This is a genomic window from Sandaracinobacteroides sp. A072 (assembly GCF_052616365.1).
Genome location: NZ_JBQXGU010000001.1, coordinates 1,060,823 through 1,170,823, shown reverse-complemented (window position 1 = coordinate 1,170,823; position 110,001 = coordinate 1,060,823). Strand labels below are relative to the sequence as shown.

Sequence of the window (110,001 nt, the reverse complement as noted above, 5' to 3'; positions counted from 1 at the left end):
AATGGCAGATGGCATAGGCCAGTTCCGCCCGGTTCAACGTGTAGAAATGGAAGTGGCGCACGCCGCCGGCATAAAGGCGGCGCACCATTTCCGATGCGATGGTCGCGGCAACAAGCTGCCGCGCTTCGGGATGATCATCCAGCCCTTCGAACAGCCGGCCCATCCAGTCCGGCACGCGCGTGTTGCACTGGGCCGCCATGCGGACGACATTGGCATAGTTCACGACCGGCAGGATGCCGGGCACGAGATCGACATCGATTCCGGCTGCTGAAACGCGGTCGCGAAAGCGGAAGAAGGTTTCCGGATCAAAGAAGAACTGGGTGATGGCACGCGTGGCGCCGGCTTCCACCTTGCGCTTCAGATGCGCGAGGTCCGCCTCAGGGCTTTCCGCCTCGGGGTGGGTTTCCGGATAGGCGCCGACCGAAATCTCGAAGGGGTGTAGCGCCTTCAGCCCCGCCACGAGCGCCGCCGCATCGCCATAGCCATCGGGGTGCGGCACGAAGCGCTGGAACTGGCCGTCCTTCACCGGTGGGTCGCCGCGCAGGGCCACGATATGGCGCACGCCTGCTGCCCAATAGGCATTGGCCACTTCGGCGATTTCATCCCGGCTGGCGTCCACGCAGGTCAGGTGGGCGGCAGCGGGAATGCCGGTTTCAGCCACGATCCGGGCCACGGTCGCATGCGTACGCTCGCGGGTCGAGCCGCCCGCCCCATAGGTGACGGATACGAAGCGCGGCCCAAGCGGAGCCAGCGTCTCGACCGAGCGCCAGAGCGTCTCGGCCATCCTCGCCGTCTTGGGCGGAAAGAATTCGAAGCTGACCTCGATATCGCCGGGCAGATCGGCAAACAGCGGCGGCGCATGCGCCCGTCGGGCTTCTGTCGCGGGGGGCGGGGGCGAAATCATCTGCGTCCTTCCCAGATCTTCACAGTCAGTTCGGGGCCGGGGTGTGCGGACAGGATCCGCCCCCCGAGCCCGGATGCCGCCATCCAGCCAAGGATTGCGGCATCCTCGAAACCAAGCCGCACATGGTGGAATCGCGATCGCAACTCCTCCTGCCCGTGCGGCGCATAATCGGCCACCAGAAGCTTTCCACCCGGCGCCAGCAGGCGCGCCGCCTCGGCAATGGCGCCCGCGGGATCCTCGGCGAAATGAAGCACATGGTGCAGGGTTATCGTGTCGAAGCTGCCCGGGCCGAATGGCAGGCTCCGCATGTCGGACTGCCGGAGATCCGCCGTCTGCTCGCCATCGGCTGTCAGCTTGCCACGGGCAATCCGCAGCATCTCGGGCGAACGGTCAACGCCGGTGGCGCTCTCCGCTTCCGCCGCCAGCAATTCGAGGATGCGGCCCGTGCCTGTGCCGATATCGAGCAGGCGGCCGACGAAGGGCCGGCGCGCTGCCGAGACGATCGCAGCCTCCACTGCATCCTCCTGCCCGCCGAGCCGGCGCATCAGGTCCCATTCGCCGGCATGGGCGCGGAACCAGTCGTCCACTGCCTTCTGGCGTTCGGCCCGCACCTGCCCCAGCCGTGCACGCTCCGAGGCTATGGACGAGCCTTGCGGGTCGAGCCGATCGAGCAGGGCAAAAATCTCCGGGGCCGGCACCTGGTCGCCAAGGCTCACGAACACCCAGGCCCCTTCCTTCTGCCGCTTCACCAGCCCGGCTTCGGCCAGGATGCGCACATGGCGCGAAACGCGCGGGTGGCTCTGGTCGAGCAGGTCGGCCAGCTCCCCCATGGAAAGCTGCATGTCCCGCACGAGCAACAGGATGCGCACACGCGTCGGGTCGGCAAGGGCCGCGAATATGTCCGTCAGGGAGCGCATGATTGGAAAAGACTTAAACAAGTCTTTAAATGCGGTCAACGCCTCTTGCCTGTCGTGCGAAGTGCCCCTAGCTCGAAACAGACATGCGCGCCATACCGCTCCTAGCCCTTGCAGCCCTGCTGTCCGCCTGCGCCCATGGCGGGGAGAAGCTGGACAGGATTGCCATCACCAGCGAGGCCGAACGCGACCCCTGGGAAAAGACAAACCGTCGCATCGATCGCTTCAACAGCCGCGTGGACCGCGCCATCGTGTTGCCCGCAACGGATGTGTATCAATTTGTCGTGCCGGCAGCGGCCAGGCGGGGCGTCGCGGGCTTTTTCAACTATGCCGGCGAACCGACGAACTTTGCCAACGCCATGGCACAGGGAAAGATCAAGCGCGGCTTCCGCGCCCTCGACAGGTTGCTGGTGAACGGAATCCTCGGCCTTGGAATCACCGATCCCGCAACCGGCCTCGGGCTTGAAGAGCAGCGGCATGATTTCGGCCAGACGCTTGCGGTCTGGGGCGTGCCGTCCGGTCCCTATCTCGTCCTGCCCTTCTTCGGCCCGTCCACCGCACGCGACGGCGCCGGCTTCTTCGTCGATTTCTTCCTCGATCCCGTCGACTATGCAGACAACCGGCTTTTCTCGACCACCGAGCGCATCGCCAAGATCGGCATGCGTGTCATCGACATTCGCGCAGGGCTGCGCGATCAGGGGGAACAACTTCTGCAGGGCGCGGCCGACCCTTATGCGACCACCCGCTCGGCATGGCTGCAGCTGCGCCGCTACCAGCTCTTCGATGGCATGCCCCCGCCCGAGCCCGACGAGTATGAGGACTGGGAGGACCTGCCCCCTTCCGACGCGGGCAGTGGGGGCGAAGCCGCTTCCCCGGCCGATGGCCCCGCAACGGCCGCCGCGCCCGATGGAGATGACGCCTCCGAAGCCATGGAGGGAGGACAGGAATGAGCATGCGGACACCCCTTCTTTTCATCGGCCTGATCCTTCTTGCTGCATGCAAGGAACAGGAGGCCGCAATCGAGCCGCCGCCGGAAGCTGTCGAGAAAGGGGTTGCGCGGACTGTCGCGGATGTCCGCGCCGCCGAGGCCGCAGCCGCAGAACCAGTGACAGGAGCCCCCGCCCGCTGAAACGGGCCGGGGGTTGAAGGCGGGCCGGAACTGGGCCATTCCTTTCAACAGGTCTTCACGGGCAGGAGAACAGGGGCATGACAGAGCATACAGCCAATATCCGGCTTGCCGGATCCGCGGCCTCCCAGACCTATGTGGCCAGCACCCTCAAGGCAGCGCTCGCGCTCTCGGTCGCCTTCGGCCTTGCCGCCTGCGGATCACAGGAAAAGACTGTCGCCAAGACCGAAGATGCCGAAGTCACCACCACCGGTGACGGCAGCTACAAGGTCGAAACCGCCGATGGCACCACTGCCACCATCACCACGCCGGATAGCGCCAACCTGCCGGAAAGCGCGGCAAGCGTGCTGGGCACGATGCCCGCCCATGCCCCCGTCTATCCCGGCTCGAAGATCGTGACGACGATGGAGGCCGACGACGGCAAGGGCGGCAAGGGGCGCGTGATCGTTCTCGAAACCGCCGACCCGTTCGACAAGGTGATCGGCTTCTACGACGAGCGCATCGCGGCCTCGGGTGTTTCCCAGACCATGAAGATGGACCAGCCCGGAAGCGCCATGCGCGCCGTCGGCGAGAAGGATGGCAAGACCGGCACCATCATCACCATTTCGGATGGCGGCGAAAGCCGGACCATCAGCATCACCACCGGCGCCGAGGGCTGACGCCTCCTGCCCCGCCTTCGTCCTGCCGGGGAAGACACGTGTCTTTTTGAGGGGCTGGCAGCATTGCCCCACCGCCGCTAGGTTGGATGCATGTTCCTCACCTTCCTCGAAGAGCTCCGCAGCGCCAAGATTCCCGCCTCCCTGAAGGAGCATCTGATGCTTCTGGAGGCGATGGAAAAAGGCGTCATCAACCGCACGGTCGAAGAGTTCTATTATCTCTCGCGCGCCATCTATGTGAAGGATGAAGGCCTTCTCGACCGGTTCGACCAGGTCTTCGGCAAGGTCTTCAAGGGGCTTGAAACGGTGATCGACGACGGTGTCGTCGAGATACCCGAGGAATGGCTTCGGAAGGTCGCGGAACTGCACCTGACCGAAGAGGAAATGGCCGCGATCCAGAAGCTTGGCTCCTGGGAAGAAATCATGGAGACGCTGAAGAAGCGGCTCGAGGAGCAGAAGAAGCGGCACGAAGGCGGCAACAAGTGGATCGGCACGGCCGGCAAGTCCCCCTTCGGCGCGCAGGGCTTCAACCCCGAGGGCGTGCGCATCGGGCAGGAAAAGGGCCGGCAGGGCAAGGCCATCAAGGTCTGGGACAAGCGCGAATTCAAGAACCTCGATTCCACTGTCGAGCTTGGCACGCGCAACATCAAGGTGGCCCTGCGGCGCCTGCGGAAGTTCGCGCGCGAGGGCGCAGCAGACGAACTGGACCTCGACGCGACGATCAAGGGCACCGCCCGCAAGGCCTATCTTGATATCGTAATGCGGCCGGAACGGCACAATGCGGTCAAGCTGCTGCTGTTCTTCGATGTTGGCGGATCGATGGACCCCTATGTGAAGCTGCTGGAAGAACTGTTTTCAGCGGCCCGCACCGAATTCAAGAATCTGGAATATTTCTACTTCCATAACTGCCCTTATGAAGCCCTGTGGAAGGATAACCGCCGCCGCTGGAACGAGCGCACCCCCACCTATGAGGTGATGCACAAATTCCCGCATGATTATAAGCTGATCTTCGTGGGCGATGCCTCGATGAGCCCCTATGAGATCAATCACCCTGGCGGCTCTGTCGAGCACTGGAACGAGGAATCCGGCGAAGTCTGGATCAGGCGCCTGACCGATGTCTATCACTCAGCCGTGTGGCTGAACCCGGTGCCGGAACAGCATTGGCAGTCGAGCCAGTCGATTCGCATGATCCAGCAGATCATGGAAAACCGCATGTACCCCCTGACGCTCGAAGGGCTGGACAGGGCGATGCGGGAACTGACCCGGAGCCGCTAGACAAGAACCGGGAAGCGCCAGCGCGCGCTTTCCGGCTTTTGCCCCTGCCGGCGGATCAGCGCTCGTCCATCAGGTCGAGATAGCGCCCGACCAACAGCAGATGGTCCTGCATGGCCTGGGCAGCCGCGGCCTCGTCCGATGCCTTGATGGCTTCCGTCAGGCGCAGGAGTTCGCCATCGTAATAGGGGATCGTCAGCCGCTCCTGATCGATGCGGATGGCCTCCTCGATCATGAAATCGGCTTCCTTCAGCAACTGGGCAACGCTTGCGCTGTAGAAGAGGCTGCCACTGGCTTCCGCCAGCAGGATCAGGAAACGGCGATAGGCATCGACACGCTCCGCATGGGTGCCCGTGCCGATCCTGCCCGAGAAACGCGACTGCTCAACTGAAATGGCTTCAGCCTCTGTCGGGGTGGCGCGGCGGGCCGCAAGCCTGACCACAGCCATCAGAAGCGGCCGGACCCGCTTCAGAATATCGCGGCTGGCGCCGATGCGGTGCGAGCGGACGAGCCAGTGAGTCCCGGCGCGTTCCGTTTCCTCCATCGCCTCGAGAAGGGAGAGCGCTTCGGCCAGGCGCTCAGGCTCTTCATGCATGACGCTGGCCAGACGGTCCGGGCAGAGAACGGACGACGAGGGCAGATCGCCGCCGCGGATATGTTCCAGCAAGACCTGCGCGAGATCCGCCGCGCTTCTGACTTCCGACACCCTGCCCCCTTTCCTGACAACCCGCCCAGACAACCGCCACGCCCCCGCGCTAATGTGTTAGTCAGCATAATCCATTCCCGGGGTTCACGGCAACGGGGGCCGGATCTTTCGCGGATCAGGGCAAATTTACAGCACAATGTTTCGTGGCGGGGAACACTTCCATTCCATGGCGGTTATCAGCGTGTATAACATTGCTGCCAACAGGAGGAGACCGGGCATGGGATTGTTCCAGACATTGAAGGACAGGATTTTCGGCAGCGACAGCGCCGCCGAACTTGAAGCCAAGGCACGCCCCGCCCCCGATGCCGCGGCGCCTGCGCCGGCCCAGGCCCCTGCCGCTGCGCAAGCGGCTGCCCCGGCTCCCGCCGCGAAGCCCGTGGACCTGGAGCAGGTGCTCACCCACATGGCGGAAAAGGCAGGACAGCCCCTCAACTGGCGCACATCGATCGTCGATCTCATGAAGCTCGTCGGGATGGACAGCTCGCTTTCTTCCCGCAAGGAACTCGCCCAGGATCTCGGCTACACCGGCGACATGAGCGACAGCGCCAGCATGAACATCTGGCTGCACAAGAAAGTCATGGAAAGGCTGGCAAAGGCACAAGTCTGAACCCGCTTCAACGCCCGAGGGCCTGCTCCGGGACAGTCAGCGGCGAAATGAGCGGCGAAATCAGCGGCTCAGAACGAACAGGGCATGGTCGGCCAGCAGGTTCGGCCATGCCTTCACCCGGCGCTCTCCGCTGAGATAGGCTTCGCGCTCGATGCGCGCGCCCATCTCGCGGGCGAGCGCCTTGAAATCGTCAACCGTGCAGAAATGGATATTCTCGGTTTCGTACCAGCTCACGGGCAGCGTGCGGGTAACCGGCATGCGGCCGCGGAAGAGCAGATGGCCGCGCACCTGCCAGTAGCCGAAATTCGGAAAGGCCACGACCGCGCGACGGCCGATGCGCAGCAGTTCTCCCAGCACATGGGCCGGCGCCTGCATTGCCTGCAGCGTTTCGGACAATATGGCCACATCGACCGACTTGTCCGGAAAGGCGGCGAGATCGCGCGTCGCATCGCCCTGCACGACCGAAAGCCCGCGCGCCACGGCTGCTGCGACGCGCGCCGGGTTCAACTCGATGCCGCGCCCGTCAACGTCGCGATTGTCCCTGAGCCATGCCAGCAGCCGCCCGTCCGAACAGCCGACATCGAGAACGCTTGACCCTGCCGGTATCTGCTCGGCAACCTGCTGCAGGCGAACACCCAGCGTGATCATGCCAGCCCCTCCCCGGCTTTCAGGAACCCGTCCACCACCTCGGTGAGGCCGGGGGTATCGAGCAGGAAGGCATCATGGCCGAAGGGGCTCTTCAGCTCGACGAAGCTGGCGTGACGGCCGGCGGCAACAAGGGCCTGCACGATGCGCCGCGATTCCGATGTCGGATATAACCAGTCGGTATCGAAGGAAATGACGCAGAAACGCGCTTCCGTTCCGGCGAACACCGGCGCCAGCTGCCCCCCGTGCTGGTCGGCCAGGTCGAAATAATCCATCGCCCGGGTGATATAGAGATAGCTGTTGGCGTCGAAGCGGCTGACAAAGCTCATGCCTTGGTGCCGCAGATAGCTTTCCACCTGGAAATCCGCGTCGAAGCCGAAGCTCTTGTCGGTGCGGCCTTGCAATTCCCGCCCGAACTTCTCCGTCAGCCCCTCTTCCGACAGATAGGTGATGTGGGCCGCCATGCGGGCGACGGCCAGCCCTTTCACAGGGCCATCGCCGGGCACATAGGCGCCACCCCGCCACTTCGGGTCGGCCATGATCGCCTGCCGGCCGACTTCGTGAAATGCGATGTTCTGCGCGCTGTGCCGCGCTGCCGTTGCAATGGCGACAACGGAGCGCATCCGCTGCGGAAAGCTCGCCGCCCATTGCAGCGCCTGCATCCCACCCATCGACCCGCCGACAACGGCGAGAAGCGTATGGATGCCCAGCATGTCGACAAGGGCTGCCTGCGCCCGCACCATGTCGGCGATTGTGAGCACGGGAAGCCGCAGGCCCCAGGGCCGCCCGTCTGCGGGGTGCGGGCTTGCCGGGCCTTCGCTACCCATGCAACCGCCGATCACGTTGGAGCAGATGATGAAATGCCGTTCCGGGTCGATCGGCTTTCCCGGCCCGACCATGCGGGTCCACCAGCCGGGCTTGCCTGTCAGGGGGTGATCCGTTCCGACATATTGATCCCCCGTCAGCGCATGGCAGATGAGGATGGCGTTCGACCGGTCCTCGTTCAGGGTTCCCAGCGTTTCATAGGCGATCGCCGGCCGCGGCAGGATCTGGCCGGAATCGAGCGGCAGATCCTGCGGCAGGCGAATGTGGCGGTAGGGAGATGCTGCGTTCACGGTCGCATGCCGTTAGCAGGCAAGCCACGCTCTCGCAAAGGGAATGGCGTTGCGAAAGGCGGCATGCGGCAGCGCGGCCTGACCGAAGGACTTGCCCAGCCATGACCTCGCGGCCTAGGGGGCTTGGCATGACTGGCCCTGTTCCCAACCCCTGGATTTCCGCCATCCATGCCTATGTGCCCGGCTCTGCCGGTGGCACGGGCAAGCTGAAGCCCGTGAAACTCTCCTCCAACGAGAACCCCTGGGGCGCAAGCCCGGCGGCGATTGCGGCGCTGAAGGCGGTTGCCGATGGAGTCCACCGCTATCCAGACGGCGCCGCCCAGAGCCTGCGCGCCAGCATCGGCGCAGTCCATGGCCTGGACCCTGACCGCATCGTCTGCGGCACCGGTTCCGACGAACTGCTCCAGTTGCTGCCCATGATCTACTGCAGGCCGGGCGACACGGTGGTCCATGTGCGCCATGGCTTCATGGTCTATCCCATCGCGGCCCGCCGGGCCGGCGCAGAACCGCTCGCCGCGCCCGACAGCGCCTATACCGCCGATGTCGATGCCATTCTGGCGACCGTCACCGACAATACGCGTATCGTCTTCCTGGCCAACCCGAACAACCCGACGGGCACGATGATTCCGGCTGCCGATGTCGCCCGCCTGCATGCCGGGCTACGGCCGGATGTGCTTCTGGTCATGGATCAGGCCTATGCCGAATATCTGGATGAGGCAGACCCTGACGGCGGCCTGGCGCTTTCGCGCACCATGCCCAATGTCGTCGCTACGCGCACCTTCTCCAAGATCTATGGCCTTGGCGGCCTGCGTGTGGGCTGGGCGACCGGCCCCGAAGCCATTGTCACGGAACTGAACCGCGTGCGTGCGCCCTTCCCCATTTCCGTGCCGGCGCTGGCCGCAGCGGAAGCGGCGCTCGGCGATCAGGCCTTTGTCGCGGATTGCCGCGCCCGCAACCGGGTGCAGCGCGCGCTGCTTTCCGATGCCATCGCCAGCCATGCCAGTCGCGGGCTGCAGGCCATTCCCTCGGAAGCGAATTTCGTTCTGATGACCTGCCCGGCCGAAGGCCCCCTTCGCGCCGAAGCGCTCTACAAGGGGCTGGCGGATGCCGGCTTCATCACCCGCTGGCTTCCCGGCCAGGGGCTGCCGGACGCGCTGCGGATTTCGGTTGGCACGGAATCGGAAACGGCAGGCGTCATCATGGCCCTGAACGCCCTCGTCGACGCCGCCTGATGCTGCCCTTCCGTCATGTTGCCATCATCGGCATGGGCCTCATCGGCTCTTCGCTGGCGCGCGCCGTGCGCGCCCGCATGCCGTCAGCCCGGCTCACTGTCACCGACGCCGACGCCGATGTCCGCGCCCGTGTCATCGAACTCGGGCTGGCGGACGATGTCGCCGACAATGCCGGCGCGGCAGTCACCGATGCCGATCTCGTCATCATCGCCGCACCGCTTGGCGCCTTTGCCGGCATTGGCGCCGAAATCGCCCCCGAACTCGCGCATGGCGCCGTGGTGTCGGATGTCGGCTCGGCCAAACAGTGCGTTTTCAACACGCTGTCGCCGCTGCTTCCCTCCGGCGTTCATCTCATCCCGGCGCACCCCGTGGCCGGCACCGAGCGTTCCGGCCCCGATGCCGGCTTCGCCACGCTCTTCGTCGACCGCTGGTGCATCCTTACCCCGCTGCCGGACGCCGATGAAACAGCCGTCGCGCAGCTGACGGACTTCTGGGCACGGCTCGGCTCGCGCGTCGAGACGATGGATGCCCACCACCATGATCTGGTGCTGGCCGTCACCAGCCACATCCCGCACCTGATCGCCTATTCGATCGTCGGCACCGCCGCCGATCTCGAAGGCGTGACCCAGAGCGAGGTAATCAAATATTCGGCCGGCGGCTTCCGCGATTTCACCCGCATCGCTGCATCCGACCCGACGATGTGGCGCGACATCTTCCTCACCAACCGCGAAGCCGTGCTCGAAGTGCTTGGCCGCGTGACGGAAGACCTTGTCGCCCTGCAGCGCGCGATCCGCTGGGAAGAAGGCGACCTGCTCTTCCAGCGCTTCAGCCAGTCCCGCGCCATCCGCCGCGCCATCATCGAAGCCGGGCAGGATACGGCCGAACCGGATTTCGGCCGCCACCACAGCGACGATCAGCCCTCGTCCGCCAGCCCATCGTCCGCCAGCGCCTCGGCCTCTTCCGGGGATTGAGCATCGAGGATGCGGCGGGCAAGGCCAGGCGCGTGCCCGGCACGCGCCATGGCCGCCATCTGCCGCGCCTTCGCCTTCTGATCATCGGCGGGTGGCCCATAGGGGCCGAGCCGTTTTCTCCGGGCGAAATCAAGCGCCGCGCGCAGCGGGTCGAGCTGGCCCAGCGCTTCCTCGGCGATGCTGTCTCCGATCCCGGCCGCCGAGAGCGCCGCGCGCACCCGCGCCGGGCCAAGCCCGCGCCGCTGCAGGCCGCGCGCCCGCGCATCGGCAAAGGCGCCGTCGTTGACATAGCCCAGAGACACCATGCGGCTGGCTATGGCTTCAAGATCCGGCGCGGGGCCGTCCGGCTTCCATCCGCGCTGCCGCAGCTTCTGACGCAACAGGCGCAAAAGCCTCTGGCGGGTTGTCTGGTAGCGTTCCACATAGCGCACGGCGATGGCCTGCAGCGTCTCCGGATCGAGGGGCGGCAGCGGCTTTCGGGGCTGGCGTGATGCAGGGCCGTGGGGCATTGCCACCTTGCTGCCACAGTTCGGGCCTCTTTTGAACCATCATCGCTGGCATTTACCGGTCCGTGCAAATTGGCAGGTTTCCGTTTATGCTTCCCCTTTCGCGGGCTCATGGACGGAAACGCAAGAAGGGTAGCGCCAGAAATGACTGCAGCGACTGACGCCGCGAAAGAAGCCGTGACCAAGCCCTCCGCCCATACTGCGGACATGGCCGAACTGGGCACACCGCTTCTGTCGGGCATCCCCTTCAGCACCGGCCAGCACCTGACCCTGACCGACGCCCTCGACTATGCGGCGACCGGCGCGACCGGCTATAATTTCTTCGACGCGCGCGCCCGGCTGTTGCGCAGCTACCCCTATGCCGAGGTGGCGCGCGATGCCCGCCAGGGCGCCCTTCGGCTGATCGCCCATGGCGTGAAGCCGGGCGAACGGCTGGCGCTCATCGCCGAAACGGGGCCGGATTTCGCGGCAGCCTTCTTCGCCGCCCTCTATGCCGGTGTGCTTCCGGTGCCGCTGCCGCTGCCCACCTCCTTCGGCGGGCGCCAGGCCTATGTCGAGCAGATCCGTGTGCAGCTGCAAAGCTCCGACCCGGTGCTCATGCTCGGGCCGGACAGCCTGAAATCCATCTTCGACGAGGCAGCCGAAGGCCTGTGCGAGGCTATGGGCTGGGCCGAATTCGCCAGCCTGCCAGCCCCTGCGGCCGATCTGCCCAAGGCCGACCCTGAAGCCATCGCCTATCTGCAATATTCCAGCGGCTCCACCCGCTTTCCGCACGGCGTTGCCGTCAGCCACCGGGCGGTGATGGCCAATCTGTCGGGCCATGCCGTATCGATGGAAGTGGGCCATGGCGACCGCTGCGTTTCCTGGCTGCCCTGGTATCATGACATGGGCCTCGTCGGCACCTTCCTGTCTCCGATGGCGGCGCAGATTTCCGTTGATTACATCGCGACCGACGATTTCGCCCGGCGGCCGCTCAGCTGGCTCACGCTCATCAGCCGCAACCCCGGCGCCAGCCTCTCCTATTCGCCGACCTTCGGCTATGACATCTGCGCCCGGCGCGTCTCCACCCAGACCGATGTCGAGGGCCGCTTCGATCTCGCGCGCTGGCGGGTGGCGGGCAATGGGGCCGACATGATCCGCCCCGATATCTGCCAGGCCTTCGTCGACGCCTTCGCGCCGGCCGGATTCCGGGCGGAAGCCTTCACGCCGAGCTACGGCCTTGCCGAAGCAACGCTTGCCGTTTCCGTCTCGCCCATGGGCCAGGGGATCGTCTGCGACCTTGTCGATGAAAGGGCGCTGGCAGGTCAGGGGCTGGCCGATACGCCGGCCGATCCGGCAAGGCCGGTTCGCTATCGCGCCATTGTCGATTGCGGCGTGGCGCTGCCGGGCCTTACCATCCGCATCCTCGGCGAAAACGGGCAGGCCCTGCCCGACCGGCAGATCGGCCGGGTGCTGGTGAAGGGCGTGGGGATCATGGAAGGCTATTTCCGCGATCCTGAGGCAACCGCCGCCTGCCTGTCGGAAGACGGCTGGCTCGACACCGGGGACATGGGCTATCTTGTCGATGGCCATATCTTCATCGTCGGCCGCGCCAAGGACATGATCATCCTGAACGGCAAGAACCACTGGCCGCAGGATATCGAATGGGCCATCGAGCAACTCGAAGGCTTCAAGCAGGGCGACATTGCGGCCTTTTCCATCACCACCCCGCAGGGAGAGGAAGCGCCGGCCGTGCTGGTACAGTGCCGCACCAGCGACCCGCAGGAACGCGCACGCCTGAAGGACGCCATCCGCACCAAGGTGCGGGCCATCACCGGCATGAACTGCGTGGTGGAACTGGTGCCGCCGCGCACCCTGCCGCGCACATCCTCGGGCAAGCTGAGCCGCGTGAAGGCGCGCCAGCTCTATCTTTCCGGTGAAATCGTGCCTTTCGACGTGGCGGCCTGAAGCCGGGCCTGATACCGGGCCTGATACCGGGCCTGATACCGGGCTTGAAACCGCCACGCGAACCGGCAATGCCCGGGCGATGACGGTAAAAGCCCACCCCCCACGCAACAGCCGTGCCGATTCCGCCGGCATGACGCCCGATGCCGTGCCCAGCTGGGTGGACCGGCTGCCGCCACGTGCCGCCCTTTATGCCCGGCTTGCCCGGTTCGACCGGCCGGCTGGAATCTGGCTGCTGTTCTGGCCATGCCTTGCCGGCGCCTTCCTGGCGGCCCCGGCCGGCTGGTGGCTGCTCTGGCTGCTGTTCCTGCCGGGCGCGATCGCCATGCGGGCGGCAGGCTGCGTCTATAATGACATCGTCGACCGGGATCTCGATGCAAAGGTGGCCCGCACTGCGGGCCGCCCGGTCGCCAGCGGCGCAATCGGCGTGCGGCCGGCGTGGGCCTTTCTGCTTGCCCTTTCCCTTGTCGGCCTTGGCGTGCTTCTGGCGCTCCCCCGGCTGGCGCAGATTGTCGCCATCGCTTCCATCCTGCTGGTGGCGGCCTACCCCTTCATGAAGCGCATCACCTGGTGGCCACAGGCCTGGCTCGGGCTTACCTTCAACTGGGGCCTTCCCGTCGGCTGGGCAGCGGCGGACCCGATGCTCAGGGCCGATGTCGGCGTCATGCTGCTTGCCTATGCCGCAACCTTCTTCTGGACGCTGGGCTATGACAGCATCTACGCCGCCCAGGACATGGAGGATGATGCGCTCGCCGGGGTCAAATCCTCGGCCCGGCGGCTGGGGCCACGACTGAAACAGGGGGTTGGCTTCTTTTATGCCGCCACCATCCTGCTGCTCGCGGCCGCCATCTGGCTGTGGACAAAAAGCCCGCTCGCTCTCGCCGGGCTTGCCCCCTTCGCGGCCCATCTCGGCTGGCAGGCCTTGCGCTTCCAGCCGGACAATACCGGCATTGCGCTGCGGCTGTTCCGCTCGAACCAGCTTGCGGGCGCGCTCATGGTTCTTGCCATCCTGCTTGCCGCCTTGGCTTCGGCTTCCTAAGTCTCGGCAATGCTTTCCCCCGATACAGCGCTCGAGCGCCTCGACCATCTCCTCTCCCTCGCCCGCAAGGCCGGCGCCGATTCAGCCGATGCCGTCTATTTCGGCGAAGCCTCCACAGGAATCGGAGTCAGGCTAGGCAAGCTCGAAGATATCGGTCGCTCCGAAAGCGAGGAAATCGGCCTCAGACTCTTCATCGGCAATCGTTCGGCGCAGGTGTCCATATCCGATCTGTCGCCGGCAGCTCTGGCCGAAGCGGCCGAACGCGCGCGCGCCATGGCTGCCGAAGCGCCGGAAGACCCCTATGCCGGCCTCGCCCCGGCGGAAATGCTGGCGCAGGGCCCCTTCGCCGATTTCGATCTTCACGACCCGGAAGCGGAAAATCTCGCACCGGCAAGGCTTCAGGCCATGGCCCTCGAAGCCGAGGATGCCGCCCGATCCATGCCGCATGTCAGCAACAGCGAGGGCGGCTCGGCCAGTTGCGGCGCTTCCGTTTCCGCACTTGCCACCTCGCACGGCTTCCGCGGGGCTGCGCGCTCAAGCTCGGTTTCCGTCTCGGCCGTTGTCGTGGCTGGCGAAGGCGCGCGGATGCAGCGCGATTATGACTGGCACACGACCCGCCATCTCGTCGATCTCGAAGCGTCCGGCCTGATAGGCCGCCGCGCCGGAGAGCGGGCGGCGGCCCGTCTCGACCCGGTGAAGGCGCCAACGGGCATCATGCCTGTCCTGCTCGATCCGCGCGTCTCGTCCAGCCTTGTCGGCCACCTGATGGCCGCCATCAGCGGAAGCGCAATCGCCCGCAAGATGAGCTTTCTTCTGGAACGCAATGGCGACCAGATCTTCGCACCCGGAATCACCGTGCGCGATGATCCGCACCGTCTGCGGGGCCTGCGCTCGCGCCCCTTCGATGGTGAAGGGCTGCCAACCGCCGCACGCGACATCATCGCCGACGGGCGGCTTACCGGCTGGCTGGTGGACAGCGCGAGCGGCCGCCAGCTTGGCCTGCCGCCAACAGGCCATGCAAGCCGGGGCAGTGCCGGCCCTCCCGGCGTCGCCCCCTCGAACCTCTGGATGGCAGCCGGAAGCCTGAGCCCCGAAGCGCTGATGGCCGATGTGAAGCTGGGCCTTTATGTCACCGAACTGATCGGCATGGGAGTAAACACGCTGACCGGCGATTACAGCCGTGGCGCGGGCGGCTTCCTCATCCGCGACGGAAAACTGGCGGAGCCGGTTTCCGAAGTGACCATCGCCGGCAATCTTCTCGACATGTTCGCAAGCCTTACACCCGCGAACGACCTCGAGTTCCGCCACGCCGCCAATGCGCCGACGATCCGCATCGAGGGGATGACGGTGGCGGGCCAATAGGCCCGTATCCTTACAGCCGCAGCTTTTCCGCCACGCGCGCCGCCACTGCATCCATGGCCTGGGGAACGGGGCCGGCAGCGGGAGGCGCGCCCGCATCCGATGCCGCGACCAGCGCCGGGTCGAGCGGAAGCTCGGCCAGGCATTCGCCAAGCCCGTCCATATCGGCTGCCCGGCCGAAGGGGTGGAGCATGGCGCCATCGGGGCCGGGCATGGCCGCCATGTTGAGGATTGTGCCCAGAACCGGCACCTGAAGCTGCTCGAAGAAGGCGGTGGCGCGGCGGGCGTCGGCGCGCGCCAGTTTCTGCGGCGTCGTCACCACGATCGCGCCCGAAGGCTTCAGTTTCTGGGCCAGCGAAAGGTGGATGTCTCCGGTGCCGGGGGGAAGATCGACCACCAGCACGTCGAGCGGCGCCCAGTCACCCAGTTCGGCCATCTGAACAAGGGCGCCCGCGATCATCGGCCCGCGCCATGCAACGGCGCGATCAGGGTCCGCCATCACGCCCATGCCCAGCATTTTCAGCCCATGGGCATGAAAGGGTATCAGCCGCTTTTCGGCTGTGACCTTCGCCCGCTCTTGGATGCCAAGAAGGATATGGACCGAAGGGCCCTGGATATCGGCATCGAGGATCCCGACGGCGAGCCCGCGCCGCGCCAGCGCCAGCGCCAGATGGACAGCAATGGTGGACTTGCCGACACCACCCTTCCCCGCACCCACGCCGATGATGTGGCGCACGCCCGGTAGCGCGCTGGTTGCCGCCTCGTCGCGCGGGGCGGCGCCACGCTCGGCTGTCTGGATGATCCGCACCGAGGATATGCCAGGCAGCGCCCGCAGCTGCCGCCCGATCTCGATTTCGAGAGCCTGCGCTTCGGCGCGGGTCAGATCATCGACAGCCAGCACAAGGCCGACGCTGCCATCATCGCGCCCGACAACACCAGACACTCGCCCTGACGCGATCAACGTGCCGGGGCGCTTCGGGTCGGCCATGGCTCCCAGCCGTTCAAGTGCGACATCCCGGACCGTCATGCTAATCCCTCGCTTTCTTGCAAACTGGCTCCTATATCGCTTCATGACATGGCTGCAATCCGGCGCAATGCGCCGCCGGAGAAACAAGAGGGACGAAAAGCCTACATGCCCTGGCAGAACAACGAGGACGGCGACGGCAAGAACCGCGGTGGCGATGGCGGCGGCCGCCGCAACCCATGGGGCGGACCCGGCAAGACATCTGGCAACGCGGCGGGAAACGGATCGGGGGGCGGGCAGGATGGCCCGCGCAACCCGTGGGGCGAACCGCCCCGGCCGCGCGGCCCCGGCGATGACCGCCCGCGTGGCGGCGCCCCGGATTTCGATGATTTCATCCGCCGCAGCCAGGAAAAGCTGCGCGGCCTTGGCGGCGGCGGCGCAGGCGGCAGCGGCCCGGGCGGCGGTTCCGGCGGCGGCGCCGGCACCATGCCCAATCTGCCCTGGGGCCTGATCGGCGCCGGCGCAATCCTGCTCTTCCTGGCATCCACATCCGCCTATCGTGTCGATGCGGGCGAGCGGGCGGTCATTTCCCGCTTCGGCCAGTTCAGCGGCACCTACGGGCCTGGCTTCCATTTCAAGCTCCCAAGCCCGATCGATGACGTGACGAAGGTGAAGTTCGAGGACATCCGCACCACGCTCATCGGCGCGACCGAAGGCGACAGCGAGAATCTGATGATCACCGGTGACGGCAACGTCATCAACATCGCCTATGCGGTGCGCTGGCGCCTGAAGAACGCCGAAGACTTCCTCTATCATGTGGCCGAACCCGACGCGACGGTTCGCGATGCAACCGAATCCGCCATGCGCGAGATGATCGCGCGCGCAACGCTCAACAACGCCATCGGCCCCGAGCGGGCGGCCATTGCCGAGCAGGTCCGCGAGCGGGTGCAGGAAATCCTCGACAGCTATGGCGCCGGCATTCTGATCCAGGGCATCGACATCAACAGGGCCGACCCGCCTGCCGCCGTGGACGAAGCGTTCAAGGACGTTTCCGCGGCCCAGCAGGATGCGGAACAGTTCCTGAACCAGGCCCGGGCCTATGCCCAGCAGGTGTCCGCCCAAGCAGATGGCGCCACCGCCGCCTTCGACAAGGTCTACGAACAATATCGACTGGCGCCGGAAGTGACACGAAAGCGCATGTATCTGGAAACCATGGAAGCCGTGCTCGGCAAGGTTGACAAGACGATCATCGAGGCGCCGGGTGTGCAGACCTATCTGCCGCTTTCCGAAGTTCAACGCCGGGCGCAGGCCAATGCCCCCGCCCAGGCCGGAGGTGGCCAGTGAACCAGCGCAACATCATGATCGCGGTCATTGCCCTGGCAATCGGCCTTTTCATTCTTTCCATGTCCGTCCTGCGCGTGCCGGAAGACCGGCAGGCCATCATCCTGCAGCTTGGCCGCCCCGTGGCCACGGTCAACACCTACAAGCCGAACCAGCTGTTCGGTGAAACCGGCGCCGGCCTCGTCCTCAAGACACCGTTCGTCCAGAATGCCATCTTCGTGGACAAGCGGATCCGGTCGCTGGATATCTTGCCCCAGACCGTACTCTCGACCGACCAGCTGCGCCTTGTGGTGGACGCCTATGCGCGCTTCCGCATCGTCAACCCGCTGAAGATGTACCAGACCGTGCGCAGCGAAGAGCGCGTGGCCGAGGAGCTATCGCGGATCCTGTCGTCGCGGCTCAGGAACGAGCTTGGCAAGCAGCGTTTCGACGCCCTGCTCTCTCCCGAGCGGGGGCAGCTGATGGATTCGATCCAGAATGCGGTGAACCGTTCGGCCAACGCCTATGGCGCCGAAATCATCGATGTCCGCATCAAGCGGGCCGATCTGCCGCCGGGCACCCCGCTCGAAGCCGCCTTCGAGCGGATGCGGACTGCTCGCCAGCAGGAAGCCCTGACCATCCGCGCCCAGGGCGCGAAGAATGCGCAGATCATCCGCGCCGAAGCCGATGCCCAGGCAGCGCGCGTCTATGCCGAAAGCTTCGGCAAGGACCCGCAATTCTATGCTTTCTATCGTTCCATGCAGGCCTACCGGACCAGCTTCAACGAAGGAAACAGCGCGATGGTGCTGAGCCCGGACAATGAATTCCTTCGGGAATTCCGGGGCCGGCGCTAAGCGTGGCCGAAGGAGGGAAAAGCGCCCCGACGCGCCTTTCCCTCCATTCAGCGCCTATTCAATCGGCCATGGAAAAGAAGCGCCATGAACAGAAGAACGGGAGAGCATCCGGTGTCCGATACCCCAAGCCCTGAAAAGTCCCGCATCCCGACCAGCACCAGCAGGACCAGCATCCTTGCCCTTGGCGTATCGGCAGGGGTTGCTGCTATCGTTGCCACGACGCTTCCGGTGCTTGCCCAGACAGCGACACAACCGGTAGCTGCGCCCGCTGCGGCGGCACAGCCTGCCGCCAGCCTTCCTGCGCAGGCTCCACGCGGCGCGCCGATGAGCTTCGCCGACCTCACGGCCAGGCTGCAACCGGCCGTTGTCAACATCTCCACGACCCAGCGGGTCGAGGTGCGCAGCTTCCCGCGCTTCGGCCCCGGCATGAACCTTGAGGATCTGTTCCGCCGCTTCCAGGAACAGCAGACGGAAGACGGCCAGCCCGTCACCCGCGAGGCGACCTCCCTCGGCTCGGGCTTCGTGATTTCCCCCGATGGCTATATTGTCACCAACAATCATGTGATTTCCGGTCGCGACGGGCAGAAGCTCGTCGACACCATCACCGTGACCCTTTCCGACCGGCGCGAATTCACCGCCCGCGTGATCGGCCGCGACCCGCTGTCGGATCTGGCCCTCCTGAAGATCAACGGCGCTGACCTGCCCTATGTGCAGTTCGGCAACAGCCAGGGCGCCCGCGTGGGTGACTGGGCGATCGCCATCGGCAACCCCTTCGGGCTGGGCGGCACCGTGACGGCCGGCATCGTGTCGGCACTGCATCGTGGCATCCAGGGCGGCGGCGCCTATGACCGCTACATCCAGACGGATGCCTCGATCAACCAGGGCAATTCCGGCGGCCCGCTGTTCGATCTGAATGGCAATGTCATCGGCGTGAACACGGCCATCTTCTCGCCCACCGGCGGCAATGTCGGGGTCGGCTTCGCCATTCCAGCCGAACTTGCAAAGCCCGTGATCGACCAGCTGCGCACCAGTGGCAAGGTCCGCCGCGGCTATCTCGGCGTGCAGATCCAGAACATGTCGCCCGCCATTTCGGATTCGCTCGGCCTGCCGAAGAACCGTGGCGAAATCGTTGCCGCAGTCGAACCGGACGGCCCGGCGCGCAAGGCTGGCATCCAGCAGGGCGACGTGGTGGTCAAGGTCAACGGTCAGGACGTCTCCCCCGACAACAGCCTGTCCTACATCGTGGCCAACACGCCGATCGGATCCCGAATCCCGGTCGAGGTGATCCGTGGTGGCAAGCGCGTGACGCTGTCCGCCACCATTGGCGAGCGTCCGTCCGAAACCGCCCTTCTCGGCCAGCCCGAGCCTGAAACACAGGCCAATGGCGATGAAGCGGACCAGCCCGGTGCAGAGGCCGCGCGCAAATCCCTCGGCCTGACGCTGCAGGCGCTTTCACCTGAAATCCGCCAGCAGCTTCGCCTGCCCGATACGGTGAAGGGCGTCGTCATCGCGCGTGTGAACCCCTCGTCCAATGCGGCCCAGGAAGGCTTGCGCCGTGGCGACATACTGGTTTCCATCAACCAGCGGCCAGTCAGCTCGCCGCAGGAAGCAGCAAACGCCGTTGCCGAGGCGCGTCGGGCCGGACGGGACACGGTGCTTCTCTTTGTCCAGCGCGGCAACACGCCCGGCCGCTTCGTAGGCGTGAAGATCCAGTAAGCCGATAGGTCGCCTGCCGGACCCGATCCGGCAGGCCCTTCGCATTAAAGTGGTTAACAGTCAGGAAATACTGGCGAAGCACCTTGATTTTCACCTCTATGGGTGTTCTGTCCCAAACAGGGCAATATCAGGGGACATTACATGATCGGGATCTTTGCGCGTTTCGCGGCTGTGGCTGTCGGCGGCAGTCTAGCGTCTGCCGCCTTTGCGGGAACGCTGGTCGCCTCGGGTGACGAATGGCAACTCTCCAATTACGCCTATGATGCGCCGTACATCGCCGGCACTACTCAGTTCGTGAACAGCCTTGCTGCAACCTTCGGCGGGTCTGACTATCTGTTTCTCACCGGCAACGGGAATGTTTCCCAATCGATGCTCAGTCAGGCAACGGCTCAGTTCCAGTCTCTTGGCAAGGCCGTCAGCTACGCAACCTCTTTCGATCTGGCCAGCGCGTCGGCCTATGACGCCGTTTTCCATTTCGGGCAGAGCGTGAACACGGAAGATTTCGCGACCTATGTGAATGGCGGCGGAAACGCCTATGTCTCGCTCGGAGGGGGCTGGTGGGGTTCAGCAGCCGCGGAAGCCGCGGTGTGGAACCCGGTGTTCGCGCAGTTTGGTCTGATTGCGGGCAGCACATGGTTCCCGGTCGCAGACTTCGTGCAGGCTGATGTAACCGTAGGACCCTCGGATTCGCTGATCTGGGGCTATGGACAGTCCATCGAAAAGCTCATTCCGCAATCCTCCAGCCAATCCTATGTGCGTGGCACATTCTTCGGCGGTCCGGAAATCGGGCTGATCGGTTCCAGCACTGCTCTGGTCGGCGATGTTTCGGGGGTGCCGGAACCGGCCACCTGGGCGCTGATGATCACCGGCTTCGGGCTCGTCGGCTCAGCAAGCCGCAGGAAGCGTGCAATCGCCTGCTGAACCGGGCGTTTTGAAGATTCAACCATTTCCCCGGGTGTGCCACTTCCTCTACCGGTAAGCTTAAATCCGGGAATCAGGGGCAATCGGGAAATGGCTGACATCTTCATCGGTGCGCAATTCGGCGGAACGAACCAGCAGATGCTGGTTCTGAAGCGCGCCAACAGACACGGCCTTATCGCCGGCGCCACCGGCACCGGTAAGACGGTCACACTCCAGGTACTCGCCGAGGGTTTCAGCAACGCCGGAGTTCCGGTTTTCCTGTCAGACGTGAAGGGCGATCTTTCCGGCATCGCCATGCCCGGATCGGCCACTTCAAAGCTGCACGATGCCCTCCAGTCCCGTGCCGTCGACATCGGCCTTGGCAACTACCCCTATGCCGACACTCCTGCCGTCTTCTGGGACCTGTTCGGCGAGCAGGGCCACCCTGTCCGCACCACTATTTCGGAAATGGGGCCGCTGCTGCTGGCGCGGCTTCTGGGCCTCAACGAAACGCAGGAAGGCGTGCTGGCCATCGCCTTCAAAGTGGCCGATGATCAGGGCATGCTGCTTCTGGACCTGAAGGATCTGAAGCAGATGCTGGTCTGGTGCGCGGACAATGCGAAGGCGCTGGCAACCGCCTATGGCAATGTGTCGCGGCAATCTGTCGGCGCCATCCAGCGCCAGTTGCTGGCGCTGGAATCCCAGGGCGGGGACCGTTTCTTCGGAGAACCGGCGCTGCAGATCAGCGACATGATCCGGATTGCGGAAGACGGCCGCGGTCAGGTGAACATCCTGGCGGCAGACAAGCTTATGGGAAGCCCCAAGCTCTACGCCACCTTCCTCCTGTGGATGCTGTCGGAACTGTTCGAGGAAATGCCCGAAGTGGGCGACCCGGAGAAGCCGAAGATGGTCTTCTTCTTCGACGAGGCGCACCTGCTGTTCGACGATGCCCCGAAGGCACTGCTCGACAAGGTGGAGCAGGTCGTCCGCCTGATCCGCTCCAAAGGCGTGGGGGTCTATTTCGTGACCCAGAACCCGGTGGATGTGCCCGACAGCATTGCCGGCCAGCTCGGCAACCGGGTGCAGCACGCCTTGCGGGCCTTCACCCCGCGCGACCAGAAGGCCGTGCGTGCAGCCGCCCAGACTTTCCGCCCGAACCCGGCCGTGGATGTCGAACGCGAGATTCTGGAGCTGCGTACAGGCGAAGCCCTTGTTTCCCTGCTGATGGCCGATGGCGCGCCCTCCCCTGTCGAGCGGGTGCTGATTCGCCCGCCTTCAACCCGCCTCGGGCCGCTGGAGCCGGGCGAACGCAAGGTCATCATGGCGACTTCGCCACTGGCAGGGAAATATGAGGAAACGCTCGATCGCGAATCTGCCTTCGAGATTCTCTCGAAAACCGCCGCACGCGCGGCCAAGGCAGAGGCGGCGGAAAAGGCCGAGGCCGAAGCCCGCAAGGCCGAAGCCGCCCGCGCCCGCGAAGAAGCCGCAGCCCAGCGGGCACGACGCAATTCGCCCATGGGCAGGATCGAACGTGTTGCGATGTCAACGGCCCAGAGCGCGGCAACCCAGCTTGGCCGCAGCCTTGTGCGCGGGCTGCTGGGCGGGCTGTTCAAGGGGCGCTAGGGGGAGACCGCGCCAAGAGAGGATCTCGGCCTGCCTGACACTTGATCAGGCAGGCCGGACGGTGAAAAGCGGCGTTTCAGCCGCCCACGGTCACGCGGGCAACGTCCGGGTTGCGGGTCATCGCCGGCGAATCCATCAGTTCGCGCAGGAACATGCCCTTTTCCACCGTAACGGTGCCTTCCGGCCCCGGCAGGTCACCAGCGGTGTTGCGGATTGCCGGGTTCGTCATGAGGCCGCCAGCGTCGCTCAGCAGCTTGTCCTCGATCTCCGAGCGCGGCGGAAGCTGGGCGCCCGGCCCGAACAGGGCTTCCAGCGCCTGTTGCTGGCTGTCGGCGCCGATGGGGCGTGGGGCGCCCGGCCGTGGCGGCACCAGCGCATAATCCGGCGGTATCACGAGCGGCGCCTGGCGGCCGACGGCAAATTCGTCGGGCCGCTTGCGGTTGGCGATATCGCCGCCACCACAGGCCGAAAGCAGCAGGGCAGCGCCGCCGAGGAGAAGTATTTCACGCATCATGCAGTCTTTCGTTCCGCCTGTCTGAATGCCCGCTGTCCGGCCCGCCGAAAAGCGCGCGCACCAGCAGGACAACAACGCCGATGCTGATCGCCGCATCGGCCACGTTGAACACATAGAAGGACCATTGCCCAAGATGCAAATGGACGAAATCGACCACATAGCCGAAACGCACCCGGTCAACGATGTTGCCGAGCGCGCCTCCCAGCACGAGAGCAAGCGCGACCATGTCCCCGCGCCGCTGTTCGCGCCAGATCCAGTAGGCGACGACGACGGCGATTGCCGCTGTCAAGGCTACCAGAAGCCAGCGGCCCATGTCGCTGTCCGCTGTGAGAAGCCCCATGGAAACGCCCCGGTTCTCGACCCAGGTTAGGGAAAAGAAGGGCAGCACGGGAATGGTTTCCCGCGCCTCCAGGCCCACCTTCTCGATGATCCACCACTTGCTCAGCTGGTCGGCCAGAAAGACAGCGCCTGAAAGGGCATAGGAAACCCCTTTCATGCAGCCGCCCCCTCCACGGCTTCGCCACAGCGGCCGCACAGCGCGCTTTCCGCCGCCACATCGGGCAGTTGCCGCCAGCAGCGTGCGCAGCGCGGGTCGCTGCTCACGCCCGCCACGACCGCAATGTCTTCAGCCTCCCCTTCCGCCAGCCGCGCATCGACTGCGGAGACGATGCAGAGCTCCGCGAAATCGACCGATTGCACGAGGTCGAGATCGGCACGGCTACCGAGGCCGAGCGAGACGACGACTTCATTCGAGGAACCGACCTTCTTTTCGCGCCGCATCGGCTCGATCGCCTGCGTGACCTCGGCCCGGATATCCCGCAGGCGGGCGAACTTCGCTTCGAGCGCCTGATCGCGCCAGCCTTCGGGAATGGCAAGCCAGGTCTGGTGATGCACGGAACCGCCGCCGGGATAGCGCTGCTCGAACGCCTCTTCGGCGGTGAAGACCAGAACCGGGGCCAGCCAGCGGGTCAGCGCATCGAACAGGGTGGCGAGCACGGTGCGACAGGCACGGCGGCGCGGGCTGTCGGGCGCGTCGCAATAGAGGCTGTCCTTGCGCACATCAAAGAAGAAGGCGGACAGATCCTGGTTCACGAAAGCAATGATGGCTGCCGTGTAACGATTATAGGCATGCACCTCTGCCGCGGCCCGCAGATCGGCGTCGAGTGCCGCAAGCCGCGAGAGGATGTAGCGCTCCAGTTCGGGCATATCCGCCACCGGCATCGCATCGGCCGGGTCATGGCCATTCAGCGCCCCCAGCAGATAGCGCAGCGTGTTCCTGAGCTTTCGGTAGGCATCGATCGAAGTCTGCAGCATCGCCTTGCCGAGCCGCACATCCTCGACGAAATCGACCGTGCCGCACCACAGGCGCAGCACATCGGCGCCGCTTTCGCTGATGAGTTTCAGCGGGTCGATGACATTGCCGAGCGACTTCGACATCTTGCGCCCGCGCTCGTCGAGCGTGAAGCCATGGGTGAGCACGGCCTTGTAGGGTGCGCGCCCGCGCGTACCGCAGCTTTCCAGCAGCGAGGACTGGAACCAGCCACGATGCTGGTCGGAGCCTTCGAGATAGAGATCGGCCTGCGCCGCGCCCAGCCGGGCTTCCGTCACGAAGGCGTGCGTCGATCCGCTGTCGAACCAGACATCGAGAATGTCGGTGACCTGCTCATAATCCTCGGCGCGGTAGCGGTCGCCGAGGAAGGATTGCGGGTCACGCGTCCACCACGCATCGGCTCCCTCTTCGCGGATGGCGTCGGCGATCCGGGCGTTGACCTCGGCATCCTTCAGGTAATGGCCGGTGCCTTTCAGCACGAAAAGCGTGATGGGAACGCCCCAGGCCCTCTGACGGGAGAGCACCCAGTCGGGCCGGCCCTCCACCATGGAGCGGATGCGGTTTTCGCCCTGGGCCGGAAACCAGCGGGTTTCGCCGATGGCCTTCAGCGCGCGCTCCCTGAGCGTCGTGCCGTCGCCGATGTCGCGGTCCATCGCCACGAACCATTGCGGCGTGCAGCGATAGATGAGCTTCGCCTTCGAGCGCCAGCTGTGCGGATAGCTGTGGCGGTAATCCGCGCTGGCGGCCAGCAGCGCGCCGGCTTCGCGCAGGGCATTGCAGACCGGCCCGTCGGGCGCGTTCACCTTGTAGACGTGAAGGCCGCCCACCACGGGCCAGCCGTCCTCGTAGATGCCATCGGGGCCGACAACGAACTTCGGCTCGATCCCGTGAGCCTTGCACAGCAGGAAGTCGTCCTCGCCATGGTCGGGGGCCATGTGGACAAAGCCCGTGCCCTGATCGGTCGTCACGAAATCGCCGGGCAGAAGCGGCCGCGGCTCTGCGAAGAATCCGCCCAGCGCGTGCAGCGGATGGCGTGCAACGGCACTGGCAAGGGCGCTGGCCGGCACATCTGCGCCGGATTCCAGCGCAAGACCGGTGCGCGCAGCCGTTGCCTCGGCAAGATCCTGTGCAACCAGAATCCGGCCGGCAGCCGTTTCGAAGATCCGGTAGGAAAGGCCCGGCCCATAGGCCAGCGCCCGGTTCACCGGCAGGGTCCAGGGGGTTGTCGTCCAGATGATGACATGGGCGCCCACCAGATCCGGCGCGTTGGGCGCCTCTGTGATCTCGAAGGCCACATCCACCTGGGTGGAGGTGATCTCCTCATATTCGACTTCCGCTTCGGCGAGCGCCGTCTGCTCCACAGGCGACCACATCACCGGCTTCGCGCCGCGGTAGAGCTGGCCGCTTTCGGCGAATTTCATCAGCTCCGATGCGATCACCGCCTCGGCGTCGAAATTCATGGTGAGATAGGGTTCGTCCCAGTTCCCCCAGATGCCAAGGCGCTTCAGCTGCTCCCGCTGCACCCCCACCCAATGGGCGGCATAGTCGCGGCACTGCTGGCGGAAGGCGATGAAGTCCATCTCGCCCTTCTTCACGCCCTTTTCGCGGTTCTGCTCTTCCACCCGCCATTCGATGGGCAGGCCGTGGCAGTCCCAGCCGGGGATATAGGGCGCATCGAAGCCCATCATCGACCGGGTGCGGACCACGAAATCCTTCAGGATGTGGTTCATCGCATGGCCGAGGTGCATGTCGCCATTGGCGTAGGGCGGGCCATCATGCAGGATCCAGCGCGGCGCACCCGTGCGCGCCTTGCGCAAGGCCGCATGGGCATCCTCTGCCTGCCAGCGCGCCAGAAGGCGCGGCTCGGTCGCGGCAAGGCCGGCCTTCATGGGGAAGCCCGTTTCGGGCAGGAACACGGTATGGCGGTAATCTGCCGCCTTCTGGGTCTCGCTCATGGCCGCCTGCTCTAGAGCATTTGCCGGGCGAGGCAAGGCTCGCCGCCCTGCCCTGCAATGCAAATGCTATTCAAAGCCGTTTGCAAATAAATATCTGAAATTATTTGACATTTATCAAAGACAGTCCTAGTTTCCCGGAAACTCCAGACAGAATGAGGGCTGCCATGAAGGGCGACAGGAAGGTCATCGAGTATCTGAACGCGGTTCTGAAGGGCGAGCTGACCGCCATCAACCAGTATTTCCTGCATTACCGGATGCTGGCCGACTGGGGCGTGAAGAAGCTGGCTGCGCACGAACATCACGAATCGATCGACGAGATGAAGCACGCCGACCAGCTGATCGAGCGCATCCTGTTCCTTGACGGCCTGCCCAATCTGCAGTCGCTCAACCCGCTGCGCATCGGCGAGAATGTGCCGGAAATCCTCCAGGCCGATCTGGAGCTGGAAATCGAGGCCATCGCCCTGCTGAAGGAAGCCATTCCCCACTGCGAATCTGTGCGGGATTATGTCAGCCGCGATCTCCTGCTTTCCATCCTTTCAGCCGAGGAAGAGCATGTGGACTTCATCGAGACGCAGCAGAAGATGATCGCAGACCAGGGCCTGCAGAATTATCTGCAACTGCAGAGCGAGGCGGCTGGCGGCTGAACAGGCTGCTGAACCGGCAGGGCGGGGTCAGTCCTCGCCGAATTTCCGGGCCACCAGCTCCACAAGGGCCGCCAGAGCCTCTTCGGCCTGCGGCCCTTCCGCCCGGACATCGATGCTGTCGCCATTGGCGGCCGCCAGCATCATCAAGCCCATGATCGACGTGCCAAGCACGTCCGACCCGTCCTTCGAGACAGTGACGGTCGCATCATACTGGCTGGCCAGCGTGACGAACTTTGCGCTGGCCCGCGCATGCAGCCCGCGCTTGTTGCGTATGGGCAGCGTGACCGGGCCGGCGCTCAAGCCGCCTCACCCAGAAGCCGGCTGGCGACCGAGATATATTTCCGCCCCGCTTCCTGCGCGATGTCCACGGCTTCGCCGACACTCTTCACCTTGCGCACGCTGGCGAGCTTGATGAGCATGGGCAGGTTCACCCCGGCGATCACTTCCAGGTTGGGCCGGCCCAGAAGCGAGATGGCAAGGTTCGAAGGCGTGCCGCCGAACATGTCGGTCAGCAGGATCACGCCGGCGCCCTTGTCCACTTCGGCGGCGGCGCTGGCGATTTCGGCCCGCTTCACCTCCATGTCGTCATTGGCTTCGATGCAGACCGAAAGGCACTGCGCCTGCGGGCCGACGACATGCTCCATCGCCGCGACGAATTCCTGCGCGAGGCGGCCATGCGTCACCAGAACCAAGCCGATCATTCCAAACCCTTCTCCATTTCCGGCACGGGTGCGTCGTCCTGCGGGCCATTGGCGCGATCACGGTGAACCACCATGTTCGGCCAGCCGGCCCCGGCGAGAGCCTCGCCCATCGCCTCGGCGGTGGCAACCGATCTGTGCCGCCCGCCGGTGCAGCCGAACGCCACCATCAGATAGGCCCGGCCTTCCCGCGCATAGCCGGGCATCAGCCGGGTTAGAAGCCCAAGAATGGCGTCGAAGGCCGGCCTGTGGGCCGGGTCGCTCTCGACATGGGCGCGGACGGCCGGATCAAGGCCCGTGAGCGGCCGAAGCGCGGGCACCCAGTGCGGGTTCTTCAGGAAGCGCATGTCGAAAACGAGGTCGGCATCGCGCGGAATGCCGCGGGCGTAGCCGAAGCTCATCAGCGTCAGCGTGAAGCCCCTGCCGCCTGGCCTTGCAAAGCGGGTCTGGATGGCGCGGCGCAGGTCGTTGCTGCTGAAATCGGTGGTGTCGATCACCACGTCGGCTTCGCGGCGCAGGCCCTCCAGAAGCTCGCGTTCCAGCGCGATGCCGTCGCTCACGGGACGGTCGGCAGCCAGCGGATGGCGGCGGCGCGTTTCCGAAAAGCGCTTGATGAGCGCATGGCCGGCGCAGTCGAGATAGAGCAGCCTTATGGGGCGATCCGGCGTTGCGTGGCCGCGAATGGCGCCCTGCACAAGCTCGGTGGAAAAGGCCCGCGTGCGTACGTCGATGCCGATCGCAAGCCGGTGCCCGCCCGATGCTGTCAGCAAGGTGGGCAGAAGGTAGAGCGGCAGGTTGTCGACGGCTTCATAGCCCTGGTCTTCCAGGGCTTTCAGGGCCGTCGACTTGCCCGCACCGGAAAGCCCGGTGACGATCAGGACATGCGCGCCCAGTTCATCGGTGGCATCGGCCTGCGCGCCGTCAACGGGGTGATCGGCAGGGGGGTGATCGGCAGGGGAGTGATCGGCAGGCGGGCTGGCCCGCGCGCTGGCCTTTGGGGATTCGCTAGTCATGGCCCATGGCTAGCCCATTTCGGGCTGCAAGGGCCACAGCCAGTTCCACGCGGATGGCGGCCGATGCATCAAAGGGGCGCAAGGCAAGAAGCGGCAGCGCCACGCCGTTCACGTCGCGCGTTACCGGATCGGGCAGGCGCTCTGGCTCCATGCCCAGATCGATGAGAAGGCATGCCGGCACATGGTCGAGGAACGGCATGCGCACGAGGCCGATGCCGCGCACCTCGATCAGCCCGGCTATGGTGGGCGGCGGCGAAAGCCGCAATCTGCCGCCTTCAGCCGTGGCGATCACCCTGTCATCCGAAACCAGAACGCCGCCGCGATCGATGAGCCGCAGGGCAAGGTCCGACTTGCCGGCGCCCGGCCGGCCCGTCAGCAGCACCCCCCTGCCCCCGATGGCGACCGCCGTTGCATGCAGCGTGCCCGACATCAGAGCGGCGGAAGCGTCACGACAAAGGCCGCGCCCGGCCTGCCGTCCGCCCTGTCCTCGACCCGGATGGCGCCATCAAGCGCCTCCGTGATGGCGCGCGCTATGGAGAGGCCGAGCCCGCTGTGCTGGCCATAATCCTCATGGCCGGGGCGCTCGGAATAGAAGCGGTCGAAGATGGAATCCCGCACTTCGGGCGGCACGCCCGGCCCTTCATCCTCCACCCGCAGTTCGATCGCTTCCGGCAGGCTGTGGACCATGACTGACAGAACCCCGCCCTCGGGCGAAAAGCTGAGGGCATTGTCCAGCAGGTTGTTCACCACCTGCGCAAGGCGGTCAGGGTCCGCCGCCACCATCGCCACGCCGGGCGGCGGCACGCGCACATCGATCCGCACGCCGCCCCGCAGCGGGCCGGCGGCCGTCTGTGCAGCGACAATTCCGGATACCAGCCGCCCCAGATCGACCGGCTGGAGCCGCGTGCGCGACAGCTCGGCATCCACGCGCGAAGCGGCCGAAATGTCGGTGATTAGCCGGTCTATGCGGCGCACATCCTCGTCGATCAGGCCGAAGAGCTGGGCGCGGGCGGCCTCGTCCCTCACGCTGCCAAGCGCTTCCACCGCGCTCCGCAGGCTTGCCAGCGGGTTCTTCAGCTCATGGGCGACATCGGCCGCGAACGCCTCGGTGGCATCGATGCGGTGGCGCAGGGTCGTGGTCATGTCGGCAAGCGCGCGGGCAAGGCCGCCGATCTCGTCGCGCCTGTGGGGCAGGCGCGGCACGACGACATGCCTGTCCCGCCCGAGCCGGACCCTGTGCGCGGCCAGCGCCAGCTGACGCAACGGAATCACCACGGTGCGGGCCAGATAGAGGCTGAACAATAGTGTGAGGCCAAGCACGAAGAGAAAGACGAGGAATGTCGCCATGCGCTCGCGCCGCACGAGGTCGATGACATCGGGCGTATCGACGGCCAGAAGCACGACAGGATGCGGCACGGTATCGCCTGCCATGACCGGCACGGCCGCGTGCAGCACCACCAGCCGGTCGCGGTTCTGGCGCGCCTGCATGACCGGGCGGCCCTCGCGTGCGGCGGTCTCCACTTCCGGCCAGTCGCTACGGTTGCCCGCGCCCGGCTCATCCAGCAGAGGAAATTCCTTCTGGCCGGTCAGGAAATCGACCACGCGGTCTATCAGGATCGCGCTTTCCCGGCGGAAGCCCTCGGTCGTCGGGTCGACAAGCTCGAACCGCGTGACGGCGGGGTTGTCCCAGTTGTCGGCGCGCTCGTTCCCATCGGCATCGTAAAGACGGATGCGCGTGCCACGCGCGCTGGATATGCCGAGGATCACATCGTCCCCGGAATCGATGCCCTGAGCTTGCAGGAACTGGGCGATGATCTCGCCCTGCCCCATCAGTTCCTGCCCGCGTGTTTCCAGCATGCGGGCGCGGAAGCTCTCGATGTAGAAAAGCGCACCTGCGAGCGCCAGCAGGGCCACGAGATTGACGACAAGGATGCGCGTTACCAGCGAGGACCAGCCGGAGAAACGCGGCGTGCCCCGCCTGCCCCGCGCCATCGACGTCCCATGGCCATGCGCAGCAGCGACTGTCACGCCCCGATCCTCAAAACTACGGTCCTCAAGCCACCATCCTCAAGCCCCGGTTCTCACGGCCTGCCCTCACGGCCTAATCCTCCTGGTCGAACCTGTAGCCGACACCATAGAGGGTTTCGATCGCCTTGAAATCCGGATCGACCGACCGGAACTTCTTTCGCAGCCGCTTGATGTGGCTGTCGATGGTGCGGTCATCGACATAATTGTCGTGGGCATAGGCCACGTCCATCAGCTGGTCGCGTGATTTCACGAAACCCGGCCGCTGGGCGAGCGCATCGAGGATGAGGAATTCCGTGACCGTCAGCGCCACATCGCGCCCGCCCCAGCGCACGCGGTGGCGGGCCGGGTCCATCTCCAGCTTGCCGCGCACGATGGGTTCCGCCTGGGCCAGGCTTTCCCCTGCCCCATTGCGGCGGTTGGCGGTGCGCCGCAGCACTGCGCGGATCCGCTCGATCAGCAGGCGCTGGCTGAAGGGCTTGCCGATGTAATCGTCGGCGCCCATCGCAAGGCCGAGGGCTTCGTCGATCTCCGTGTCCTTGGATGTCAGGAAGATGACCGGCAGGTCGGATTTCTCGCGCAGGCGGCGAAGCATTTCCATGCCGTCCATGCGCGGCATCTTGATGTCCACGACGGCAAGGTCGGGCGGATTCTCCAGAAGCGCCTTCAGCCCCGCCGCGCCATCGGCATAGACGCGCGTCGTGAAGCCTTCGGCCTGAAGCGCGAGGCTCACCGAGGTGAGAATGTTCCTGTCGTCATCGACGAGGGCGATTGTGTTGCTCATGTCGGTTGCTTGGTCATCCCGGCACATGTTGCGGATCGGGTGGCGGCCCATGGCTCATGCGTTGCCCGTATAGCTGCTAACGCCGCATGTACCAAAGCTTCATGTTTACCACGCTTCACATGTGGCCCTTCGTCCGTTACTGAGCGGCTGACTTTGATTGGCGGCGGATGCTCCGTATTCGCCGCGCGAAAGCCGTGGGCGCGCAAAAACCGGCCCGGCGGACTTTGTGAAGGGAGTGAACGTGGCGACTTCAGGACGCATCGGGCTCGAGGCCCAGGGCATTAAGACCAAAGCCAGTGTCAACTGGAACCTCGGCACCGCGCCGCTCATCGAGATGGCCGTCCAGCGCGGCGAGGGCCTGCTGTCGAAAGATGGCGCCTTTGTCGTGGAAACGGGCAGGCACACCGGCCGTTCCGCCAACGACAAGTTCACCGTGAAGGACGCCGAAACCGAGTCGACCGTCTGGTGGGGCAAGTCCAACAAGCCGATGGACCCGGCCCACTTCGCTGCCCTCAAGGAAGATTTCCTGAAGGCCGTGGCCGAGAAGGAAACGCTTTTCGCCCAGGATCTGTTCGGCGGCTCGCAGGCCGAGAACCGGGTGAACGTGCGCGTCATCACCGAATTCGCCTGGCACTCCCTCTTCATCCGCACCCTGCTGGTCCGCCCGACGGCTGCCGAGCTTGAAGCGTTCACGCCCGAATACACCATCATCGACCTGCCCAGCTTCAAGGCCGATCCGGCCCGCCATGGCTGCCGCTCGGAAACGGTGGTCGCTGTCAACTTCACTGAAAAGCTGATCCTCATCGGCGGCACCGCCTATGCCGGCGAGATGAAGAAGTCGGTCTTCGGCATCCTCAACTATCTGCTGCCCACCAAGGGCGTGATGCCGATGCACTGCTCGGCCAACATCGGTCCCGCCGGCGATACCGCCGTCTTCTTCGGCCTTTCGGGCACCGGCAAGACGACCCTTTCGGCAGACGCCAGCCGCACGCTGATCGGCGACGACGAGCATGGCTGGTCGGATACCGCCGTCTTCAACTTCGAAGGTGGCTGCTACGCCAAGATGATCCGTCTCTCGCCCACGGCGGAACCGGAAATCTTCGCCACCACCAAGCGCTTCGGCACGGTGCTTGAAAATGTCGTGATCGACCCCGCCACCCGCGAAATCGACCTGGACGACAACAGCCTCGCCGAGAACAGCCGCGGTTCCTATCCGATCGACTTCATTCCGAATGCGTCCAAGGACAATCTCGGCCCGGTTCCGCGCAACATCATTATGCTGACGGCGGACGCCTTCGGCATCCTGCCGCCGATTGCCAAGCTCACGCCCGACCAGGCGATGTATCACTTCCTGTCCGGCTACACGGCCCGTGTCGCCGGCACGGAAATCGGTGTGACCGAGCCAGACGCCACCTTCTCCACCTGCTTCGGCGCGCCCTTCATGCCGCGCCATCCCTCCGTCTACGGCAACCTCCTCAAGGAGCGGATCGCCAAGGGCGGCGTGGACTGCTGGCTGGTGAACACCGGCTGGACCGGCGGCCAGTATGGCGTCGGCGAACGCATGCCGATCAAGGTGACACGCGCCCTGCTGAACGCGGCACTCGACGGCAGCCTGAAGGCCGCCGACTTCCGCCGTGACCCCTATTTCGGCTTCATGGTGCCCGTGAGCGTGCCCGGCGTGGATGCGAAGATCCTCGACCCGCGCGCGACCTGGCCCGATCCGGCCGCCTATGACGAAAAGGCAAAGGCGCTGGTGAAGATGTTCGTTGAGAACTTCGCCCAGTTCGAAGCCCATGTCGAAAAGGGCGTGCTCGACGCAGCCCCCAAGGCGGCCTGATCAGCCGGCCTCATACTCACAAGCGGATGCAGGCAAGGGGCGCGGCGGCACATGTCGTCGCGCCCTTCCGCTTTTCAGGCCGGATTGGCAGCCCGGGGGGCTGACATCGCGGCCGTGGCCTGCCACGGACAGAGGGCATGAAACGAAGCCGTCGCAGCAACGACTGGGGCTTCCCGCGCTGGAGGCCCTATGAAGGCGCCGGGCGAACGCCCGAGGCGCAGCGCCTGTGCGACCGTCATGGCTGCACACTGCCCGGCACCTGCCCGGCGCCCAAAGCCCCCAACAAGCCGGACCGCTGGTGGTTCTGCGAAGCCCATGCCGCAGAATACAACAAGGGCTGGAATTATTTCGATGCGCTGAGCGCGGAAGAAGCCGCCGCCCAGGAAGAGCAGGAGCGCCAGGGCGCCCGTGCCTATGAACGTGCCCGCCACTGGGAATGGGGCCAGGGGGATGGCCGCCGGAGTCGCGCCGAACTCGACGCGCTGCGCCTTCTCGACCTGCCGCCGGATGCCGATGAAGCCGCCATCAAGGCTGCTCATCGCCGCATGGCCAAGGAAAACCACCCGGATCTCAATCCCGGCAATGCGGATGCGGCAAAACGCTTCCAGGCCGTTCAGGCCGCCTATGAGATCTTGAAATCGGCGGCAGAGAAGCGAGCAGAAACGCTTGCCAAGGCTGGTCGCGCCTCCTAGCGCCGACCCTCGTGAACGACATAGTTTCAACCCTCGCTTCGCCGGTCATCCTTTTCTTCGTGCTCGGGGCCATCGCTTCCTTTGCACGGTCGGACCTTTCGATTCCCGAAAGCATTTCCAAGGGCATGTCGCTCTACCTGATGGCCGCGATCGGCCTGAAGGGCGGGATCGAGGTCGCCGAGGCCGGTTTTGATCCCGGCATGCTGGCGACAGGCCTTGCCGGCCTGCTACTCAGCTTTGCCTTGCCATTCCTCGCCTTCCAGCTCCTGCGCTTCATCGGCCGTCTCGACAGCATGAACGCCGGCGCGGTTGCAGCCCATTATGGCTCCGTCTCGGTCGTGACCTTCGTAACCGGCATTGCCGTTCTGGAATCACAGGGCGCGCCGGCTGCGGGCTGGATGGTGGCCGTGCTTGCCCTGATGGAAACGCCCGCCATCATCGCCGGCCTGCTGCTGGCGCGTGGCTCCCTCGGCAACCTTGGCAGCACGCGGAACGCCGAAGGCTTCGGCGAGCACAGCGTCTGGCGGGAAGTGCTGCTGAACGGTCCCGTCGTCCTTCTGGTCGGCTCCTTTCTCATTGGCGTCATCGCCGGGAAGGATGCCTATCAGCCGGTCTCCGTCTTCTTCACCGACATGTTCCGGGGCGTGCTCTGCCTGTTCCTGCTCGACATGGGCCTGCTTGCCGCCCGCCGCCTGCGCGAAGCCCGCAGCCTCACCGTGCCGCTCGCGCTTCTGGCAATCCTCATTCCCTTGCTGAACGCAGCCATCGGGCTTGCCGCCAGCGCGCTCCTCGGAATTTCAGGCGGAACGGCCGCCGCCTTCACCATCCTTTGCGCTTCGGCAAGCTATATCGCGGTGCCCGCAGCCATGCGCCTTGCCCTGCCCAGGGCCGATGCCGGGCTCTACATCGGCATGTCGCTCGCCATCTCCTTCCCCTTCAACATCATCCTGGGTATTCCATTGTACGCTTGGTCGGTGCAGATGCTCCCCTGACGTTCACGAATCCCAGGATGATCGATGCCAGAATTCAAGGCCCTTCTCGATGGCTACCGCCGCTTCCGTCTCGGCGATTACCGCGATCAGCGCGAACGCTATGACAGGCTGGCCCAGGGGCAGGATCCGAAGGTGATGGTCATCGCCTGCTCGGACAGCCGTGTGGACCCGACCCGCGTGTTCGATGCCGGCCCCGGGGAAATGTTCGTGTTGCGCAATATTGCAAACCTGGTTCCGCCTTTCAGCGCAATTTCCGGACAGTCCAGCGTTGCCGCTGCAGTTGAATATGCAGTCAGCGGTCTCGAAGTTCACCATATCGTTGTCTTCGGCCATGGCCGTTGCGGCGGCATTGCAGCCGCCCTCGCCGGAGATTTCGACAATCCCGTCGCCGGCAAGCATGTGCATGCATGGATGGAATTCATTGCGCCCGCGCGCGATTCCGTGAAGGCGGCCTGCGCCCTTTCGCCTGACATCGACGCCCAGCGCACGCTCGAACAGGCCAGTGTGCGCCTGAGCATCGACAATCTGCGCACCTACCCCTTCGTTGCCGCAGCCGAAAAGGCCGGCAAGCTGAAGCTGCACGGTACGATCTTCGACATCGCCGAAGGGGCGCTCAAGATCCTCGACCCCAAGACGGGACAATTCCAGGCCTTGCCGCTCGACCTCTGAGAACCCGAGCCGGAAACGCTGCCGTGGCGCGGGCTCAGTCGAGCCCGCGCTGCATCAGCACGACATCGAGCCAGCGGCCGAACTTCAGCCCCACCTTTTCCATGGTTCCGACATGGTGGAATCCGAAGGCGCGATGCAGCCCGATGGAGGCATGATTCTCGCTGTCGCCAATCACGGCGATCATCTGCCTGTAACCGGCACGGCGTGATGCATCGAGAAGCGCCGCCATCAGCTGCCGGCCGATGCCCTGCCCTTCCTGCCCCGAAGCCACATAGATGCTGGTTTCGCCGCAATGGGCATAGGCGGCCCTGTCCCGGAACTGCCCGGCATAGGCAAAGCCCAGCGTCTCATGGCCCCGTTCCGCCACCAGCCATGGCCAGCCCCGGGCAAGGCATTTTTCCATGCGGGCGGCCATTTCCACGCTATCGGGCGCCTCCGTCTCGAAAGTGCCGGTGCCCGATTCCACATGCACACGATAGATTGCGGCACAGGCGGCCGCATCATCAAGCGTGGCTGGCCGCAGACGGACTTCAGATATGGATGGCGCGGCCATAGGCAGCCAGCACGCTTTCATGCATCGCTTCGGAAATGGTCGGGTGCGGGAAGATGGTCGCCATCAGTTCGGCCTCCGTCGCCTCGCACTGGCGGGCGATGACATAGCCCTGGATCATTTCTGTCACTTCCGCCCCGACAAGATGCGCGCCCAGAAGTTCGCCGGTCTTCGCGTCGAACACGGTCTTCACCAGCCCCTCCGGCTCGCCGAGGGCAATCGCCTTGCCATTGCCGATGAACGGAAAGCGGCCCACCTTCACACTGTGCCCGGCAGCCTTTGCGCCTTCCTCCGTCAGGCCGACGGAGGCCACCTGCGGCCGGCTGTAGGTGCAGCCGGGAATGTTGGACTTGTCCATCGGGTGGGCATGCGCTTCGCCCGCGATCTTTTCGGCAGCGACGACGCCTTCATGGCTCGCCTTGTGGGCAAGCCATGGCGGACCAGTGACGTCACCGATTGCCCACAGGCCGGGCACGCTGGTGCGGCCCCATTCATCGGTCTGGATATGGCCGCGCTCCGTCTTCACGCCCAGCGCCTCAAGGCCAAGCCCCTCGGTGTTGGGCGCGATGCCGATCGCCACGATCACATGGCTGAAGCGGGCCGCCTCGCCGCTGATGGTTGCTGTCACGCCATCGGCATCCACCGCCAGCTTCTCGACGCTCGCCCCTTTGCGGATCGTCATGCCCTGCTTCGACAGCGCCTTTTCCATGAAGGCGGAAATCTCTGCATCCTCGACAGGCAGTATGCGATCCTGCATTTCGACGATCGTGACCCTGGCGCCCATATCACTGTAGAAGCTGGCGAATTCTACGCCGATGGCGCCCGATCCGATGACCAGCAGATCGCTTGGCATGGCCGGCGGCACCATGGCGTGGCGATAGGTCCAGACCCGCTCGCCATCGGCCTTCAGATGCGGCAGTTCCCGCGCGCGCGCGCCTGTCGCCACGATGACATTGCCGGCTTCGAGCGTTCGATCCCCCACCTTCACCCTGGTGGCTGCAGTAAGGGTCGCCTCCCCTTCCAGCACGGTGATGCCATTCTTCTTCATCAGGCCCTTCACGCCCGAATTGAGCTGCCCGGCCACCTTGCGCGAACGCTCGGTCACTTTGGCAAGATCGAAACCGGCCTTCTCGACCGAAAGGCCATAGGATGCCGCCGTGTCGAGATAATGCTTGATTTCAGCCGAACGCAGCAGCGCCTTGGTCGGGATACAGCCCCAGTTGAGGCAGATGCCGCCAAGACGTTCGCGCTCCACGATGGCGACCTTCTGCCCAAGCTGGGCCGCCCGGATGGCAGAGACATAGCCACCCGGCCCTGACCCGATGACGACGAGATCGAAACGGTCGGACATCATTATCTCCACTGCGCCCAAGGGGCGCGTCAAAACCCGAATGCATCAGCCGGCAGGTTCAGGCCAGCATTCCCAGCGGGTTTTCCACCAGTTGCTTGAAGGCCTGCATCAGCTCCGCCCCGACAGCGCCGTCGATGGCGCGATGATCGAAGCTGCCGGTTGCGGACATCACGGTTGCAACCACCAGATCATCCCCCGACACCCAGGGCCGTTTTTCGCCGGCGCCGACAGCCATGATCATCCCCTCGGGCGGGTTGATCACCGCGCTGAACTGGCGGATGCCATACATGCCAAGGTTCGACAGGCTCGCGGTTCCGCCCTGATATTCGGAAGGCTTGAGCTTGCCGTCGCGGGCGCGCGCGGCCAGATCCTTCATGTCGGCTGCAATGTCCGAAAGCCGCTTGCCGGCGGCATCGCGGATCACGGGGGTGATGAGCCCGCCCGGAATGGCGACAGCCACCGAGACGTCGGCACGGCTGAACTTCTTCAGATGGTCGCCAGCGAAGCTGACATTGGCATCCGGCACCTGGATCAGCGCCAGGCCCAGCGCCTTCACCAGCAGGTCGTTCACGCTCAGCTTCACGCCGCGCGGCGCCAGTGCATCATTCAGTTCGGCCCGCAGCTTCAGCAGCGCATCGAGGCTGACATCCAGCGCCAGATAATAGTGCGGAACCGTCTGCTTCGATTCGGTGAGCCGGCGCGCGATGGTCTTGCGCATGCTCGACAGCTTGACCGCTTCGTGCGGCACATCCGTTTCGGGCGTGGCTGCCTTTGGCATTGCCGCTTCGGCAGCGGGCTTCGCAGCCCCGGCAGGCTTTGCGCCCGCACTGGCTGCCGCCAGCACATCCGCCTTCACGATGCGGCCACGCGGGCCGCTGCCATCGAGGGCGGAGAGATCGACACCTTCCTGCTGCGCGATCCGCCGGGCAAGCGGGCTGGCAATGATGCGTTCCCCGGCCTTCCTTGGTGGCGGCGGGGTGGCGGCAAGCGAAGAACGGCCCGCGCCCGCATCTGCTTCTGTCCTGTCCGCCTTGGGCGCGGGTGCCGGGGGGGCGGCGTCTGGAGCGGCGGCATCTGGAGCGACGGCATCTGTGGCGGCATCGAGTGCAGTGGCAGGGGCGTTTTCATCCCCCTCGCCTTCCAGCTGGGCGATCACGGCGTTGACGGCCACATTCTCGGTGCCGGCTTCCACCAGCAAGGCGCGCACCACGCCCTCGTCCACGGCTTCCACCTCCATGGTCGCCTTGTCGGTTTCGATCTCGGCGATCACGTCGCCGGGCCTGACGGTATCGCCCACCTTGATGTGCCAGGCGGCGAGTGTCCCCGATTCCATCGTCGGAGACAGGGCGGGCATGGTGATGTCTATGGCCATGATGCTCCTCAGATGATCGACTTGACCGCGGCAACCACGTCGGCAGCCTTCAGCAACGCCGCCTTTTCGAGATTATTGGCGTAAGGCAGCGGCACATCGGCATTGGTGACGCGAAGGACAGGGGCATCCAGATCGTCAAAGCCCTTTTCCATGGCGATCGCCATCACTTCCGCCGAAATGCTGCAAACCGGCCAGCCCTCTTCCACGACGACCATGCGGTTGGTCTTCTTCAGGCTTTCGAGAATGGCGGCCTCGTCCAGCGGGCGCAGCGTGCGCAGGTCGAGCACTTCGCAGGAAATGCCGTCTTCGGCGAGGCTCTTTGCCGCCTCGAGCGCAACGCCCACCCCGATGGAGTAGGACACCAGCGTGACATCGCTGCCCTCGCGGTGGATGCGCGCCTTGCCGATGGGAACCACTTGATCGCCTTCGGGCACCTCGAAGCTCTGGCCGTAGAGCAGTTCATTCTCGAGGCAGACGACAGGGTCCGGCGAGCGGATGGCGGATTTGAGCAGCCCCTTGGCATCGGCGGCGTCATAGGGCGCGACGACCAGCAGGCCGGGCACGCTGGCATACCAGGCAGCGAAATTCTGGCTGTGCTGCGCGGCGACCCGCGATGCCGCGCCATTGGGGCCGCGGAAAACCACCGGGCAACGCATCTGCCCGCCAGACATGTAGTTGGTCTTGGCTGCGGAATTGATGATGTGGTCGATCGCCTGCATGGCGAAGTTGAAGGTCATGAACTCGACGATGGGGCGAAGCCCGCCCATGGCGGCGCCGACGCCAAGGCCGGCAAAGCCATATTCGGTAATGGGCGTATCCACCACGCGCTTGTCGCCGAACTCGTCGAGCAGGCCCTGCGTCACCTTGTAGGCGCCCTGATACTGGGCAACCTCCTCGCCCATCACGAACACGCGCTCGTCGGCGCGCATTTCCTCGGCCATGGCGTCGCGAAGGGCTTCGCGCACGGTCTGCTTGCGGGTCTGTCCGGACGAGACTTCTTCCCCGGCGTTGTCGGACGCCTTCTTTTCGCTGGCGCTGGCGGGCGCCTTCTTCGGCGTTTCCGCGTCCGGCTTCGCGGCCGGCCCGGGCTTCTTTGCCGCTGCGGGCTTTTCGCCGGAAGCCGATGACGATTTGACGGTGGACGGGGCCTCTTCCTCGCCATCGACGGCCAGAACGGCAATCACCGTTCCCACCTTCACACCCTCGGCGCCGGCTTCCACTTCGAGCGAGACGACCTTCCCGCCCTCATCGGCTTCCAGTTCCATGGTTGCCTTGTCGGTTTCGATCTCGGCGATCACCTGGCCGGGTTTCACCACGTCTCCGGGCTTCACCAGCCAACTGGCGAGCGTGCCCTCTTCCATGGTGGGCGACATGGCAGGCAGTTTCACATCCATCAGTAAGTCCCCACCAGAACATCGGTATGAAGCTCGGCCAGATCAGGCTCGGGCGCCTGTTCGGCAAAATCGGCCGCCTCCGCGACAGCCGCCTTCACCTCGCGCTCGACGGCCCTGAACCAGTCCTCGTCGGCGAAGCCCAGTTCAAGCATCTCCTTCTTCGCCATCTCGATCGGATCGCGCTTTTCGCGCACTTCCTGCACTTCCTCGCGCGAGCGATACTTGGCCGGATCGCTCATGGAATGGCCGCGATAGCGATAGGTCTTCATTTCCAGAAGGATCGGGCCCTTGCCCGAACGCACCCAGTCAAGGGCGACGGTGGCGGCACCACGGACGGCCAGCACATCCATGCCATCGACCTGCATGCCCTCGATGCGGAAGCTCTCGCCACGGCGGAAGAGCTGGTCCTCGGCAGAGGCGCGGTTGACCGACGTGCCCATGGCATATTGGTTGTTCTCGATCACGAAGATGACAGGCAGCTTCCACAGCTCGGCCATGTTGAAGGCCTCATAGACCTGGCCCTGGTTGGCGGCGCCGTCGCCGAAATAGGTGAGCGCCACCCCGCCGTCATTCCGGTACTTGTGGGCAAAGGCCAGGCCCGCGCCGATGGGAACCTGTGCGCCGACGATTCCGTGGCCGCCATAAAAGCCCTGATCGACCGAGAACATGTGCATCGAGCCGCCCTTGCCGCGGCTGATCCCGGCTTCGCGGCCGGTAAGTTCGGCCATGATGACCTTGGGATCGATATGGCAGGCAAGCATGTGGCCATGATCGCGGTAGCCGGTGACAACACTGTCCCTGCCCGGCGTGATGGCGGCCTGCAGGCCCGTCACCACCGCTTCCTGCCCGATATAAAGATGGCAGAAACCGCCGATGAGACCCATGCCGTAAAGCTGGCCCGCCTTTTCCTCGAAGCGGCGGATCAGGAGCATCATCCGGTAATAGTCGCGATACTCCTGTTCGGAAGGCTTGTGCCTCTGAACCTCCGGCAATGTGTCGAACCGGCCTTTTTCAGCTCCGGTGCGCGCAACCGCGGCACGGCCTGTACCCTTCGCCAAGTCGCATCCCCTCTTCCAGAACCGGCCCCTATCGGGACCGGAAAACATCTGCCCTTTCGGGCCGGATTCCACATTGCCCCGAAGTGCCGCCACACTTCAACACCAGCCCCGAACAGAAGTGCGCATGCCCTGAACCGGGGCAGGCGACGGACGGCCCCTGCCTGACGGCATCGCCTTCAATCGATCAGGATCAACGCGCCGGCGGCTCGAGCGGCACGATCACTTCATCCGGACGAACGACTCCAAGGTGCCGGCGCACCAGTTCGTCGGCATAATCCGGATCGACACCGCGCGGATCGAGCAGATCGATGTCATGCTCGATCGCCTGCTTGCGGCTGGCCAGAACCGCATGGCGCGCCTCAAGCTCGGAACGCTCCTTGCGGATATCGTCGAGCGCCAGAAGGCCGGTGGGCCCGAAAAGCGCGTGGGTGCCGAAATAGAGCATGATCATGAGACAAAGCGCCGGCAAGGCCGCACGCTTGAGAAGATCGGTCAGGGGCAAGCGCTTCATGCCTTTCAGAATCACGCCTCGCGGGCGTCCGTCAAGCGGAACCGCACAACAAGGCGATTCCGGCCTTGCCGAAGGCACACGCCGCCCAGCGGCCAGCTGGTGGCGAGAGGCCGAAAACCTCACGCAAGACATGAACTGTTGCATTAAGGCCATAAAATGTGAAAAATCCTTAAATCAGGAATTTCCAGTCTTTAACGGCCATTCATCATACGCTAGCAGAGAATCACGGGCGTAAAAAACAATATGGGTCGCCCGGCAAGACGGAGAAGAACGCCATGAAGAGCCGACTTCTGAAAACAGGTGCAACCATCCTTCTCGCCACGGTTGCTATTCCGGCCACCGCAAGCGGGTTCGAAGGCCATGCCATCCCCGTCACCGCAGAAGCCCGGGCAGCGGAAGGCAAGACCGTCCAAAACGGCACCATCCTTTCCGACGCCCAAATCCAGAGCGGCAGGGAAATGCCGCCACTGCCGAATGCCGGCACACTGGCGACTTTGATCGCCGGGTTCGGTATGATCGGCTTCGCAACGCGCAGACGATCGGTCGCCGTCTGAGCCAATAAAAAATATGTAAATATCCATCCAACCAAGAAAAAAAATGGGGTCCGGCGTTCCCTGTCGCCGGACCCCTTTCCTTTTCTGAGGCCTTTTCGGTGGCCTTTTCAGTGGCTGCTCGCGACTGGCCCGCCGCCAGGTGGCAGGCGGGCCAGTCGTCAATCAGCGCAGGATCGAACGCCCCGCATAAAGGGCCGAATCGCCAAGCTCGGCTTCGATTCGCAGAAGCTGGTTGTATTTCGCCAGCCGGTCGGAACGGCTGAGCGAGCCAGTCTTGATCTGGCCGCAGTTGGTGGCGACGGCGAGGTCGGCAATCGTCGAATCTTCCGTCTCGCCCGAACGATGGCTCATGACAGCCGTGTAACGGGCGCGATGCGCGGTGTTCACGGCTTCCAGCGTTTCCGACAATGTGCCGATCTGGTTCACCTTTACGAGAATCGAATTGGCGACCCCGCGACCGATTCCGTCACGCAGGCGGGCGGCATTGGTGACGAACAGATCGTCGCCGACCAGCTGCACCTTGTCTCCGACACGGTTGGTCAGCGCCTTCCAGCCGTCCCAGTCGTCCTCGGCCATGCCATCCTCGATGGAGATGATGGGATAACGGGCGACGAGGTCGGCAAGGAAGCCCGCCATTTCATCAGAGGAAAGGGTTTTCCCTTCCCCTTCCATGACATAGCGGCCATTTTTGAAAAATTCCGTCGAAGCGCAATCCAGCGCCAGCATGACTTCGTCGCCGGGCTTGTAGCCCGCCGTCTCGATCGCCTTCAGAATCACGTCGAGGGCTTCGTTGGCGCTCGACAGGGCGGGTGCGAAGCCGCCTTCGTCACCGACGGCGGTCGACAGCCCGCGGTCATGCAGGGCCTTCTTCAGGGAATGGAAGATTTCCGCACCCCAGCGCAGCCCTTCCGAGAAGGTCTCGGCGCCGACGGGCATGATCATGAATTCCTGGAAGTCGATGGGGTTGTCGGCATGGGCGCCGCCGTTGACGATGTTCATCATCGGCACGGGAAGCAGCTTGGCAGCCGTGCCCCCGATATAGCGGTAAAGGGAAAGCCCGCGCGCATCGGCTGCAGCGCGCGCCACAGCAAGGCTGACGCCGAGGATGGCGTTGGCGCCCAGGCGCGCCTTGTTGGCGGTGCCGTCCAGCGCGATCATCTGTGCGTCGATGTCTTCCTGCTCCTCGGCATCGAGGCCGATGAGCGCGTCGGAAATCTCGCCATGGACTGCCGCCACGGCCTGCTGCACGCCCTTTCCAAGGTAGCGGCCCTTGTCGCCATCGCGCTTCTCGACAGCTTCGTGCGCGCCGGTCGAGGCGCCGGAAGGAACGGCGGCGCGGCCGACACTTCCGTCTTCAAGGACGCAATCCACCTCGATGGTGGGGTTGCCCCGGCTGTCGAGGATTTCGCGGGCGATGAGATCGACGATGGCGGTCATGGCGGCTCCTGTGGCTTGTCGCTTTCGCGCAAGCTTCTAGGCCCTCAGCCCCAGAGTGCAACCTCTGGCGGATCGACATCGCTTCCATGGAAATTCAGCCCATGCGGACGATCGCGCGCCAGAAGCAGCGGGCCATCGAGATCGGCGAACTGGCCCTGCATCGCCGCAACGAAAGCCGGGGCCACGCCAAGCGATGTGGACAGCATGCAGCCTGTCATCAGCCCGAGGCCCCGCTGGCGCGCGGCATGGATGAGCGCCAGCGCTTCCGTCAGCCCGCCGCATTTGTCGAGCTTCACGTTGATGAAGCGGTAGCGGCCGATGACATCCCCCAGTTCGGCACGGCTCTGCAGGCTTTCGTCAGCCGCCAGAGGCACGGGCGAGCGCACATGCACCAGATCCGAATCGGCCCCCTTCGGCAGGGGCTGCTCGATCAGTTCGAGCCGGTGGCGGGCCAGTTCGTGGCACATGCGCTCGACATCGAGGCCGGCCCAGCCTTCGTTCGCGTCGGCGATGAGGCGCGCGTCAGGCGCTGCTGCGCGCACGGCCGCCACACGGTCCGCATCCCCTTCCCCGCCGAGCTTCAGTTTCAACAGTTCGCGCGCCGAAGCAGCCCGTGCCTGCTGCGCCATCTCGGCCGGCGTGCCCAGGCTGATGGTGAAGGCGGTCAGCATCGGGCGCGGCTCCGGCAGGCCGGCAAGCGTCCACACCCGCTTTCCGGCAATCTTCGCTTCCAGATCCCAAAGCGCCGAATCGAGCGCATTGCGCGCCGCCCCCGGCGGCATCAGGTCGAGAAGCCCGGCACGGCCCGCGCCGGCCTCGATGGCAGGCGCCTGCGCGAGAACAGCCGCGAGCGCGGCCTCGGGGCTGTCTGCGAGATAATAGATGGGCGTCCCCTCACCGCGCCCGACATGTGCGCCCTGCCGGATTTCGGCCACCACCACATCGACATGGGTCTTGGTTCCACGCGCGATCACGAAGGGGCGCGCCGTTTCCCAGCGCTCGATTCGGGCCGTCAGGCTTCGCTTGCCGCTTTCCATGACGCCGGTGCCTAGCCTCATGCGGGGCAGCCCGCTAGGGTGGGCTGCATGAGCCTTTCTTCCTGGGCAAAAGAGACATCGCACCGGCTGCGCCGCGATGCGCACATGCTTTGGATCGCGGCGCGCGATCCCCGAACCCCGCTGCTGGCAAAGCTCGTGGGCGGGCTGATCGCAACCTATGTGCTGTCACCCATAGACCTGATTCCCGATTTCGTGCCCGTTCTCGGCCTGCTTGACGAACTGATCCTGGTGCCGCTGGGGCTGGCGCTTGCAGTCTGGCTGGTGCCCGCGCCGCTGATGGCGGAATTTCGCGCCCAGGCGGATAGAGCGGTGGAACGGCCCATCAGCCGGGCCGGCGCGCTGCTGATCATAGGCCTGTGGGTGATGATCGGAACCTTCATCGCGCTCCAGCTCTGGGCGCTTCGCTACTGGTAGGAACAAGGCATGGCCGGCACCCCCGAAGACCAGCCCCCGCGCGAGCAGGTGGAGCTAGATCCGGTGGCCATTGCCGCGCGCATCACAACGCTTGAAATGCTGGTGCGGCAGATGATGGTGGTGCAGCTGCGGCTGCTGGCCGATGGCGGCCACATCGAGCTGACACAGGATTATGTGCGCTCGCTTTCCGATGCCTATGCCCGCAAGGTGGACGAATCGACCATCATCGAAAGCAGCTCGGCGGATGTGAATTACGCCTTCAAGCTGAATGTGCTGCACCAGCTGGAACGATTCTTCGACGAAATCAGCGCCCACCTCGCTGAAAATCCCTGAAGAACCGCCGCGAAGGGCGCGGGATTGGCCCGCTTTGCACGCGCAGCGGGCCAGTCTGCAATCAATCGCGGCAGTGTTGTGCATGAAGGGCTTTGCAGGCACGCCTTCGCCTGCTAGTTGGCCCATCCCACGCCCAGAGGCCCGATGGCGGAGTGGTGACGCAGCGGACTGCAAATCCGTATACGCCGGTTCGATTCCGGCTCGGGCCTCCAGCTTCCCCCATCCATGTGATGACCGCCACACCGGCGATCACCCCCTCAGGCGGCCAGTCCGACAGGCAGCCAGTGCGTCAGGCGGACAATCCGTCAGGTGGTCAGGCGCGCGTGACGCCGCCTGTGGAAGCGGGCCGGCCCGAATCCATATTCCAGAACCGTCGCCCGCTTGAAATAATGGCCGATGCGCAGTTCGTCCGTCATCCCCATGGCGCCATGCAGCTGGACAGCGTTCTGGCCAATGAACCGGCAGGCTTCGGCCATGGTCACTTTCGCAGCCGATGCCGCGCGCGACCGTGCATCATCCGGCCCATCCAGCGACTGGCAGGCCAGCAGAGAAGCCGAGCGGACAAGTTCGACGCGCAGATGCATGTCCACCAGCCGGTGCTGGATAGCCTGGAAATTCCCGATGGGCTGGCCGAACTGCTGCCGCGCGCGCGCATGCTCCACCGTGTCTTCCAGCAGCCGGCCCAGCAGGCCGGTTGCTTCGGCGGCGGCAGCGGCGATGGCCCGGTCACGCCATGCCTCCAGCAGAGGCAGCCCCCTTCCCTCTTCCCCGATAAGGCTCTCGCGGCCAGCGGGCACCGAATCGAAGCGGATATCCGCGGCTGGCCGTTCATCCAGCATGGCATAGGGATCGAGATGGATGCCGGCCTGTGCTGCATCCAGCAGGAACAGCGACAGGCCGTCCGCATCGCCGGGCTTGCCGGAGGTTCGGGCGGCGACGATGATGTGGCTTGCCCATGGCGCCGTGACGACGAGGCGCTTCTGCCCCTGCAGCACCCAGCCGTCGGCAACAGGGCTGGCCGGCATGGCAATCCCGGCAAATTCATCCCCGAGGCCGGGTTCATCATGCGCCATGGCCAGGCGAACCCCTCCACCGGGTATCTGGGCAAGGACATCTTCGGCCCGCGCGCCGCCGCCGATGGCGAGCAGGGGCGCGCACTGGAAAAGCGTTTCGGCGAGCGGTTCGCTCAGCAGGGCGCGCCCGGCTTCTTCCATCAGCACCAGCTGTTCGAGCGGGCCACCATAGCCGCCGGCCGCTTCGGGCAGGCCGATTGCAAGCGCGCCCGCCTCGCTGGCCAGCGCCTGCCAAAGGCGCTGGCGCATGCCGCCATCCTGGCGCAGCGCGTGCTGGCGCGATTCGAAGTCGCCATGATCGGCGAACAGCCGCGCGACAACTTCCCGGAACCGTTCCTGATCAGCGCCCAGTTCGAAATCCATCCCGCCTCTCTCCGTCCATCTTCGCGCCCCACCTTATGCAGGGGATGCAGCTTTGGCGCTCCGGTCTAAAGAGATAAGCGTGCACCGCAAGAAGCAGGGAGGACCGGCATGGACATGGACTGGAGCGCCGAGGACAGGGACTTCATCCGCGAACTGCGCGCCTTCCTGCAAGCGGAACTGACGGATGACCTGAAGGCCGCCGGGCGTTGGATGACCAGCGTTTATGGCGATCATGAAGCCTCGATGGAATGGCAGCGGCGGCTGCACGCGCGGGGCTGGGCAGCGCCCGCCTGGCCGAAGGAACATGGCGGCGCAGAGCTTTCGGTAACGCAGCGCTACATCTTCGCACGCGAACTGGCGCGCGCCGGCGCGCCGCCTGTCTCGCCCATGGGCATCGGCATGTGCGGCCCGGCGCTGATCGGCCACGGCACCGCGGAACAGAAAGCCCATTACCTGCCGCGCATGCTGACGGGCGAACATTTCTGGTGCCAGGGCTATTCCGAGCCGCAGGCAGGCTCTGACCTCGCGCTTCTCAACATGCGCGCCATCCGCAACGGATCGGACTTCGTCTGTTCGGGAACCAAGATCTGGACGACGCACGCCAATGTCGCGAACTGGATCTTCTGCCTGGTGCGGACTAGCCAGCAGGATCGCCCGCAAAAGGGCATCACCTTCCTGCTGATCCCCATGGATTCGCCCGGCATCACCGTACGGCCGATCATCATGTCGTCTGGCGAGCATATCCAGAACCAGATCTTCTTCGACGAGGTGCGCGTGCCTGTCGGCAATGTCGTGGGCCAGGTGGATGACGGCTGGACCGTCGCGAAATATCTGCTGGAATTCGAACGCGGCGGCAGCGCCTATGCGCCGGGCTTGCAGGTCAGGCTTGACCGCATCCGCGAAATGGCAAGCCAGGGGCCAGCCCCGCTGATCGAAGACCCGGTCTTTGCCGCCGCGCTGGCCGACGCGCAGATCCGGATCGACGTTCTGGAAGTGTTCGAGATGCGCGTTCTCTCCATCGCCGCGCGCGGCGGGCGGCCCGGAACCAATGGATCGGCCATGAAGATCCTGGGCACGGAACTGAGCCAGCACCTGACGGAACTGGCGATGGAAGCGGCAGGCCCGGCCGGCCTCTCCTTCCAGCCGGATGCCGGGGTTTCAGGCGGGCCGAATGTGCTGCCGCACGCCGCCGGTGTCCGCGGGAACCGCGATGCCGCGATCGCCCCGCTCAAATATCTGAATGATCGCGCCGGTAGCATTTATGCCGGCTCGAACGAGATACAACGCAACATCCTCGCCAAGGCTCAACTGGGGCTGTGAACAAACGCCCTTCGGCCGGGGTTGCGGCCGGCACCCGGAAAAGGGCAGGTAGCTGAATTCACGCTACGGCCACCTTCCGTGATTTTTCGCGAAGAGGCAGCCGGAGCGGCCATAGATGGCCCTGGCGCCCAGCCCCAGGGCTCGCCTTCATCCGCCGCGCGGTCATTTCAGTCTCGCCCGTGCCCGGGAAAAGCTCCTGTCATGGCATTGTCCCTTCCGGAGCATCTGTCGGATAATCCGGGTTCCGCCCGGTCCAAAGGAGTTCATGGTTCATGCCCATCACGCAGGAAGCCAGTCGCTATCCTCAAATGGCCGATTCAGTCGCAAATTCCCTAGCCGTGCCTCTTCTCGCCGATATTCCGCCATGGGCTGAAGTGCTGCTCGGCCTTGGCGTGCTCCTTGCCATATCAGTACTGGCCAATTTCCTGATCAAGACAATCATCTGGCGCTTTGTCGCGCGGATCCTGCCCGGTGAAAGCCGCACTCCGGTGCGCATCATCGCGCGGCTGGTCAACATCATCCCGGCGGTCATTCTCTCGCGCGGAATTGCGGCGGTGCCGCACATTCCGGAAGTCGTCGTTACGGTCAGCCGCAATGTGGTTGGCGCCTTCATAGTGCTGACCATCGCCCTCGCGATCAGCGGAGCCCTCAACTACGCAAACGAACTTTACCAGAAACGCCCAGAGGCGGCGAACCTGCCTATCAAGGGCTATCTGCAGGTGCTCAAGATACTCGTCTTCGCAGCGGCCGCCATCCTCATGATCGCCGCCCTGATGGAGCAATCTCCCCTGCTGCTTCTTTCGGGGCTGGGGGCCATGGCTGCGGTGCTGATGCTGGTGTTCAAGGATACCATCCTTTCGCTTGTGGCTTCGGTGCAACTCACATCCAACGACATGCTGCGCGTCGGTGACTGGATCGAGATGCCGCAACTGAATGCTGATGGCGATGTGATCGATATCGCCCTGCACACCGTGAAGGTGCAGAACTGGGACAAGACTATCACCAGCATACCCACGCACCGTCTGATTGACCAAAGCTACAAGAACTGGCGTGGCATGTCGGAATCCGGCGGGCGGCGCATCATGCGCTCACTCCTGATCGACCAGAACAGCATCCGTTTCCTGGGCAATGAAGAACAGGCAGACTTGCGCCGCCTTGCCCTGATAGACGACTATCTCGATCGCAAGCAGAACGAGCTTGATCAGTGGAACCGCAGACTGATCACAGTCGGACATGACTCCATCAACGCCCGCAGAGTCACCAATATCGGTACATTCCGGGCCTATGTGATTGCCTATCTGCACGCACACCCCAGCATTTCCAGGAACATGACCTTGCTGGTGCGCCAGTTGGAGCCAACGCCGAAGGGCCTGCCGCTGCAGATCTACTGTTTCACCAACACAACCGTGTGGAAGGAGTATGAGGGCATCCAGTCAGATATCTTCGACCACCTGCTGGCAATCCTGCCGCAGTTCGATCTGCGGATCTTCCAGGAGCCAAGCGGCCTCGACCTGCGCGGCCTTTCCGGGGCGGCGGAGGAAAGAGTGGCCGCGACAGCACAATGACATCCTGGCAACTGCCAGCACATATGCCCGCATGCGGCACCGTGCGGGCATGATGATGGAAACCACAGAGCTCCCGCCATTCGCTGGCAGAAGTTCTGGATTTCGGGGAATACCCTGGAAAAGCGCTATGGCGGAGTCGGAGGGATTCGAACCCTCGGTACCGGTTACCCAGTACGGCAGTTTAGCAAACTGCTGGTTTCAGCCACTCACCCACGACTCCGGCGCACTGGCGTCGGCGGGCTATAGCCAGCCCGCCGCAGGCCTGCAACCGTTCAGGCAAGAGTTTTGCCCGATCAACGCCCGATCCCTGTATATTGCAGGCCGTGGCGCTGCATTTCCTCCGGACGGTAGACGTTCCTGAGGTCGACCACGACCGGCGCCTTCAGCAGGCCCTTCACGCGCGCAAGGTCAAGCGCGCGGAAAGCGTCCCACTCCGTCACCAGAACCATGGCATCCGCGCCATCGAGAGCCGCATAGGGATCGCCGGCATAGTCCACCCGGTCGAGCACGAGCTTCGCCTGCTCCACCCCTTCGGGATCATAGGCGGCAATCGTGGCGCCAGCGTCCTGAAGGGTCTGGATGATGGCGATGGCGGGCGAATCCCGCATGTCATCGGTGTTGGGCTTGAAGGTAAGGCCCAGAATGCCGATGCGCTTGCCGCGCACGTCGCCGCCCATGGCCGCGATCACCTTGCGGCCCATGGCGCGCTTGCGCTGCTCGTTCACCTGCGCCACCGTTTCCACGATGCGGACCGGGGCTTCGTAATCCTGCGCGGTCTTGATGAGGGCCAGCGTGTCCTTCGGGAAGCAGCTGCCGCCATAGCCGGGGCCGGCGTTCAGGAACTTCGACCCAATGCGGTTGTCGAGCCCGATTCCGCGCGCGACATCCTGCACATTCGCACCGACCTTTTCGCACAGGTCAGCCATTTCGTTGATGAAGCTGATCTTGGTAGCAAGAAAGGCGTTGGCCGCATATTTCGTCAGTTCGGCGGTGCGGCGGCTCATCACCATCATCGGCGCCTGGTTCAGATAGAGCGGGCGATAGAGTTCTTCGAGAACCTGCCGCGCGCGATCATCCTCCACTCCGATCACGATCCGGTCAGGGCGCTTGAAATCCGAGATGGCGGCCCCCTCGCGCAGGAACTCCGGATTGGAAGCGACCGAGAATTCGGCCCCAGGGTTCACTTCGCGCACGATGCGCTCCACTTCGTCTCCCGTGCCGACCGGCACGGTGGACTTGGTGACGATGACGGCATAGCCATCCAGGCCGGCCGCGATTTCCCGTGCGGCGGCATAGACATAGCTGAGATCGGCATGGCCATCGCCGCGCCGCGATGGCGTGCCGACGGCGATGAAGATGGCCTGCGCGCCCTTCATGCCCTCCGCGAGATCGGTGGTAAAGGAAAGCCGGCCCGCCTTGACGTTGGTTGCAACCAGATCGTCGAGCCCGGGCTCGTAGATGGGCATGACATTGGCGTTCAGCCGCTCGATCTTGGCGGGATCCTTGTCAACGCAGACGACTTCGTGCCCGAAATCGGCAAAGCAGGCCCCCGAGACCAGGCCGACATAGCCTGAACCGATCATCGCAATCCGCATGTCATACCATCCTGCTGAAGCTTGAACCTGTTATCCGCGGTTAGCCGTGGGAGCCCCCCTGCCGCAAGACAGTGCGGGACATGGGCAAAACCCGCATGCATCTTTTACCTTGTTGCCCTTTTCACCCTGATGCTCTCAGGGCGCCGGAACGGGCTGCGGCGCCGTCGCGTTGAGCGGGGGCGGCGCCACTGTGGCGGAGACCGCCGCCGGACGGGACAGGGCGGCCATCGCATCGCCCAGCGCCAGCGATTCAAGCCTGTCGAGGGCGGCTTCCGCCGCCGCAAGGCGACGCGCATCCACGATCCAGAGGTCACGGGCTTCGTTGCGAGGCGCCCTTTCGATGGCGTTGATGGCGCGCACCAGATCGCCCTTTTCAAGCTCCGCCTGCGCCTCGGCCAGGGCGCGCGGATCGCCAGCGCCCGTGGCAAGGGCCTCATCTCCGCTCGGACGGACCTTCACGAGCGTCCGCAGGCGTCCAAGGAAATTCTCCCACCAGCCCGCGCCGGCAGCCTCACCGGTGACCCGGCCCGGTTCTTCCGCCGCTGGCGGCTCGGCCATCTGGGCCAGCCGGGTGGCAAGGCTGCCATGCGTCTGCGGCAGGCTCGACCAGTTGGTAAGATCGGCAAGCGCAGTGTCGGCCACCGGCGCGAAGCGCGCGGACAGGAGCGGCTCCAGCGGGCCGAGCGGCCGCCCCGCTTCCACCGCGCGGCGCGCCAGAGAAAGCAGGAAGAAGGCGCGAAGGTCACGGTCTTCCGCGCCGGTCTCGGCCTCGAGCCGGGCAATATCCCGGGACAGGGACTGCCAGCGATCATCATGGCCCGCCCCCTGTTCGGCGAGCTGCCCGGCAAGCGTGCCCGTGCGGCTTTCCAGCTGGGCAATCCGGCTTTCCAGCGTGGTCAGGGCATCGGCGGCGGAACCGGCGGCAACCGCCGTTTCGAGCGCCATTGCGGGCGCATCCTGCACCCGGCTTTCAAGCTGCGCCAGTTTCTGCTCGAGGGCTTTGATGTCAGGCCCGGAAAGCGCCTGTTCGGGCGCGCGAAGGGCGGGCGGCAGATGGCCCCGCACCTGCCGTTCCAGCCAGGGGCTGCCGAGAACGCCAATGGAGAAGCTGACACCAGCGGCAGCCAGAAGCCAGGGCAGAACCGGCCTTGAACGCTCAGGCCTTGAACGCTCAGGGCTTTCGAACCTTCCGGAACGGTTGTCGCTCCCGTCAGAGAGCTGGCTGCCCTGCCCTGTCGTGCCGCCGGGCGCCTGACCCAGTGCCGATTGGGCCAGACCGGACTGGCGGCTTCGGCTGGAACCATTATCCCCGCCGCGATCGGTGCTCGCATCATTCATCGTTCATGCCATGCCACAGCCGGCGGGCTGCCGCCAAGGCTTCCTCGAGCGAAGGCTTACCGGCGATGTCCACTGCCTTCCAGCCCGCACCCGCCATGCGGGCAACCGCAGGGCTGAGGGCAATGATGCGCAGCCCTCCCCTTGGCACGCCCGCACCCGACAGGGCCTGTGTGAAAATGGCAGCCGTTCGCGGGGAAAAGAGCAGCACCGCGAATATCTCTCCGCGCTTCAGCCGGGCTGCTGTTTCCGCATCGAGGCCGCTGACAGGCCTGGCGGCATAGACAGCCACCCGCGCAACCGACAGGCCGTCCGGCACTGCATAGGCAGCGGTCGTCTCCCCGCCCGCATGCAGCAGGCTGCGCACCCCTGCCTCGAAAGCGCGCCGAACGATCTCGCTTCCATCCGTTTCCCCGGCCATGGCAACGGCAAAGCCGGCGTCTTCCGCAGCGCGCGCCGTGTTGGGGCCAACGGCATATACAGGCAGGCGGAGCAGCCCGGGCGCACGCGCCGCAACGAGGCCAGGCGCATGGGCGCTCGTGAACAGCAGGGCTTCCGGCATGTCGGCCGGCAGGTTCCATTCCAGCGGTTCGATGCGCAAAAGCGGGGCGGATATGGCTGAAAAGCCGGCATTGAGGGCTGCTTGCGCGGTCCGGCCGTCTGTCTCTTGCGGCCGGGTCAGCAGCAGGACTGGAAGGGTCACGGCTGCCTCGTCTGCCCCGGGGAGCGCAGGATCGCAGGCGTCGCCTGCTCTAGGGAGCGCAGGATCGCAGGTGTCGCCTGCTCCAGCAACCGCCTTGCCAGCGCCGCGCCAAGGGCATCCGGGTCGTCCATGCCCGAATCGGCTGACAGGATGGAGCCGGCAACGCAGTCGCGGCCGTCGGGGCTCAGAAGCTCGGCATCAAGCCGTAGCCCGTTCGCAGTCTGCGCCTCTGTTCGCGCCTGTGCCGCGACGGCCGTGTGGCAGCTGCCCCCAAGGCCGCGCAGCAGTGCCCGCTCGGCCAGCAGGCATTGCATGGTGTCCGTGTCGTTGATGGCGGCGAGCAGCGCCAGCATGGGCGCATCATCCGCGCGGCAGGTGATGCCGACGATAGCCTGCGAGGCGGCCGGCAGCCATGTCTCAGGGTCGAGCGGGACGCCGGCAGCGATGCCGAGCCTGTCGAGCCCGGCTGCCGCCAGGAACGTCGCCGCGACCTTGCCTTCCTCAAGCTGGCGCAGCCTCGTCTGCACATTTCCCCGGAAGGATATGACGGACAGATCGGGCCTGCGGTTCAGAAGCTGCGCCGCGCGCCGCGGGCTGGACGTGCCGACTGTCGCACCATGCGGAATCGCGGCAAGGCTTTCCGCCCCCACCAGCCTGTCGCGCGGGTCCGCGCGCGGCAGAACCGCTGCCAGCGCGATTCCCGGTGCGAGCGTCGTCTCCACGTCCTTCATGGAATGAACCGCGAAATCCACCTCGCCGTCCATGAGGGCGCGGTCGAGTTCCTTGGTCCACAGGGCCTTGCCGCCAATCTCCGCGAGCGGCCTGTCCTGGATCCTGTCGCCCTGCGTCTGGACGACGATGGTGGCGATGTCCGCAACGCTGGTGCCATGGGCGGCGACGAGCGCCGCCTCGGCCATGCGGGCCTGCGCCAGGGCGAGCGGAGAGCCTCGCGTGCCCAGCCTGAGCGGCTTCTGCGGGGTGAAAGGCGTGTTGTTCATGGCCGCCTCAATGCCCGCTTGCCATGGCCGCGCCAAGCCCCGGGACGGGCAAAGCCTTGCCACCCGGAAGGAAACATCTCGTCGGCCGTGAACGCAATTCGTCGCACTTCGCCAACAATGGGCCTTGAAATCCTCCACGCGCTATTGCAATGGCGCGATGCTTCAGACCACGTCGCACCCCTCACGGGTCGTCGGGGATCGAGCTTGCGGCCGCAAGGTCTCACCCCCATGGCCTGCAACAATTGGGCAATCGTGCCCTTATAGGAGGTCAGAATGAACAAGCTTTTCACCCTCGCTGCCGTTGCGAGCCTCGCCCTGGTCGCCGCTTGCGGCGAAAAGCAGGCTGCTGACGCCACGGAAGAAGCTGCTGCCGACACCGCCGCTGCCGCCGACGCAACCGCTGACGCCGCTGCTGCCACCGCCGATGCGGCTGCTGCTACCGTCGACGCCGCTGCTGTTGACGCTGCTGCTGCCGTCGAAGGCGCTGCCACCGACGCCGCTGCCGCTGTCGAAGGCGCCGCCACCGACGCCGCTGCCGCGGTTGACGCCGCTGCTGCTGCTCCGGCTCAGTAAGCCCTACGGCTTCAAGCAAATGGAAGGGTCGCGGTATCCACCGCGGCCCTTCTTTTTTGCCTCCGCCCGAAGGGTGCAAGGCATGACAGCCCTATGCAGGACCGCATCACTGCCCTGCCCCGGGAATCACTGAAACAGACGCTTCGGATGGCACCAGCCATCACTGCTGGCGCTTGAGGCCGGGCATGTATCGCACATTCCGGCCGCAGCTTCCGAATAGCGGAAAGCACGGCGTGCCGGACATCGCCGCCAAGAGCCAGAGGCTGAGCGGCCTCAGATCTCGACCTGGCTTCCCAGTTCCACCACGCGGTTCGTCGGCAGCTTGAAGAACTCCATCGCCGATTCGGCGTTTCGCAGCATCCAGGCAAAGAGCTTTTCCCGCCACAGCGGCATTGCCGGCCGCTCGGATGGCAGAAGCGTCTGCCGTGCAAGGAAGAAGCTGGTGTCCATCATCCGGATATCCGGCCCGCAGGTGTTCACGGCCTTCAGGGCGCGCGGAACATCCGGCTGCTGCATGAAGCCGTAGCGCAGGATCAGGCGGTAGAAATTCGCCCCCAGGTCAAAAACCTCGACCCGGTCCGCATCCGAGATGAAGGGCACCTCGTCGATCACGATGGTGAGGATGAGAATGCGCTCGTGCAGCACCTTGTTGTGCTTCAGATTGTGCAGAAGCGCATGCGGAACACCATTGGAGGTGGAGGACAGGAAGACCGCCGTGCCCGGCACACGCGCCGCCGCACGGGAGGCGGACTTGATGAAGACCTCCATCGGCATGGCCGATTCCTTCAGCCGCTGCTGCATGAGGAAGCGCCCGCGCGCCCATGTGGTCAACAGGGTGAAGACCACCAGGCCTGCCAGCAGCGGGAACCAGCCGCCATCGGGGATCTTGGTGAGATTGGCCGTGAAATAGGCCCCGTCGATGATGAGGAAGGCGCCGATCAGCAGGTAGGACAGCCAGCGGTTCCATTTCCAGACCTGCGTGATGAGAATGCCGATCATCACGGTGGAAATCAGCATCGTGCCGGTGACGGAAATGCCATAGGCAGCGGCCAGGTTTGACGAACTGCCGAAGCCCAGCACCAGCAGGATCACCAGCACCAGCAGCACCCAGTTGATGAAGGGAATGTAGATCTGCCCCTCGGCCCGGGCCGACGTGTGCAGGATCTTCAGACGCGGCAGATAACCGAGCTGCACGGCCTGGCGCGTGATCGAGAAGGCCCCCGAAATCACCGCCTGCGAGGCAATGACCGTGGCGAGCGTGGCCAGCACCACCAGCGGAAGCCGGAGCTCCTCTGGCGCAAGCAGGAAGAAGGGATTGCGGATCGCCTCGGGGTTGCCCATCAGCATCGCGCCCTGCCCCAGATAGTTCAGCATCAGGGCGGGCAGCACAAGGGCCAGCCAGCCTATGCGGATGGGGTTGCGGCCGAAATGCCCCATGTCGGCATAGAGCGCCTCCGCGCCGGTGACGGCGAGGATCACGGATGAAAGCGCGAGGAACGCCAGCACCCCATCCGTCATGAAGAAGCGCACCGCATGATGCGGGGAAAGCGCCCAGAGGATATCCGGGTTCTGGAAGATGTTCACCAGCCCGAGGGTTGCCAGGGTCAGGAAATAGATCAGCGTGATCGGCCCGAAGAAGGCGCCGACACGGGCGGTTCCATAGCTCTGGATGAGGAACAGGCCGACGATGATTCCGATGGCGATGGGAATCACCAGCGGTTCGAGCGATGCCTCGACGACTGTCAGCCCCTCGACCGCCGAAAGGACGGAAATGGCCGGCGTGATGATGCTTTCGCCAAAGAACAGGGCCGTGGCGAAGATTCCGAGCACCACCACCCAGGGCGCCCAGCGCCGACCCTGCGAATGGCGGGTGAGGAGAGCCTGAAGGGCAATGGTGCCGCCCTCGCCGCGGTTGTCGGCCCTGAGGATGACGCCGACATATTTCAGCGTCACGACCAGCATCATGGTCCAGAAGATCAGGCTGATGATGCCGGTGATATGGTAATCGTCCACCGGAAGCGGATGCGGGCCGATGAAGGTTTCCCGCATCGCGTAGATGGGCGAGGTGCCGATATCCCCGAACACGACACCGATCGCGCCCATGACAAGCTTTGGCAAGCCGTCCTTGCCATGCTCGGCACGCAGGATCGCGGCATCCGCTGCCGGTGCGTCGCTCATGGCCTTTTTCCGGAAAGATTGCGAAGCTGCTGTATCACGCGTTCATCGCCAAGACGGCCCCGCATGGGGGTCGGACAGGCGCGGCCGCTAGCACCAAAGGGATGCATGGGCAACAGCACCCGGAAACAGGCTGGCCGAAGGCGCTCAGTTCCAATCCGGGCGTTGCCGGAAAGCATCAGGCAAACTGGTAAGGCCCGCCCGCATCGAGCGCCCGGCGATAGGCGGGCCGCGCCTGGAATCGCTGCACCCATGCGGCAATGGCAGGATAGGGCGCGATCAGGCCCCAGGCCCGCGCGGCTTCGCCCACCATGCTCATCTGGATGTCGGCGCCCGTGAGCGCATCGCCCACCAGCCACGCCCGGTCCTGCAGCATGCTGTCGATCCAGCCGAGATGCCGGGCCGTTTCGCTCTCGAGGCGCGGGGCAAGGGGCTCGGCGGCAGCGCCAAGGCGGCTTGTATAAAGTCTGAGCATCAGCGGAAGCATGGCCGACCCCTCGGCATAATGCAGCCACATGAGATAGCTGTCGCGATCCGGGCTGCCCTCGGGCGGGGCAAGCACGCCCTTGCCGTGGCGACGGACGAGGATGTCGACAATCGCACCCGATTCATGAAGCAGCGCGCCATCGGCTTCCACAAGGGGAGACTTGCCGAGCGGGTGCACGGCTTCCAGTTCGGGCGGTGCAAGATTGGTGACGGGATCGCGCTGGTAGCGGACGATCTCGTAGGGCAACGCCAGTTCCTCCAGCAGCCAGAGGATTCGCTGCGAACGGCTGTCGTTCAGATGGTGAATCCGGATCGTCATTCTGCTGCCCCTTCGCCCTGCATGCCGGCGCCGGCTTCCGGCCCAGTGCCTAGTGCGCCGGGTGCGCCGACCCCCATGCTGATCATCGTGCGGGCGGCATTCACCATGCGCTCCACACGGGGCCGCCATGGCGCGTCATCCGTGCTGCGCGCCAGCAGTCCTTCCCAGGCTTCCAGCGCCCGCGCGGGTTCGCCGGCCTGCAGCCAGGCGAGGCCGAGGAAATAGGCGGGCGCGGGGTGGTCGGGCTGCAGGCGGCTTGCGCGGTCGAAGGCAAGGCGGGCCGCCGGCACCACCTCCCCGTTGGCGTGGGCGACAAGGGCCACACCGGTCTGAACCCAAAGGTCAGCGTTGCCGGGAATCGCTTCTAGCCCGGATTGCAGGGCATAGACGGCGGTTTCCGTGCGCCCGGCACGGATCAGGGCATCGGAAAGCGTCAGCCATGCCCGCACGTCGCCGAAATTTTCCAGCAATTCCCGGGATGCCTTCTCGGCCTCCGGTGTAAGGCGCGGGTCCGTTTCAGCCTGCGGCACCGGTTGCGAGGGCATGCCGGGATGGCCGGTCATGAGGTAGCCGCCAAGCCCGGCGGCAAGCGCCAGAGCTGCGGAAAGGGGCACGCGCCACATCATCGCCTGATCCTTCGCGCCAGCAGGACAAGGCCGATGGCCAGAAACAGCAGCGGCGCCGCCCAGAGGAGCATGGTGTCACCCCGTGCAGGCGGCGAAAAGCTCACCCAGTCGCCATAGCGCTCGATGAACCAGCGGCGGATCGCTTCCGGCTTTTCACCCGCCGCGATACGCTCGCGAACCTCGACCCGCATGGTCTGTGCCTGCGGGGCATTGGAATCGGCGATGGACTGGTTCTGGCAGGTCAGGCAGCGGAGTTCGGCCATCAGGGCGCGCGCCCGCGCCTCTGCTGCCGGATCCTCCAGGGGTTTCTCGTCGAGGTCGATCTGGGCGACGGCCGGGAAGGGTTGCGCACACAGGATCGCCAGCGCCATCAGCATGGCCCGCCAGATCATCGCGCCTTCTCCAGTTCGGCCAGAAGCTGCGGAACATGCTCGGCCCGCACCTCCCCCAGATGCTGGAAGCGGACGATACCCTGCCGGTCCACGACATAGGTTTCGGGAACGCCGGATGCACCGAAAGCCAGCATCAGCCGGCCGGCCGGATCCATGCCGATGCGGGCATAGGGGTTGCCGTGGCGCTGAAGGAAGGCGGCGGTCGCCTCGGGCGTGTCGCGCGTGGAAATGCCGATGAGGGTCGCGCCGCGATCGGCAAGCGCCTGCAGTTGCGGCGCCTCGACCGCGCAGGGCAGGCACCAGCTGGCGAAGATGTTCACCAGAACCGGCCCCTCGGCAAAAGCGGCGTTGGACACCCCTTGCCCGCCTTCGAAACTGTCCAGAGCGAAAGCCGGCACGGGTTTCCCGATCATCCGGCTCTCGACGACGACCTGCGTCGGCTTGCCGAGGTTGCCGGCCATCAGCCACACCAGACCGGCGAAGAGCAGGAGCGGCAGGAGCCAGAGGACACGCGTGGTCCAGCCTTTCACGCCGGTTCTCCGCGCGGTGCGGCATCGGCAATCGGCGCGCGGCTGCGGGAGCGGCGCGGCAGGCGCGCGCGAACGGCACCACCCAGCGCCACCATGGCGCCCAGCGACATCAGCACACCACCCCACCAGATCAGCTGCACCAGCGGCTTGACCCACAGATGCACCTGCCAGCGACCGGTACCATCGGGCTTTCCGATCACGGCATAGGCCTCGCCAAACCACCAGCCCGCACGCCCGGCTTCGGTCGTTTCCTGCGGGGGGGCCACGAACATGCGGGACTGCGGCCTGACAATGCCGACAAGCCGGTCATTGCGCTTCACTTCCAGCGCCGCCTCGATCGCGGTCCAGTTGGGGCCGGCCACGGGGCGCACATCCAGAAGCTCGGCCCGCCACGGGCCCATCTCGATCGCATCCCCGACGCGGATCGAAACCAGCGCCTCGCGCTGGAGTGCGCCGGAAGCCGTCGCCCCGAGGATCGACACAGCGACCCCCAGATGTGCAAGCGCCATGCCGGCGGCATTCAAGGTCAGGCCGCGGCGCATGAGGATGGCGATACTGGCGACACCAAGCCAGGCCGCCGCGCCAAAGCCCAGCAACGCGCCCAGCCCGCGCACGCCAAACACAAGCAAAGCCACGACAACAACGATGGCCGCAGCCACGGCAGCGGGCATCAGCCGCGACGCCAGGTGCCCGGTTGCGCTGCGCCGCCAGCCAAGGAAGGGCGCAACCGCCATCAGCGCCGCCATTGCCAGGATCATGGGAACGACGGTGCGGTTGAAATAGGGCGGGCCGACCGAAATCTGCGCACCGCCCATGGCCTCAAGCGCCATCGGGTAAAGGGTGCCCACGAACACCACGCCAAGCACGGCGGAAAAGAGCAGATTGTTGACGACGAGCGCCGATTCCCGGCTGACGGGCGCGAACTGCCGCCCTTCCGCCACCCGGCCTGCCGCTGCGGCATAGATGAGAAGCGCGCCACCAATATAGAGTGCCATCAGCACCATGAGGAAGAAGCCGCGCGTGGGATCGACCGCGAAGGCATGGACGGACGTGAGAAGGCCCGAGCGCACGATGAAGGTGCCCATCATCGACAGCGAAAAGGCCGCGACCGCCAGCAGCAGGGTCCAGGCGCGAAGCGCATCGCGCTTCATCACCACGGCAATGGAATGGAGAAGTGCAGTGGCCGCCAGCCATGGCATCAGGGCCGCATTCTCGACCGGATCCCAGAACCACCAGCCGCCCCAGCCCAGTTCATAATAGGCCCAGTAGCTGCCAAGGGCGATGCCCAGCGTGAGAAGCGCCCAGGCTGCCGCGACCCACGGCCGTGTTGCCCGCGCCCATGCCGGGCCGATGCGGTCTTCGAGCATGCCGCCGACCGCGAAGGCAAAGGCGACCGACAGGCCGACATAGCCGGCATAGAGAAGCGGCGGATGGAAGGCGAGGCCCGGATCCTGCAGCAGCGGGTTCAGGCCCTGCCCTTCGGTTGGCGCGGGCGAAAGCCGTTCGAACGGGTTGGAGGCAAGAAGCAGGAAGGCGAAGAATCCCAGCGCCACCAGCCCCTGGATGCTGAGCACGCGCGCCCGGAAACGCTGCCCGAGCGTTGCCGGCGCCAGCGCGACCCCGGCGCCCGCCAGCGCCATCACCAGAACCCAGAGCAGCAGCGAGCCTTCGTGGTTGGCCCACACGCCAGTGTAGAGATAGAGAAGCGGCTTCATGCTGTGGCTGTTGGTTGCCACCAGCTTCACCGAGAAATCGGAAACCACGAACGCCCAGGTCAGCGCCACAAAGGCCAGCAGGGTGAAAATGCCCTGGGCAACAGCCGCCGGCACCGCCACCCAGACGAGATCATCCTGGTTGCGCCACAGGCCGATGCTGGGCGCCAGTGCCTGCAGAAGCGCCGCCGCAGCCGCCAGCCAGAGCAGGAAATGGCCGAGTTCGGGGATCATGCGCCGCCCTGCTTCTGCGGGTGGCCGGGGGCACGCTCCAGCGCCTTGGCCACTTCGGGCGGCATGTAATTTTCATCATGCTTGGCGAGCAGTTCGCGGGCCTGGAAATGGCCAACGGCATCGAAGCTTCCGGTCGCGATCACGCCCTGCCCTTCGCGGAACAGGTCCGGCACGAGGCCACGATAGGAAACGGGCGTATCGGCTGCCGTGTCGGTCACGACAAACTCCAGGACGAGCCCATCGCCCGACCGGCTTACAGAGCCCGGCTTCACCAGCCCGCCCAGCCGGATGGTCTGACCGGGTGCGGGCGGGTCTGCGGCGATGTCGGACGGGGCCTTGAAATAGGCGGCCGTATCCTGGAGGGCGAGGGCCGCGATGATGCCCGCAACGGCAAGCGCCACGATGGCGGCAAGCGCCAGCATCAGCCGCTGCCGCTTCGGTTTCTGGCGTGTCGGATTGGCGGTCATTGCCTGTCGTCTCCGTTGGCCGCGCGCTCGGCCCGGCGCATCCTGCGCCATGAGATCAGCAGGAAACCGCCGATCCCCGCCAGCGTGACCAGGTAGGAAAGAAGGATGAAGGGAAGATGCGGAAGGCTCATCAGCCTGCCCTCGCAGCACGCCGCAGGGCGCGCATCTCGATCCGCTGCTCGGCAATCAGCGCCCGCATGCGGATAAGGACGATTGCGGCAAAAAGCATCAGGAAACCGCCGGCCGAAAGCAGCAGCGGGGTGAGCATGTCGGGGTGGATCGAACTGCCGGAAAGCCGGATGGAGGCCGGCTGGTGCAGGGTGTTCCACCATTCCACGCTGAACTTGATGATGGGAAGGTTGATCGTGCCGACAATGGCCAGAAGCCCGGCCATCTTAAGGCCGCGCGCCCTGTCTTCGTGCAGATGAATGAGAGCCATGACACCGAGGTACAGCAAAAAGAGCACAAGCATGGAGGTAAGCCTGCCGTCCCAGCGCCAGTAGGTGCCCCAGGTGGGCTTGCCCCAGAGTGAGCCGGTGATGAGGCAGATGGCGGCATAAGTCGCCCCCACGGGCGCGATTGCGCGCACCGAAAGGCTGGCCAGCGGATGCCGCCACACAAAGGCGACGAGCGCCGCAATCGCCATGCCGAGATAGCCGCCAAGCGACATCCATGCAGCCGGCACATGCACATACATGATGCGCACGCTTTCGCCCTGCAGATAATCGGGCGGCGCCAGGAAGAGGCCGATGCCAAGGCCGGCGCCGGCGAGGCCAAGCCCGGCAAGCAGCAGCCAGGGCGTGAATGCCGAAGCAAAGCGCTGGAAGCGCAATGGGTTGGCAAGCGCGTGAATGTCTACAGAAGCCATGTCGCCGGCTCCCTAGCACGGGCTTGGCCCGGCTTACAGCCCTTCAGCATGCCGCAGGCCTGCCATTGCGCGAATTCAGAACCCCGGAAGCGCCCGGCCCATCTGGCTGGCGCTGCTGCTGTCAGGCGCGCCCAGCCCGGATGGCCATGCCGGCGGCAAATGGCGCGATGGCGGCCAGCATCAGGGCGGATGCGATGCACAGGCCAAGCGCCCCCGGTTCGGCCGGGCTGGAGCCGAACAGAAGCATGGGAATGGCAAGCGGTATCACCAGAAGCGCCACCAGCCCGCCCCCGCCCCTTGCGCCAAGGGTGACGCTGGCGGCAACGACGGCCAGCGCCGAAAGGCCGAGGGCGCCGGCGGCAAGCCCGGCCATCAGACGCCCGATGAGCGCCATGTCGAGGTTGAGCATGACAGCGGCGATGGGCGCCGAAAACAGCAGCGGCAAGCCGAAGCCTGCCCACAGGGCCAGCATACGTGCCGCTGCCAGCGTTTCCGTGGCGATCCCCCGCACCATCAGCTGGTCGATCGTGCCGTCCGCCGCATCGAGGGCGAACAGGGTCGAGACCGGCATCAGGCTGGCGAGAAGCGCCCCGACCCAGAGGATGCCGGGGGCAAGCCTTGCCAGAAGCTCCGGATCCGGTCCGATGGCGAAGGGAAGCAGGATGGCGACGAGCAGGAAGAAGGCAAGCGGCATCAGCCATTCGCCGGGACGCCCGGCCATCAGCTCGACATCGCGCCGGACAAGACGGCCGAAGGGCGCTGCGGGCTGGCTGCTTGCAGGCTGGCTCATTTGCGGAAGAGGCTGTCCGCCGCCGAGCGGAAGGCGCTGGCGGAATCGCGCCGGGCCTTGCAGCGCGCGATCTCTGCTTCGAGAGCCGCCACGCGGGCGTCCAGTTCGTCGACGCTCAGCCGGTCGAGATCCTCGCGCAGAAGCTGGGCGAGCGGGCTTTGCGGGCGGGCGGAAAGCAGATCTTCCATGTCCATCGGCAGCTCCTCTGGCGAACATCTTTGTGGATCCGCGTCTTGCACTTTTCGGCCCGGCACAGCAACGCTTGGGGCATGACCAACCTTCCTTCCATCATGCGCGCGATCGACCCTGAAAAACCCGGCGGCCCCGATGTCCTGCGGGTGGTGGAGCGCCCCGTGCCTGCGCCCGGCCCTGGCGAGGTGCTGATCCGGGTGCATGCGGCCGGCGTCAACCGGCCGGACGTGCTGCAGCGCATGGGTAATTATCCGATGCCGCCGGGCGCGCCGTCCATCCTGGGGCTTGAGGCGGCCGGCACCGTCGTCGCGCTGGGTGAAGGCGTGGAAATCCTCGCCACCGGCGCCCCCGTCACGGCCCTTGTCGCCGGCGGCGCCTATGCCGATTATGTCGTGGCGCCCGCCGCCCAGTGCCTGCCGGTTCCGCCCGGAATGCGCTTCGACGAGGCCGCGACCCTGCCCGAAACCTGGTTCACCGTCTGGTCGAACCTTGTCGATCAGGCAGAGGTGAAAGCCGGGGAGACGGTGCTCGTCCATGGCGGCACATCCGGCATCGGCGTGACGGCGATCGACCTTGCGAAGATACTCGGCTTTACCGTCATCGTGACCTGCGGCACCGACGCGAAATGCGCCGCGGCCCGCGCGCTTGGGGCCACACACGCCCTCAATTACAACAGCGGCGATTTCGCCCCGCATGTGCGCGAACTGACAGGCGGGCGCGGCGTCGACATCGTCCTCGACATGGTTGGCGGCGATTATGTGCCGCGCAACCTCGCCTGCCTGGCCGTCGGCGGCCGCCATGTCTCCATCGCCTTCCAGAAAGGCGGACGCGCTGAGCTCGACATCGGGCTGGTGATGCGCAAGCGGCTCTGGCTCACCGGCTCGATGCTGCGGCCGCGCAGCATCGAGGACAAGGGCGCCATCGCCAAAGCCCTTGCCGCAACCGTCTGGCCGCGATTCGCCGATGGCACGCTTTCTGCCCGCCTCGACCGGACCTTCCCGCTGGAACAGGCAGACGATGCCCACCGGCTGATGGAATCCGGCGGGCATGTCGGCAAGATCGCGCTATCGATCGCCTGAAGCCTGCTGGGAAGACCGGCCTGAAAGACTGCCATCCGTGGCATCCGGAGCGGTCGACCCTCCACCGACCGTCAGGTTGACTTCGACGCGCCAAACCGGCCCTTTGCCCTGATGCGTAATGCTTCCGACATAAAACAGGAACTTGCCGCCCTCGGGGCGGCCACCGAAGTCGGCTTCCGGGAAGGTCCGGGCCAGGTCAGTCGCATCCGCGAACTGGCCGCGGAGCTCGAGGCCATGAACCCGACGCCGGAACCCGCGCGCGCGGCGAGCCTGCTGCGCGGGCGCTGGCGCCTTCTCTATTCGAACCTCGGGCTGCAGCGGCGCACCAGCATGGCGCATCTCAGCTACAACATCCTGCCGAACACGCCGATCGAGGTGATCGAGCTCTATAACGAGATCGACCCGGCAACCGGCCATTATGACAATGTCATCCACTTCCTGAACGAGGATGGCACCCCCGGCACGCAGGTCCTGGCCGGCCAGTATGAAGCCGAGGATGACAACCACCTCGACGTGCGCTTCAGCGAGGCCATCGTCACCGGGCCGGCAGCCCCCGTCCGCCTGCAGGCCAATGGCCCGCGCGAAGCCGCCGGCAAGACCGAGATCACCTACCTCGACGATGGTTTCCGGCTCGCGCGCGGGCCGCACGGCAGCCTCTACATCCTCGAACGGCTCGACCCGACCCCGATACGCTGGTCGCGCGAGCCCTGATCCCGTTCAACTTCCGGAGAAGAAGACATGACTGACAAGCCTGAATCCGTTGGCCGCGAAGTTCTCTTCGAAGTCGTCGAAGGCCATATCGGCGTCGTGCGGCTGAACCGCCCTGACAGGCGCAATGCCGTCAATGGCGATGTCGCGGCAGCGATGGACTGGATCGTGAAGAGGACCGAAGCCGACCCTGATATCCGGGTCGTCATCCTCGCCTCCTCTTCCGATGCGGCCTTCTGCGCCGGCGCCGACCTGTCGGAAATCTCGAAGGGCCGTGGCCATCTTCTGAGCACGCCCGATGGCGGCTTCGGTGGCCTTGCCACGGCGAAGCGCGAAAAGCCCTGGATCGCGGCCGTCAACAATCACGCCCTTGCCGGCGGCTGCGAACTGGCCCTTTCCTGCGACATGATCGTGGCGGCCGAAGGCGCGAGCTTCGGTCTGCCGGAAGTCAAGCGCGGCCTCTATGCCGGCGCCGGCGGCGTCTTCCGCCTGACCCGCCGCCTGCCCGCCGCCATCGCCTATGAACTGGTGGCCACCGGTGACCCGATCGGCGCCCCGCGCGCCCATGCGCTCGGCCTCGTCAACAGGCTGGTTCCGGTGGACAAGGTTCTCGACGAGGCCATCGCGCTCGCCAAGGCCATCAGCGTCAATGCGCCGCTCAGCGTCCGCGAGAGCCTCAAGGTCGCGCGGATGAGCTTCGACATGCCCGAATCGGAGCTGTGGAAGATCAGCAACCAGACCTCGGCCGTCGTCTTCTCGAGCGAGGATGCGAAGGAAGGCCCTGTGGCGTTCCTCGAAAAGCGCGCGCCTGTCTGGAAGGGCCGCTGAGGCCTCGACAAAGCCATTTGCCGGCACCGGCCTGACCGGTGCCGCGCAAGGCCTGCTCCACGGAATGAAAAAGGCCCGGTCTCCGTCGGGAAGACCGGGCCTTTCAATTATTCCTGCGGCTCCAGAAGCTTGTGCAGGTGGACCACCACATATTTCATGGAGGCGTCATCCACCGTGCGCTGCGCTTCCGCGCGCCACGCCGATTCCGCAGCATCATAATCGGGGAAAATGCCCACGACATGAAGGGCGGCGGGATCTTCGAAATCGAGGCCGCGCGGATCCTTGACCCGGCCCCCGAACACCAGATGCAGTTTGCTCATGCCGCGCGCCTATACGAACAGGGAGGTTCCGCCAAGATGTCTGCCGCAGGAAATTCTTCGCCGCGGCAGGGGCGAGATCAGGCCTGGCTTTCGGCCTGAAGCGCCTCGAACTCCCGGGTGAGGCGCGCCACCGTCTCCTTCGCCCAGGCTTCGAAATCCGGCCCTTCCCAGGCGCGATGGTCCCCACGCGCATAGGCAAGGGCATTGCGATGATAGACCAGCGCATTCATGCGGTTGGCGATCCAGCTGTTGTGCATGCGGATCACCCTGGCAGGCGAGCCGACAACGATGGAATTGGGCGGCACGATGGTGCCATCCTTCACATAGGCATGCTGGCCAACGATTGAATTGTCACCGATGACGGAACCGCCATAGACGGTGGCATTGATGCCGATCAGCACATTGTTGCCGATGGTGCTGCCGTGAATGGTGGCATGGTGGGTGATCGAACAATGCGAGCCGATCACCACCGGCTGGCCGGGATCCGTGTGGATCATCACGAAATCCTGGATGTTCGTATAGGCGCCGACCTCGACATGCGCCGCTTCCGAGCGAATCACGACGTTGCACCAGATGGAACTGCCTTCGCCCGCCGTCACCTTTCCGTAAATGGCGGCGGAAGGATGCACAAAGGCTGCGCGCGACAGATCGACGAGGGCGGATTCCATCATGGCTCGAGCCTATTTCGGCTTGCGCATGAAGTCCACGAGCGCATCGAAACCATTGCGCTCGATATAGGCATTGAAGTCCGCTTCCTGGGTCAGCGCGACATTCACACCATTGACGGTGATGTTCGCCACCAGGGGCTTCAGCCCCGATTTCACCTGCCAGATGGCATCGATGGGCTTGCCGCCCTTCGGATCGGTGATCCGCGTATAGACATCGACATCGCCGCGATTGCCGCGCGGAGCGGTCCTGACAACCGTCACCTTCGCTGTCGCGAAATCATAGAGCCGGTCGGAATAGGTGTTCACGAGGAAGTCCGGCAGGGCCTTGCGATAGGCTTCGAGCTGCGCGGGCGTCAGCTTGATGGGGCTTCCTGGCGCGCGATACCGGCGGATCAGGCGCATGCCTGTCTCGTCGATGGTGAAATTGTTCCGAAGCAGGGTCCGGAAACGGTCGCGCGCGTCATCCTTCGAAAGGCTTTTGTCCTCAAGGACAGCAAAGGCCTGCCCGGCCAGCCGGTCGATGAACTGGCCGGCTGCCTGTTGCTGCGCCGCAGTTGCCGGCGCCTGCTGGGCCATGGCGGGCGCAACGCCCGCAACGGACGACATGGCGATGGCGGCGGTTCCGAGCAGGATAGCGGTGGCTAGCGTCTTCAAGTGGTGCTCCAGTCTGTTCCGGCCCGGCTGGGATGATTCGGGCCAGTGGCCGGAATGCGCGGGCAAAATGATTTCATGGCAACAACTTGCCATAGAATCGCTTGCGAGAAGCTGAACGGCGCGGCCATGCCGCGCCGCGCCGTGCAAGTCAGCCGCGCCGGCGGCCGGAAGGAAGGAGCGCGCCGATCAGTGCACCGGCGGCAAGCGCCGCAACGACGACGGTTGCCGGATGTTCAGCGGGCTGCCGCCCTGCCCAGCGGCTGGCATCGCCAGCGGCGTCCCGTGCCTTTTCCGCAGCCTCGAATGCTGCGGCGGCAGCTTCCGCGGCCTTTTCCCGCGCAACATCGGCTGCATGCTGGGCGCGCTCGCGCGCATCCTCGGCCAGATCGGCTGCGCGGGCGCGGGCCAGGCCATAGGCTTCGCCAGCCTTCTCGCCCAGATGCCCCGCATCGCCCTTCACCTTGCCCCAGGCGTCCGCAGCCCGGGCCTTCATGCCATTTTCGCCATCCTCGGCCATCCAAGGTTCCTCCATGCCATAGGCCGCATAAAGCGGCACGGTCTTCCTGCGTGTCATCATCCACATCCCCACAGCGGCAGCCATGGCAACGGCAGCGCCGGTGCCGAGATATTTCCGGTTGGCGCCTGCCCACGACATGCTGTCCTGAACCAGGTCCTCGACAAGGCGGATTGCCTCGTCCGTCACGCGGTCCACTTCGCTCCAGGCTGCATTCTTCACGCGATCAACCCCTTCGTTCCAAAGGTTCCGCGGCTTCAGCCGCTCAACCAAAACCGGCAAATTGCTTTCGAGCCTGGCCCGGCGAGCCTGGGCCTGCGCGTCCAGTTCCTCGATCCTGTCCTGCAGCCTTTCAGATGCCACCAAACCCTCCCTGTCATTTGCCACGCGGCTCGGAATCGGACTTGCCGCGCAGCCCGCCAAGTCGCTGCAGGTCGCCCCGGATGCGGGCGATGCTGCGTTGCGGCAACAGGGGCTGCGACGCGATTCTGCTCCTGCCCAGGGCCATCAGCAGCACAGCCGCAAGGGCAGACACAAAAGCGATCGCAAGCAGGGACCACAGCAGACCGATCAGCGCGGCAAGCGCGACTACGGCAGCCACGGCAAGAAAGACAATCGCAACCGAAAGCAGCAAAATGCCGATTGCAACCATGGCTGCCCCGCCACCGATGACGCGGGCGTTCCGCCCGGCCTCGGCACGCGCCATCTGCGCCTGCGATTCGATCAGCCCGCGGGCATCGGCAAGCGCATCGCCAAGGGCCGCAAACAGCGGTTGCGGGGAAGCAGGGCCATCAGCCCCGCTCCTTTCCGCATCCGGCATGTCTTGCCGCGAACCGGCCTGGCTGTCGGACAGCATCGGGTTCAGGCTTCGTCGCTGCCCGAACCGCCCTTCAGATACCGCGCGAGCGCAAAGCCGACGAGCGCTGCCGCACCGACGACAAGTGCCGGATTCTCGCGAACCACGGTGCGCGCATCATCGGCGATTTCGGCCACATCCTTGGCCTTCATCCGGCTTGAAAAACGCTCCACGCCTTGCGCGACCTTGCGCGCATAGTCGGCGGCAATGGCGTTGTTGCCGCCCTTGCCCTCATCGATCTTGCCAGCAATCTGGCGGGCGGCCTCGGCCAGGCCATCCAGCGCATCGCACGCCATATCCTTTCCGGAAGATGCCGCATGACGGGCGCCCTCCCCGGCCTTCGACGCGATTTCCGAGACTTCGTCCTTCATCTCCACGATGACCTCCTCGGCCTTTTCCCTGGCGCGAGCAGCGCGTCCGGACGCCTTTGCCGTGACATCCTCGGCAACATCGCCTGCATTCTTCGCGACGTCATCCGCAAGGTCGGTGATGGTCCTGCTGTTCTCGTCCATCGTCGGTCCCTTTCCCAATGGCCCGGCCGGGCCGTTGCCCATAGCTGTCAACTTAGGATGCCCCTTGTGGCATCCAACCCCCTGCGCCTGCCCCGGCCGGTGAAAAGGCCCGGTTCAGAGCACTTCGAACAAACCGGCCGCCCCCATGCCACCGCCCACACACATGGTGACGACAACATGGCGCACACCCCGGCGCCGCCCCTCGATCAGCGCATGGCCGGCAAGGCGCGCACCCGACATGCCGAACGGATGGCCGATGGAAATGGCGCCACCATTCACGTTCAGCCGATCGACCGGAATGCCCAGCCTGTCTGCACAATACAGAACCTGAACGGCGAAAGCCTCGTTAAGTTCCCACAGCCCGATATCATCCACCGAAAGCCCATGCTGCTTCAGCAGCTTCGGAACGGCGAAAACCGGGCCGATGCCCATTTCGTCAGGGGCAAGGCCGGCAACCGCCATGCCGACATAGCGGCCAAGCGGCTTCAGCCCGCGCCGTGCCGCCTCGCCGGCTTCCATGAGAACGGCAGCCGACGCGCCATCGGAAAGCTGGCTGGCATTGCCCGCCGTGATGTTCTTGCCCGGCCCGCGCACCGGCTGCAGGCCCTTCAGCCCCTCCAGGGTCGTCTCCGGGCGGTTTCCCTCGTCCTTATCGAGGGTGACGACCCGCTCGACGACTTCCTTCGTTTCCTTGTTCACCATCTTCATGGTGGCGGTCACGGGAATGATTTCATCATCGAACAGGCCGGCTGCCTGGGCGGCGGCCGTGCGCTGCTGCGAAAGCAGCGCATATTCATCCTGCCGGTCCCGGCTCACGCCATAGCGCTGGGCGACAACTTCGGCGGTGTCGATCATGGGCATGTAGATGTCTGGATGCATCGCCACCAGTTCCATGTCCGCTTCGGCGCGGAACTTCTCGTTCTGCACCGTGGAGATGGAATCGACACCGGCCCCGATGGCGATCTGCTGATGATCGACGATGATCTGCCGCGCCGCGATGGCGATCGCCATCAGGCCAGACGAGCATTGCCGGTCGATCGTCTGGCCCGGCACGCTTTCGGGAAGACCGGCACGCAGAAGCGCAAGCCGGCCGATATTCGGTGCCGCAGTGCCCTGGGTGAGCACGCAACCCATCACCACATCGTCGATTTCTGGCCCTTCCAGCCCTGCCCGCGCGACAGCGGCCTTAAGGGCATGCGACGCCAGCGTCGGCGCAGGCGTGGCATTGAAAGCGCCGCGATGCGCCTTCCCGATCGGCGTCCGCGCCGTCGACACGATAACTGCTTCACGCATCCCGATCTCCCTTCGGCATCAATCCATCCGCGCTGCGGGCCCATGCCCGCCAGTCACGGCCCTCCGGTCACATCTGCCGGTCAGACATAGGCGAGCGTCACCCATTCGGCTGCAAGCGCCGGCTTCGCCTCGCCCTCGATCTCGACCGTGACTTCGACAGTGGACCGCAGCACGCCCGGCGAACGCTCGTCCACATCCTTCATCACGAAATCACCACGCACCCGGCTTCCGCTCTTCACCGGTGCAAGAAAGCGGACGGCGTTGAGGCCATAATTCACCCCCATCTTCGTCCCCTCGATGCCCGGCATGACATCATAAGCCATGCGCGAAAGAAGCGACAGGGTAAGATAGCCATGGGCGATGGTGGTGCCGAAAGGCGTGGCCTTTGCCAAGTCTGGATTCACATGGATGAACTGATGATCGCCAGTCACTTCGGCGAACTGGTCGATCCGCGCCTGATCGACAAGGATCCACTCCGACTTGCCGAGGGGCTTGCCCTTCAGGCCGAGATAGTCGGCGACACTCAACATCCTTCTTGTCATTGAAATTACCTCCCCAATTCAGGCCCCTAATTCAGGCCCCTAATTCAGGCCAAGGTCTAGCCCCCCGCCACAGAAGGGCGCAAGCCCGCCGCATCAGAAGTGGGGCAGCCCGGCCACCGTACACGGATAATGGTTGACCTGTCGGGATTTCTTACAGTTGGCGGAGAGGAAAACGCTTTTTCCCCTTTGATTTCAATGCACGACTTTATGGCACGATATTTGCTTGGAAGGAAAACGCCAGCCCGACTGGCCAACATTCATCGAGGGCGTCATCATGAAATATCTCGCTTTTGCGGCCCTTGCCGCCGCAGCATTCGCAACCACCCCGGCGGTTGCCGCCGTGAACGTGCCGGTTCCGGAAAACGCGACCATCACCCACAATGACCTTGTGTGGGCATGGGCCAACCCGTGCGACGCCTATGGCGGCTGCGGCGACATCGACCTCAGCTACCAGTCCCAGTTCGGCTGGCGCCTGCCAACTGCAGCGGAGTTCGCGCTCCGCCCCACGGCGATGGATTTCGTCTTCGACGGCGCTAACGTGCCGCAGGGCGGGTCGGATGCCTATGGCAACACCTTCCAGGCCGGCACGCCTCCGGGAGACGCAGCCTGCGCCGCAGCCTTCTTCTCCATCAACTACACGCACTGCGACTGGAGCAATGGCGCTGATGGCCTCTGGTACAACCCGGAGCAGCCCGGCACTTTTTATTACGAAACGCTTCTGGTGCGTGACGGCGGCAGCCCCGCCGTTCCGGAGCCTGCCACCTGGGCGATGCTGATCGCCGGCTTCGGCATGGTGGGCGCCGCCCTTCGCCGCCGGACCATCGCGACCGCCTGAGGGCGCTGACGCACGGCGCTGAATGCCCTCTCGCTGACAGGGCATTCAGGACCGGAACAGGAAATGGCCCCGGCTGCTGTCAGCCGGGGCCATTTTCGTGACCTGTGTCTTACAGTTGCCGGCAGGGGACATTCGGCCGCCAGCCTCCCGCCATCAGCCTTCGGACGGCTTCTCGCACATGCCAAGGGCAGAAGGCGCCAGCGGTTTGTGAGGATCGACCACCTCGCCATCCGGCCCGGCCAGCATCTGCACCTGTGTCGGATAGGCAAACTCGATCCCGAGCTCGGCAAAGCGCCTGAACATGGCAAAGCTGATGGCCTGCCGTTCCTCCAGCATCTCGACCATGCCTGCCGCCTCGACGAAGAAGACCAGCTCATAATCCAGCGAATATGCGCCGAATCCGGTGAAATAGCAGCGGTCGAAGGTGCAAAGCGGCCGGGATTCCACGATCTTCCGGATCTCATCCGGAATGGCCGCCATCTGCTCCGGGCTGGTCTGGTAAATGAAGCCAAGCACCATCACCACGCGCCGCCTGTTGAAGGCCGCGAAATTGTTGATCTGCTGGCTCAGCAGATTGGTGTTCGCCATCACGACAATCTCGCCGGAAAGTGCGCGCAGGCGTGTCGTTTTCAGGCCGATATGCTCGACCGTGCCGACAACACCCTGCGGGCCGCCCACCTGGATTGTCTCGCCCTTCTGGAATGGCTTGTCGAGCAGGATGGAAAGCGCCGCGAAGAGGTCAGAGAAGATCCCCTGTGCCGCAAGGCCAATGGCGATGCCGCCGATGCCTAGGCCGGCAACAAGGCCGGTGACATTGACGCCAAGATTATCAAGCAGGATGATCCCGGTGATCGCCCAGACAACGACGTTGATGATGACGGTGAGAACGCCGATCGCCGAATTGATGGAGGCGTCGCTTTCGCCCTGCTCCTTCGCGCGCCGCTCGACGAGGGACAGAAGAAGCTCCCTGACCCAGAAGGCGCCCTGGATCGCAGTGGTGATGGTGAAGACGAAGGTGACGAGCCTGGCCAAGGCATCCGGCGCGCCAAAGCCTGCGACCACCATCTTCACGGCAACCATCACAAGGAAGAAGCTGCGCGTGCGGGAAATGACCTTGAGCAAAACCCAGCTCCAGCTGCCGGGCGCGGAATGATGCTTCAGGCGGCTTCGCACCCAGCCGCGGATCAGGACAAGCAGGGAGTAGATGGCTAAGCCGACGGCAACGCCGATCAGGATTTCGAGGCTGTCGGCCCTGAACCATGAAAAGAGGTCGCGGCTCAGTTCCTCGGCCTGTTCGCCGATGTCGGATGCCTTGTAAGTTTCTTTGGCGGCCGGGGTCGTGCCCCCCGCGCCGGCGGCTTCAATTCTCTGGAAAAACATGTGCTACCCATAGCCGCAGGAGGGCAATTCATGCAACGTGGCCCCCTAGCCGCACCCTGCCCGGATGGGCTAACGGGCGCCATCATGCCGGCACCACAGGAATTTCACACAGCTGATGGCCAGCCACCTGTCGCCCTTGTCACGGGAGGCGCCAGGCGCATCGGCGCGGCCTTCGTCGAGGCGCTTGCGGCCGAGGGTTTCCAGCTCGCCATCCACTGCAACCGCTCCCGTGCGGAGGCCGAGGCGCTGGCCGCCCGCATCGCCGCCACCGGCGCACCGCCGCCGATCGTGGTCGCGGCCGATCTTGCCGGCAGGACGGTCGGCCGGGATGTCATCGGCGCCCTTCCCCGCCCGCCGCAACTGCTGGTGAACAACGCCTCCCAGTTCGTCGAGGACGATCTGGCGTCCTTCGGACCTGATCTCTGGGATGAGCATGTTGCGGTGAACCTTCGGGCGCCTGCCCTTCTTATCCAGGCCTTTGCCGGGCGCCTGCCCGAAGCCTGGAATGGCCTTGTCATCAATATGGGCGATGCAAAGCTGCAGGCGCCCAACCCGGATTATTTCAGCTATACGGTATCGAAGGCAGGCCTCGATGCTGTCACGGAAATGGCGGCGCGCACCCTTGCGCCGAGGATCCGGGTGAACACGATCGCGCCTTCCGTCACCCTGGGCTGGGGCCCGGAAAGCCGCGGCGTTTTCGATAAGGCCCACCGCCTCAACGCGCTTGAGCGCGGCGTGGAAGTGGCGCATCTCGTCAATGCCCTTCTCTATCTGGTGCGCACGCCCACAGTAACGGGCCAGACCCTCAACCTCGATTCCGGCCAGCGTTTTCTGGCGCTCCCGCGCGATGTCGCCCATATGGTGAAACCATGACAGTCCATCCCCTGAACGATGCCCGACAGCCCCGGCTCCAGCCAAAGACCCACAAGGTCTTCCTGGAGGATCTCGTGCTTTTGGCCGACATCGGCTTTCACGATTTCGAAGTGGGCACACGGCAGCGCATTCTGGCCTGTGTCGAGGTCACGCTCGATCTGGCGCACTGGCCGCAGGAGGACACGCGCGAAGCCTCGTGGAACTATGATTTCATCCGCACCGGAATCATCGACCTGGTGGCTGCCAGGCGCTTCAACCTTCAGGAAACGCTGGCCGCCGAGATCTTCGACATGATCGCCTCGCGGCCAGGCGTCACCGCGCTCAGGATCAGCCTGCGCAAGCCCGATGTCTATCCCGACACAAACGCCGTCGGCGTCCTGCTCTCCAGCGACTGAAGCCGGATAAAGCCCGGATCAGGCCGGGGGCTGAAGCGTCCGGCCGCATGCCCCGATGCGTGCCCGTGCAAGGGCATAGTCGTCCGCGAGGCCCTTGTCGGCTGCAAGGCGTTCCGGCAGACTTTCGGGCAGGCCACAGGCGAGCGCGCGCCACGCCAGTGTGCGCGGCGTGACGGGAACAGCCCTGTCGACGAGATCGCCGTCGGCAACGAGGATTTCGGGATCCGCAACCGGTGACCGGCGGACCATCAGGGTCATCGGCCCGCCCGCGCGCGTGGAGAGGAAGAACTGGCTTTCGGATGCGCCTTCCACCGCGCCAGCGGCATGAAAGGCATCGGTGATGCCGGTCACCATCCTGTCGCCGCCGGTTTCCCGCGCTTCCATGAGCAGCTGGCGGATCAGATCCGCATTTGCCGCGCTCCAGGGCTGCTGCGCAGAGCGGCTGACAAGCGCCAGTGGCTGTGTGGAGGGATCGGCCCCGCCGGCAAGCGGCCTTGCAAAGACCAGTACATGGGCCGGGGGCGCAAAGGGCGGGCGGCCGCGCGCGTTCGCTGGCCCTTGCCACAGCCAGGCGGCGGCAGCGGGCAATAGTCCCGGGGCCTTGAGCGCGGCAGTAAGATTCCCTTCGACAAGAGCCCGGACTTCGCCGGGCGGCACGTCCGGGGCAGCGCGCCGCCCCAGCCTGTCGACCTTTCCTATTTCGACCGCCAGGACAACGGGGCTGGCCAGCGCAAGATCAGCCCAGTCCGTCCATGAAAGCTCTGGTTCAGTAGCAAGGAGCGCTGATTGTGGCGCGAACAGTGACAGCAACATACTGGCCAGAATGGGAAAAAAGCGGCGGGATCGATTGGGGCCGGATCTTGTCATGCCTCCCTCAATACCGGAAAAGCTGTTGCGACGGAAATGCCGCACGGTTATCAAAACGATGTCAGGGTCGTGATCGGAACCGTTCTCTGTCTGCCTGGCCGGCAGAGGGGCATGATGCCAGCCTTCCAGCCACCTTTTTGAACGGGAACGGCCGGATTGTGGCAACATTGCGGTTGCGGCCTCGTCATGGGAACCGGTAAGGGGCAGCTTCCGATTCGGATGAAGCCTCGATGACTGGCCCGGCTGGCCACGACATGTCGAGGCTCTTGCCGGACAGGGGTAGGGATTTCGAAGGGTCCACATTCGCCAGGGGCGAATTCCGGATCCAGGGGTATTCAGCAGGCGGTCGCAGACGATCGCAGCGTGAGGGAGTGGCAAGCAGCCTATGTCGTATCTTCAGCAGGAAGGGCTGAGCCGTCGGACATGGATCTCGATCATTGCGGTCGGTGTGCTCCATGTGCTGATGGGCTATGCGCTGATTTCCGGGCTGGCCATCAAGGCCGTCCAGGTGATCACCGGCCCGCTCGAGACGGTGAACATCGAGGAGCAGGCCCCACCGCCGGAGGAAGCGCCACCGCCGCCGCCGAAGCTCGAGGAAATTCCGCCCTACGTTCCGCCGCCGGACGTGGTGATCGAAACCTCGGCACCGCCGCCCCCCACCATCACCACCCAGACGACCATCGCGACGCCTGAGCCGCCGCGCGTGGCGCCGCCGGCGCCGCCGGCACCGCCGCCTCCACCCAAGGTCGAAGTGAAGCCCGCGTCCCCGCGCGGCAACTCGGTCGGCATCACGTCCGACGACTATCCGGAAGCCTCGCGCCGGGCCGGCGAGGAAGGGACGATGACCGTCCGCATCACCATCGGCACCAATGGCCGCGTGGACAGCTGCGAAGTCGTCCGGTCGACCGGCTTCAGCCGCCTCGATGAACGGGCCTGCCAGATCGCCCAGCGGCGCTGGCGCTTCAACCCGGCCACCGAGAACGGTCAGCCCGTCCCTTCGACGCGGACGCAGAACATCACCTGGCGGCTTGAGGCCGGGCGCTAAGCGCGCCCGACCCGGCCGCCCGGACTTTTCATCCTTAATCAGATTCCAGTCATTTCACGGTAGAGGGATTAAACATGGCAGACGTGACTACGGAAAACCCTTATGGCCTGGTAGCCGCACTCGAGCAGGGCGGCATCGTCGCCCAGTTCATCTTCGGCGTCATGGTGCTGATGTCGGTGGTTTCCTGGTACATCATGTTCACCAAGTGGTTCGAACAGCGCAAGATGATGAGCGAGGCAGTCGATGCCGAAAAGAAGGTCTGGACCGCTACCAGCCTCAAGGACGGCAGCTCGAAGCTCGACAAGAATTCGGCGTTCCGCCAACTCGCCGACGACGGCATGCGCGCCTTCGACCATCATGAAGGCAAGCTGACCGACCAGATCGACCAGCATGAGTGGGTCACGATGAGCCTCAACCGCTCGGCCGGCCTCATCAGCACCAAGCTGAACTCGGGCCTGTCCTTCCTGGCCTCCGTCGGCGCCACGGCTCCGTTCATCGGTCTTCTCGGCACCGTCATCGGTATCTACCGCGCGCTCGTGAACATCGGCATCGCCGGTCAGGCCTCGATCGACAAGGTCGCCGGCCCGGTGGGTGAAGCCCTCATCATGACCGCCATCGGTCTTGCCGTCGCGGTGCCTGCGGTGCTCGGCTACAACTATCTCGCCGGCCGCAACAAGACGATCATGGAAAAGCTGAACACCTTCGCGGCTGACGTGCACGGCTACCTGCTTTCGGGTGCCCGCATTGCCCGCCCTGCTCCGGCTGCTCCGGCTGCCGCCGCAAAGCCGGCCGGCAAGTAAGTCCGACGACGCGTATTGAGGGGAATATCCCATGGGAATGAATGTCGGCGAACAGGAAGAAGGCGCGTTGATGTCGGAAATCAACACCACGCCCCTCGTGGACGTGATGCTGGTTCTGCTCATCATCTTCCTCATCACCGTTCCGGTCGTCATCCAGACGGTACCTGTGAACCTGCCGAAGGTGGTCAACATCCCGACGACGACCAAGCCTGAGAATGTTCCCCTCTCGGTCGACGCGAACTGCGACATCTTCTGGGGTCTTTCCAGGCTGGAATCGACGGAACAGCTGCGGGAAAAGGGAGCCAGCTACCTCCTCGCAGAAGTCGAGAAGCAGAAGGCTGCCGGAATTCCGATCGAGCTTCCGGAAGTTCATATCCGGGGTGACTCGAACACCGAGTATCGTTGCATCGGCGGAGCCATCTTCGCCATGCAGCGGGCCGGCTACCAGAAGATCGGTTTCATCTCCGAGCCGCCCGCCGGCGCGGTGGTCCGTCGCTAAGCCACAGGAGCAAGAAACATGGGAATGTCAGTCGGGGCCGGTGGCGGCGAGGACAAGCCGATGGGGGAAATGAACACGACGCCGCTTATCGACGTCATGCTCGTTCTTCTCATCATGTTCATCATCACCATCCCCATCCAGACGCACGCCGTGAAGCTCGATCTTCCGCCGCCGTCGAACCTGCCGAGCGACATCAAGCCGGACTTCAACCAGATCAACATCGACTTCCTGAACACCATCTACTGGAACGATCAGGAAGTGTCGCTTGAACAGCTCGATGGGTATCTGAAGCAAGTCGGCGGGATCCAGCCGGCAGAAGCCCAGCCCGAGCTGCGGCTGAAGCCTGACCAACTGGCGCGTTACGAGATCGTCACAAAGGTGATGGCTCTGGCGCAGCAGGCAGGTATCCAGAAGATGGGGTTTGTGGGCAACGAAGCCTACGCCTGAACCTTCTACCGAATGGCCATTCACTGGCCGGATAATGGGCGCTGAACCTCCGGGTTCGGCGCCTTCTTTTTTGCTCCATTCAGCGAATTCTCTGTCGTGTCTCCCGAACCGATCCTCCCGGGGGAACAATGCCCCCGGCGCCGGCCAAGGTTCATATGACTGGATGAAGGCGAGCATCGCGCAGACAAGACGCAAGGGGTGAATGGGCCTGCGGGATGGCTCTCTTCCGCCACGGGGGCCCGCGGGTTGGAGCCGGTACGCATCGGATCAACCCGTGGCCACATTGGCTCTGGGGATCATGACGCAAAATCGCTGCAGGTATCGACCCAGGCGGATATCAGCGAGGCCGGAACCCTGACTGCTCCATCCCGCAAACCGCGCTGGCAAGGAAAGGACAGGGAGGCCAGGCTGACAACATCCGCAAGCACTGAATCATGTGAGCATAAGCCAGCCGCTCGCCCGCCCATGTGCGCAGGCAAATGCGGGTGGAATGATACAGCTCCGGAGCGGCAGCCAGTGTCGTGGATCGCGCAAGGGGGCATGTGCCTGCACATGCCCGTCCGCTGCAACAGCCTGTCAACGGCCCTGCCCTCTACCAGTCACAGGCCGTGTCAGAAACCGCGGGGCCGCTCAGCTTTCCTCGAACTGGAGCCGCGCAAGGCGGGCATAGAGGCCGTCGCGGGCGACAAGATCAGCATGGCTTCCCTGTTCCACGATGCGCCCGCCATCCAGAACGATGATGCGGTCCGCATCACGGACAGTGGAAAGGCGGTGCGCAATGACAAGGCTCGTGCGGGCGCGCATCAGCCGCTCCAGCGCATCCTGCACCAGACGTTCGCTTTCGGCATCCAGCGCGGATGTCGCCTCGTCGAGCAGAAGGATGGGCGCATCCTTCAGAATGGCGCGCGCAATGGCGATCCGCTGGCGCTGTCCACCGGAAAGGCGCGAACCGCCCTCCCCCAGGTCGGTTTCCAGCCCTTCGGGCAGGGCGCGCAGGAAGTCTGCCGCATTGGCGGCCTCGGCTGCAGCCCAGATTTCGGCCTCGCTCGCATCGGGCCGGCCATAGGCAATGTTCGAGCGGGCCGACCCCATGAAGATGACCGCTTCCTGCGGCACGATGGCGATCCGCGCACGTATGTCCGCCGGGTCGGCCAGCTTCAGATCCACGCCGTCGATCCTGACCATGCCCTGCTGCGGATCATAGAAGCGCTGGACCAGCTGGAAGAGGGTCGATTTGCCGGCGCCCGAAGGCCCAACCAGCGCCACCCGTTCTCCGGCACGAATGGAAAGATCTATGCCATCCAGCGCCGCGACATCCGGCCGGCCGGGGTAGCGGAAGGAGAGATGATCGAAATCGATGCACCCTTCGGCCGGGCGTGGCAGGGCCTGCGGCCTGTCAGGGGCACGAATGCCGGGTGTTTCGGCAAGCAGATCGCGCAGCCTTGCGGACGCACCCGCCGCGCGCATGAAATCCCCATAGACTTCGGTCAGCGCACCGAAGGCCCCCGCAACAATGGCCGCCGCCAGAACGAAGGCGGTGATGGTGCCGCCTGTCATGTTGCCCGCGATCACGTCGCGGGCGCCTTCCCACAGCACGAGGGTAATGGCCCCGAAGGCAAGCATGATGACAAGGCCGGTCATGACGGCGCGCACCCGGATGCGCCGGCGGGCGGTCTGGAACGCATTTTCGACAACGGCCGTGAAACGCGATGTCTCGCGCCCCTCTGCCCCGAAAGCCTGCACCACACGGATGGCGCGCAGAACCTCGGACACCAGCGCCCCGACATCGGCAATGCGATCCTGGCTTGCACGGCTGAGCGCCCGCACCCGCCGCCCCATCAGGACGATGGGCACCACGACCGCAGGAATGACCAGCAGCATCAGGCCGGTAAGCTTGGGGGAGAGGCTGAACAGATAGAAAAGGCCGCCCACGCCCATGAACAGGTTCCTGAGCGCGATGGAGGCCGAGGAGGAGACAACCTGTTCGATGACGCCGGTATCGGCTGTGAGGCGCGATGCAATTTCTGACGGCCGGTTCAGTTCGAAGAAGCCCGGATCAAGCCTGAGCAGATGCGCCTGAACATCTTGCCGCAGATCGGCGACCACGCGCTCCCCCAGCCAGCTGACGAAATAGAACCGGACAGCCGTGGCAACGCCCATGACGGCGACAATCGCCAGAAGACCCCAGAAATAGGGCGCGATGTCGGTGCCCGCCCCTGCTCCGAACCCCTTGTCCACCACCAGCTTGAAGCCCTGGGGAATGGCGAGTGTCGCACCGGCCGCCGTGGTGAGGGCCGCAAAGGCGGCTGCAAGCCTGGCTGGATAGGCGCGGGCATAGCCCCACAGCAGCCCCAGGTTGGAAAGCTTGCGCGAAGGGGGGGCATCCTGCCCGGTTGCGGGGGATGCCGTGTTGGATGGGGTGTCAGTCACGCAGCCCAGATAGGCCCTTCAACGGCATCACTCAATCAGGCTTGCCTCGCATGTGGCAAGGCAGGCACTATCACGCATGCAGTGGGGACGGCGCTACGGCGTCCGCAGGGCCGGGCCGCTGCATCAGGGAAGGAGCCATTGCCATGGGCGCGACGGAACTGATCGCCATGGCCGCGAGTTTCAGCCTTCTCGCTGGCTGGAGGCTTTATGCCACCGTGCTCGTGGCGGGCCTTGCCATGCGCTTCGACATGCTTCCCCTGCCAGAGCATCTCGACCAACTGAAACTGCTTGGCAATCCCTGGGTGCTGGGGGCAGCGGCCCTGGGCGCGCTGGCCGAATTCCTGGCGGACAAGATCGCCTGGGTAGACAGCGCCTGGGATGGTCTGCACGCCCTCATCCGGCCGCTGGGTGGCGCGCTTCTGGCGCTTGCCATCATCGACCCGTCGGAACCGCTCTGGCAGGTTGTCACCCTGCTGCTGGGGGGCGGCTCCGCCCTTGCCGCCCACGGCGGCGAAGGCATCGGCACGAACCGCTGTCAACATGAGCCCCGAGCCGGTGTCGAATGTCGCCGTTTCAGGCACGGAAGACGTGCTGACCACGGGTGCGCTTCTGCTCGCCGTGGCGAACCCGTTTGTCGCCCTGGGCATTGTGCTGCTGATGCTATTGGCTGCGGTCGGGCTTTTCCTCGCCTTCCGGCAGTTCCTGAAGGATGTCGGCGCCTTCTTCCGGAAAGACGAAGGGGGCCAGCCGCCCGGCTGACCCCCTGCCCTTTCGTTCAGCCCCGAGCCCTAGCGGCCGGCCTGATCCAGCTCGCGGAACTTTTCCCGCTTCGGGCCGAGATAGCCGAAGAGATAGGCGCCGACCTTGCGCATCTGGATCTCTTCCGAGCCTTCGGTGATGCGGTAGCGGCGGTGGTGGCGATAGATGTGCTCGAACGGCTTGTGGCGCGAATAGCCGATGCCGCCATGAACCTGCATTGCCCGGTCGGCCGCCTCGCACACCAGACGGTTCGCCCAGTAGTTGCACATCGACACCTTGTCTGAGATGCGCTTCTCGACTTCCGGCTTCGACATCTGGTCCATTTCCCAGGCGGTCTTGCGGATCAGCAGGCGCAGCATCTCGCATTGGGTGGCCAGTTCCACCAGCGGGAACTGGATGGCCTGGTTCTTGGCCAGCGCCTCGCCGAAGGGCTTGCGCTGACGCGCATATTTCACCGCTTCCTCGATGCAGAAGGTCGCGGCGCCAAGCGACGACGCCGCCTGGCGGATGCGGTTTTCATGCACGAAATGCTGGGCAAGGGCGAGGCCACCGCCCGGCGGGCCGAACAGCGCATCCTCGGGCACCCAGACATCGGTGAAGCTGACACGCGGGTGATCGGTCGGCATGTTGAAGGTCCAGAGATATTCCTCGACCTTCACGCCGGGCGTGTCGGACGGCACGAGGAAGCAGCTGATGCCCGCGGCATCGCCGTCCTTGCCGGAGACACGGGCAAAGGTGGCGCAATGCGTCGCCACATGCATGCCGGTCGTCCACATCTTCTCGCCATCGATGCGATAGCCCTTCACGCCATCGCGCGTTTCAGGAACGGCCCGCGTTTCCATGTGGGTGGCGTCGGAACCATGATGCGGCTCGGTCAGGCCGAAGGCGATGATTGCCCGCCCCTCGAGCATGGCCGGAATATAATATTTCCGCTGCTCTTCGGTGCCGAAATCGCGGAACATCAGCACGAAGGGGTTGTTGCCCACGATCGAATGTTCGTTCTGCAGATCATTGTGCAGGCCAAGCCCCTTGGCCGCCAGATGCTCGCGGATGACGGCCATGCCGAGATTGGTGCCATTCTTGCCGCCAAACTCGGCAGGCATGGCATAGCGATAATGGCCTGCCTTGTCGGCGCGGCGCTTGGCTTCCTTCAGCAGTTCTTCCCAGTCATGCCGGGGAAGGCCGCCGTTTTCGAAATCGGTGCGAGCCCATTCACGGCGATGGTCGAAGAAACGCTCGTTGTCATCAGCGGCCTGTAGCGGCTTGATCTCGGCCTCGATGAAGGCATCCAGTTCGGCCAGATAATCCTGCAGATCCTTGGGCAGCGCGAAATCCATGGGCAACTCCTCCTTGTGGACAAGGACATCGCGCAAGCGTGGCCCTTACGCCAGCCGCCCTTTTGGAGAGCGCACGACCCACATCGCCAGAAAGCCGAGGCCCAGGAACAGAAGCGCCACGGCAATGCCCGGCCGCACCGAGCCGGTGGCTGCGGCAATGATCCCCACGATGAAGGGGCCGACAAAGGCCGTCGCCTTGCCGACAAAGGCAAACAGGCCAAAATAGGATGCAGCCCTGCCGGGCGGCGCCAGCATGGCCATCAGCGCGCGCTGCCCGGAAATGGTGAAGGCCGCCCCCATGGCGATGAGCGCACCGCAAAAGAGGAAAACGCGTTCCTGCGGGCTTGCCAGCGGCACCCCCAGCGCCACGCCAGTTGGCATGCCGAAGATCGAGTCGCTGTCGGTGAACAGGACAAGCGCCGTGCCGAGGGCTACAAGAAGGATCCCCGAGAGGATGAGCCCGCGCGCGCCGATCCGGGAATCAAGCCACCCGCCAAGAAAACCGCCCGCCGCGCCGAAAAGCGTGATGACAAGGCCGAAGACTGCAAGGCTGTCGGCCTTCCAGCCGAAGCTGGTGGCGCCCAGCACCGCGCCGAAGGCGAAGATTATGGACAGGCCATCGGCGGTGATCATCCGGCCGATCAGGAAGAAACGCATGTTCCGTTCCCGCCAGGCCTCTTTCAGCGTGATGCGCAGGTCGCTCAGGCCAAGCCTGACCGATACGGGCCGGGCCACGCCTGTTTCGCGGGCGAAAAACAGAAAGGGCAGAATGAAAAGGATGACGGCGGCCGCACCGATGGGGCCAGCCAGCCTGTCGACTGCGTTGGGCACGCCATCCAGAAAGGCTGGCGGCGCACGGCTTGCCGCAAGGACGAGCAGCAGCGCACCGATCCCGACGAGCTGGCTGATCCCGAAGGCAAGCCCCGAGAGAAGGCCAAGACGCCGCGGATGGGCAACGCCGGGCAGGAAAGCATTGGCGAACTGGTTCATCAGCTCCGCCGAGACCGAGGCGAAGAAGATGGCAAGCAGCACCGGCCAGAGCGTGACGCCCGGCTCCGCAAACCACAGGCTCGACGCCGCCAGCACGGTCATCAGGCTTGCGGCTGCCAGCCAGGGCTTCAGTCGCGCGCCCGAATCCGCAATGGCGCCGAGCGTCGGCGCCAATATGGCGATGGTGAGGCCCACGGCGCCAAGGGCAAAGCCCCAGAGGCTCGCGCCCTCACCCTGGCTCGTGGCAAGGGTGCCGGCGAAATAGGGCGCAAAGACATAGCGCTGGACAAGGTTGAAATAGGGCTCGTTGGCGGCCTCCGTGAGGGTCCAGGCTGCTTCGGCCCGTGTCAGGCCACGGCCTGCCGGCCTGTCTGCCGCCTTCATCCCGTCCACGGCAGGCGGTCCAGATCGACGTTTCCGCCTGTCAGCACGACCCCGACCGTCTGCCCGCGGGCATCCCAGGCCCCTTCCAGCATGGCGGCCAGCGGAACGGCGCAACTGGGCTCCACCACGATCTTCATGCGGGACCAGATGAGCCGCATCGCCTCGATGATCGCCTCGTCCGACACGGTCACCACGTCATGGACCAATTCGCGCATGACAGCGAAGGTCATGGCGGACATGGCCGTGGTGAGCCCGTCGGCAATGGTGGAGACCGGCAGCACCTGCGGCTGGATGATGCCCAGCCGGAAACCGCGCGCGGCATCGTCCGCACGTGCCGGTTCGGCGGCGATCACCCGCGTGCCGGGGGAAAGGGCAGCCGTGGCGATCGCCGTGCCCGCCAGCAGCCCGCCCCCGCCCACGGGGCAGCTGATCACATCGAAATGCGTTCCGGCATCCTCGATCAGTTCGACGGCGCAGGTGCCCTGCCCCGCCACGACATGGCTGCTGTCGAACGGTGGCACGAGAGTGGCGCCCGTATCGTCAACCAGCTGCGCCGCAGCCGCTTCGCGCGCGGCGAGCGTCGGCTCGCATTCGTGGATGATGCCGCCATAGTGACGCACAGCGGCCTTCTTAACAGCAGGCGCAGTCTTCGGCATCACCACATGGGCATCGATGCCCCGCGTCCGCGCCGCCAGCGCCAGGGCGGCTGCATGGTTGCCGCTGCTGTGGGTCACGACCCCGCGCGCCGCCTCTTCATCGCTGAGCGCCAGAACAGCATTATAGGCCCCGCGCGCCTTGAAGGCGCCGGCTTTCTGCAAATTCTCGCACTTGAACAGAAGCGTCGCGCCAACCGCCGAATCAATGGCTGCCGAGGTCAGGACCGGAGTGCGGTGGATATGCGGCGCAATGCGCGCATGGGCGATGCGGATGTCGGAAAAACCGGGAGCGCTTGTCATCGCCGGCAAGTCTGTAACGGCGGCGGGAAGCGGTCAACTGATATGGCCCGGGCCAGCGTGCAAGGACGTCGAGGAAGAGCAGATATTCCGGCCATCACCGTGACTCCATCCCGTGAAGTCAGTGATTGTGCGGTGGCTGGGGTGCCAGGATTCGAACCTGGGAATGGCGGTACCAAAAACCGCTGCCTTACCGCTTGGCTACACCCCAATGCCGGCAACCGTCAGGAAATTGGTTCCTGTCCGGGAGCGCGCTGATAGCCTGTGCAATCCGGCTTGCCAAGCCCCGATTGATGACTTTGGTGCGGATCGAAAAAAATGCCCTCGCAAAGGTCAGGATGCCGCCCGTGGCCCCTGCCCCTGTGTGTCGCCCTTGCGGATGGCCCGTGCACGCGTGATGGGAATCAGGTTTCCGGCTTCGTCGGTCTGTGCAAGATTCTGCGGGTCCCAGGTCTGGTCGACGATCACCTGTTCAGGCTTGTAGCCTGTGGGCGCACTGACTAGTAGATTGCGGATCATCGGCACATCATAACGCCGGCATGCTTCGAACAGCTTGTCCAGCAGCGGCTGCAGCTCTTCCCAGGGCATGAAGGTTTCGGATGCCGTCATGATCCGGGGGTGGCGCGTTGCCTGCGGGGAATCACCAATCAGAAGCTCCTCGAACGGCTTCTCGCCCGTGCGAAGGCCGGTGAAGATGATTTCCATGTCCCCCTCCTCTTCCCTGTTCACGCCCTTGATGAAGGGCCTGAAGCCGGAAAGGCGGATCATCCTGCGGGCGAGATCGACGATCTGAACGGGTTGCCCCATGTCGAGCACGAAGACATCGCCGCCCTTGGCCATGGCGCCGGCCTGGATCACGAGTTGTGCCGCTTCCGGGATGGTCATGAAATAGCGGGTGACTTCCGGGTGGGTCACCGTAACCGGGCCGCCCTGCTCTATCTGCCTGCGGAAAAGCGGAATCACGGAGCCGCTGGAGCCAAGGACATTGCCGAAGCGCACCATGGAGAAGCTGGTCGTCTTCTGGGTCCGCGCCAGCGCCTGGCATACCAGTTCGGCCATGCGCTTGCTGGCGCCCATGATGTTGGTGGGGCGCACGGCCTTGTCGGTCGAAACGAGGATGAAGGCCTCAACGCCGGCATCGATCGCCGCCCGCGCGATCGTCAGCGTTCCGAACACATTGTTCCGCAGGCCCTCGACCACATTCTGCTCCACAAGCGGCACATGCTTGTAGGCGGCCGCATGATAGACGGTCTGCACACGGAAGATCCGCAGGATCGATTCGATGCGATGCGGGTTCTGGACCGAACCGAGGATTGGCCGGATGAGGCAGGGGATGCCAAGGCTTTTCGCCATGGCGCCAAGTTCCTGTTCGGCCAGGTAAAGCGCATATTCCGACAGTTCGAGCAGGATCAGTTCGCGCGGCGCGCGATGCAGGATCTGCCGGCAGAGCTCCTGCCCAATGGACCCGCCAGCCCCGCTCACCAGCACGTTCCGGCCACGGATGTTGGCATCCATCAGGTCCGGATCCGCCGGGATCGGATCCCTGCCCAGAAGATCCTCGACTGCCACATGACGGATTTCGCTGACACGCGACTTGCCGGAAACCAGATCCCCGACACTGGGGATGGTCTTGACCGGCACCGGCAGCGGCTCGAGTCTGTCAAGGATGGTCTGGCGCTGCGCGCGGGAGGCGCTCGGGATGGCGAGAAGGATCAGTTCAGCCGAAAGGCCGGACACGAGTGAGGCAAGTGCTTCCGGCGGATGCACCATGATGCCCTCGATCAGGCTTCCCTGAAGCGACGATGCATCGTCCACGAAGGCGGCCGCCACATGATCCCGCCCCTGCCTCAGTGAAGCTGCAAGCTGCCGTCCGGCTTCGCCCGCGCCATAGATGATGACAGGGGATTTCAGCCGCACCTGGCTCTGCACGAACAATGCGCGGAACGCGAAGCGGATACCCCCCACGAGGAAACCGCAGATCAGGCCGTAGATGATGGGAACGGCCCAGGAGATCGACAGGCCCACAAGCCGCGAGATGATGAAAAGCGCGATGGAGGATGAAACCACCCCGAGCAGCATGACCCATGCCGCCTTCAGGCTCATGTAGCGGATGATCGCCCGATAGAAGCCGAGCCAGACGAACATGGGAAGGCTGACGGCGACGAGGAAAGCGAGCGTCGCCCAGAATGCCTGTGAAAAGGGCAGTACCGGCTGGGCCCCGTGCAGCGCCATGGCGCCAACGAGGCTGATCGCAATGATGAGAATATCCGCAGACACCTGCAACAGACGCTTCACCGGGCGCGGCATCCGGAAGAACGTGCCGATCATTTTGTGAAGCATGCCGAGTCTGCCCAAAAGATGGTTAACATGAGCCCTATAGGCGCAAATGTCGAAAATTTGAACAAAGCTGGTCTTTCAAAGCAGCAAGTTGCGGTGAAGCCGCTGTTAATCGCGACGAAGCCTGCCGATACTCTCGCTGCGCGCTTGGCACCGGGATGCGAATTGCCGCATCGGGAAGCATGACGACCGCTCAAACCCCGAAAAAGACCGGCAGAGACGAAGATGATGCGCAAGCCGGCATCCGCCCGATGGAACGGGCAGACCTGCCGCAGGTGGTGAAGGTTCACCGCATGGCCTTTCACGGCTTCTTCCTCGACCGCATGGGCCCGGCCTTCCTGCGCGCCTATTATGCCGCCGTTCTCGACTATCCCGGCAGCATGGCCCTCGTGCTGGAGCGGGAGGGAAAGATCCATGGCTTTGCTGTCGGCTTCATGGACCCGGATGGCTTCTACCGGCATTTCCGGGCCAGGCGCATCAGGCTGCTTCCCGCGATCGCGCTCGGCCTTCTCCGGCGGCCATGGCTTCTGGGAGATGTGCTCGGAAACCGCAACCGCGTGGAAACGTCTGCCGACATGCGCAAGCCATCCGGCTCGGCCGAGCTTTCATCCATCGGTGTTGCCGCAAAAGGCGATGGCAGCGGCGCGAAGCTGCTGCGCGCCTTCTGCAAGGGCATGTTCGATCAGGGCGCCAGCCAGATTTTGCTGACCACCGACGAAGCCGATAACGAGGCCGTCCACCGCTTCTATCGCAAGCATGGTTTTCAGGCGATTGGCGTGGAAGACCGTGGAAACCGCCGTCTCACTGTCTATCGGCTGTTGCCGGCAGGCTGAAGCCGGCAATCCGGGAAAGACGCTTCAGGCGCGCCGATCAGTCGGAATGGTGATGCCGGGATCCCAGCGCCGGGCGGCCAGCAGGTCACGCCGGGCAGGCAGCACGGGGCGACCAACGGCATTGCCAAGGATCGCGGCAGCCGTCAGCAGCATGCAGTGGATGTCGCTGAAAATGGTGGCGCGCTCCATATAGGCCCGCTCCACGGCCAGCTTGGGCGGCAGAAGCCGCGCTACATAGGAGCCTTCCGGGTCGTCATCATCCACCAGCGCCTCGCCGACGGCATAATAGAAAACCGCGCCGGGGCTGGTGATGCCGGGCCGTATGTCGAGCGTCTCCAGCATCCAGGGCGCATAGGATTCGGCAACGATCTTGGGGTCTTCCGGCCTCGGCCCGACGAGCGACATGTCGCCTTTCACCACATTGATGAGCTGTGGCAGTTCATCGATCTTCAGCCGCCTCAGCCAGACACCCAGCGGAAAGATGCGGTTATCGCCCTTGCTGGTGATGACCGGCCCGCCATCGCTGACATGCATGGAGCGAAACTTGAGCATGCTGAAGTGTACCCGGCCCCGCCCCACCCGGGCGGCACGGTAGAATATCGGCCCGGGAGACGAGACGCGAATGCCTATCGCTGCCGCCAGCAGGACGGGCAGAACGAGAATCAGCAGCCCGCCAGCCACTACGATGTCGAACAGGCGCTTCATGCCGAAAGAAGGCGCCTGACAGTCTCGATCACGCGCGCCTGCTCTTCATCGGTCATCGCCATGAAAAGCGGCAGGGTCACGCATCGGTTGAAATAGGCGTCGGCATGGGGAAAGGCCTGCCCGGTGGCGCGGCTTGACCAGTAGCTCATCTGGTGAAGCGGGCGATAGTGCACCGAACTGCCGATTCCGGCGTCCTTCAGGCCTTGTATGAAGCCGTCCCGGTCCATCGGCGCTTCATCCTTCAGCTGCAGGATATAAAGGTGCCAGCTGTGCACATCCCCCTTTGCCGCATGGGGCGGCAGAATGACCGGCAGGCCGGCAAGGGCCGAATCATAGCGTTCGACAAGCCGGATGCGGGCGGCGTGAAAGGCCTCCACCCGTCCCAGCTGCACCGTGCCAAGGGCTGCCGCCATGTCCGTCATGTTGTATTTGTAGCCGGGGGCGACGACATCGTAGATCGCGCTGGAGCGCGTATCCGTGAACCGGTTGAAGACATCGCGGTCGATGCCGTGCAGACGCATGATGCGGGCGCGTGCGGCGATGTCCGGGTCAGCCGTCACCAGCATGCCCCCCTCGCCTGTGGTCATGGTCTTGTTCGCGTAGAAGCTGAAGGCCGTCGCGTCGGCGCCGCAACGCCCGACGCTCATGCCCTGGTGGCTGGCGGGAAGCGCATGGGCGGCATCGTCGAGTATCCTGAGGCCATGGCGGTCGGCCAGCGCGCGCAGGGCGGTCATGTCGCACATGCGGCCGGCGAAATGCACCGGCATGATGACCTTCGTGCGCGGCGTGATGGCGGCCTCGACGGCGTCGGGGCAGATGCACAGCGTATCCGGCTCGATATCGACGAACACCGGCTCGGCGCCGAGATAGCGCACGACTTCAGCCGTTGCCGTGAAGGTCAGGGTCGGCACGATCACTTCATCGCCGGGGCCGACACCCATAGCCTCGAGCCCGAGATGAAGCGCAGCCGTCGCTGAGGTCACGGCAAGCGCTGTCACATCACCCCCGACATGGGCAGCGAAGGCGGCCTCGAAATCGCGGCATTTCGGCCCTGTCGTCAGCCAGCCGGAGCGCAGGCATTCGCTGACAGCCTGGATCTCGGCCTCGCCGATGGAAGGGCGGAAAAATGGTACCGGCGTATCTGCCACATGCTGCTCCTTTTCAGGCGGAACCACGGCGGCGTTTGCGCGCATGTTTCCGGAAGAGTGTCTCGAAGTCCGACAGGCCTCTGGAGAAGGAAAGCCGTTCCTCGTAAAAAACCTGACCGCGCCGCCCCATGGCAGCCAGATCTTCAGGCTGCATCGCGCGCAGTTGCAGCACATTGTCGGCAAGGTCACGGGCATTTCCGGGCTGAACGGCAAGGCCGGCGCCCGATTCTTCCACGAGCCGCGCGGCATCCCCTTCCACGGCCATCAGGACCGGCTTTCCGGCATAGAGATAGGCCTGGGTCTTGGAAGGAATGGTGATCGAAAACAGCGGATCCGGCTTCAGGTGGACAAGCAGGCAATCCGCCTCGGCAAGCTTTTCCTGCACCTCCGCCAGCGGCACGCGCGGCATGAAGCGCACATTGCGCAGGCCGCGCCGCGCGACTTCGGCCTTCAGATCGTCGACAGCAAGGCCGGAGCCGAGGAAATCGAACCGTATGTCATCCCGGTCCGACAGTATGGCGGCTGCCTCAAGCACGGTTTCGAGGCCCTGTGCGGCCCCCATGTTGCCGGCGAACAAAACGCTGAAACTGCCATCGGCAAGTCCCGGCTTGGGCTCGGGCCTCTCCGTTTCCTCCGCCCAGTTATAGACGAGGCTGATGCGGTCCGCCGGCACACCGCGGCTGATCAGCAGGTCGCGGAAACCCGGAGAGAGCACCACGATGTGATCCACGGCCCGGTAGACGAGCGCGCACAGCCATTCCACCAGCTTCAGGAAAAGACCGCTTTTCACCATGCCTGTCGCGCCGAGGGAATCGGGCCACATATCCTGGATGTCGATCACGACCGGCGTGCGGCGGAATATCCGGGCGATGATGGCAGCCAGCCCCGCCGTCAGCGACGGATAATAGACATAGACGATATCCGCCCGACGCACGCCGAAAAGCAGATAGACCGTCGATGAAAGCATGAAGCTCGCGTAGCAGAGCAGGCGATGCAGGGCCCGCCTGTCATGGCTGGGGTAGATGGCAAGCCGGGTGACATCCACGCCATCCATGCGCTCGCGGAGAACGGGGCGGATGCGATAGCCATCATAGACCTTCCCGCCCGGATAATTGGGAAAGCCGGTAACCACCTCGATGTCGAAACCCCGATCGGCGAGCGCGCGCGCGAAACCAAGCCCCTTGAAGGTGGGCTCGGGGTCGAAGAGCTGCGACAGGAAGATGAGCCGCGGGGGCGTTTTGCCGCCCCTGTCACTCGTCACCGCGTCGCCAGCACGGCCACGGTGGCAACCGAAGTCGCCAGCTGGGCGATGATGGTTGTCACGTCACGGAAGATCGAAAGCCGGTAGAGCGGGTCGATGTTCTTCGGCACGATGATGGTGCTGCCCGGCGGCGGCGCGCCGTCGATGCCGCTCCAGCCACTCACGCGCAAGGGCTGGGCCTGGCCGTTGGGAAGCACGACGAATGCGCGCTTCCGGTCTGCCGTAGCAAGCGCCCCGCCGGCATCCGTGAGATAGTTCGTCGCCGCCTTGCCCGCCACGAACTGGTGCGCGCCGGGGTTGTTCACATCCCCCAGCACGAGAACATAGTTCGGCGTCTTGGGAATGAAGATGGAATCCCCGGCTTCGAGCACCGTATCCAGATCCGGCCGCCGCTCGAGGACGCGCGGGTCGGCCTCGACCACCATGCGGCCCGGCGCTTCCGTCTGCGCGAGGGACTGGATGATGCTGGCGGCGCCGATCAGGCCGTCGCTGCTCTTTTCGGTGGACCGCGCGGCAACCGCGATCAGGCTGTTGTTGAGTTCGCGCGCGGTTCGGCGGAAGCCTTCCTCCTGCGCCTGCTTCACGCTGCGCCGGGTGAACACCGCGCCATAGGCATAGGCCTGTTCGCTGAGGCCACCAGCACGCGCGATGAGTTCCGAAAGGCGCTCACCCTTGCGCACGGTATAAAGGCCGGGCCGGTTCACTTCGCCTGAGAGCAGCACACCCGAGCTTTCGTAACGCGGCATCTCGGCATTGAAACGAAGATCATCGCCAGGCCCGACGAGGGTGGTGCGCAGCAGGTTTCCGGCTGGATCAAGCTGCGTCCGTTCGGCGAGGCCGGATGAAGCGCGTGTGATGTCCAGCTCCATGTTCGAGGCGCCCGTAAGAACGCCATCGGCAAGGATCGAAAGATCCCGCGCGCTGACCGGACCCGCCACCGGATAGGCGCCCGGGCGACGGATGCTGCCGCCAACGCTGATGCTGTTCTCGATGAGGATGGGCAGCAGGTCGGGTTCCTGCTCGAAAGTCGGGGAGCAGATGTCCTCGTCCGCCAGCCTTGCCACATCGGCGCCGCCGGCTTCTTCCGAAGATCCGCCCGCCGCAAGCGTTCCGGCGACAGAGCCGGCCCGCAGGTTGGACGGGCCGCCGACGACGAAACCACCCCGCGTGACGGGATGAAAACGCGTGGCCTGGGTATCGCGCACAAGCGCTTCCAGATTGTCGAGCGAACGGCACTGGGGCAGCGGGTTGGGCTGGCCAAGCACGATGCTGCGCACGGCCACGCCGTTCAGGAACTCGATGTCCCGGCGGGAAAGGATGTAGAGCCGGTCATCCCCCTGAAGCCGGGTGGACGGCCGCTCGCGCAGTTCGCGGGCGAGATTCACAAGCTCGATCACCCGTGCGCCCGTTCCGGCATCGCGGCGCACCAGCCCGGCCACCAGCTGATAGGTGTCGGCGCGCAGATCCTCGGGCCGGCCGACGAGATCGGCTATGGTCTCCGCGCTCATCAGCGGGCGCGGGCCGGGGTTCGAGACATTGCCCGAAAGCTGCACCCGGCCAACCGTGCCGCCCGGCGAACCGCCGACAAGCTGGATCGCATCCCCGCCGAGCACGCTGCTGCCGGCGGACGGTGCGCGCACGAAGGTTTCGGTTCCATCGGCCGCGATTCGGCTGATGACGATCTGCGCGCCGCGCTGGCGCACCGCGCCGCCGGCAAAGGCGACCACCTCGGCAACCGAAGCGGTGCCGCGCAGTTCGTAGATGCCCGGCCGCGCAACGGCCCCGGCGACTGCGACGGTCGGCCCGATAACGGGCACGATGATCCTGTCCCCGTCGCGCAGGCGGACATTGGATGGCGCGCCGATGCCCAGAAGCCCGTAGAGATCGACGCTGATGCTGCCGCCGCCGGCCCGCACGATCCGCACTTGCCTGAGCGACCCCGAGCGACGGACTCCACCGGCCCGCGCTATGGCGCTGGCGATATCGGATAGCGATGTCAGGCTGACCTGGCCGGGGCGTTCCACCTCGCCACCGACAAACACGCTGATCGCGCGCACTTCGCCGACCGAGACATAGACATCGGTTGCCAGAAGCGTGCTGCGTGTGAGCGAGGCAAGCTCGGCGCGGACACTGCCGAGCGAGCGCCCGGCCGCCTGCACGGGCCTGAGCGCACCGACGACAATCCGCCCGTCGCGATCAACCCTTGCGGTTTCGCTGGCGTTGGTCGCCCCGCGGAAGCTGACTTCGATCTCATCGCCGATGCCCAGCACATAATCATCGCCGATGGCGCCGGCCCGCACGCCCGTGGGTGCAGAGCCGGACTGGAAGACATCATAGCCGAACTGGCGCAAGGAGCGGTCGCCAAGACGCGCCCTGTAATCCTCTTCGATGGTGGAGGGATCATAGAGACGCTGGAGCTGGCGCCGCGCCTGGGCACGGCGGACTTCCTGCTCCTCCGTCGTGTCGATCTTGCCGGTGGGCGACATCATCTCGCCTGACGGTTGCGCACTCGATTCGGATGGCTGCGGCGACGCCTGCCTTTGTCCGCTTCCCAACTGCCCCTGCAGGGACTGGAGGATCTTCGGGTCGATGACCTGCGCCGAAACGGCAGCAGGCAACGCCCCGAGCGCGGACCCCGCAAGGATCAAGGAGAGTGTTGCTGCACGCATGGGCCTGCCCGATGATTTACCCGGTCGCCCCATCGCAGCCACTGGCCCGAATCCTCGCAAAGCTGTTCTCCATTCTGCACCCCGGCCCATGTCAGGCCCTGCCTCAGCCCTTCCGTTAGGAATCCGGGCAGGGCTGGTCAATTGCTGCCTTGCAGCTTTCACGGCGGGGAAGAGGCGGCATGCCGCACCGCCCTTCTCCATCATGCCAGGCCCGGCCTTCAGGCGTTGGGAAGATTGCCCCGGACGAGGGCCGCATAATCGGTCATCATCTGCCGGGTCAGATCGCCGACCTCGAAGGTCCAGGGGCCGATGCTGCCCACCGGCGTGACCTCGGCGGCGCTGCCGGTCAGGAAGCATTGCTGGAAGCTTTCAAGCTCTTCCGGCCAGATGGTCCGCTCGATCACCTCGATACCCCGGCGCTTCGCCAGGCGGATCACGGACTGGCGGGTGATGCCATCAAGGAAGCAGTCGGGCGTCGGCGTGTGGAGCACGCCATCCTTCACGAAAAAGACATTGGCGCCGGTCGCCTCGGCAACCTGGCCGCGCCAGTCGAACATCAGGGCGTCGTCATAGCCATTGTCCGTCGCGTGATGCTTGGACAGGGTGCAGATCATGTAGAGCCCCGAGGCCTTGGACGCGGTCGGTGCGGTATAGGGGGCCGGGCGGCGCCAGGGCGCAATCTCGAGCCTGAGGCCCTTGGCCAGCGCTTCCTCGCCGAAATAGGCGCCCCATTCCCAGCAGGCGATGGCCAGGTGAACCTTCGCCTTCTGCGCGGCGACACCCATCTGCTCGCTTCCGCGCCACGCGACAGGGCGCATGTAGGCGTCCTTCAGGCCGTTGGCGGCAAGGGTGTCACGGCAGGCCTGGTCGATTTCCGCAACGCTGAAGGGAATGCGGTAGCCCAGAAGCTCGGCTGAGCGGACAAGCCGGGCGCTGTGTTCGGACAGGGCGTAGATTTCGCCATTATAGGCGCGCTGCCCTTCGAAGACGGCGCCGGCATAATGCATGGCATGCGTGAGAATATGGACATTGGCTTCCCGCCACGGGACCAGTTTCCCGTCCAGCCAGATGAACCCGTCCCGGTCGTCGAAGGTCTGCTCCGCCATGTTCGCCTCTTCTTATGATGCTTGCAGCGGCTAGCATGTTGATGCAAAATCGGTCAACATGGTTGACGCATCTCTTTCCGCGCCCGTCCGGCATTCCGAAGATCGCACCGATCCGGCCGGCATGGAGGCCATATCCCGCAATGCGCGCATGGTCGATCCGGAGGATGTGCGCCGCGGGATCGAGCTGATCTATTTCGGCTATGCCAACATGATCCGCGGGCCGGATGCGATTCTCGCGCGTCGCAGGCTCGGTCGCGCCCACCATCGGGCGCTCTATTTCATCGCGCGCAAGCCCGGCCTTGCCGTCTCAGACCTGCTGAAACTGCTGGCCATCACCAAACAGTCTTTGTCGCGCGTTCTGGCCGATCTCATCCGGCTGGAACTGGTGGAACAGAAGGTTGGCGCGACCGACAGGAGGCAAAGGCTGCTGCGACTGACGGAAGCCGGCGCGCGGCTGGAGGCGGAGCTGTTCGACGCCCTCTTCCAGCGCATGGCCGATGCCTATCGGGCAGCGGGCAAGGACGACGAGGCCGGCTTCATGGCGATTCTTTCGGCGCTGGTGGCGCCGGGAGATCTGGCAATGCTCGAAAAACTCAATCGCCCGTCTGGCCGGCCGGATCAGAACTGACCGGCTCCGGCTGCTTTCCGCCGGCACGCGCAAATGGCAGCCGCGCGGTGAGCGATGCCAGACCCGGCAGGCCCAGCAGATCGAAGCCCGGGCCTTCCCTCTCGGCACGCTCGGCCTTGTCGAGCAGCCGGTCGAGCTCGGCCATGGTGGCGGTCATGTCCGGGCTTTCATCCTTGCGCCATGTATCGAAGGCACGCAGCGAAATCGCGGCCAGTGCCGCCAGGCGCAGCTGCCCGCGCAACCCCGTGACACCCGCGCCGGCGGCAGACGCCAGACGCCTGATCGAAGGGCCGGCCCGCGCCGCCAGCAGAAGGCCAAGCCCCGGATCACGCGCCAGCCAGAGGGCGATGGCCGCCTCGCGCTGCGCCTGAAGCGCATCGAAGCCGCGCATGATTCCATCGAAGAGCCGGTCACGCACAGTGCCCGGCCCGGCTGCGCCGGCGACCGCCTCGGCCGCCACATGGTCGAGAAAAGCGGCTGTGGCATCGACCTGATCCCCGACGAGGCGCAGGATGTCGGCCGGCTGGAAGCCCGAATAATCGGCGGCATCGTCGATGGTGGCGGCACGCCAGCCCTGCAGCGCAATAGCGCCGAGCCATGCGTTGCGGGCGGCAGCCGGCGTATGTTCCACGGCACCCACTGGCTTCAGGCCGCCCGCATGGTTTCGCGCCCTGCGGCGGCTTCGATGGCGGCATCGGCGGCCGATGCAAGGGCGCGCGACCGTTCGGTCGCGGCGCGCACGGTGGCGCGCATGAGGCTGGAAAGCGAACCATCGCCATCCAGCACATCGAGCCCGGCCTGCGTGGTGCCGTTCGGGCTGGTGACCTGCTGGCGGAGAGCCGCCGGGGAAAGCCCCGAAAGGGCCGCCATTTCGGCGGCCCCGGCCACGGTTTCGAGCGCAAGCCGCGCGGCCGTTTCAGGATCGAGGCCGGCAGCTTCGCCAGCGCCCGCCAGCGCTTCGATGAAACGGAACAGGAAGGCCGGACCGGATCCCGATACGGCGGTGACGGCATCGAAGCGGCCTTCGTCTTCGAGCCAGAGGGTGGAGCCGGCCGAGCGCAGCAGGCCATCGATGGCGTCGGCGTCAGCCGGGGCAAGGCCGCTTGCGAACATGGCCGTGGTGCCACGCCCGATCCGTGCCGAAAGATTGGGCATGATCCGCATCACCGGCGCGCCGGGGAAAAGCGCCGAAAGCGTCGCCGTGCGCACCCCGGCCAGCATCGAGAGCAGCACGCCCTGCCCGGCCAGCCGCTGCGACAATATGGGCGCAAGCTGGGGCAGGATCTGCGGCTTGATGCCGAGGATGAGAAGCGTTGGCGCTACGCCTTCCGGTGGTTCCGGAACAACAGGGCCGGTAAAGCCCTGCGGCAGGCCGGCCGGCTCGGGGTCAATGATGGTGACCCGCGCCGCATCGAGCCCGGATATGAGCCAGCGCTCCAGAAGTGCGCCGGCCATCGCGCCACAGCCGACCAGCCAGACACGATCGAAGAGACTTGCCTCGAAGATACTGGCGTCGGCGGAAAGGGGCATGCTGCTCATGGCGCTTCCCTAACGCCTGCCCGCCGGTGGCAGCAAGAGAGGAGATGGGCCTGACGCCAACCAGTTCCAACAGGTCGCAGCCCGCGCCTTGCGGCACGGGCTGCTCCCTCCTCCCCGGAGACTGTCGAACCGGTCAGGCCGTGTTCAGCCCCTGATCAGCCCTTGAACTGGGCCGCTTCGGTCGATTCCTTCAGCGCCGTGGTCGAGGACTGGCCGCCCGAGATGGCCTCGGCCACCGCATCGAAATAGCCCGTGCCCACTTCGCGCTGGTGGCGGGTGGCAGTGTAGCCGCGCGCCTCGCTGGCGAATTCCGCCTGCTGCAGCTCGGAATAGGCCGCCATCCCGCGATCGCGATAGCCAAGGGCCAGTTCGTACATGCCGTGGTTCAGGCTGTGGAAGCCGGCAAGCGTGACGAACTGGAACTTGTAGCCCATGGCGCCGATTTCGCGCTGGAACTTCGCGATCGTATCCTTGTCCAGGTTCTTCTCCCAGTTGAAGCTGGGCGAACAGTTGTAGGCCAGCATCTTGTCCGGATACTGCTTCTTGATCGCCTCGGCGAAGCGGCGCGCATCATCGAGATTGGGGTGGCTGGTTTCCCACCACAGCAGGTCGGCATGCGGCGCAAAGGCAAGGCCGCGCTTGATGCAATGATCGACACCGGTGCCCGGCTTCAGGCGGAAGAAGCCCTCGGGCGTGCGCTCGCCAGTCATGAACTCATGGTCGCGCTCGTCGATGTCGCTGGTCATCAGCATGGCGGATTCGGCGTCGGTGCGGGCGCAGATCACGGTCGGCACGCCCATCACGTCGGCGGCCAGGCGGGCGGCGTCGAGGTTGCGGATATGGGCCTGGGTCGGGATCAGCACCTTGCCGCCGAGGTGGCCGCACTTCTTCTCGGAAGCCAGCTGGTCTTCATAGTGCACGCCGGCGGCGCCCGCCTCGATATAGGCCTTCATGATCTCGAAGCAGTTGAGAGGCCCGCCGAAACCAGCCTCGGCGTCGGCGACGATGGGGGCGAACCAGTCACGCTTCACACCGCCTTCGCTGTGCTCGATCTGGTCGGCGCGCTGCAGGGTGCGGTTGATGCGGCGCGCCAGTTCCGGGCCGGCGTTGGCCGGATAGAGCGACTGGTCGGGATACATCTGGCCAGCGGTGTTGGCGTCGGCCGCCACCTGCCAGCCGGAAAGATAGATCGCCTTCAGGCCGGCACGCACCATCTGCATCGCCTGGTTGCCCGAGAGGGCCCCAAGGGAATTGATGTAGGGCTCGGACTTCAGAAGCTCCCACAGCTTTTCCGCGCCACGCCGGGCCAGCGTGTGCTCGATATGAACAGAGCCGCGCAGCCGCTCGACATCGGCCGGGCTGTAGGGACGCTCGATGCCGTCGAAACGGCCGGCGGGCGCAGGAACGAGATCCTCGAAGCGGAGCTGGCTGGTCATGTGTCGCATTCCTTCTCGATTGACCTGATTTTCACAGGCCGGACTTTTCAGGCCCAAATTTTTACTGGCTGATGCCATTTACTTGACTGCGACACACACATCGGTCAAGAAATTCACATGCCAGAGGCCGATAAATCGTGTCAAAGGGTCGAGATTTGACGGAAAAAGTTGTGAAATTGTGAATAATTTTACAAAACTGGATATGGGGGACCGGAAGCTTTTCGCCGGTCCGCGCGTCAAGCGGCTGCGCAAGGGCCTTGGTCTCACCCAGAGCCGCATGGCGTCCGATCTCGGGCTTTCCGTTTCCTATCTCAACCTGCTGGAACGCAACCAGCGGCCGCTGACGGCCGCCGTGCTGCTGAAACTGGCCGATGTCTATGATGTCGATATCCGCCAGTTCACCGGTGCGGATTCGGACCAGCAGGTCGATGATGTCTCGGCGGCGGTCGCCCGCGCCGGGCTTGCCATCGGCAAGGCGCAGCTGCGCGATTTCGTCGACCAGCATCCCGATGTCGCGAAAGCCCTTCTGCGGCTGGCGGAAAGGCCGGGCGCCGACGAGGGCGCGGCGGCCGTCCTCCCGCCCTCCCCGCTCCAGCTCGTGCGCGCCCATCTGCTCGAACGGGCGAACCATTTCACCGAACTCGACGCACACGCCGAATCGCTGGCGGACGAACTGCGCCTGACCGGCCAGTCGCTCGATGCCGCCGTCAGGGACAGGCTGCGCGCAAGGCATGGCCTCAACGTGCGTGTCCTGCCGTGGGACGTGATGCCGGATCGCCTGCGCCGATTCGATTTCCACAACCGCCAGGTCCTGCTTTCGGAACTGCTGGATGGTGCCTCCCGCGCCTTCCAGCTCTGCTTCCAGCTGGCGCAGCTGGAAGCCCGCGCCGAAATCGAGCGCGAGGTGGAAGCTGCCGCGCCACGGCTGGCAGCGGGCGGGCCTTTTGCCAGCACCCTCCTCGCCATGAATCTCGCCAGCTACTGGGCGGCTGCCCTGATGATGCCCTATGGCCGGTTCCATGCTGCAGCCGAGCAGCTCGGCTATGATCTCGAACTGCTGCAGGCGCGCTTTTCCGCCGGGTTCGAGCAGGTGGCCCACCGGCTCACCACGCTCCAGCGGCCGGGCGCACGCGGGATTCCCTTCCTTCTGTTGCGCACCGACCGCGCCGGTCAGGTATCGAAGCGCTTTTCCGCCGGCCGCCTGCCCTTCGCCAGCGAAGGTGGCCAGTGCCCGCTCTGGGTGCTTTATGCCGCCTTCGAGCAGCCGGGCCGGATCCTGACGCAGGTGGCCGAAGTCGAGGAAGGCGAGCGCATCTTCACCATCGCCCGCACCGTCAGGCCGCAGATCACGCCCTGGGGCGCCGAAAGGCCGCGATTCGCCATCGCACTCAGCTGCTCGCTCGATCATGCCCGCGCGCTGGTCTACGCTGGCGGCATCGATCTCAACATGGCGCCGGCCGCCCCCATCGGCCCCGGCTGCGCCAGCTGCTTCCGCGCTGACTGCAGGCAGCGCTCGGCCCCGCCAGCGGGGGCCGAACTGCGCCTGGACCAGGCGTCGCGGGGGTTGCACCCTTACGGATTCACGGCCCCCGGAAGCACCGGGCGCCCAACAGGAGACCAGACGTAATGAGCATCAGCGGAGTGGACATTCGCGGCGCGATGAAGCCGGGATACGAGGAAATCCTGTCGGACGCGGCGCTTGCCTTCATCGCGCACCTGCACCGCATGTACGAGCCGACACGCCAGTCGCTCCTGCGGGCGCGGTCGGACCGCAGGCGCTGGTGGGCAGCCGGCAACGCGCTCGATTTCGCGCCTGAAACATCGGCAGTCCGCGATGGCGACTGGAAGATTTCCGGCACGCCCGCAGATCTTCTCGACCGCCGGGTGGAAATCACCGGCCCGTGCGACCGCAAGATGGTGATCAACGCCCTCAATTCCGGCGCGAAATGCTTCATGGCCTGCCTCGAGGACGCCACATCCCCCACCTGGGCCAATATCGTCGAGGGCCAGATCAACCTGCGCGACGCCGTGGCCGGCACCATTTCGCTGGAGGACAAGGGCAAGTCCTATCGCCTGAACGCCGAAACGGCCGTTCTCATCTGCCGCCCGCGCGGCTGGCACCTGCCGGAAGCGCATCTGCATGTCGATGGCGAGGAAGTGTCGGGCGCGATCTTCGATTTCGCGCTCTATTTCTTCCACAATGCGCGCAAGCTGATCGAGAAGGGCAGCGGCCCCTATTTCTATCTTCCCAAGATGGAACATTATCTGGAAGCGCGGCTGTGGAACAACATCTTCGTCACGGCGCAATCCATCCTCGGCCTGCCGCTGGGCAGCATCAAGTCCACCGTATTGATCGAGACGCTTCCCGGCGCCTTCATGGCGGACGAGATCCTCTATGAACTGCGCGACCATATCGTCGCGCTCAACTGCGGCCGCTGGGACTATATCTTCAGCTACATCAAGAGCCTCGCCCATGATTCGTCGAAGGTGCTGCCCGATCGCGCGCAGGTGACGATGGCCGTTCCCTTCATGGCGAAATATGCGGCCCATGTGGTGCGCACCTGCCACCGGCGCGGCGCCCATGCCATGGGCGGCATGTCCGCCTTCATTCCGGTGAAGGATGACGAGGAAAAGAACCAGGCCGCCTTCGCCGCCGTCCGCGCCGACAAGGAGCGCGAGGCAACCCTCGGCCATGACGGCACCTGGGTCGCCCACCCCGGCCTCGTGCCCGTGGCCCTGGAGGTGTTCAACCGGCTGATGCCGGGGCCGAACCAGCTGGGCAAGATGCCCGAGGGAATCGCGACCGCCGATGATCTGACGACCCCCAGCGAAGGAACGCGGACGGCCGCCGGCATGGCGATGAACGTGAATGTCGCCATCGGCTATATCGCGGCCTGGCTGCGCGGCCAGGGGGCGGTGCCGCTGCACAACATGATGGAGGATGCCGCCACCGCCGAGATCAGCCGCGCCCAGCTCTGGCAGTGGCGCCACCATGGCGTCGCGCTGGAAGACGGGACCAAGGTGACGGGCGCCCGCATCAACGACGAGATCAAGGCCCAGCTTGCCATCTGGAAGGAAAATGTCGGCGACAATTTCTTCGAGACGGGCAAATATCGCGAGGCCGCGACCATCCTCTCGGATCTCGTCATGGCCCGCGATCTGCCGGACTTCCTGACCACCCCGGCCTATCGCCGCTTCATGGCGGACTGACAGGCGCCCTTACCGTGCCGGGCGGGGCTTGTCTGGCTGCCCGCTGATGGGGCATGGCGCGGGCATCATGCCCGCGCCATAGCCGGGGCCAGCCGGCCCCGCCCGGCGCCTGGAAGGATGACTGGATGTTCGACGGCAAGACTCTTCTGATCTCGGGGGGAACCGGATCGTTCGGCAATGCGGTGCTGCGCCGCTTTCTCGAAACCGACATTCGGGAAATCCGCATCTTCTCCCGCGATGAGAAGAAGCAGGACGACATGCGGGCCAAATACCGCTCCGACAAGATCCGCTTCGTGATCGGCGACGTGCGGGACCGCCAGTCGATCACCAACGCCACCGTCGGCGTCGATTACATCTTCCACGCCGCCGCCCTGAAGCAGGTGCCCAGCTGCGAATTCTATCCGCTGGAAGCCGTGCGCACCAATGTGCTCGGCACCTCGAACCTGCTGGAGGCGGCAATCGCCAATGGTGTCGGGCGGGTCATCTGCCTGTCGACCGACAAGGCCGTCTATCCGATCAACGCCATGGGCATGTCGAAGGCGCTGATGGAAAAGGTGATGGTCGCCACCTCGCGGCTGGCGGTTGATGGCCGCACCACCATGTGCGGCACGCGCTATGGCAATGTGATGGCCTCGCGCGGGTCGGTCATCCCGCTGTTCGTGAAGCAGATCCTGGCCGATGAGCCGATCACCATCACCGACCCGGCCATGACCCGTTTCATGATGACGCTCGACGATGCCGTGGAACTGGTGCTCTTCGCCTTCGCCCATGGCCACAATGGCGACATCTTCGTCCAGAAGGCCCCGGCATCGACTGTCGGCGACCTTGCCGAGGCGCTGCGCCAGCTTCTGGGAAAACCGGATCACCCCATCCGCATCATCGGCACCCGCCATGGCGAAAAACTCTATGAAACCCTTCTCACCCGCGAGGAGAAGGCCGGTGCCGTGGACATGGGCGATTATTACCGAATCCCGCCGGACAACCGCGACCTCAACTACGGCAAATATTTTGCCGAGGGCGAAAGCATCATTTCCGAGGCGCATGACTACCACAGCCACAACACCACCCGGCTAGATGTGGAGGGCACGAAGCAACTGCTGCTGAAACTGCCCTTCATCCGCGCCATCATCGAAGGCCGGCCTGTGGAGCCCGAGGCATGAGCCGCACTATTCTCGTGACAGGGGCGGATGGCTTCATCGGCCGCAACCTGATCGTGCATCTGGCCGAGCGTGGCGACCGCGCCCTGCCCTACACCCGCACCAGCAAGCCCGCCGATCTTGCCGCCATGCTGGCCGAAGCTGATGCCCTGGTGCATCTGGCAGGCGCCAACCGCCCGCCCACGCCCGAAGGCTTCGCGGCAGACAATGCCGGCCTTGCACAGACGCTGGCCGATGCCGTCCGTGCTTCCGGCAGGCGCATCCCGCTGGTCTTCGCCTCCTCCACGCAGGCGGCGCTCGACAACCCCTATGGCGCCAGCAAGCGTGCGGCCGAGGATGCACTGGCAGCTGTCGCCGATGTGGCGGATGTCGCGATCTTCCGGCTTCCCAATGTCTTCGGCAAATGGAGCCGCCCCTATTACAACTCTGCCGTCGCCACCTTCTGTCATCAGGCCGCCCGTGGCGAGCCGCTCAGCATCAACGACCCGGCAGCCCCCCTCAGCCTCGTCTATGTCGATGACGTGGTCGAAGCGTTTCTGGCGGCCATCGATGCCCCCGCCAGCGGCCTTGCCCGGCCGGAGGTGGCACCGGTCTATCACAGCAGTGTCGGCGAGGTGGCTGGCCTGATCGAGGACATGGCGCGCCGGCGCACGGCGATGGGCGTCGGCCGCACCGGCTCGGGGCTGTCGCGTGCCCTTTATGCGACGCTTCTGTCCCATCTGCCGGCGGATGCCTTTTCCTATGCGGTGCCCGTTCATGGCGATGCGCGCGGGCGGTTCGTGGAGGCCGTGAAGACGCCCGATTCCGGGCAGGTGAGCTTCTTCACACAAGTTCCGGGCCTGATCCGTGGCAGCCATTACCACCACAGCAAGTCCGAGAAGTTCCTCGTGGTGAAGGGCAAGGCGCGCTTCCGCTTCCGCCACCTGCTGACGGACGAGCGCGTGGACGTGGACGCCAGCGCGGACGAACCCCGCATCGTGGACACCATTCCCGGCTGGACGCACGATGTGCAGAATCTGGGCGACGAGGAGCTTGTCGTCCTCGTCTGGGCCAATGAGGTGTTCGACCGCGAACGCCCTGACACCATCCAGTCGAAAGTCGAACAATGAAGACGCTCAGGGTCATGACGGTGGTGGGCACGCGGCCCGAGATCATCCGCCTGTCGCGCGTGATGGCAGCGCTCGATCGCTACACCGAGCAGGTGATCGTCCACACAGGCCAGAACTATGATTATGAACTGAATGAGATCTTCTTCGAGGACCTGAAGATCCGCCGGCCGGATCATTTCCTGAATGCAGCTGGCAAGACCGCCGCTGAAACCATCGGCCAGGTCATCATGGCAACCGACAAGGTGCTGGCCGAGGTGAAGCCGGATGCGCTGCTGGTATTGGGGGATACGAACAGCTGCCTCGCGGCCATCCCGGCCAAGCGGCGGCATGTTCCGATCTTCCACATGGAAGCCGGGAACCGCTGCTTCGACGAACGGGTGCCGGAAGAAACCAACCGCCGCATCGTCGATCACATCGCCGACATCAACCTGACCTATTCCGACATCGCGCGCGAATATCTGCTGCGCGAGGGCCTGCTGCCCGACCGCGTGATCAAGACAGGCAGTCCCATGGCCGAGGTACTGGCCTTCCAGGCGGATGCAATCGCCGCGTCGGACGTGCTCAAGCGCCTCGACCTCAGGCCCGGGCAATTCTTCGTGGTGAGCGCCCACCGCGAGGAGAATATCGAAAGCGACCGGAACTTCGCCAACCTCGTGGGCATATTGAACGGCATCGCCGAGCGGTTCGACCTGCCGGTGATCCTGTCCACCCACCCGCGTACCCGCGCCAGGATGGAGCGCGCCGGCGCCACGCTCGATCCTCGTGTTCAGGCCCTGAAGCCGCTTGGCTTTACCGATTATGTGCGGCTCCAGACGGAGGCGAAGGCAACGCTGTCGGATTCCGGCACGATCAGCGAGGAAAGCTCCATCCTGAACTTCCCTGCCCTGAACATCCGCGAGGCGCATGAGCGCCCCGAGGCGATGGAGGAAGCAAGCGTGATGATGACGGGCCTGTCGCTCGACCGCGTGATGCAGGGCCTGTCCATCCTCGACCAGCAGAAACGCGGCCCGGAACGGACCCTGCGCCCGGTGGCGGACTATTCCATGCCGAACGTGTCGGAAAAGGTGGCCCGCATCATCCTCAGCTACACGGATTATGTGAAGCGGCGGGTGTGGATGGAATGATTGAAAGCGATTCATTCCCCCTTTTTTACAGATATCCAAAAAAATAAAATAATAATCAGAACAATTCCACCGCCTGTAAGAAGAGATGTAAATATAGAAGAATTAGACAGCGCAGCCCTTCCAGGCGGATGCAATCGCCGCGTCGGACGTGCTCAAGCGCCTCGACCTCAGGCCCGGGCAATTCTTCGTGGTGAGCGCCCACCGCGAGGAGAATATCGAAAGCGACCGGAACTTCGCCAACCTCGTGGGCATATTGAACGGCATCGCCGAGCGGTTCGACCTGCCGGTGATCCTGTCCACCCACCCGCGTACCCGCGCCAGGATGGAGCGCGCCGGCGCCACGCTCGATCCTCGTGTTCAGGCCCTGAAGCCGCTTGGCTTTACCGATTATGTGCGGCTCCAGACGGAGGCGAAGGCAACGCTGTCGGATTCCGGCACGATCAGCGAGGAAAGCTCCATCCTGAACTTCCCTGCCCTGAACATCCGCGAGGCGCATGAGCGCCCCGAGGCGATGGAGGAAGCAAGCGTGATGATGACGGGCCTGTCGCTCGACCGCGTGATGCAGGGCCTGTCCATCCTCGACCAGCAGAAACGCGGCCCGGAACGGACCCTGCGCCCGGTGGCGGACTATTCCATGCCGAACGTGTCGGAAAAGGTGGCCCGCATCATCCTCAGCTACACGGATTATGTGAAGCGGCGGGTGTGGATGGAATGATTGAAAGCGATTCATTCCCCCTTTTTTACAGATATCCAAAAAAATAAAATAATAATCAGAACAATTCCACCGCCTGTAAGAAGAGATGTAAATATAGAAGAATTAGACAGCGCAGCAGTAAATGGAATGAATGATCCGCATACAACATTCATTTCTTTTTTTCCAAAAATTATTAAAATAAAAATTAAAAAATAGGAAACTAAAATACTCGCTGCAACAATTCCAAATATACCCAAAGAGGCAACACCATCAGTTGCAAAAAAACCAGCATTGTAATTTACATATCTTAGTCCATTGAGAACATAACCACCTATCACCTCTCCGACAGGGGCATCATAGGGATACTTCGAAAATAAAGCGCCAGCCATTGAGTGACTGTAATATGTCAGATCGCTATTTGAAAAATAATCAACGTATATTGAAAGCATAGCACCTGGAACGCAAAAAGTTCTTAGATAAACAAGAGAAGTCAAGTTCTGTATGATATTACCCATTTGGCTATCTGGGTTCAAAATATAATAAACAGGAAGAAAAGAAAGGCAGGCAGCAGCAGTTATAAATCCAATATTGTATAATTTAATTCCCTTTTTATTAATAACGAATATGTAGAATATAATTATAAGCGGTATAGTAGCAATAACAATCTTCTGAGCAGCTGTAGCAAAAAGAAATATTTGCCCCGCAGATCCAATAATAAAAGACACCTTCTTGTTATATGAAAGTCCATAACTTATAAGAAATGGATTAAAACAGTTTGCTAAAAACCCAGAAGAATACCAAACATAAGTTGAAGTTACAGATGTTTTAGCAAATTCTCTTTGTTCATAAATTTCATCAAATCCCGAAAACCTAAGATTTCCAGAGAATGCACTAAGGACAATTAAATTAAACAATATCCAAAATAAAAAAAATATTAACCAAAAATATCTATCGTTTACGAACTCTCGAATTTTAACGCCAAATTTGATACTTGTGGAAAAATTTAAAACAATAAAACTAAAATACAATAAAATAAATACCACATACCCAACATGTGAATCTATGTATCCATGGATTGGCGCTATCAGCATACATGGCAATATGTAAAAGAAATACAATACTGTTAGTATAAATTTAGAAGAATTATTTGCTTTCGTATTTAAAAAAATAGACGAAGTTGAAGCAAGAAATGCGTGAACGTAGACCTCAGATAAGGAAACATCCCTTATCGTAAATCCTATGTATTGAAATTGACTTGATATAAAATGATAATACACATGCATTATCACTAATGATGTAATTAATGCATATACATAAATTTTAAATCTATCAAAAATAGATCTCATCTCTATTTGAGAAATAGAAGACTTATTAATTATCATTATCTTTTACCTTGGCCCTGTAATATGATGAAAAGCACAAAGCGATCGATAATGAAGTTCCAACAATAAGAAATACAGTTAAGTTTAACAGAAAATTTGGACTTACAGGCTTACCTGAAACATAAATATTATCAATCATTTCTGCTGCATAGGGATTTCCTGATTCAGTAAACATCAAAGTTCTCTCTTGTGCAGATATGGCAGCCGCCAAAGCCTGCCTGTGCTCAAACCTTGTCTCCGTTGCCAACCGCTGAGACAAATATTTAATATTGATTAATGATCTATTTTGGTCTCTTTTTCTTACCTGATCGTTTGCAGACACCAGCATTTTTTTGAGCAAGGCAGATGCAAAAACTGGATTCTCATGCCTCAAAGATACTGTAAAAACAGGATTATCGACGCCTTTTTTTGTCTTAATATTATCTTTTAAGTAATCCCTAAGATGCCTCCAATCCGGATTGCCATCGTCTAATGTAACAAGTCCAATTTTACTTAAATGGTACTTAATTTTATATGTTACATCATGCCCACCCTTCCACTTATTTTTTTCAGAATCCCATTTTTCAGGAAATGCCTCAGATAGTATTTTTTCGTCGGAGATTGCCTTGGCCACATCACCTCCAGACATAATTGAACGAAACAAGTCAAATGGTGAAAGAGGGCCACTGCTATTAATATCTATCCCAGCAATAGATGCCAAACCACCAATGGCTCCAATACCTGAAAAGTCTGATGAATTATTTACTGGGGCAGGTATTAAATACATTTCAACTTGATATTTAGGTGTTGAATTTAAACTATATATTATAGATGCAACTATTGATAAAATTAAGCCATATATAATATACTTTTTTCCATGCCTAAATGCGTCAAAAATATTGACAAAATCATCATGGTTTTTATCTTTGTTTAGCTGATTGGACATATAAAAAGCCATTTCAAAACAAAAAAATATATATATTTACACAATTAAATGAGAATTCTTTTAGATATTTTCTTATAATCAAGAATTTCTAATGCAATTTTGTAAGAAATATTCTTCATTAATTTTATTTTGTCATCCAGGCAAGATGATCGCAATGCATTTTCAATCGCATGCTCTCGATCCTCGATCAGCCAGCCATTGCCCTTGACATAAGGCGTGTGTGATCGCCAGTCCTGCAAGATGACGGCACAGCGGCAGCACAGCGCATGCTGCATCGTGGCCGATTGCGTGCCTGGCTGGAGATAGATGTCGGCAGCGCACAAAAGATCCGTCAGCTGCTCCGGGCTTTGCCAGCCGGCAAAATGTGTGCGCGGGTCCGAAGCCATCAGCCGTTCAGCCTCCACACGTATATCCTCCTGGATAACGCCGGCCACCACGAAACGCAGGCGGCTGTCGGGCACGGCTGAAAAGGCCTTCAGGCTTTCCAGCAGTTTCTTCCGCCGTGTCTGCTTGCCGGACTGGACAACCAGTATGGCGTCTGGCGCCAGGCCCATCTTCTCGCGCGTCAGGCGCCTGCGCTCTTCATAGGCTTCGTCCGGCAGCGGGTGTCCGCCAAGCGGATAGAATTCGACCATGTCGGCAGGCACGGCATAAAGTTCCTGCACATAATCCATGATCTCGGTCGATACGCAAAGCACCTTGCGGGCCTGCGGCAGGGCCTTCTGAAGGCAGGAACGATAATAGATCTTATGGAGAATTTCGCGGGAAACGAAGCCCCTGGCGGTGTTCGAGGGATCGCCGTGGCTATCGATGTAGAAGATGGTGCCGGGATTGTCGCGTACATAGGCTGCCACTGTGCGAAGCTCCCACCCGGCAGTTCCGTGAAACAGGATGGC

The 110,001-nt window shown here is 64.1% G+C and carries 111 protein-coding genes, 3 tRNA genes and 1 pseudogene (2 of these 115 only partly in view); 47 read left to right on the top strand and 68 right to left on the bottom strand.

Annotated features, from left to right (window positions below):
- Both metF and ACUJ46_RS05740 read right to left on the bottom strand, forming a co-directional pair.
- On the bottom strand, positions 1–904 hold the 5' portion of the coding sequence (gene metF / locus ACUJ46_RS05745) for a methylenetetrahydrofolate reductase (protein WP_445389458.1). It extends 23 nt beyond the left edge of the window; the window shows 904 of its 927 coding nt (coding positions 1–904); the start codon lies at positions 902–904; the stop codon falls past the left edge of the window.
- Positions 901–1,821 carry an ArsR/SmtB family transcription factor gene (locus ACUJ46_RS05740; protein ID WP_445389457.1) on the bottom strand — a complete coding sequence of 307 codons (921 nt, stop codon included), beginning with the start codon at positions 1,819–1,821 and terminating at the stop codon, positions 901–903. The genes metF and ACUJ46_RS05740 overlap by 4 nt, the downstream gene beginning before the upstream one ends.
- A gap of 83 nt (positions 1,822–1,904) precedes the next feature.
- On the opposite strand from ACUJ46_RS05740, the gene ACUJ46_RS05735 reads away from it, so the two are divergent.
- The 4 genes from ACUJ46_RS05735 (at position 1,905) to ACUJ46_RS05720 (ending at position 4,875) form a co-directional block, all read left to right on the top strand.
- The gene (locus ACUJ46_RS05735; RefSeq protein ID WP_445389456.1) at positions 1,905–2,768 is read left to right on the top strand and encodes an MlaA family lipoprotein; all 864 of its coding nucleotides are present in this window, start codon (positions 1,905–1,907) and stop codon (positions 2,766–2,768) included.
- A gap of 2 nt (positions 2,769–2,770) precedes the next feature.
- Positions 2,771–2,947 carry a hypothetical protein gene (locus ACUJ46_RS05730; protein WP_445389455.1) on the top strand — a complete coding sequence of 59 codons (177 nt, stop codon included), beginning with the start codon at positions 2,771–2,773 and terminating at the stop codon, positions 2,945–2,947.
- A 77-nt stretch (positions 2,948–3,024) separates the two neighbouring features.
- Positions 3,025–3,603, top strand: a complete 579-nt coding sequence (locus ACUJ46_RS05725; RefSeq protein WP_445389454.1) for a hypothetical protein — start codon at positions 3,025–3,027, stop codon at positions 3,601–3,603.
- A 90-nt stretch (positions 3,604–3,693) separates the two neighbouring features.
- On the top strand, positions 3,694–4,875 hold the full coding sequence (locus ACUJ46_RS05720; RefSeq protein WP_445389453.1) for a vWA domain-containing protein: 1,182 nt from the start codon (positions 3,694–3,696) through the stop codon (positions 4,873–4,875).
- 55 nt (positions 4,876–4,930) lie between these two features.
- Here the strand turns inward: ACUJ46_RS05720 and ACUJ46_RS05715 are convergent, their stop codons facing one another.
- A complete protein-coding gene (locus tag ACUJ46_RS05715; RefSeq protein ID WP_445389452.1) occupies positions 4,931–5,578 on the bottom strand; it encodes an FCD domain-containing protein in 648 nt (215 codons plus the stop codon).
- A 217-nt stretch (positions 5,579–5,795) separates the two neighbouring features.
- On the opposite strand from ACUJ46_RS05715, the gene ACUJ46_RS05710 reads away from it, so the two are divergent.
- Positions 5,796–6,185 (top strand): DUF3597 domain-containing protein, encoded by a 390-nt coding sequence (locus ACUJ46_RS05710; protein ID WP_445389451.1) that lies wholly within the window; start codon positions 5,796–5,798, stop codon positions 6,183–6,185.
- 60 nt (positions 6,186–6,245) lie between these two features.
- Here ACUJ46_RS05710 and metW read toward each other — a convergent pair whose 3' ends face one another.
- Together metW and metX are read right to left on the bottom strand one after the other, a co-directional pair.
- Positions 6,246–6,833: a methionine biosynthesis protein MetW gene (gene metW, locus ACUJ46_RS05705; RefSeq protein ID WP_445389450.1), complete on the bottom strand. Its 588-nt coding sequence runs from the start codon at positions 6,831–6,833 to the stop codon at positions 6,246–6,248.
- Positions 6,830–7,945: a homoserine O-acetyltransferase MetX gene (metX, locus tag ACUJ46_RS05700; protein WP_445389449.1), complete on the bottom strand. Its 1,116-nt coding sequence runs from the start codon at positions 7,943–7,945 to the stop codon at positions 6,830–6,832. Before metX ends, metW begins: the two co-directional genes overlap by 4 nt.
- A gap of 128 nt (positions 7,946–8,073) precedes the next feature.
- Between metX and hisC the strand changes: the two genes are divergently transcribed.
- Together hisC and ACUJ46_RS05690 are read left to right on the top strand one after the other, a co-directional pair.
- On the top strand, positions 8,074–9,177 hold the full coding sequence (gene hisC, locus ACUJ46_RS05695; RefSeq protein WP_445389448.1) for a histidinol-phosphate transaminase: 1,104 nt from the start codon (positions 8,074–8,076) through the stop codon (positions 9,175–9,177).
- Positions 9,177–10,148, top strand: a complete 972-nt coding sequence (locus ACUJ46_RS05690) for a prephenate/arogenate dehydrogenase family protein (protein ID WP_445389447.1) — start codon at positions 9,177–9,179, stop codon at positions 10,146–10,148. Before hisC ends, ACUJ46_RS05690 begins: the two co-directional genes overlap by 1 nt.
- On the opposite strand, the gene ACUJ46_RS05685 is transcribed toward ACUJ46_RS05690, so the two are convergent.
- Positions 10,091–10,657, bottom strand: coding sequence for a regulatory protein RecX (locus tag ACUJ46_RS05685; RefSeq protein ID WP_445389446.1), 567 nt, complete (start codon positions 10,655–10,657; stop codon positions 10,091–10,093). The genes ACUJ46_RS05690 and ACUJ46_RS05685 overlap by 58 nt on opposite strands.
- A gap of 204 nt (positions 10,658–10,861) precedes the next feature.
- Here ACUJ46_RS05685 and ACUJ46_RS05680 point away from each other — a divergent pair, with 204 nt between their 5' ends.
- The 3 genes from ACUJ46_RS05680 (at position 10,862) to ACUJ46_RS05670 (ending at position 14,999) form a co-directional block, all read left to right on the top strand.
- On the top strand, positions 10,862–12,601 hold the full coding sequence (locus ACUJ46_RS05680) for a fatty acyl-AMP ligase (protein WP_445389548.1): 1,740 nt from the start codon (positions 10,862–10,864) through the stop codon (positions 12,599–12,601).
- A 79-nt stretch (positions 12,602–12,680) separates the two neighbouring features.
- Positions 12,681–13,637, top strand: coding sequence for a 4-hydroxybenzoate octaprenyltransferase (gene ubiA / locus ACUJ46_RS05675; protein ID WP_445389445.1), 957 nt, complete (start codon positions 12,681–12,683; stop codon positions 13,635–13,637).
- A 9-nt stretch (positions 13,638–13,646) separates the two neighbouring features.
- Positions 13,647–14,999: a TldD/PmbA family protein gene (locus tag ACUJ46_RS05670; RefSeq protein ID WP_445389444.1), complete on the top strand. Its 1,353-nt coding sequence runs from the start codon at positions 13,647–13,649 to the stop codon at positions 14,997–14,999.
- Positions 15,000–15,009: 10 nt separating this feature from the next.
- Here the strand turns inward: ACUJ46_RS05670 and ACUJ46_RS05665 are convergent, their stop codons facing one another.
- The gene (locus tag ACUJ46_RS05665) at positions 15,010–16,023 is read right to left on the bottom strand and encodes a P-loop NTPase (RefSeq protein WP_445389443.1); all 1,014 of its coding nucleotides are present in this window, start codon (positions 16,021–16,023) and stop codon (positions 15,010–15,012) included.
- A 105-nt stretch (positions 16,024–16,128) separates the two neighbouring features.
- On the opposite strand from ACUJ46_RS05665, the gene hflK reads away from it, so the two are divergent.
- The 5 genes from hflK (at position 16,129) to ACUJ46_RS05640 (ending at position 22,373) form a co-directional block, all read left to right on the top strand.
- Entirely contained in the window at positions 16,129–17,304 is a 1,176-nt protein-coding gene (gene hflK, locus ACUJ46_RS05660) for an FtsH protease activity modulator HflK (RefSeq protein WP_445389442.1), read from the top strand.
- A 14-nt stretch (positions 17,305–17,318) separates the two neighbouring features.
- The gene (gene hflC / locus ACUJ46_RS05655; protein WP_445389547.1) at positions 17,319–18,134 is read left to right on the top strand and encodes a protease modulator HflC; all 816 of its coding nucleotides are present in this window, start codon (positions 17,319–17,321) and stop codon (positions 18,132–18,134) included.
- 84 nt (positions 18,135–18,218) lie between these two features.
- Positions 18,219–19,850 (top strand): DegQ family serine endoprotease, encoded by a 1,632-nt coding sequence (locus ACUJ46_RS05650; protein WP_445389441.1) that lies wholly within the window; start codon positions 18,219–18,221, stop codon positions 19,848–19,850.
- A gap of 141 nt (positions 19,851–19,991) precedes the next feature.
- Positions 19,992–20,771, top strand: a complete 780-nt coding sequence (locus tag ACUJ46_RS05645; protein WP_445389440.1) for a PEPxxWA-CTERM sorting domain-containing protein — start codon at positions 19,992–19,994, stop codon at positions 20,769–20,771.
- Between the two features lie 90 nt (positions 20,772–20,861).
- Positions 20,862–22,373: a helicase HerA-like domain-containing protein gene (locus ACUJ46_RS05640; protein ID WP_445389439.1), complete on the top strand. Its 1,512-nt coding sequence runs from the start codon at positions 20,862–20,864 to the stop codon at positions 22,371–22,373.
- Positions 22,374–22,449: 76 nt separating this feature from the next.
- On the opposite strand, the gene ACUJ46_RS05635 is transcribed toward ACUJ46_RS05640, so the two are convergent.
- The 3 genes from ACUJ46_RS05635 to ileS are packed head-to-tail and all read right to left on the bottom strand — an operon-like array spanning position 22,450 to position 26,172.
- Positions 22,450–22,887 carry a DUF3035 domain-containing protein gene (locus tag ACUJ46_RS05635; protein ID WP_445389438.1) on the bottom strand — a complete coding sequence of 146 codons (438 nt, stop codon included), beginning with the start codon at positions 22,885–22,887 and terminating at the stop codon, positions 22,450–22,452.
- Positions 22,877–23,383, bottom strand: coding sequence for a signal peptidase II (gene lspA / locus ACUJ46_RS05630; protein ID WP_445389437.1), 507 nt, complete (start codon positions 23,381–23,383; stop codon positions 22,877–22,879). Before lspA ends, ACUJ46_RS05635 begins: the two co-directional genes overlap by 11 nt.
- Positions 23,380–26,172, bottom strand: a complete 2,793-nt coding sequence (gene ileS, locus ACUJ46_RS05625) for an isoleucine--tRNA ligase (RefSeq protein ID WP_445389436.1) — start codon at positions 26,170–26,172, stop codon at positions 23,380–23,382. The genes lspA and ileS overlap by 4 nt, the downstream gene beginning before the upstream one ends.
- 164 nt (positions 26,173–26,336) lie before the next feature.
- On the opposite strand from ileS, the gene bfr reads away from it, so the two are divergent.
- Positions 26,337–26,816 (top strand): bacterioferritin, encoded by a 480-nt coding sequence (gene bfr / locus ACUJ46_RS05620; RefSeq protein WP_445389435.1) that lies wholly within the window; start codon positions 26,337–26,339, stop codon positions 26,814–26,816.
- Positions 26,817–26,843: 27 nt separating this feature from the next.
- Here the strand turns inward: bfr and ACUJ46_RS05615 are convergent, their stop codons facing one another.
- From ACUJ46_RS05615 to ACUJ46_RS05590, 6 genes are all read right to left on the bottom strand, one after another.
- Positions 26,844–27,116: an HPr family phosphocarrier protein gene (locus ACUJ46_RS05615; protein ID WP_445389434.1), complete on the bottom strand. Its 273-nt coding sequence runs from the start codon at positions 27,114–27,116 to the stop codon at positions 26,844–26,846.
- The gene (locus tag ACUJ46_RS05610) at positions 27,113–27,517 is read right to left on the bottom strand and encodes a PTS sugar transporter subunit IIA (protein ID WP_445389433.1); all 405 of its coding nucleotides are present in this window, start codon (positions 27,515–27,517) and stop codon (positions 27,113–27,115) included. The genes ACUJ46_RS05615 and ACUJ46_RS05610 overlap by 4 nt, the downstream gene beginning before the upstream one ends.
- Complete coding sequence (gene rapZ / locus ACUJ46_RS05605) at positions 27,514–28,527, bottom strand: RNase adapter RapZ (RefSeq protein WP_445389432.1); 1,014 nt, start codon at positions 28,525–28,527, stop codon at positions 27,514–27,516. Before rapZ ends, ACUJ46_RS05610 begins: the two co-directional genes overlap by 4 nt.
- A complete protein-coding gene (locus ACUJ46_RS05600; protein ID WP_445389431.1) occupies positions 28,520–28,957 on the bottom strand; it encodes an HPr kinase/phosphorylase in 438 nt (145 codons plus the stop codon). Before ACUJ46_RS05600 ends, rapZ begins: the two co-directional genes overlap by 8 nt.
- The gene (locus ACUJ46_RS05595) at positions 28,957–30,555 is read right to left on the bottom strand and encodes a HAMP domain-containing sensor histidine kinase (protein WP_445389430.1); all 1,599 of its coding nucleotides are present in this window, start codon (positions 30,553–30,555) and stop codon (positions 28,957–28,959) included. The genes ACUJ46_RS05600 and ACUJ46_RS05595 overlap by 1 nt, the downstream gene beginning before the upstream one ends.
- A 73-nt stretch (positions 30,556–30,628) precedes the next feature.
- Complete coding sequence (locus tag ACUJ46_RS05590) at positions 30,629–31,336, bottom strand: response regulator transcription factor (RefSeq protein WP_445389429.1); 708 nt, start codon at positions 31,334–31,336, stop codon at positions 30,629–30,631.
- Between the two features lie 241 nt (positions 31,337–31,577).
- Here ACUJ46_RS05590 and ACUJ46_RS05585 point away from each other — a divergent pair, with 241 nt between their 5' ends.
- The 4 genes from ACUJ46_RS05585 to ACUJ46_RS05570 all read left to right on the top strand — a co-directional run bounded on the left by ACUJ46_RS05585 (position 31,578) and on the right by ACUJ46_RS05570 (position 35,526).
- Positions 31,578–33,173: a phosphoenolpyruvate carboxykinase gene (locus tag ACUJ46_RS05585; RefSeq protein ID WP_445389428.1), complete on the top strand. Its 1,596-nt coding sequence runs from the start codon at positions 31,578–31,580 to the stop codon at positions 33,171–33,173.
- Between the two features lie 137 nt (positions 33,174–33,310).
- Positions 33,311–33,865, top strand: a complete 555-nt coding sequence (locus ACUJ46_RS05580) for a J domain-containing protein (RefSeq protein ID WP_445389427.1) — start codon at positions 33,311–33,313, stop codon at positions 33,863–33,865.
- 11 nt (positions 33,866–33,876) lie between these two features.
- Entirely contained in the window at positions 33,877–34,857 is a 981-nt protein-coding gene (locus tag ACUJ46_RS05575) for a sodium-dependent bicarbonate transport family permease (protein ID WP_445389426.1), read from the top strand.
- A 24-nt stretch (positions 34,858–34,881) separates the two neighbouring features.
- A complete protein-coding gene (locus ACUJ46_RS05570) occupies positions 34,882–35,526 on the top strand; it encodes a carbonic anhydrase (RefSeq protein WP_445389425.1) in 645 nt (214 codons plus the stop codon).
- 34 nt (positions 35,527–35,560) lie between these two features.
- Here the strand turns inward: ACUJ46_RS05570 and ACUJ46_RS05565 are convergent, their stop codons facing one another.
- The 6 genes from ACUJ46_RS05565 to ACUJ46_RS05540 form a co-directional block, all read right to left on the bottom strand.
- On the bottom strand, positions 35,561–36,079 hold the full coding sequence (locus ACUJ46_RS05565) for a GNAT family N-acetyltransferase (RefSeq protein ID WP_445389424.1): 519 nt from the start codon (positions 36,077–36,079) through the stop codon (positions 35,561–35,563).
- Complete coding sequence (lpdA, locus tag ACUJ46_RS05560; RefSeq protein ID WP_445389423.1) at positions 36,057–37,427, bottom strand: dihydrolipoyl dehydrogenase; 1,371 nt, start codon at positions 37,425–37,427, stop codon at positions 36,057–36,059. Before lpdA ends, ACUJ46_RS05565 begins: the two co-directional genes overlap by 23 nt.
- A gap of 58 nt (positions 37,428–37,485) precedes the next feature.
- Entirely contained in the window at positions 37,486–38,799 is a 1,314-nt protein-coding gene (locus tag ACUJ46_RS05555; protein WP_445389422.1) for a pyruvate dehydrogenase complex dihydrolipoamide acetyltransferase, read from the bottom strand.
- Between the two features lie 8 nt (positions 38,800–38,807).
- On the bottom strand, positions 38,808–40,193 hold the full coding sequence (locus ACUJ46_RS05550) for a pyruvate dehydrogenase complex E1 component subunit beta (RefSeq protein ID WP_445389421.1): 1,386 nt from the start codon (positions 40,191–40,193) through the stop codon (positions 38,808–38,810).
- Entirely contained in the window at positions 40,193–41,185 is a 993-nt protein-coding gene (pdhA, locus tag ACUJ46_RS05545) for a pyruvate dehydrogenase (acetyl-transferring) E1 component subunit alpha (protein ID WP_445389546.1), read from the bottom strand. The genes ACUJ46_RS05550 and pdhA overlap by 1 nt, the downstream gene beginning before the upstream one ends.
- Positions 41,186–41,441: 256 nt before the next feature.
- Positions 41,442–41,762 (bottom strand): FtsB family cell division protein, encoded by a 321-nt coding sequence (locus tag ACUJ46_RS05540; RefSeq protein WP_445389420.1) that lies wholly within the window; start codon positions 41,760–41,762, stop codon positions 41,442–41,444.
- Positions 41,763–42,037: 275 nt separating this feature from the next.
- Between ACUJ46_RS05540 and ACUJ46_RS05535 the strand changes: the two genes are divergently transcribed.
- Positions 42,038–42,316: a hypothetical protein gene (locus tag ACUJ46_RS05535; RefSeq protein ID WP_445389419.1), complete on the top strand. Its 279-nt coding sequence runs from the start codon at positions 42,038–42,040 to the stop codon at positions 42,314–42,316.
- 162 nt (positions 42,317–42,478) lie between these two features.
- Here the strand turns inward: ACUJ46_RS05535 and eno are convergent, their stop codons facing one another.
- Positions 42,479–43,753 carry a phosphopyruvate hydratase gene (gene eno, locus ACUJ46_RS05530; protein ID WP_445389418.1) on the bottom strand — a complete coding sequence of 425 codons (1,275 nt, stop codon included), beginning with the start codon at positions 43,751–43,753 and terminating at the stop codon, positions 42,479–42,481.
- A 44-nt stretch (positions 43,754–43,797) separates the two neighbouring features.
- Positions 43,798–44,811 carry an N-acetyl-D-Glu racemase DgcA gene (gene dgcA / locus ACUJ46_RS05525; protein ID WP_445389417.1) on the bottom strand — a complete coding sequence of 338 codons (1,014 nt, stop codon included), beginning with the start codon at positions 44,809–44,811 and terminating at the stop codon, positions 43,798–43,800.
- A gap of 27 nt (positions 44,812–44,838) precedes the next feature.
- On the opposite strand from dgcA, the gene ACUJ46_RS05520 reads away from it, so the two are divergent.
- The 3 genes from ACUJ46_RS05520 (at position 44,839) to ACUJ46_RS05510 (ending at position 45,770) form a co-directional block, all read left to right on the top strand.
- Positions 44,839–45,225, top strand: coding sequence for a YkvA family protein (locus ACUJ46_RS05520; protein ID WP_445389416.1), 387 nt, complete (start codon positions 44,839–44,841; stop codon positions 45,223–45,225).
- 9 nt (positions 45,226–45,234) lie between these two features.
- Positions 45,235–45,558 carry a hypothetical protein gene (locus tag ACUJ46_RS05515; RefSeq protein ID WP_445389415.1) on the top strand — a complete coding sequence of 108 codons (324 nt, stop codon included), beginning with the start codon at positions 45,235–45,237 and terminating at the stop codon, positions 45,556–45,558.
- A 138-nt stretch (positions 45,559–45,696) separates the two neighbouring features.
- Positions 45,697–45,770 (top strand) — tRNA-Cys (locus ACUJ46_RS05510).
- 93 nt (positions 45,771–45,863) lie between these two features.
- Here the strand turns inward: ACUJ46_RS05510 and ACUJ46_RS05505 are convergent.
- On the bottom strand, positions 45,864–46,994 hold the full coding sequence (locus tag ACUJ46_RS05505) for an acyl-CoA dehydrogenase family protein (RefSeq protein WP_445389414.1): 1,131 nt from the start codon (positions 46,992–46,994) through the stop codon (positions 45,864–45,866).
- A 108-nt stretch (positions 46,995–47,102) separates the two neighbouring features.
- Here ACUJ46_RS05505 and ACUJ46_RS05500 point away from each other — a divergent pair, with 108 nt between their 5' ends.
- Positions 47,103–48,314 carry an acyl-CoA dehydrogenase family protein gene (locus ACUJ46_RS05500; protein ID WP_445389413.1) on the top strand — a complete coding sequence of 404 codons (1,212 nt, stop codon included), beginning with the start codon at positions 47,103–47,105 and terminating at the stop codon, positions 48,312–48,314.
- 272 nt (positions 48,315–48,586) lie between these two features.
- Positions 48,587–49,879, top strand: coding sequence for a mechanosensitive ion channel family protein (locus ACUJ46_RS05495; RefSeq protein ID WP_445389412.1), 1,293 nt, complete (start codon positions 48,587–48,589; stop codon positions 49,877–49,879).
- Positions 49,880–50,007: 128 nt separating this feature from the next.
- Here the strand turns inward: ACUJ46_RS05495 and ACUJ46_RS05490 are convergent.
- The 5 genes from ACUJ46_RS05490 to hemC all read right to left on the bottom strand — a co-directional run bounded on the left by ACUJ46_RS05490 (position 50,008) and on the right by hemC (position 54,510).
- A tRNA-Ser gene (locus ACUJ46_RS05490) sits at positions 50,008–50,099 on the bottom strand.
- A gap of 73 nt (positions 50,100–50,172) precedes the next feature.
- The gene (locus tag ACUJ46_RS05485) at positions 50,173–51,474 is read right to left on the bottom strand and encodes a UDP-glucose dehydrogenase family protein (RefSeq protein WP_445389411.1); all 1,302 of its coding nucleotides are present in this window, start codon (positions 51,472–51,474) and stop codon (positions 50,173–50,175) included.
- A gap of 135 nt (positions 51,475–51,609) precedes the next feature.
- Complete coding sequence (locus tag ACUJ46_RS05480) at positions 51,610–52,812, bottom strand: hypothetical protein (RefSeq protein ID WP_445389410.1); 1,203 nt, start codon at positions 52,810–52,812, stop codon at positions 51,610–51,612.
- The gene (locus tag ACUJ46_RS05475) at positions 52,805–53,512 is read right to left on the bottom strand and encodes a uroporphyrinogen-III synthase (protein WP_445389409.1); all 708 of its coding nucleotides are present in this window, start codon (positions 53,510–53,512) and stop codon (positions 52,805–52,807) included. The genes ACUJ46_RS05480 and ACUJ46_RS05475 overlap by 8 nt, the downstream gene beginning before the upstream one ends.
- A complete protein-coding gene (hemC, locus tag ACUJ46_RS05470) occupies positions 53,509–54,510 on the bottom strand; it encodes a hydroxymethylbilane synthase (protein WP_445389408.1) in 1,002 nt (333 codons plus the stop codon). Before hemC ends, ACUJ46_RS05475 begins: the two co-directional genes overlap by 4 nt.
- A gap of 273 nt (positions 54,511–54,783) precedes the next feature.
- On the opposite strand from hemC, the gene ACUJ46_RS05465 reads away from it, so the two are divergent.
- Complete coding sequence (locus tag ACUJ46_RS05465) at positions 54,784–55,083, top strand: hypothetical protein (RefSeq protein ID WP_445389407.1); 300 nt, start codon at positions 54,784–54,786, stop codon at positions 55,081–55,083.
- A 273-nt stretch (positions 55,084–55,356) separates the two neighbouring features.
- Here ACUJ46_RS05465 and ACUJ46_RS05460 read toward each other — a convergent pair whose 3' ends face one another.
- The 11 genes from ACUJ46_RS05460 to ACUJ46_RS05410 all read right to left on the bottom strand — a co-directional run bounded on the left by ACUJ46_RS05460 (position 55,357) and on the right by ACUJ46_RS05410 (position 63,876).
- Positions 55,357–57,261 carry a potassium transporter Kup gene (locus tag ACUJ46_RS05460; protein ID WP_445389406.1) on the bottom strand — a complete coding sequence of 635 codons (1,905 nt, stop codon included), beginning with the start codon at positions 57,259–57,261 and terminating at the stop codon, positions 55,357–55,359.
- Positions 57,262–57,436: 175 nt separating this feature from the next.
- Complete coding sequence (locus ACUJ46_RS05455) at positions 57,437–58,063, bottom strand: glutathione S-transferase family protein (protein ID WP_445389405.1); 627 nt, start codon at positions 58,061–58,063, stop codon at positions 57,437–57,439.
- On the bottom strand, positions 58,060–58,677 hold the full coding sequence (locus ACUJ46_RS05450) for a tetratricopeptide repeat protein (protein WP_445389404.1): 618 nt from the start codon (positions 58,675–58,677) through the stop codon (positions 58,060–58,062). The genes ACUJ46_RS05455 and ACUJ46_RS05450 overlap by 4 nt, the downstream gene beginning before the upstream one ends.
- Before the next feature lie 8 nt (positions 58,678–58,685).
- Positions 58,686–59,081, bottom strand: a complete 396-nt coding sequence (locus ACUJ46_RS05445) for a cytochrome c-type biogenesis protein (RefSeq protein WP_445389403.1) — start codon at positions 59,079–59,081, stop codon at positions 58,686–58,688.
- Complete coding sequence (locus tag ACUJ46_RS05440; protein ID WP_445389402.1) at positions 59,078–59,611, bottom strand: DsbE family thiol:disulfide interchange protein; 534 nt, start codon at positions 59,609–59,611, stop codon at positions 59,078–59,080. Before ACUJ46_RS05440 ends, ACUJ46_RS05445 begins: the two co-directional genes overlap by 4 nt.
- Positions 59,608–61,557 (bottom strand): heme lyase CcmF/NrfE family subunit, encoded by a 1,950-nt coding sequence (locus ACUJ46_RS05435; protein ID WP_445389401.1) that lies wholly within the window; start codon positions 61,555–61,557, stop codon positions 59,608–59,610. Before ACUJ46_RS05435 ends, ACUJ46_RS05440 begins: the two co-directional genes overlap by 4 nt.
- Positions 61,554–62,024, bottom strand: a complete 471-nt coding sequence (ccmE, locus tag ACUJ46_RS05430) for a cytochrome c maturation protein CcmE (RefSeq protein WP_445389400.1) — start codon at positions 62,022–62,024, stop codon at positions 61,554–61,556. Before ccmE ends, ACUJ46_RS05435 begins: the two co-directional genes overlap by 4 nt.
- Complete coding sequence (gene ccmD / locus ACUJ46_RS05425) at positions 62,021–62,155, bottom strand: heme exporter protein CcmD (protein WP_445389399.1); 135 nt, start codon at positions 62,153–62,155, stop codon at positions 62,021–62,023. The genes ccmE and ccmD overlap by 4 nt, the downstream gene beginning before the upstream one ends.
- Positions 62,155–62,877, bottom strand: coding sequence for a heme ABC transporter permease (locus ACUJ46_RS05420; RefSeq protein ID WP_445389545.1), 723 nt, complete (start codon positions 62,875–62,877; stop codon positions 62,155–62,157). The genes ccmD and ACUJ46_RS05420 overlap by 1 nt, the downstream gene beginning before the upstream one ends.
- Positions 62,878–63,013: 136 nt before the next feature.
- Positions 63,014–63,682 carry a heme exporter protein CcmB gene (gene ccmB / locus ACUJ46_RS05415; RefSeq protein ID WP_445389398.1) on the bottom strand — a complete coding sequence of 223 codons (669 nt, stop codon included), beginning with the start codon at positions 63,680–63,682 and terminating at the stop codon, positions 63,014–63,016.
- Positions 63,679–63,876: a DUF1192 domain-containing protein gene (locus ACUJ46_RS05410; protein WP_445389397.1), complete on the bottom strand. Its 198-nt coding sequence runs from the start codon at positions 63,874–63,876 to the stop codon at positions 63,679–63,681. The genes ccmB and ACUJ46_RS05410 overlap by 4 nt, the downstream gene beginning before the upstream one ends.
- Before the next feature lie 75 nt (positions 63,877–63,951).
- Between ACUJ46_RS05410 and ACUJ46_RS05405 the strand changes: the two genes are divergently transcribed.
- The 3 genes from ACUJ46_RS05405 to ACUJ46_RS05395 all read left to right on the top strand — a co-directional run bounded on the left by ACUJ46_RS05405 (position 63,952) and on the right by ACUJ46_RS05395 (position 66,489).
- On the top strand, positions 63,952–64,953 hold the full coding sequence (locus ACUJ46_RS05405) for an NAD(P)H-quinone oxidoreductase (protein WP_445389396.1): 1,002 nt from the start codon (positions 63,952–63,954) through the stop codon (positions 64,951–64,953).
- A 111-nt stretch (positions 64,954–65,064) separates the two neighbouring features.
- Positions 65,065–65,664, top strand: a complete 600-nt coding sequence (locus tag ACUJ46_RS05400) for a PAP/fibrillin family protein (RefSeq protein WP_445389395.1) — start codon at positions 65,065–65,067, stop codon at positions 65,662–65,664.
- A 27-nt stretch (positions 65,665–65,691) separates the two neighbouring features.
- Positions 65,692–66,489, top strand: a complete 798-nt coding sequence (locus ACUJ46_RS05395) for an enoyl-CoA hydratase-related protein (RefSeq protein WP_445389394.1) — start codon at positions 65,692–65,694, stop codon at positions 66,487–66,489.
- 107 nt (positions 66,490–66,596) lie between these two features.
- Here the strand turns inward: ACUJ46_RS05395 and ACUJ46_RS05390 are convergent, their stop codons facing one another.
- The 8 genes from ACUJ46_RS05390 to ACUJ46_RS05355 form a co-directional block, all read right to left on the bottom strand.
- Positions 66,597–66,809 carry a DUF4170 domain-containing protein gene (locus ACUJ46_RS05390; RefSeq protein WP_445389393.1) on the bottom strand — a complete coding sequence of 71 codons (213 nt, stop codon included), beginning with the start codon at positions 66,807–66,809 and terminating at the stop codon, positions 66,597–66,599.
- A 77-nt stretch (positions 66,810–66,886) separates the two neighbouring features.
- Positions 66,887–67,480 (bottom strand): gamma carbonic anhydrase family protein, encoded by a 594-nt coding sequence (locus tag ACUJ46_RS05385; RefSeq protein WP_445389392.1) that lies wholly within the window; start codon positions 67,478–67,480, stop codon positions 66,887–66,889.
- Between the two features lie 9 nt (positions 67,481–67,489).
- The gene (locus ACUJ46_RS05380) at positions 67,490–68,131 is read right to left on the bottom strand and encodes an MlaC/ttg2D family ABC transporter substrate-binding protein (protein WP_445389391.1); all 642 of its coding nucleotides are present in this window, start codon (positions 68,129–68,131) and stop codon (positions 67,490–67,492) included.
- Between the two features lie 148 nt (positions 68,132–68,279).
- On the bottom strand, positions 68,280–69,008 hold the full coding sequence (locus ACUJ46_RS05375) for a hypothetical protein (RefSeq protein ID WP_445389390.1): 729 nt from the start codon (positions 69,006–69,008) through the stop codon (positions 68,280–68,282).
- Between the two features lie 13 nt (positions 69,009–69,021).
- A complete protein-coding gene (locus ACUJ46_RS05370; protein ID WP_445389389.1) occupies positions 69,022–69,465 on the bottom strand; it encodes a phage holin family protein in 444 nt (147 codons plus the stop codon).
- Positions 69,466–69,506: 41 nt separating this feature from the next.
- Complete coding sequence (locus ACUJ46_RS05365; RefSeq protein ID WP_445389388.1) at positions 69,507–70,013, bottom strand: hypothetical protein; 507 nt, start codon at positions 70,011–70,013, stop codon at positions 69,507–69,509.
- A 114-nt stretch (positions 70,014–70,127) separates the two neighbouring features.
- On the bottom strand, positions 70,128–71,306 hold the full coding sequence (locus ACUJ46_RS05360; RefSeq protein ID WP_445389387.1) for an acetyl-CoA C-acyltransferase: 1,179 nt from the start codon (positions 71,304–71,306) through the stop codon (positions 70,128–70,130).
- 80 nt (positions 71,307–71,386) lie between these two features.
- Complete coding sequence (locus ACUJ46_RS05355; RefSeq protein WP_445389386.1) at positions 71,387–71,848, bottom strand: MaoC family dehydratase; 462 nt, start codon at positions 71,846–71,848, stop codon at positions 71,387–71,389.
- 274 nt (positions 71,849–72,122) lie between these two features.
- Here ACUJ46_RS05355 and ACUJ46_RS05350 point away from each other — a divergent pair, with 274 nt between their 5' ends.
- A complete protein-coding gene (locus tag ACUJ46_RS05350) occupies positions 72,123–72,683 on the top strand; it encodes a PEPxxWA-CTERM sorting domain-containing protein (protein ID WP_445389385.1) in 561 nt (186 codons plus the stop codon).
- A gap of 153 nt (positions 72,684–72,836) precedes the next feature.
- Here ACUJ46_RS05350 and ACUJ46_RS05345 read toward each other — a convergent pair whose 3' ends face one another.
- Entirely contained in the window at positions 72,837–74,063 is a 1,227-nt protein-coding gene (locus tag ACUJ46_RS05345; RefSeq protein WP_445389384.1) for a mechanosensitive ion channel family protein, read from the bottom strand.
- Positions 74,064–74,147: 84 nt separating this feature from the next.
- On the opposite strand from ACUJ46_RS05345, the gene ACUJ46_RS05340 reads away from it, so the two are divergent.
- Positions 74,148–74,936, top strand: coding sequence for an SDR family NAD(P)-dependent oxidoreductase (locus tag ACUJ46_RS05340; protein ID WP_445389383.1), 789 nt, complete (start codon positions 74,148–74,150; stop codon positions 74,934–74,936).
- Complete coding sequence (locus ACUJ46_RS05335) at positions 74,933–75,331, top strand: dihydroneopterin aldolase (RefSeq protein ID WP_445389382.1); 399 nt, start codon at positions 74,933–74,935, stop codon at positions 75,329–75,331. The genes ACUJ46_RS05340 and ACUJ46_RS05335 overlap by 4 nt, the downstream gene beginning before the upstream one ends.
- A gap of 18 nt (positions 75,332–75,349) precedes the next feature.
- Here ACUJ46_RS05335 and ACUJ46_RS05330 read toward each other — a convergent pair whose 3' ends face one another.
- The gene (locus ACUJ46_RS05330; RefSeq protein ID WP_445389381.1) at positions 75,350–76,144 is read right to left on the bottom strand and encodes a hypothetical protein; all 795 of its coding nucleotides are present in this window, start codon (positions 76,142–76,144) and stop codon (positions 75,350–75,352) included.
- Between the two features lie 439 nt (positions 76,145–76,583).
- On the opposite strand from ACUJ46_RS05330, the gene ACUJ46_RS05325 reads away from it, so the two are divergent.
- The 4 genes from ACUJ46_RS05325 to ACUJ46_RS05310 all read left to right on the top strand — a co-directional run bounded on the left by ACUJ46_RS05325 (position 76,584) and on the right by ACUJ46_RS05310 (position 78,989).
- Complete coding sequence (locus tag ACUJ46_RS05325) at positions 76,584–77,243, top strand: energy transducer TonB (RefSeq protein WP_445389380.1); 660 nt, start codon at positions 76,584–76,586, stop codon at positions 77,241–77,243.
- Positions 77,244–77,317: 74 nt separating this feature from the next.
- Positions 77,318–78,043, top strand: a complete 726-nt coding sequence (locus ACUJ46_RS05320; RefSeq protein ID WP_445389379.1) for a MotA/TolQ/ExbB proton channel family protein — start codon at positions 77,318–77,320, stop codon at positions 78,041–78,043.
- 31 nt (positions 78,044–78,074) lie between these two features.
- Positions 78,075–78,542, top strand: a complete 468-nt coding sequence (locus tag ACUJ46_RS05315; RefSeq protein WP_445389378.1) for an ExbD/TolR family protein — start codon at positions 78,075–78,077, stop codon at positions 78,540–78,542.
- 24 nt (positions 78,543–78,566) lie between these two features.
- Positions 78,567–78,989, top strand: a complete 423-nt coding sequence (locus ACUJ46_RS05310; RefSeq protein ID WP_445389544.1) for an ExbD/TolR family protein — start codon at positions 78,567–78,569, stop codon at positions 78,987–78,989.
- A gap of 630 nt (positions 78,990–79,619) precedes the next feature.
- On the opposite strand, the gene ACUJ46_RS05305 is transcribed toward ACUJ46_RS05310, so the two are convergent.
- Positions 79,620–81,419 (bottom strand): ABC transporter transmembrane domain-containing protein, encoded by a 1,800-nt coding sequence (locus tag ACUJ46_RS05305; protein ID WP_445389377.1) that lies wholly within the window; start codon positions 81,417–81,419, stop codon positions 79,620–79,622.
- Here ACUJ46_RS05305 and ACUJ46_RS05300 point away from each other — a divergent pair.
- Positions 81,392–81,871 (top strand): annotated as a pseudogene (locus ACUJ46_RS05300) (DUF4126 domain-containing protein); the annotation flags it as partial. The gene ACUJ46_RS05305 and the pseudogene ACUJ46_RS05300 overlap by 28 nt on opposite strands.
- 88 nt (positions 81,872–81,959) lie before the next feature.
- Positions 81,960–82,178, top strand: coding sequence for a DUF4126 domain-containing protein (locus ACUJ46_RS05295; RefSeq protein WP_445389376.1), 219 nt, complete (start codon positions 81,960–81,962; stop codon positions 82,176–82,178).
- Positions 82,179–82,207: 29 nt separating this feature from the next.
- Here ACUJ46_RS05295 and ACUJ46_RS05290 read toward each other — a convergent pair whose 3' ends face one another.
- From ACUJ46_RS05290 to ACUJ46_RS05270, 5 genes are all read right to left on the bottom strand, one after another.
- Positions 82,208–83,515 carry an acyl-CoA dehydrogenase family protein gene (locus ACUJ46_RS05290; RefSeq protein WP_445389375.1) on the bottom strand — a complete coding sequence of 436 codons (1,308 nt, stop codon included), beginning with the start codon at positions 83,513–83,515 and terminating at the stop codon, positions 82,208–82,210.
- 45 nt (positions 83,516–83,560) lie between these two features.
- Positions 83,561–84,889, bottom strand: a complete 1,329-nt coding sequence (locus ACUJ46_RS05285) for an MFS transporter (RefSeq protein WP_445389543.1) — start codon at positions 84,887–84,889, stop codon at positions 83,561–83,563.
- Positions 84,886–85,845 (bottom strand): pyridoxal-phosphate dependent enzyme, encoded by a 960-nt coding sequence (locus tag ACUJ46_RS05280; protein WP_445389374.1) that lies wholly within the window; start codon positions 85,843–85,845, stop codon positions 84,886–84,888. Before ACUJ46_RS05280 ends, ACUJ46_RS05285 begins: the two co-directional genes overlap by 4 nt.
- Positions 85,846–85,978: 133 nt before the next feature.
- Positions 85,979–86,053, bottom strand: a tRNA-Gln gene (locus tag ACUJ46_RS05275).
- 122 nt (positions 86,054–86,175) lie between these two features.
- Positions 86,176–88,170: a polysaccharide biosynthesis protein gene (locus tag ACUJ46_RS05270; RefSeq protein WP_445389373.1), complete on the bottom strand. Its 1,995-nt coding sequence runs from the start codon at positions 88,168–88,170 to the stop codon at positions 86,176–86,178.
- A 191-nt stretch (positions 88,171–88,361) separates the two neighbouring features.
- Here ACUJ46_RS05270 and ACUJ46_RS05265 point away from each other — a divergent pair, with 191 nt between their 5' ends.
- Positions 88,362–89,012 (top strand): GNAT family N-acetyltransferase, encoded by a 651-nt coding sequence (locus ACUJ46_RS05265; protein ID WP_445389372.1) that lies wholly within the window; start codon positions 88,362–88,364, stop codon positions 89,010–89,012.
- A 24-nt stretch (positions 89,013–89,036) separates the two neighbouring features.
- Here ACUJ46_RS05265 and ACUJ46_RS05260 read toward each other — a convergent pair whose 3' ends face one another.
- The 5 genes from ACUJ46_RS05260 to ACUJ46_RS05240 all read right to left on the bottom strand — a co-directional run bounded on the left by ACUJ46_RS05260 (position 89,037) and on the right by ACUJ46_RS05240 (position 95,901).
- On the bottom strand, positions 89,037–89,717 hold the full coding sequence (locus ACUJ46_RS05260; RefSeq protein WP_445389371.1) for a sugar transferase: 681 nt from the start codon (positions 89,715–89,717) through the stop codon (positions 89,037–89,039).
- Complete coding sequence (locus ACUJ46_RS05255) at positions 89,714–90,865, bottom strand: DegT/DnrJ/EryC1/StrS family aminotransferase (RefSeq protein ID WP_445389370.1); 1,152 nt, start codon at positions 90,863–90,865, stop codon at positions 89,714–89,716. Before ACUJ46_RS05255 ends, ACUJ46_RS05260 begins: the two co-directional genes overlap by 4 nt.
- 13 nt (positions 90,866–90,878) lie before the next feature.
- Entirely contained in the window at positions 90,879–92,126 is a 1,248-nt protein-coding gene (locus tag ACUJ46_RS05250) for a glycosyltransferase family 4 protein (RefSeq protein WP_445389369.1), read from the bottom strand.
- Positions 92,123–94,795: an SLBB domain-containing protein gene (locus tag ACUJ46_RS05245; protein WP_445389368.1), complete on the bottom strand. Its 2,673-nt coding sequence runs from the start codon at positions 94,793–94,795 to the stop codon at positions 92,123–92,125. The genes ACUJ46_RS05250 and ACUJ46_RS05245 overlap by 4 nt, the downstream gene beginning before the upstream one ends.
- A 218-nt stretch (positions 94,796–95,013) precedes the next feature.
- The gene (locus tag ACUJ46_RS05240; RefSeq protein ID WP_445389367.1) at positions 95,014–95,901 is read right to left on the bottom strand and encodes a branched-chain amino acid aminotransferase; all 888 of its coding nucleotides are present in this window, start codon (positions 95,899–95,901) and stop codon (positions 95,014–95,016) included.
- A 58-nt stretch (positions 95,902–95,959) separates the two neighbouring features.
- Here ACUJ46_RS05240 and ACUJ46_RS05235 point away from each other — a divergent pair, with 58 nt between their 5' ends.
- Positions 95,960–96,529 (top strand): MarR family winged helix-turn-helix transcriptional regulator, encoded by a 570-nt coding sequence (locus ACUJ46_RS05235; protein ID WP_445389366.1) that lies wholly within the window; start codon positions 95,960–95,962, stop codon positions 96,527–96,529.
- On the opposite strand, the gene ACUJ46_RS05230 is transcribed toward ACUJ46_RS05235, so the two are convergent.
- From ACUJ46_RS05230 to aceA, 3 genes are all read right to left on the bottom strand, one after another.
- A complete protein-coding gene (locus ACUJ46_RS05230; RefSeq protein ID WP_445389365.1) occupies positions 96,495–97,160 on the bottom strand; it encodes a hypothetical protein in 666 nt (221 codons plus the stop codon). The genes ACUJ46_RS05235 and ACUJ46_RS05230 overlap by 35 nt on opposite strands.
- A 14-nt stretch (positions 97,161–97,174) precedes the next feature.
- Positions 97,175–98,068: a pyrroline-5-carboxylate reductase gene (gene proC / locus ACUJ46_RS05225; RefSeq protein ID WP_445389364.1), complete on the bottom strand. Its 894-nt coding sequence runs from the start codon at positions 98,066–98,068 to the stop codon at positions 97,175–97,177.
- A 155-nt stretch (positions 98,069–98,223) separates the two neighbouring features.
- A complete protein-coding gene (gene aceA, locus ACUJ46_RS05220) occupies positions 98,224–99,504 on the bottom strand; it encodes an isocitrate lyase (RefSeq protein WP_445389363.1) in 1,281 nt (426 codons plus the stop codon).
- 178 nt (positions 99,505–99,682) lie between these two features.
- Here aceA and ACUJ46_RS05215 point away from each other — a divergent pair, with 178 nt between their 5' ends.
- The 6 genes from ACUJ46_RS05215 to ACUJ46_RS05190 all read left to right on the top strand — a co-directional run bounded on the left by ACUJ46_RS05215 (position 99,683) and on the right by ACUJ46_RS05190 (position 106,819).
- Positions 99,683–101,131 carry a helix-turn-helix domain-containing protein gene (locus ACUJ46_RS05215; protein ID WP_445389362.1) on the top strand — a complete coding sequence of 483 codons (1,449 nt, stop codon included), beginning with the start codon at positions 99,683–99,685 and terminating at the stop codon, positions 101,129–101,131.
- Positions 101,131–102,714 (top strand): malate synthase A, encoded by a 1,584-nt coding sequence (gene aceB / locus ACUJ46_RS05210; RefSeq protein WP_445389361.1) that lies wholly within the window; start codon positions 101,131–101,133, stop codon positions 102,712–102,714. Before ACUJ46_RS05215 ends, aceB begins: the two co-directional genes overlap by 1 nt.
- Positions 102,715–102,839: 125 nt before the next feature.
- Positions 102,840–103,874, top strand: a complete 1,035-nt coding sequence (locus tag ACUJ46_RS05205) for a polysaccharide biosynthesis protein (protein WP_445389360.1) — start codon at positions 102,840–102,842, stop codon at positions 103,872–103,874.
- A complete protein-coding gene (locus ACUJ46_RS05200) occupies positions 103,871–104,980 on the top strand; it encodes a polysaccharide biosynthesis C-terminal domain-containing protein (RefSeq protein WP_445389359.1) in 1,110 nt (369 codons plus the stop codon). The genes ACUJ46_RS05205 and ACUJ46_RS05200 overlap by 4 nt, the downstream gene beginning before the upstream one ends.
- Positions 104,977–106,104 carry a non-hydrolyzing UDP-N-acetylglucosamine 2-epimerase gene (gene wecB / locus ACUJ46_RS05195; protein ID WP_445389358.1) on the top strand — a complete coding sequence of 376 codons (1,128 nt, stop codon included), beginning with the start codon at positions 104,977–104,979 and terminating at the stop codon, positions 106,102–106,104. The genes ACUJ46_RS05200 and wecB overlap by 4 nt, the downstream gene beginning before the upstream one ends.
- A 148-nt stretch (positions 106,105–106,252) precedes the next feature.
- A complete protein-coding gene (locus ACUJ46_RS05190; protein ID WP_445389357.1) occupies positions 106,253–106,819 on the top strand; it encodes a UDP-N-acetylglucosamine 2-epimerase in 567 nt (188 codons plus the stop codon).
- Positions 106,820–106,830: 11 nt separating this feature from the next.
- Here ACUJ46_RS05190 and ACUJ46_RS05185 read toward each other — a convergent pair whose 3' ends face one another.
- From ACUJ46_RS05185 to ACUJ46_RS05175, 3 genes are all read right to left on the bottom strand, one after another.
- Positions 106,831–107,889 (bottom strand): hypothetical protein, encoded by a 1,059-nt coding sequence (locus ACUJ46_RS05185; protein ID WP_445389356.1) that lies wholly within the window; start codon positions 107,887–107,889, stop codon positions 106,831–106,833.
- 280 nt (positions 107,890–108,169) lie between these two features.
- Entirely contained in the window at positions 108,170–109,117 is a 948-nt protein-coding gene (locus ACUJ46_RS05180) for a Wzz/FepE/Etk N-terminal domain-containing protein (RefSeq protein ID WP_445389355.1), read from the bottom strand.
- Positions 109,118–109,149: 32 nt separating this feature from the next.
- On the bottom strand, positions 109,150–110,001 hold the 3' portion of the coding sequence (locus ACUJ46_RS05175; protein WP_445389354.1) for a glycosyltransferase family 4 protein. It continues 294 nt past the right edge of the window; only the last 852 of its 1,146 coding nucleotides appear in the window; its start codon lies off the right edge, out of view; it ends in the stop codon at positions 109,150–109,152.

Bases quoted from the DNA above. Each gene is read 5' to 3' on its own strand.
- ACUJ46_RS05740 (WP_445389457.1), bottom strand. From the start codon at position 1,821: ATGCGCTCCCTGACGGACATATTCGCGGCCCTTGCCGACCCGACGCGT.
- ACUJ46_RS05735 (WP_445389456.1), top strand. From the start codon at position 1,905: ATGCGCGCCATACCGCTCCTAGCCCTTGCAGCCCTGCTGTCCGCCTGC.
- ACUJ46_RS05730 (WP_445389455.1), top strand. From the start codon at position 2,771: ATGCGGACACCCCTTCTTTTCATCGGCCTGATCCTTCTTGCTGCATGC.
- ACUJ46_RS05725 (WP_445389454.1), top strand. From the start codon at position 3,025: ATGACAGAGCATACAGCCAATATCCGGCTTGCCGGATCCGCGGCCTCC.
- ACUJ46_RS05720 (WP_445389453.1), top strand. From the start codon at position 3,694: ATGTTCCTCACCTTCCTCGAAGAGCTCCGCAGCGCCAAGATTCCCGCC.
- ACUJ46_RS05710 (WP_445389451.1), top strand. From the start codon at position 5,796: ATGGGATTGTTCCAGACATTGAAGGACAGGATTTTCGGCAGCGACAGC.
- metW (WP_445389450.1), bottom strand. From the start codon at position 6,833: ATGATCACGCTGGGTGTTCGCCTGCAGCAGGTTGCCGAGCAGATACCG.
- hisC (WP_445389448.1), top strand. From the start codon at position 8,074: ATGACTGGCCCTGTTCCCAACCCCTGGATTTCCGCCATCCATGCCTAT.
- ACUJ46_RS05690 (WP_445389447.1), top strand. From the start codon at position 9,177: ATGCTGCCCTTCCGTCATGTTGCCATCATCGGCATGGGCCTCATCGGC.
- ACUJ46_RS05685 (WP_445389446.1), bottom strand. From the start codon at position 10,657: ATGCCCCACGGCCCTGCATCACGCCAGCCCCGAAAGCCGCTGCCGCCC.
- ACUJ46_RS05680 (WP_445389548.1), top strand. From the start codon at position 10,862: ATGGCCGAACTGGGCACACCGCTTCTGTCGGGCATCCCCTTCAGCACC.
- ubiA (WP_445389445.1), top strand. From the start codon at position 12,681: ATGACGGTAAAAGCCCACCCCCCACGCAACAGCCGTGCCGATTCCGCC.
- ACUJ46_RS05670 (WP_445389444.1), top strand. From the start codon at position 13,647: ATGCTTTCCCCCGATACAGCGCTCGAGCGCCTCGACCATCTCCTCTCC.
- ACUJ46_RS05665 (WP_445389443.1), bottom strand. From the start codon at position 16,023: ATGACGGTCCGGGATGTCGCACTTGAACGGCTGGGAGCCATGGCCGAC.
- hflK (WP_445389442.1), top strand. From the start codon at position 16,129: ATGCCCTGGCAGAACAACGAGGACGGCGACGGCAAGAACCGCGGTGGC.
- hflC (WP_445389547.1), top strand. From the start codon at position 17,319: ATGATCGCGGTCATTGCCCTGGCAATCGGCCTTTTCATTCTTTCCATG.
- ACUJ46_RS05650 (WP_445389441.1), top strand. From the start codon at position 18,219: ATGAACAGAAGAACGGGAGAGCATCCGGTGTCCGATACCCCAAGCCCT.
- ACUJ46_RS05645 (WP_445389440.1), top strand. From the start codon at position 19,992: ATGATCGGGATCTTTGCGCGTTTCGCGGCTGTGGCTGTCGGCGGCAGT.
- ACUJ46_RS05640 (WP_445389439.1), top strand. From the start codon at position 20,862: ATGGCTGACATCTTCATCGGTGCGCAATTCGGCGGAACGAACCAGCAG.
- ACUJ46_RS05635 (WP_445389438.1), bottom strand. From the start codon at position 22,887: ATGATGCGTGAAATACTTCTCCTCGGCGGCGCTGCCCTGCTGCTTTCG.
- lspA (WP_445389437.1), bottom strand. From the start codon at position 23,383: ATGAAAGGGGTTTCCTATGCCCTTTCAGGCGCTGTCTTTCTGGCCGAC.
- ileS (WP_445389436.1), bottom strand. From the start codon at position 26,172: ATGAGCGAGACCCAGAAGGCGGCAGATTACCGCCATACCGTGTTCCTG.
- bfr (WP_445389435.1), top strand. From the start codon at position 26,337: ATGAAGGGCGACAGGAAGGTCATCGAGTATCTGAACGCGGTTCTGAAG.
- ACUJ46_RS05610 (WP_445389433.1), bottom strand. From the start codon at position 27,517: ATGATCGGCTTGGTTCTGGTGACGCATGGCCGCCTCGCGCAGGAATTC.
- rapZ (WP_445389432.1), bottom strand. From the start codon at position 28,527: ATGACTAGCGAATCCCCAAAGGCCAGCGCGCGGGCCAGCCCGCCTGCC.
- ACUJ46_RS05600 (WP_445389431.1), bottom strand. From the start codon at position 28,957: ATGTCGGGCACGCTGCATGCAACGGCGGTCGCCATCGGGGGCAGGGGG.
- ACUJ46_RS05590 (WP_445389429.1), bottom strand. From the start codon at position 31,336: ATGAGCAACACAATCGCCCTCGTCGATGACGACAGGAACATTCTCACC.
- ACUJ46_RS05580 (WP_445389427.1), top strand. From the start codon at position 33,311: ATGAAACGAAGCCGTCGCAGCAACGACTGGGGCTTCCCGCGCTGGAGG.
- ACUJ46_RS05570 (WP_445389425.1), top strand. From the start codon at position 34,882: ATGCCAGAATTCAAGGCCCTTCTCGATGGCTACCGCCGCTTCCGTCTC.
- ACUJ46_RS05565 (WP_445389424.1), bottom strand. From the start codon at position 36,079: ATGGCCGCGCCATCCATATCTGAAGTCCGTCTGCGGCCAGCCACGCTT.
- lpdA (WP_445389423.1), bottom strand. From the start codon at position 37,427: ATGTCCGACCGTTTCGATCTCGTCGTCATCGGGTCAGGGCCGGGTGGC.
- ACUJ46_RS05555 (WP_445389422.1), bottom strand. From the start codon at position 38,799: ATGGCCATAGACATCACCATGCCCGCCCTGTCTCCGACGATGGAATCG.
- ACUJ46_RS05550 (WP_445389421.1), bottom strand. From the start codon at position 40,193: ATGGATGTGAAACTGCCTGCCATGTCGCCCACCATGGAAGAGGGCACG.
- ACUJ46_RS05540 (WP_445389420.1), bottom strand. From the start codon at position 41,762: ATGAAGCGCTTGCCCCTGACCGATCTTCTCAAGCGTGCGGCCTTGCCG.
- ACUJ46_RS05535 (WP_445389419.1), top strand. From the start codon at position 42,038: ATGAAGAGCCGACTTCTGAAAACAGGTGCAACCATCCTTCTCGCCACG.
- eno (WP_445389418.1), bottom strand. From the start codon at position 43,753: ATGACCGCCATCGTCGATCTCATCGCCCGCGAAATCCTCGACAGCCGG.
- dgcA (WP_445389417.1), bottom strand. From the start codon at position 44,811: ATGAGGCTAGGCACCGGCGTCATGGAAAGCGGCAAGCGAAGCCTGACG.
- ACUJ46_RS05520 (WP_445389416.1), top strand. From the start codon at position 44,839: ATGAGCCTTTCTTCCTGGGCAAAAGAGACATCGCACCGGCTGCGCCGC.
- ACUJ46_RS05515 (WP_445389415.1), top strand. From the start codon at position 45,235: ATGGCCGGCACCCCCGAAGACCAGCCCCCGCGCGAGCAGGTGGAGCTA.
- ACUJ46_RS05505 (WP_445389414.1), bottom strand. From the start codon at position 46,994: ATGGATTTCGAACTGGGCGCTGATCAGGAACGGTTCCGGGAAGTTGTC.
- ACUJ46_RS05500 (WP_445389413.1), top strand. From the start codon at position 47,103: ATGGACATGGACTGGAGCGCCGAGGACAGGGACTTCATCCGCGAACTG.
- ACUJ46_RS05495 (WP_445389412.1), top strand. From the start codon at position 48,587: ATGCCCATCACGCAGGAAGCCAGTCGCTATCCTCAAATGGCCGATTCA.
- ACUJ46_RS05485 (WP_445389411.1), bottom strand. From the start codon at position 51,474: ATGCGGATTGCGATGATCGGTTCAGGCTATGTCGGCCTGGTCTCGGGG.
- ACUJ46_RS05480 (WP_445389410.1), bottom strand. From the start codon at position 52,812: ATGAATGATGCGAGCACCGATCGCGGCGGGGATAATGGTTCCAGCCGA.
- hemC (WP_445389408.1), bottom strand. From the start codon at position 54,510: ATGAACAACACGCCTTTCACCCCGCAGAAGCCGCTCAGGCTGGGCACG.
- ACUJ46_RS05465 (WP_445389407.1), top strand. From the start codon at position 54,784: ATGAACAAGCTTTTCACCCTCGCTGCCGTTGCGAGCCTCGCCCTGGTC.
- ACUJ46_RS05460 (WP_445389406.1), bottom strand. From the start codon at position 57,261: ATGAGCGACGCACCGGCAGCGGATGCCGCGATCCTGCGTGCCGAGCAT.
- ACUJ46_RS05455 (WP_445389405.1), bottom strand. From the start codon at position 58,063: ATGACGATCCGGATTCACCATCTGAACGACAGCCGTTCGCAGCGAATC.
- ACUJ46_RS05445 (WP_445389403.1), bottom strand. From the start codon at position 59,081: ATGATCTGGCGGGCCATGCTGATGGCGCTGGCGATCCTGTGTGCGCAA.
- ACUJ46_RS05435 (WP_445389401.1), bottom strand. From the start codon at position 61,557: ATGATCCCCGAACTCGGCCATTTCCTGCTCTGGCTGGCGGCTGCGGCG.
- ccmE (WP_445389400.1), bottom strand. From the start codon at position 62,024: ATGACCGCCAATCCGACACGCCAGAAACCGAAGCGGCAGCGGCTGATG.
- ccmD (WP_445389399.1), bottom strand. From the start codon at position 62,155: ATGAGCCTTCCGCATCTTCCCTTCATCCTTCTTTCCTACCTGGTCACG.
- ccmB (WP_445389398.1), bottom strand. From the start codon at position 63,682: ATGAGCCAGCCTGCAAGCAGCCAGCCCGCAGCGCCCTTCGGCCGTCTT.
- ACUJ46_RS05410 (WP_445389397.1), bottom strand. From the start codon at position 63,876: ATGGACATGGAAGATCTGCTTTCCGCCCGCCCGCAAAGCCCGCTCGCC.
- ACUJ46_RS05405 (WP_445389396.1), top strand. From the start codon at position 63,952: ATGACCAACCTTCCTTCCATCATGCGCGCGATCGACCCTGAAAAACCC.
- ACUJ46_RS05400 (WP_445389395.1), top strand. From the start codon at position 65,065: ATGCGTAATGCTTCCGACATAAAACAGGAACTTGCCGCCCTCGGGGCG.
- ACUJ46_RS05395 (WP_445389394.1), top strand. From the start codon at position 65,692: ATGACTGACAAGCCTGAATCCGTTGGCCGCGAAGTTCTCTTCGAAGTC.
- ACUJ46_RS05390 (WP_445389393.1), bottom strand. From the start codon at position 66,809: ATGAGCAAACTGCATCTGGTGTTCGGGGGCCGGGTCAAGGATCCGCGC.
- ACUJ46_RS05385 (WP_445389392.1), bottom strand. From the start codon at position 67,480: ATGATGGAATCCGCCCTCGTCGATCTGTCGCGCGCAGCCTTTGTGCAT.
- ACUJ46_RS05370 (WP_445389389.1), bottom strand. From the start codon at position 69,465: ATGCCGGATGCGGAAAGGAGCGGGGCTGATGGCCCTGCTTCCCCGCAA.
- ACUJ46_RS05365 (WP_445389388.1), bottom strand. From the start codon at position 70,013: ATGGACGAGAACAGCAGGACCATCACCGACCTTGCGGATGACGTCGCG.
- ACUJ46_RS05360 (WP_445389387.1), bottom strand. From the start codon at position 71,306: ATGCGTGAAGCAGTTATCGTGTCGACGGCGCGGACGCCGATCGGGAAG.
- ACUJ46_RS05355 (WP_445389386.1), bottom strand. From the start codon at position 71,848: ATGACAAGAAGGATGTTGAGTGTCGCCGACTATCTCGGCCTGAAGGGC.
- ACUJ46_RS05350 (WP_445389385.1), top strand. From the start codon at position 72,123: ATGAAATATCTCGCTTTTGCGGCCCTTGCCGCCGCAGCATTCGCAACC.
- ACUJ46_RS05345 (WP_445389384.1), bottom strand. From the start codon at position 74,063: ATGTTTTTCCAGAGAATTGAAGCCGCCGGCGCGGGGGGCACGACCCCG.
- ACUJ46_RS05340 (WP_445389383.1), top strand. From the start codon at position 74,148: ATGCCGGCACCACAGGAATTTCACACAGCTGATGGCCAGCCACCTGTC.
- ACUJ46_RS05335 (WP_445389382.1), top strand. From the start codon at position 74,933: ATGACAGTCCATCCCCTGAACGATGCCCGACAGCCCCGGCTCCAGCCA.
- ACUJ46_RS05330 (WP_445389381.1), bottom strand. From the start codon at position 76,144: ATGTTGCTGTCACTGTTCGCGCCACAATCAGCGCTCCTTGCTACTGAA.
- ACUJ46_RS05325 (WP_445389380.1), top strand. From the start codon at position 76,584: ATGTCGTATCTTCAGCAGGAAGGGCTGAGCCGTCGGACATGGATCTCG.
- ACUJ46_RS05320 (WP_445389379.1), top strand. From the start codon at position 77,318: ATGGCAGACGTGACTACGGAAAACCCTTATGGCCTGGTAGCCGCACTC.
- ACUJ46_RS05315 (WP_445389378.1), top strand. From the start codon at position 78,075: ATGGGAATGAATGTCGGCGAACAGGAAGAAGGCGCGTTGATGTCGGAA.
- ACUJ46_RS05310 (WP_445389544.1), top strand. From the start codon at position 78,567: ATGTCAGTCGGGGCCGGTGGCGGCGAGGACAAGCCGATGGGGGAAATG.
- ACUJ46_RS05295 (WP_445389376.1), top strand. From the start codon at position 81,960: ATGAGCCCCGAGCCGGTGTCGAATGTCGCCGTTTCAGGCACGGAAGAC.
- ACUJ46_RS05290 (WP_445389375.1), bottom strand. From the start codon at position 83,515: ATGGATTTCGCGCTGCCCAAGGATCTGCAGGATTATCTGGCCGAACTG.
- ACUJ46_RS05285 (WP_445389543.1), bottom strand. From the start codon at position 84,889: ATGAAGGCGGCAGACAGGCCGGCAGGCCGTGGCCTGACACGGGCCGAA.
- ACUJ46_RS05280 (WP_445389374.1), bottom strand. From the start codon at position 85,845: ATGACAAGCGCTCCCGGTTTTTCCGACATCCGCATCGCCCATGCGCGC.
- ACUJ46_RS05270 (WP_445389373.1), bottom strand. From the start codon at position 88,170: ATGATCGGCACGTTCTTCCGGATGCCGCGCCCGGTGAAGCGTCTGTTG.
- ACUJ46_RS05265 (WP_445389372.1), top strand. From the start codon at position 88,362: ATGACGACCGCTCAAACCCCGAAAAAGACCGGCAGAGACGAAGATGAT.
- ACUJ46_RS05260 (WP_445389371.1), bottom strand. From the start codon at position 89,717: ATGAAGCGCCTGTTCGACATCGTAGTGGCTGGCGGGCTGCTGATTCTC.
- ACUJ46_RS05245 (WP_445389368.1), bottom strand. From the start codon at position 94,795: ATGCGTGCAGCAACACTCTCCTTGATCCTTGCGGGGTCCGCGCTCGGG.
- ACUJ46_RS05240 (WP_445389367.1), bottom strand. From the start codon at position 95,901: ATGGCGGAGCAGACCTTCGACGACCGGGACGGGTTCATCTGGCTGGAC.
- ACUJ46_RS05235 (WP_445389366.1), top strand. From the start codon at position 95,960: ATGGTTGACGCATCTCTTTCCGCGCCCGTCCGGCATTCCGAAGATCGC.
- proC (WP_445389364.1), bottom strand. From the start codon at position 98,068: ATGAGCAGCATGCCCCTTTCCGCCGACGCCAGTATCTTCGAGGCAAGT.
- aceA (WP_445389363.1), bottom strand. From the start codon at position 99,504: ATGACCAGCCAGCTCCGCTTCGAGGATCTCGTTCCTGCGCCCGCCGGC.
- aceB (WP_445389361.1), top strand. From the start codon at position 101,131: ATGAGCATCAGCGGAGTGGACATTCGCGGCGCGATGAAGCCGGGATAC.
- ACUJ46_RS05205 (WP_445389360.1), top strand. From the start codon at position 102,840: ATGTTCGACGGCAAGACTCTTCTGATCTCGGGGGGAACCGGATCGTTC.
- ACUJ46_RS05200 (WP_445389359.1), top strand. From the start codon at position 103,871: ATGAGCCGCACTATTCTCGTGACAGGGGCGGATGGCTTCATCGGCCGC.
- wecB (WP_445389358.1), top strand. From the start codon at position 104,977: ATGAAGACGCTCAGGGTCATGACGGTGGTGGGCACGCGGCCCGAGATC.
- ACUJ46_RS05185 (WP_445389356.1), bottom strand. From the start codon at position 107,889: ATGCTGATAGCGCCAATCCATGGATACATAGATTCACATGTTGGGTAT.
- ACUJ46_RS05180 (WP_445389355.1), bottom strand. From the start codon at position 109,117: ATGGCTTTTTATATGTCCAATCAGCTAAACAAAGATAAAAACCATGAT.